Source organism: Exiguobacterium abrahamii, from assembly GCF_015645365.1.
Lineage (GTDB): Bacteria > Bacillota > Bacilli > Exiguobacteriales > Exiguobacteriaceae > Exiguobacterium_A > Exiguobacterium_A abrahamii.
This window is the reverse complement of the sequence record NZ_JADOYC010000004.1, coordinates 115,344-223,641: the sequence shown is the minus strand read 5'-3', so window position 1 is coordinate 223,641 and position 108,298 is coordinate 115,344. Positions and strand designations below refer to the sequence as shown.

Below are 108,298 nucleotides of genomic sequence, written 5' to 3'. Positions count from 1 at the left end.
TTGTATTCCGTAGAATACGATTTTTGCCTCATCGTTCAGTTTTCAAAGTTCGTCGTGTCGTTTTCAGCGACTTTAATAAGATATCACGGAATAACTTAAGCGTCAATCCCTTTTTGAAATCTTTTTTCTTTCTCGTCACCGTCCAGTGCGTGTTGCCCTGTCGACATGTATTAATATACTATCTCGGTATAATACCGTCAATAGTTTTTCTAAAAAAACTTTTAAAATCTTTTTCCTTCTATATATAGCGAAAACAACACATAGAAAAAATAAAGCCGATCGTCATACGACCGGCTCATACGTTACGAGTTCGACCCCTGCTCCCTTAGTTGTTTGATACGAAATCCTGATCAGACCCTTTCGCATGAAGAAATCAATCAGACTACTTAAATCCACTTTGACTTCTTGCAGCCGCTCTTCTTCCATCAATTCATACATCGTCCATGGACTTGTCCGCTCACGCATGATTTCAAATAAATAGCGTCCTCCCGATAAGACCTTAGACTGCAGAAGATGCTCAAGTCCAATCAAGGCGAGGTGAATACGTTGATCTAATGTCTCTTCACTCATCAATAATTGTTCATACAGTTTATAGACATCCGGATCATCGAGTCGCGCTTGTTCCCAGACGACCGTCTCGGGATGTTTTCCTTTTTCCAGAACAGATAATCGCGCGAGATGATGTAATGCATGATGGACGTGTGTATAGGCATCATAATGATGTCCGCGACTGAACAAGTTCCTTCCGTCTTGGAAACGACGCAAAAGTTTAGCGAATGAAATCGTCATCTGTAAACATCTTTCCTCATCAGGAAAGTTTAATAGTTGCCGTTTTAAGTCAACTAAATAATCGTTCCGTTCGAACACGATCGTTCCTTCTGCAATCCAGTGAATCGCGCGTCGATTGGCATTTAATAAAATCCAGCGTGATAAGACATCTTCATGTACGAGGTGTAACGACACCTTTAGTGTATTCAGTCGATAATGTTTGATCGTCCACTCGACTTCTGGGTCTCTCGTGATGACGACAAGAAGTGTATCAAATTGATCCGTCAGGGAATCCCGTGGTTGCCGTTTCTCAACAGCAATGATCCCTTGTGTTTCACGATAAGCCGCGTACTCCGAATAAATCGTTCGTGTTGCTTGTTCCATGTACTTCTCACCCTTCTATACGAACTCGTCGTTACCATTTTCGACAAAAAAACAAGCTTTCCTTCTTCAGGCAATCCCACTTCTTATGCTAGACTGACAACAGGGGGAATTCACTTGAAAAAACAACGTAAAAATAAAATAAACCGCGCGCGAAACTTAGCTATGTTTCTCGTCTTCGGTGGGATGCTCGTCATGTATGGCGGTCTATTACTCAAACAATTTGAAATCATCATGGTCTTACTCATGCTTCTCGGTTTCGTCATGGTTCTCGCCAGTACGGCACTCTATTTCTTGATTGGTCTGACATCAACGAAGGCAGCTGTCGTCACTTGTCCGAACTGTGGAAAAGAAACAAAAGTCCTTGGTCGCGTCGACTTATGTATGCATTGCGATGAACCATTGACGATGGATCCATCTCTTGAAGGAAAAGAATTCGATGAAAAATATAATAAACACAATAAACGAGCTCCCCGCTAAGGCAGCTCGTTTTTTTATTGGACATTCGATTGACAGTCCGGGCAAGTTCCGTACACTTCTAATCGGTGACGATCGACTTTAAAGCCTGTTAAGTGCGCCGCAACCGTTTCGACATCATCGAGCACAGGGTAGTTGAAGTCAACGATCTTTCCACAACTTTCACAGATCATGTGGTAATGGCGTGTCGTAACGAAGTCGAAGCGACTTGAAGCGTCTCCGTAATTCATTTCCTCAACGATTCCCTTTTCTCGAAACACGCGTAAGTTATTATATACAGTCGCCACACTCATGTTTGGAAAACGATGTTCGAGCGCACGATAAATCTCATCCGCTGTCGGATGCGTGTGTCCCGTCGTTAAATATTCCAAAATCGCGTGACGTTGTGGTGTCATTCGAACGCCTGATTCCCGAAGTGACTTCACGGCGTCATCCAGCATTTCGTTAGCCACGTCCATCCCCTCATTTCTATCTTTCATTGATTATCAGATTGTAATCTTTATAATTAGTCTACCTACAAATAGGCATTCCGTCAACGGCTCTGCACCGGATTTGACGTCCATGATACAATCATATCGTGATATTTTTCACGAATCATCGATTGGAGGAATCCTCATGTCTACCCACACTACACGTCCTACTTCAGAGGCGTTATATGAAATCGCACAAGAGTGTATCGTTGGTGGCGTCAACAGCCCATCCCGTTCATTCAAAGCCGTCGGTGGCGGCGCACCTGTCTATATGGAACGCGGAGAAGGTGCTTACTTTTATGATGTCGATGGCAATCGCTATATCGATTACTTAGCAGCCTATGGTCCGATCATCACGGGACACGGTCATCCTCACATTACGGAAGCAATCACCCATGCTGCCCAAAACGGTCTTCTTTACGGCACACCACACCGTCTAGAAATCGACTTTGCACATAAACTACAAAAAGCGATCCCATCGCTTGAAAAAGTACGCTTTACGAACTCGGGAACCGAAGCCGTCATGACGACGATTCGTGTCGCACGAGCGTATACAGGTCGTGAGCTCGTCGTGAAGTTCAGCGGGTGTTACCACGGTCACTCGGATTTGATGCTGATTGCAGCTGGTAGCGGACCGGCGACACTTGGTTCTCCCGATTCAGCTGGTGTCACGAAAGCGACGGCAAAAGAAGTCATCACGACACCGTTCAATGATATTGAATCGTACCGTCAAATCATGGAGCAATGGGGCGATCAAGTCGCTTGTGTACTCGTCGAACCAATCGTCGGAAACTTTGGTATCGTCGAACCGCAACCTGGATTCCTTGCTGCAGTCAACGAAATCACGCATGCTCACGGCGCACTCGTCATCTATGATGAAGTCATCACAGCCTTCCGCTTCACGTACGGCAGTGCACAAGAGTTACTCGATATCCGTCCCGATATGACGGCACTCGGCAAAATCATCGGTGGTGGTTTACCAATCGGTGCTTATGGTGGTCGTAAAGAAATCATGGAACACGTCGCGCCACTTGGTCCAGCTTACCAAGCGGGAACGATGGCAGGTAACCCAGCATCGATGGCTGCCGGTATCGCTTGTCTTGAATTACTTGAGCAGCCTGGTGTCTATGAACAACTTGATCACCTCGGCGCATTACTCGAACAAGGTGTGCTAGAAGCAGCAAAACGTCATGACGTCACGATTACGATCAACCGTCTAAAAGGTGCCATGACGGTCTACTTCACGAATGAAACAGTCATCGATTACGATGGTGCAGAACGTGCAGACAGTGAGATGTTCGGACGTTTCTTCAAATTGATGCTAGAAGAAGGCGTCAACCTTGCCCCTTCGAAATACGAAGCGTGGTTCTTGACGACGGAACATACGGAAGCCGACATCACAGAGACGATCGCAGCAGTCGATCGTGCCTTTGCTCGACTCTAAGTCTTCCTCCTAAAAAAGCAGCGACCCTCACGAGGATCGCTGCTTTTGTGTTATTCGACGAGTTCCAGATTTTGAATGGCATACAGTTCGAAATACGCACCCCGTTTTTGCATGAGGACTTCGTGTGTTCCGATTTCCGTAATTTGACCATTTTCGATGACGACAATCTTATCGGCATCAGTGATCGTTGATAAACGGTGCGCGACAGTAAATGTCGTCCGCCCTTTCGCGAGACGCGCTAACGAATCTTGAATCATCGCTTCACTCTCCAAATCAAGCGCACTCGTCGCTTCATCCAAGATCAGAATCGGTGGATTTTTCAAGAAGACCCGTGCAATCGCAAGACGTTGCTTTTGACCACCCGATAACTTGACGCCGCGTTCTCCGACAGGCGTATGATAACCGTTCGGTAATCGTTCGATGAATTCATGGGCATTCGCTGCTTTTGCCGCCGCGATGACTTCCTCATCCGTCGCCTCCGGATTCCCCATCTTGATGTTCATTTGGACCGATTCACTAAATAGAATCGACTCCTGCATGACCATCCCGATCTGATCGCGAAGACCACGTAATTTCAAGTCACGAATGTCAACGCCGTCAAGCGTGATCCGGCCGGCAGATACATCATAGAAACGCGGAATCAAACTGACGAGCGTCGATTTCCCACCACCTGACATCCCGACGAAAGCAATCCGTTCACCTGCCTGAACGTCAAGCGTCAACCGATCGATCGCCAGCTCGCCGCCTTCTTCATAAGCGAAACTGATGTTTTCGAACTGAACGTTTCCGCGGACATCTTTCGGTTCGCGAGCATTCGGTTTTTCCGTGATGTCATACGGCTCATCCAAAAACTCGAACATCCGGTCCATTGAGGCGATCGACTGTGTCAACGTCGTTGAGGAGTTGACGAGACGACCGAGCGGTGCATACAGACGGTCGATATAACCAATGAATGCGACCATCGTTCCAAGCGAAACTTGTCCATTCAAGACGAAGAACGCCGCCGTTCCGAAGATCAGGATTGGTGCGAAGTCCGTAATCGTCGAGACGACGACGTACGTCCGCGCATTCCAGTTCGTTTGACGCAGCGCTGCTTTTAAGAAGCCATCATTTTGATGTTTGAACGCTTTGTTCTCGTGCGGTTCAAGTGCAAAACTGCGGATGACTGCCATGCCGTTGACACGTTCCGTCAAATGACCTTGTAGTTCCGCAAGCGCTGCCGAACGTTCCCGTGTCAATCCGCGTAAACGCCCGTAAAAGAACTTCACGGCGAGAGCATAGAATGGTAATGGAATGATCGCGACGAGTGTCAATTGCGGATCAATCGTCCACATGATGGCGATCGCAATGAAAATCGTAATCATATCAAGCCACAGGTTCATTAATCCTGTGACGACGAAGTCTTTCGTCTGCTCGACATCATTGATGATTCGCGAGATGACTTCTCCCGTTTTCGTATTCGAATAAAAACGAAGCGATAATTTCTGAACATGATCAAACAATCGATTCCGTACGTCAAATAAAATCTTCGACGCGGACCATTGCGCGAGGTACTGGCGAACGTATTCGAGCGGCGGTTTGACGATCAAGAAGATGAAGACACCCGCTCCAATCAAATACGCCAATTGTTTACTTTTTTCCGCCATCGGCATCGTGTTTCCGGTCAGGATATGGTCGATGATGTACTTATACAACAACGGAAGTCCGAGTGGGATCGAGAACTTGATGATCCCGACGAAGACCGTCAGGAGGATCTGTTTTTGATACGGCTTGACGAACGCCATATAGCGGCGGATCGAGCCTTGTTGCTTACGTTTTGCTTGTGTTGCCACGTGTTTCACTTCCTTCAATTAAAAAAAGACGATGGCGAACCATCATCTCCGATATCTTGTTTCATATTCACGATACCACATATCCACGAAAGCCGGGTTGAATGGACCCTTCCGACTGCGAATCCACTGAATCAGGATTTGGACATTGTCCTTCAAAATACGATCAATCGCCTTCGGATAATTCATCTCGCGGCGATGTTTCTCATATTCGTCCTCATCGAGGATCATGTAGGACATGTCCGGATACACTTTGATATCTAAATCGTAATCAATGTACTTGACTGCTCGATCTTTCTCATCGAACGTAGAAGGTGATCCAAGATTGCAGTAATAGTAAATGCCATCCTCCCGAATCATACAAATGACATTGAACCAGAGTTCTGTTGAAAAGTAACAGATTGCCGGCTCTCGTGTTCGCCACTGACGACCATCCGATTCACTGACCATGATGCGGTCATTGAACCCAATCAATTCTTCTTCCGTCGATTTCAGCACGAGCGTTTCTTCCCAAACTCTGTGTAAGCTCCCGTTATGTTTGAAACTTTGAATCTCAATCTTGCTACTTTCTTTTGGGAATCGACTCATGTGCTACTCCTTTCTAAAGCGTTTTTCTTCCATTCTGTTATACTCTCGTGCTTATTATACCCATTTTCAGAACGCATGAAAAACGAAAGGGTATTTTTTCAGAAAAATGACGGAATTCAGGCTTGAAAGTGATTCAAAATCGCACTTTTTCGTTGTTTGAACATTGGTTTCAAGATGAATGCTTCAATGACGAAGGCGGGCAAGAAGGATGCATACGTCACTTCATCCACGAAATAGACGTCAGATTCACGTTCTTCGACCCGGTGCACATGGCACCATGCCCGGAATGGATACGGCACTTTTGTCCCGACATCGACGAAGACATATTCTTCTACGAAAGGAATCCAAGACGTCCACGAGACAAATAGTGGAGGAACACCAACGCGTAGACGAATCGTATTTCCCGCTCGTGTCCGCGTATCGCCCGACGTCTTCACTTTCGGAAATACCGTCAATCGACTTAAGGCCTTGGCGTCACTTAAAAAATCCCATGCTTGCTCCTTTGATGTATCGACACGTGTCTCAAAACGAAAAGTATGCATTAGATCTCCCCCTTTAATAGTCGATCAATCTTCATTTGCGCGACAGATACTGGATGCGTCGCATACGTTTCCTGATCAACCAGTACCGTCTGGTCCGGCTGTTCCGTCACGCGATAGACAGCAATTTCCCAAATCCGGTGTGAGAAGACATGTCGAACGTGCCCGACAAGCGTTCCATTACGATCTTCTTCTGCTTCTCGAAGTGGGTATTGCCACATCCCTGCGAGCAAACCTGTTTCTGCTCGTTGTTCAATTGCGATTTTTCCGTTCGTTTCATAGACGAGAGCATCATACGGAATAATTTGCGTCTTCCCTTTCTTCGTCTTCACAGGTAGTTCTTCCTGTGCATTTCGATCATATGCAAAACAAACATCTTGAACAGGACAGAGTCCACACATCGGAGACTTCGGTGTACAGACCATCGCGCCGAGTTCCATCAAGCCTTGATTGAAACTGGACGGATCAGCCGGATCAATCAATTGATGTACCGCCGCCTCAAACAATTTCCGTGTCTTCGGTGCAGCAATGTCTTCATAAATCCCAAGTACACGTGAGAGGACGCGCATCACGTTTCCGTCTACTGCTGGTTCTGCTTGCCCATACGCAATCGATAGAACCGCTCCTGTCGTGTACGGACCGACACCCTTCAGTTGACTAAACAATTCCTTTTCGTCCGGAACGATCCCATCATATTTTTCAACAACTTCCTGAACCGCGATTTGAAGATTCTTGACACGGGAATAGTACCCTAAGCCCTCCCAGTGCTTCAGGACTTCACTTTGATCCGCTTCTGCTAAGTCATGCGGTGTCGGAAAACGTTTCGTGAAGCGCTCATAATACGGAATGACCGTATCGACGCGCGTTTGTTGAAGCATGATTTCACTAATCCAGATATGATATGGGTTTTTGGTTCTTCGCCACGGGAGATCCCGCTGTTCACGAAGGAACCAGGCAATCAGTTCTGTGGTAAATTGTGTTTTATTAAAGTTTGTGAAATATTCTTGAACGACAGTCAAAAGGTTACCTCTTTTCTCTTGGATACGATATATTTATTAAAAATTACTCGGCAGAACCTCGATGGATTCACCATCACGATTTTATAGAAGGAGCGAATTCGCATTGGATACTGGTACGCATATCGGCATGGGACTTTGTCTCGCCGCCATCTCGACGCTACACCCTGACGTCGCAGCGAGCACGACGATGTTTGCTGCCGTGACGACGACGGCGCTCGTCGGCTCACACGCACCGGACTTCGATACTGTCTTTAAGTTTAAAGGAAACAGCGCCTACTTGCGTCAACACCGAGGAAAATCGCACGGGTTGATCGCTTTGCTCGCCTGGCCGTTATTACTTTCAATCGTCATCGGCACGTTATTCGGTGTACCTCCGACTTCATTATGGCTGATGGCGCAGATCGCTGTCGCTCTTCATGTCTTCGTCGATCTGTTTAACGCTTACGGTACACAAGCCTTACACCCGTTCAAAAAATCCTGGATTGGTTGGGGTGTCATCAATACATTTGATCCATATCTGTTCACGATGTATTATGCCGCGTTCGGGATTTGGCTACTAACGCGAGCGACGATCGTCATCTTCCCGATTTTAATCGCCATCGTCATCATCTACTACGCTGTTCAATTCAAGTTACGAAACGATGCCCTCGCGACCGCAGCCCGCTATTATCGCGGTGCGCATAAACTGTTCATCTCCCCTGGCATGAAATGGGATGAATGGCATGTCGCGGCACGTTTACGCGATGAGTATTCCGTCGTTAAGATTAACAGTGGAACCGTCGTCGAATGCGGAAACTTCCGGATCAAGGACGAACCACACGGTGACGCCTTGTACGAAATCGTCAAACAAAACGCGGACTTGCAAGCGTTTCTTGAGTTTTCGAAGATTCATACGTATACGGTCTCACGAAAGGATGGCATTGTCGAATACCGCTTCACTAACCTGCGTTACTTCACGAAGGAAGTCTATCCATTCGTTGCCGTCGTCAGAATCGACGCTGCCACACAAGAGATCGTCAGCTCCTATACCGGCTGGGTGTTTAGCGAACGGACCTTGCAGAAAAAACTGTTCATCCCTGCATTATAAAGACAAAGCTCCGCGCAACGGAAATCCCGATGTGCGGAGCTTTTTTCATTCGACGTTTCGACCTGTCATCAAATGCTTGAATTTTTCGTTCGTTGTATTAAACCGGTGTAACATTGCCCCGTGCTGTTTGATCTGCTTCTCGACGAAATGAACCGCGACGGCTTCACCTTGATATTTCTCACCTGCGCGCGCGAGTGTCGCTTCGAAATCTTCCCACAGCACTTCGACCCACGTCAGTGCTTCTTCCGGGGTTAATACTTCATTCACTTGCAATAATTCTTCAGCCAGTTGCTGAAGGGCTTGTTCTCGATTCGTCATGTCTGTTCTCCCTCTCCTGTGAATAACGCGAGCGGAATCGCGACTTCCTGAGCGGTTCCTTCAAAATGTCCCCAACCCATGACGCCATTGACGAAGTGTAACTCAAATCGTGCCTCTTCTCCTTCGATTCGGTAAAAGGCTCCCCGTTCGAATCGTGCCGGATCGATCAAATAACTTTTCGCAATGGCGATTTTTCGCGTCACGACTTCCACTTCACTGACGTTCCCGTGTTGCTCCGCTTTTCGTTTTTGTTCACTTAATTTCGTGATCAACATCTCAAGCTCGTATTTCGATAATTGACTCATCCGTGTCTCCATTACAAAAACTCCCCCTCTTCGTTTTTCAGTATAAACGAAAAGGAGGAGAAACTGGATGGATTAGCTTGATTTCAATTCAAGATTCCTTTTACTTTGTAACGCATACATTTTCGCATAAATCCCGGACGTTACAAGAAGCACATCATGGGATCCTCGCTCGACGATCCGACCATGATCGAGAACAAGAATCTCATCCGCATCCTTGATCGTCGACAAGCGATGGGCGATGATGAACGTCGTCCGTCCTTTCGTTAACGTCAGCAAGGCATCTTGAATGACCGCTTCCGTTTCCGAGTCAACACTCGCTGTCGCTTCGTCAAGAACTAGGATCGCAGGATCGAACGCTAACGCACGGGCAAAACTGATCAACTGTCGTTCCCCTGCTGATAACGTAGCACCTTTTTCGATGACTGGTTCATCGAGCCCGTTCGGTAAACGATCAATGAACCGATCCGCGCCGACGGCTTCGATCGCTTGTCGTACTCGTTCTTCGGAAATATCAGGATTGCCGAGTGTGATGTTCGAGCGAATCGTTCCTGTGAAGAGGAACGGATCCTGTAAAACGATCCCCATATGCTCACGAACCGCTTGTTTCGGTAAAGTCGTCACGTCTTGTCCGTCAATCAACAACTGTCCCTTTGACGGATCATAAAAACGCATCAATAAATTCATGATTGAACTTTTCCCGCTACCCGTGTGACCGACGAGAGCAATCGTCGCGCCAGGACGAGCATCGATTTGAATTTCACGTAATACGGGATTTCCCGCTTCGTAACTGAATTCGACGTCTTTGAAGGACACCGCTCCTTTAAACCGAGCAACGCGACCTTGTTCGACCGGTTCTCCCTTTTCGTCGAGCAACTGGAACATTCGGTCCGCTGACACGAGCGCTTGTTGTAGCGGTGACAGCTGATTCATGATTTGGGTGACGGGTTCGAATAAACGGGACACGTAATCGATATACGCATATAAGATCCCGAGCGATAAAAACGAGCCGTTCGTCAGGCTTTTCCCACCGACGACCCAAATCAACAAGGCGAGCGTCAAGTTCTTCAAAAAGTAGGATAAGTTGTGGGACATCAGGGCATCAAGTCGTAACAACTTTGCCCGTGTCTGATAGTTCTCTTCGTTCTTTTGTTCGAATTCGGCAAGAACTTCCTTCTCACGTGCATAAGCCTGAATGATCGGCATCGTCTGGATGTTCTCATTCAGTTGACCATTCATGTCGGCAACGAGGGAGCGGACTTTGAAGTTGTTCTTCGTCGCGAGTTTCTGGAACAGCTGAATCCAGAAATAGACGATCGGAATGATGATTAGTGAGACGAGTCCTAAGCGATAATCGAGAAAGAACATCGCGACGAGAATCCCCGCCATCGTGATGATCCCCGAGAAGACCCGGGCGAGCACACCGAGATATAGATCGCGAATCGTTTCCGTATCATTCGTGACGCGACTGACGATTTTTCCAATCGGTGTCTGGTCGAAATAACGAACCGGTAACCGTTGCAGATGCGTAAAGACATCCAGCCGCATCCGTTTAATGATTTTATGAGCAGATCGCTGGAGCAAGATTTGCTGAATCCAGTTCAAACCAGCTGCTACCAGAAGCAAGAGGACGTAGATCAAGGACAACCAGCCGATTGCTTTTAAGTCTTTTGAATAAAAATCATAGACCTGTCCTTGTGTCAATTTTTGAATATTATCATACGTGTAGACGTCGTCTTTACGCGTGATCGTCATCGTACTTCCACTGATTTTCCGCTCTCCCCCACTGACGACTTGTTTCGGTACGAAAAAGTAGCCGTTGGTCGTTTGGACGATTGAAACGGATTGAACGATCTGACTTTTCGAGACGTCTTGTGCTTTGGCGAACTGACGACCGTCATATGTGACCGCACCATCCGCTTTAACTTCGACCCAGTCCTTCTCAATTGCTACGATATGTTCATCAATGATGACTTTGGCAATATACGGACCTGTCAATTCCGCTCCGACTGCTAGTACGAGTAGAAACAACCCTAAGAAAATCGCTTGTTTCTCATGCATCGCATAGCGGATCAACGAACGGATCGTCGTCTTCCGACGTGCCGGATCGAGTTGATATAATTCCAATTCATTCATGCAGAGGCACCTCCTTACATCTCTTCACTTTGTCGCTCGAATTGTTGAGCGTACCAGCCATTTTGTGCCATCAGGCTGTCATGTGTTCCTCGTTCAGAAATCATTCCGTCTTGCAAGACGATGATTTCCTCCGCATGTGCTACTGCCGATAAGCGATGGGCAACAATCAATGTCGTGGATTGGTGGCGATTCGATCGAATCGAATCAATGATATGTGATTCCGTTTTCGCATCTACTGCTGATAGTGAATCATCCAGCAACAGCAACTCTGGTTTTTTTAACATCGCCCGCGCGATCGAGAGACGTTGCTTTTGTCCTCCCGACAACGTGACGCCACGTTCACCAACCATCGTCTCAAGTCCTTGTTCCAGCGTTTCGATATCTTTTTCGAACGATGCGAGACGAATCGCTTCCTGCAATTCTTCTTCTGTCGCTTCACCTGCACCGAATAGAATATTATCCCGAACGGATTTTGAAAATAGTAAATGTTCTTGTGAGACGTAACCGGTCCATCCGCGAACCGTCTCTAGCGCAACATCTTCATACGGTACGCCGTTGACTGTCAGCATATCCCGTCCGATTGGATACTCACGTAAGAATTGACGCAAGAACGTCGTTTTCCCGGATCCCGTTGGTCCGACGACACCGATCGTTGTTCCTTGTTCGATCGTCATATTCAAATCTCGTAAGACCGGATGGGCTGTCTCTGGATACGTAAACGTCAAATCGTTCATCTCGATCCGTTCAGGGCGATCAATATGTTCCCGCGGTGTCGAAGCAATCAACGGTTTGACTCGCATCGTTGCTTCCAAGCGGTCAAGACTTGCTGTTCCGCGCTGGATGACATTGATCAATTCACCAAAGGCGTACATCGGCCAAATCAGCATCCCGAGATAGATGTTAAAGGCGACCAATTGTCCGAGCGTGATGTCGTTCGTAAAGACGAGATATGTCCCGAACGATAAGCCGATCAAGTAACTGAAGCCGACGAGCAGCTTGATGATCGGTTCAAATAAGACATCAATTTTTGCGACGTGCATGTTTTTCTCAAAGACATCCGTCGTGACATCGTCGAAGCGTTTAACATCGACTGGTTCTTGGACGAACGAGCGGATAACACGCAGTCCGGAAATCGACTCGACGACCTGGTCATTCATCGTTCCGAATGAATCCTGGGCCGTGATGAAACGTCCGTGAATTTGACTTCCGAGCTTATTCATCGCGTAGGCGAGAAGCGGCATCGGTAACAAGGCAGCAAGCGTCAACTTCCAATCGATCGCCACCCCCATGACGACGAGCGTGATTGCCGTCATGTTCAACGAGTCGACGAGCGTCAAGACACCAAATCCGGCGGTCCGCTCGACCGCCTTCAAGTCGTTCGTCGCGAGTGCCATCAAGTCTCCCGTCCGATTCTTTTGGTAGAACGTCGGCGTCAGTTTCAATAAGTGCGTAAAGAAGCGACTCCGAAGTGTCCGTTCTAATAAAAATGCCGTTCCGAATAATTTCGCTAACCATTGATACGTCAAAATGAAGGACACAATGGAGATAACCGTTAATCCGCCGACATACTGTAAGAGTGTCGTTCGATCCATCGATCCCGACCGTAATCCGTCGATGACCTTACCGATCAGCCATGGCGGCGTTAAATCGATGAAGCCGGTGATGATCAATAAGACGACTGCTACGAGATACGATGATTTGTGTTCTTTTAGAAACCAACTCAATTGCCGAAATAAACGCATGAGGGTCCCCCCTTTACTGTGAAATGAATTACTTTTTCCGAGCACGCAAAAAGGCATACGGATTTCCGGATGCAGTCCGAGAATCAGTATGCCTTGAAATGGGCATGATCCATTCTTGTTCGTCTGCGCGCTCGGGAGACGAATCCCCTTGCTCGCACATGAAATGAATTACTTATACGTGCTCAAGAGTCTCCGTCGTATTCAGCTGTTGGATATGAGTGAAACCAATTGGCTTTTTCATAGGACGGTTCCTCCTTTTCTTAGTCTGTGCGTAGAATAGCACAATTGTCGGATAATTGTCAATTTTTCGTCTTGCTTTTATTATTCCGCCTCTTCTTCTTTGACTTGTTCGAGGACTTGAGCCGCTAGACCGTATGGAAATCCTTTTCGGACGAGCGCTTGCTTCACTTTCTGTTCGCGTTCGAACGGTTCAAGTTGCCGGTATTTTGGATAATACTTGCGTGCTTGATAAAGGGCCGCTTGTTCTTCTTCGTCCCCTTCTTCAGCTCGGAACACCTCTTCGATACCCGCCTTGATCAAGTCGGACGAGAAGCCGCGTTGCATGAGTGTCATCTGTAGCTTTTGCGTCAGTTCCCGCACGGAACGCCGTTGCAGCTCTTTTTGCTTTTGCCGCAAAAACTTCAGGACTTTTTCGTATTCCTCTTCATCCGTAAACGTCACGATCGCTTCATCAATAGCTGTCTTCGGTATCTTCAATGCCTCAAGGTCGCGGCGAATCCGTCCCGGACCTTGAGGTGTCGTCGCTTTTTTCGTTGCTGTATAAGCAAGTGCGAACTGTTGATCATCCAGATAGCGTTGCTCTGTCAATCGCTCGATTGCATGTTTGATCGCATGCTCCGGTGTCTCTTTCTCTGTTAAATACGCGACGACTTCACTCGTCGCCCGCATGCGGTACGATAGATGATTCAATGAGAGACGATACGCTTTTTGCTGTTCTTCAGCCGTCAACACTTCCTTGACGAAGTCGTCATCGAGTTCCTTATCGCGTTGTAGATTGTATTTAATTAAGATATCGACGTCTACGGCAAAAGCATATTCCTCTTTGCCATCACGTTCGACATAGATATTGAATCGTTCGCTGTTCTTTTTCTGCGTCGAGATCCGTTTGATCTTCATGTCGTTCCCTCCCCTAACCTGATTCGGTAGTTCTACGATATCATGAACAGGCAGGTCTATGTTTGAGTGAAACCATGGAACGGGAACAAATGGAAAGAAGCTACTTTACTTATTTCAGGGAGGATGAATTACATGAATATTGCGATTACCGGTGGAACCGGTATGATTGGTCAAGCCTTGACGAAGCGTTTATTAGATCAAGGACACCACATCTTTATCTTGACGCGTCATCCGAAAGCGAACGATGCGCATGTCACATATATCAAGTGGATGACAGAAGACGCAAAACCGGAACATCACTTAGAGGGCGTCGATGCCTTCATTCATCTGGCTGGTGCTTCGATCAATGAAGGACGTTGGACGGATGAACGTAAACGCGTCATTCTCGACAGCCGCGTCAGTACGACGAAGGAGCTCGTGCGAATCGTTGAAGCACTCGATCAAAAACCAAATGTCGTTTTGTCTGCTTCTGCGGTTGGCATTTACGGACAAGATCGGCATCAAACCTTCTCTGAAGATCAACCCCTTCCACCGACCGCTGACTTCTTAAGTCATGTCTGTGTTGCGTGGGAAGATCTTGCTCGTCCGATTGCTGACGCTGGCATTCGACTTGTCCATCCACGAATCGGTGTCGTCTTAACGAAAGCCGGTGGCGCTTATCCCTTAATGCGCCTGCCTTATGTTTTGTTTGGTGGTGGGACGATGGGCGACGGTAAACAGTGGGTCTCCTGGGTCCATATCGATGATTTAGTCGATTTATTCCTATTCGCACTTGAGACCCCGACAGTCGAAGGACCGCTGAACATCACTGCGCCTCACCCGGAGACGATGCGCCGTTTCGGACAGACGATCGGAAAAGTCTTACATCGCCCACACTGGCTCCCGGCACCACGCTTCGCATTAGAACTCGCACTCGGTGAAAAGAGTACGATTGTACTAGAAGGAGCTCGTGTCGTCCCGAAAAAAGCGCTCGAAAACGGATACAAGTTTCGGTATGCTGAACTAAAGGATGCATTACGAGCACTCGAGCATTCAAACTAGTACAGGGGTGGACGATACTTGGATATCTTAATTCGAAATGCACATATCTATCCGATTACTTCGGACAGTTTTTACGGGGACATCCGCATTCGTGATGGGAAAATCATTGAAATCGGTGAATTACTGGATCATTTAGAAGACGATCAAGTCATTGAAGCAGAAGGTCACTTTTTATTGCCCGGTTTCATCGATGCCCATACACATCTCGGATTATATGACGAAGGTACCGGAACCGTCGGAAATGATGCGAATGAGACGATTTTCGCGATGACTCCTCATCTGCGTGCCATTGATGGCGTCTATCCGCTGGATGAAGGCTTTAAGGAAGCTGTCGAACACGGGATCACGACCGTTCAAGTCATGCCGGGTAGCATGAACATCATCGGTGGCGTCACGAGTGTCATCAAGACGCACGGACGATTCATCGATGATATGATTCTTCGAAAGTACGCAGGTCTGAAGGTGGCGCTCGGTGAAAACCCGAAGCGTGTCCATAGTGCTGGTCGTGCCGGTGAACTGACACGGATGGGCATCATGGGGATGTTGCGCGAAGCCTTTCTTGAAGTTCGGACACAATCGGTTTCTGAAACCTTTGCCCACCAGATGATCAAACGAGTCCTTGATCATAAGATGCCGCTTCGTGTACATGCGCACCGAGCAGATGATATCCTTTCTGCCATCCGTTTTGCGGAAGAATTCGATCTTGATTTACGTATCGAACATTGTACGGAAGGTCATCTCGTCGCAAAAGAGATGGAGCTGCTACCGATCGAAAAAGTGACGGTCGGACCCACCTTCACACGAAAGTCTAAAATCGAACTGAAGAATAAGACATGGGAAACGTATCGGATTCTTCATGAGCATGGTCTCGAAATCTCGATTACAACCGATCATCCGTATACCCCTGTTCAGTACTTGAACCTTTGCGCCGGTCTTGCCGCACGAGAAGGTCTACCGGTCGACGTCGCCTTACGCGCGATCACGATTCATCCAGCCCGTTCGCTCGGTGTGGACGATCGTGTCGGATCGATCGAGGTCGGAAAAGACGCGGATCTCGTCTTGTGGAGTCACTTCCCACTCGACTATTTAGCGAAGCCGCTCATGACGATGATTGACGGAAAAATCATTTTTGAACACGCTCAACTGAACTTGACTTAACCCCACCCCCGCCAGGTGTTTTTTGCACCTTTCGGGGGTTTTAGACGCTTACGGAAAACATCTTGTTTTTGTATCTTTTTTCACAAAAATTATTTTCTTGCAATTTTAAAAAAAGAAGGTAATATTATCTTATCCGACAACTGAAGAAGGCATACCATGCGCGGTTCAAACGAGTCAGACAGGTAGCTTTCGACAATCATTCTTGCGGTCCTAAAAGGAGGAATGGAAGTATGCTCAAGCAACGGGAGCTGAGCGACTGCGCTGATTTGTTCGAACTGATGCAGCATCAAGACGTATATCCGTACGTCCGCCAAAAAACACGGTACTTTGATGAATTTCTGTTTACTACAAAGCAGGCAATCGAAGAGGAAGAACGTGGTGAAATCGTATCACGTACCATCCTAGATGAATTCGATCAACCGATTGGCACGATTAGTTTACTCGATATCGAAGGACAATATGGGTTTCTCGGTACATGGTTAGGTAAACCGTATCATGGTAAAGGATACAATCACTTAGCGAAAGAAGCCTTCTTCTCTGAGCTGTTCTTCGAGCTTGGATATGAGAGTGTCTTCATGAAAATTCGCAAAAGCAATATTCGGTCACAAAAAGCAGCTGAAAAATTGCCGTATGCGTTCTGTGCGGATGAGTTGCGCCCTGCGCTTCTTGAGCAATTGAATGCTGGCGAGACACAGTTCACGCTATATGAAGTCTCAAAATCTAGTTTCCACATGTACATTCATGGTCGGGAGCTCGAAACACTATACGATCACCAACAACTCGAAGCATGAGAGCCTTGTCTCTCATGCTTTTTTGTGTCCACGCATGCGCTTCTAAAGTTTGAAATGGTATGATAAATAAGAAAACTCATCTTTATGGAAGAAACACTTTTCTTCTACAGGAAATGGAGCGAAAACTAATGCCAGAATCGTTTAACATTCTCGTAGTAGATGATGAAGCACAAATGCGTGACCTTCTCGTCTCGAATCTCGAAAAAGAACACTACACGACGATGACAGCTTCTAACGGACAAGAAGCAATCTATCTCATTCAACAAAATACATTCCATCTCGTTCTACTCGATGTCATGATGCCGGAAATGGACGGCTTGACAGCATGCATGCGTATCCGTGAATTCTCAAACGTTCCGATCATCATGCTGACGGCACGTTCGGACGAGCTCGATCGGATTCACGGTCTGAAAATCGGAGCTGATGACTATATCACAAAACCATTCAGCCCTCGAGAATTGCTTGCTCGCATCGAAGCGACGCTTCGTCGTTCTCACCGCTTTACAGTTGATCAATCGGCTACCCTGACGCTCGGCATGCTTGAACTCGATACGGAAAGTCGGAGTGTCCACGTCAATGGCAAGCCGGTCAGTCTAACGCGTAAGGAATTTGATTTGTTGCACCTGTTCGCTCAAAACAATGATAAGGTCTTTTCTCGCGAACAGTTACTCGATCAAATCTGGGGTGCGGACTATATCGGGAACTTACGGACGGTCGATACACACATCAAAACACTTCGCCTAAAGCTCGGGGAAGCCGGTGGCTCGATTCAAACGGTCTGGGGCATCGGTTATAAATTCGAGGAAGTATGATTAAGCGCTATACGATCCGGCGCCGGATTTGGATCACGATTTGGTTCACGAGCGTTTTTTCCGCCATTTTATTCGTCCTGCTGACGTTCTATCTCTACGACCGGTTCTATCTTCAGACGCAGGAAGATATCTTATTGAACCGAGGCGAAAAGCTGATCAACATCTATGAATCCGAAGGACTGTCTGGTGCTTTTTACGATGGAATGACTTATACGAATGAGTTGACGGAATCGAAAGTCTTCTTTATCGATTTCCTGAAGAAAAATCCAGCTGGACTGCGCTTTTTGACGAATGCGGATATCGAAGAACTTCGAAACGGTGAAACCGTCGTCTCCAGTCGGACCCATCCGATTGAAGGAACGGACATTTTGATGACCGGATTTCCGATCATCGAAAACAATCGACTGGTTGGTACGCTGATCTTGTATCTGGAACTCGGTCAAATCAGTGAACCATTCCGCCCACTCCGCCTGATGATCTTCTTCATGATCGGACTGATCGTCTTGAATCTCGTCATCTTCGGACGACAAATCATCGATACGATCATCCGTCCGTTGATCGACATGAAGCGCGCCTCGACTGTTTATGCACAAGGTGACTTTGATTATCGGATTCCGATTCAATCGGACGATGAGATCGGAGAACTCGCAGAAACGTTAAACAAGATGGCGGAATCGCTCGGAGAAGTCGACGAGCAGCGGAAGGAGTTCCTCGCGAACGTCAGTCATGAATTGCGGACACCGCTCTCCTACATCCGTGGCTATACGGAGATGATGCAGGATGATTCGCTCGAGGAAGAAAAGCGTGCGCAGTATTACCAAATCATCGAGCGGGAAACAGAGCGTCTGCAACGTCTCGTCAATGATTTGCTCGATCTCGCTCAACTTGAACGCGATTCCTATCCGATGTCGAAACAACCACTTGTCTTCAGCCAAGTACTTGAAGATGTCATTTACCGGATGGAACCCATCGCCCAGTCAAAAGGAGTCACGTTCGTGATGAATCTCGATCCGGATCAAATTGTCTTAGGCGATACAGACCGTCTTGAGCAAGTCTTCGGCAATTTACTCGATAACGCCTTACGGTACACACCGCCTGGTAAACAGATTTTCTTATCGACTGAAACGATCGGCGACCGGACGCATTGTCTTATCCGGGACGAAGGAGAAGGCATTCCGGAAGAACATCTTGATCGACTGACAAAACGTTTTTACCGTGTCGATAAATCACGGACGCGGAAAGATGGCGGAACCGGTCTTGGTCTTGCGATCACAAAACACATCATCGATCGTCATGATGGGACGATCCGGTTCGACTCCGTTCTTGGAGAAGGAACGACCGTCCACATCGAGTTACCGCTTCTTCCAGATGAAGAAGATGGATTCGAATGATGGAACAACATGTCATCCAAACCTTTGAACTCTTCGGACCGTTCGCTCCGTTCGTTAGTGTCTTGGTCAGCGTCGTCGTCAGTGTACTTGGTGTCCTACCGAGTACGTTCGTCACCGCTGCGAATCTCGTCTATTTCGGATTATGGATCGGTACATTGCTCTCTTTCATCGGTGAAGTCTTAGGTGCGGTTTGCGCGTTCCTACTTTACCGAAAAGGACTGCGGTATGCCCTTCGTCGCCCACTTCCCGATCGATTCGCTCGTTTGCAACAAAAACTGCAAGCACAACGAGGACATGAAGCATTTTGGACGATCATCTTGCTGCGGCTATTACCGTTCGTCCCGTCTGGCATCGTCAACATCATCAGTGCGGCGAGTGGTATTTCGATTCTACTTTTCCTGACTGCGAGTACGATCGGAAAAATTCCAGCCATGTTAGTCGAAGTGCTCGCCGTCCATCAGTTCATGCAATCCTCGTCCATCGTTCAATGGTCGATTGTAGGCTTGGCACTCGTTGGTTATCTGCTATACCGTATTCATCAAAAACGAACACCATCGATTTAAAACTACAGGTATCTGAAAGGAAGTATTGTTCGTGGAGTTAAGACGTTTTGGAACATCTGATTTATTCGTGTCCCCGCTTGGGTTCGGAGCCGGTCACATCGGTGCAGAACAGATGACGGACCGGGAAGCAGTCTATTTGCTCGAACAAGCACGTGATCTTGGCATCAATCTGATCGATACGGCACGCGGCTACGGCTTATCGGAGCAACGCGTCGGACAATTTCTAAAGAATCGCCGGCACGACGTCATTCTGTCGACGAAAGTTGGCTATGATGTTCCCGGTGCGCAGGACTGGACGTTTGAAGCGGTCCATGGTGGCATCGATCAAGCCTTACAGACGATGCAAACGGATTATCTCGACATCGTACACTTACATTCTTGCAGTCAAGAAATCCTCGCCCAAGGAGATGTCATCGAAGCGCTTGAACAAGCAAAACAAGCTGGAAAAGTTCGCGTCATCGCTTATTCCGGTGATCGGGAAGACTTGATATATGCTATCGAAACGAATCGCTTCGACAGTTTTCAAACATCGTTCAATCTGTTTGACCAACGTGTCGATGATATCCTGCCTACTCTTCTAGATCACGGAGTCATCGCCAAGCGTCCGATCGGCAACGCCCCGTGGCGCTTCACGGAGCGTCCGGTCGGACAGTATGTCGAACCATATTGGGAACGTGCGCAACAACTCGCTTATCCACTCGAGGAATCGAGTTGGCTTGAAACTGCGCTTCGTTTCACGGTCTTTGAACCAGGAATCACGACGGCCATCATCGGCACGTCTCGACCCGAACATCTCGCGTTGAATCAGCAACTGATCGAGCGCGGTCCACTACCCGCTGACCGCGTTGCTCAGTTGAAGGAACGCTTCGCTGAGTGTGACGCAACGTTCGGTTATCCTTCGCAAACATGATAAAAAGCCCGTATGTCCACTCGTTCAAGGAGTGCATACGGGCTTTTTTACTTAGAACTTTTTCTTTTTCTTCTTTTCGAGCACGACGATTGCTTCAACGTGCGCTGTTTGTGGGAACATATCGTACGGTTGGATGTACGATACTTTGTATCCTGCTTTCATCAAGTGATCACAATCACGCGCAAGCGTCTGCGGATTACACGAGACATAGATGATTTTTTTAGCTTTAGAAGAAATCATCGCGTTCAACAATTGTGTATCGCAACCTGAACGTGGTGGGTCGACGATAAAGACATCCGGAATCCAACCTTCCTTGACCCAACGTGGAATCCACGCTTCGGCCTTACCGACGACGTAGTGGGCATGGTCGAATCCGTATTGCTTCATGTGCGCATTGGCATCTTCGACAGCTTCTTCAATGATTTCCATGCCGCGAACTTCTTTTGCTCCTTTGGCGATCCAGAGTCCGATTGAACCAACACCTGCGTATGCATCAACGACACGTTCTTCGCCTGTCAAAGCAGCGGCACGTGCGATCTCTTCATACATCCGTTCTGCTTGTTCCGGGTTCAACTGGAAGAAGGCACGCGGGGACAATTGATACGTGAATTCCCCCATCTCTTCTTCGATCCGTTCCACGCCGCGCAAGACTTCTGTCTCTTCTCCGAAGACACGTGACGTCAACTTATCATTGATGTTCAGTGCGACCGAGACGACACCTGGGATATCCATGATATCGCGCGACAACCCTTCTAAATCACGGAAGCCGTCTTTAAAAGCAACCAGTACGACCTGAATTTCACCCGTTTTGATTCCTGTCCGGACGACGATATGGCGCATGACACCGTCTTGTTTCGCTGCATGATAAACGGGTACTTTATAGTCATTGAGTAATTTCGTGACAGCTTGGTTGACGCGAAGCGTGTCCTTGTTTTGGACGACACAATCATCGATCGCGACCAGACGATTCGAATTAGCGGAATAGAGACCGCTGACAATCTCATTCCCCTGTTTACCGACGACGAATTGCGACTTGTTGCGGTATTCCCATTCCTTCGAACCGATCGTCGGACGAATATCCGCTTTCTCGACATTCAATTTCGTTGATTTCAAGAAAGCATTTCGTAGCATCTCTTCCTTATAACGCAACTGTCCGTCGTAACTCATGTGTTGTAATTGGCAGCCGCCACAGACACTATAGACCGGGCAAAGTGGTGTCACGCGGTCCGGTGAACGATCGTCGCGCTTTAAGATTTTCGCATTCGCATAGTTCGCATGAATTTCCGTGATCTCGATTTGTGCCGTTTCCCCGACGAGTAGTCCTGGGATGAAGACGATTTGTCGCTCGAGCGTCGCGATCCCTTCACCGTTGATTCCCATCCGTAGACACGTGACCGAACGGACCTCACCTGTCTTTAATTTGATTTTTGTTGCCATTGATTTCATCCTTTCCGTTTGTGCAAATGAAAAAGCGGTCTCAATCTACCGCTTTTTTCGTTTCTTCTTGTTCTTTCATATCCTTCGCATATCGAACGACCTTCGCCTTGAGTTGATCCAGTGATACGATCAGTCGTTCCAAATCTTCGATATCTGATGATTCATCGAGTGAATCGATTGTATGACAGAGAAGCTGCATTCTTGATTTTAGCACATTCATTTGACCAAGTTTATCAGTTCTTGCTTTTCCCATTATTCAGACTTCCTTTCTTCCGCTGGATTCCGACGTTATTTTAGCATACGATACGAAGTGGAGCACTAAAAAGGAGGAGTACCTATGCCACAATCATCACCCATCACGATCGCAAACGATCCGTGGGAAGCTTATCGTGACATTGAACAATACGGCACCGTCCGTTTGACGAACATCGAAGTCACGACGACAAAACTGTGTAACATGCGCTGTGAACATTGCGCCGTCGGTTACATGTTATCCAGTAGCGAGTCACCTGAAATCCCAGTCGAACTACTCATTCAACGTCTGGATGAAATCGAACACCTGCGTGCCTTTTCCATCACAGGTGGAGAACCGATGCTTTCGATGAAATCCGTCAAGGAATATGTCGTCCCTTTACTTAAGTATGCCCACGAACGTGGCGCTAAAACCCAAATCAACTCAAATTTAACACTTTCGTTATCTCGTTATGAATTAATCATTCCTTATCTAGATGTCTTGCACATCTCACATAACTGGGGAACAGCCGATGATTTCATCGATGGTGGCTTTGCGATGATGGAACGAAAACCGTCACGTGAAGCACGGACGAAACTTTTCGAGACGATGAAAGAGAATGCTCGTGTTCTGAATGCACGAGGTGTCATCGTGTCTGCTGAGACGATGATTAATAAACGGACGTTGCCACATCTTGAAGCAATCCATAAGGAAATCGTCGATATGGGGTGTGTCCGTCATGAGGTGCACCCGATGTACCCCGCTGACTTCGCTTCAATGATCGAAGCAGCTAGCTTATCTGAAATTCGTGACGGGATTCATCGTTTGCTTGACGTCCGAGATCCGAACGTCTGGATGTTATTCGGAACACTTCCCTTCTACGCTTGTTCGATGGAAGAGGCAGATTTAGAATTGCACCGTCGCTTGCGCCAAGAAAAAAACGTATCGGTTCGCAATGACCCAGATGGTCGTTCTCGTCTTAACGTCAACATCTTTGATGGTGAAATCATCGTGACGGATTTCGGTGACGAACTCGCTTCGCTCGGTACGATTCACGAAACGTCTTTCAATGATGCGTATGCCCAGTGGCAAGAAACAGAACTGAATAAAAGCTTGTCATGTCACTGTCCTGCGGTGCAGTGCCTTGGACCGAACGCACTTGTGAAGAACGCATATTACCCTGAGATTGATTTCACAAAACAATCGAGTCGGCTTTAAGAATGAAAAATAGGTTTTGAACGATGGCGTCCCGGGAAAAAAGTCACAAAGTAGACACATTCTGTTTTCTAAAAAGGGGTGACCGGGATGGAATGGCTCGTAGGTATTGTCGCAATCATCGGTACGTTCAGTATGGTCTTGTTCGTCATGATGGTTGGTATTCGTACTTCACACAGTATCGAACATGATGAAGTGTTCGATCAGACAGATTGGGATGAACATCTGCTGCACATGCCGCGTCCGACACGTTTTGAACAAGAAAATAAATGAAGCACGCCCCGGTCTCCCGTTTCAGAGACTGGGGCGTGTTATGCTAAAAGAAAAAAGAAAGGTCGTCGTTACTTGTGTCACGCCGTTTTGCTCTCATTTTATCAATCGTCTTCATTTCCGGTTTCACCCAGGGATTGCTGATTCCATTGCTCTCCATTTTACTTGAACGCCAAGGGACACCCGCCTTCATCAACGGTCTCAGCGCTGCCGTTCTGTACATTGGTGTCATCGTCGCTGCCCCGCTCATGGAAGGTCCACTGCGACGACGTGGTTATATTCCCGTCATTTCGTTCGGACTCGCTCTTGTTGCAGTGGCGGTCTTCTTATTCCCACTCCTTCCAAGTGTCATTGCTTGGATGATCTTACGATTTCTTGTCGGATTCGGTGATCAGACGTTGCACTATGGATCACAGGTTTGGGTGACGTCCATTACCCCAAATGAACGGTTAGGGCGAACGATGTCACTATACGGGATGGCATTCGGTCTCGGTTTTGCCCTCGGTCCTCTTGCGGCACCTCTCGTTGATATCATCAACTGGCTACCGTTCGTGTTGACGGGTACATTGACGGTCATCGTCCTGATCTTGTTATCGCGTATGCCGAACGAAAAACCATCCTCCGTCATGCCGGAGGAGCTACAAAGTGCTGCCTCACGGTATCGACTTGTCCTATCAACCGCTTGGTTCACGTTACTTCCTGGCTTTACATACGGTTTTCTCGAAGCCACACTGAATGCCAGTTTTCCCGTTTTTGCGACGCGTAACGGATACGGTCTATCTGAGACGAGTACATTGATCACGACATTCGTCGTCAGCTCGTTGATCATGCAGCTTCCACTTGGACGACTTGCGGATCACTTTGGAAAACGTCGGACGTTAGTAACTGTTCTTTCGATTGGTTCTGTCGCTTTCCTGATTGCTTGCTTCGTCTTCGAACGTTATGGTTGGTTGTTTGCGATTTTTGCTGTCAGCGGGATGGCACTTGGCTCGACGTACTCGCTCGGTGTCGCCTATATGACGGAACAGTTACCGCGACATCTTCTTCCGACGGGCAACTTGCTTGCGGGGATTGCCTTTAGTCTTGGTTCGATCCTCGGACCGATTGCCGGTAGTTTGTTCGTTCTGCTTCCAGCTATGCTTTATTTCAGCCTATTCGTTCTGGTCCTAGCGACACTTGCGTTTCTCTTACGATACGCAAAACGTCACGAATCATCCCGGATCTAAAACAAAGGATCTTGCGCTAATGATGCGCAAGATCCTTTGTTTTATTTCACGATTCCTTCTTGCCGAAAACTCCGCCAGAGCTTATCGTCGATCGCATACGGCTGTTCCTTTGCACGCTTCAGCTCTTCTGTCTCGAGCAGCACGACGACCTCTCGACCGTTGATTGACCACACTGAATCGTAACCTCTCTCCGCCTCGATGATCTCCACATCGACATCTCCATGGGTTTCCTTTAACTGCTGACTGACGCACGTTACGACGAACCGGGCAAACTCATCACGTGGACGACGAGTGGCAATGATCTTTCGAACGATCTCATTCCGTTCCATTCGTTTTCATCTCCTTCCGTTTTATAGTCGCACTAGCCTTTCAGACAAGGCCGAATCGGTCTTCACTTGACCGTACAGAAAAAAGCCGAACAGGTCGGCTTAAGCAACGAACGATTGGGAGTTACTTTGATTGAAACTATTTTTGCACGATTCTGAATCTTCGTCAACCTCGCTTTTGAAACCATACAGGAAGGTATGTCGAGACTAAAATACCACTGACGACGAAGAGTAACCCAAGCAACGCTTGCGGTGGAATCGTCTCACCCAGAATCAAGGCCGATAAACTGACATCATAGATCGGTACGAAGAACATGAACAACGACACTTTACTGACCGGATTATATTTCATCAGTAAGTTCCAAAGCGTAAATCCAGTCGCTGATAAGAAGGCAAGATACACGAGCATCCAAGCACTTGTCGTTGAAAAGGTGAATGGTGCGACGTGACCATCGAGAATGACGCCTGCGATAAAGAGACCGATTGATCCAATGACCATCGCCCATCCAGTCATCGGTGCCACCGGATAACGTGCTGAGTATTCTTTGGCAATCAAGTTACCGAACGCCCCGGAAACCATTGCTGCGATCAACAATCCTTCCCCTACTCCAAATGAGACACCTTGCCCACCTTGCGGCCAGTTGGCCAAGATGACACCTGTGAATCCAAGGAATAAGGCAAGTCCTTTAAATCGGTTCAGTCGATCGTCTTCATATCGAAAATGAGCCAGCAACATCTGGAAGAACGAAGTCGATCCGGCAATGATCGATCCTTGTACGCCGGTTGATAAAGATAGACCGATATAAAAGAAGACATACTGCAAGAACGTCAAAAAGAAGCCAAGACGACTGTAGGCGTAGGTCCGATCCTTCAGTGTGATCGTCTGTTTGAAGACGAAGACACTGACGACAAGTAATAACACACCTGCTAAAAAGAAACGATAGCTCGCAAACAGCAATTGCTCTCCGTATTCGGAAGATGTGATCTGTAATAAGTCATAACTTTTTTTAATGAAGGGAAACGCACTTCCCCACAAAAAAGTCGTCAGTAACGCAAAGACGACGAGTCCGATCCGATGGGTTAAAATTTTTTGCATCTTTCTAGTTCCTTTCCTGTTCCTTTTCACTGAAGCATGGTATAGTAATTCTACAGATAATAATAATTATAATCTAGAGACAATGAAACTCATTATCAATCAGTAAAACTCATTGATATATCACATTCTCATTCTCTTTCTATAATGATTTCATTTCTCATTTACATTTTGAAAGGAGTTTTAATATGACGACTTCCACTACTACCGATGTTCAACAGCGTTCCGTATTCCGTCATGCTTGGGATGAGCATCACGAATTGATTCTAGCATTGTTTAGCGGAATATTGATTTTAGTTGCTTACGGACTCGATAAATTCAGTGCCGCACCTGCCGTATATGTCACATTGTACTTATCAGCTTATGTGATCGGAGGATATGCGAAAGCGAAGGAAGGATTGACGGAGACGTATCAAGAAAAAACGTTGAACGTCGAATTGTTGATGATTTTAGCTGCCATCGGTGCGGCTGCCATTGGCTACTGGATGGAAGGTGCGATCCTCATCTTCATCTTTGCGTTATCCGGTGCCCTTGAAACATATACGATGAATAAGAACGAACGTGCCTTGCAAAGCTTGATGTCCTTACAACCGGAGGAAGCAACACGTCTGAATGCAAACGGTCAACTCGAAGTCGTCGGAATCGAACAATTAGCGATCGGTAACCTCGTCTATGTTCGTCCTGGGGAGCGGATTCCGGTTGATGGTGTCATCGTCCGTGGTCAAGCCGCGATCGAAGAAGCATCGATTACAGGAGAATCGATTCCGGTTGAAAAACAAACAGGTGATACCGTTTATAACTCGACCGTCAACATGAACGGTGTCTTGACGATTGAGATGACGAAAGCTGCTGACGAGTCGTTGTTCCAAAAGATCATTCATATGGTCCAAAACGCACAAAGTGAACAGTCTCCATCTGCTCAGTTCATCGAACGTTTCGAAAGCCGTTATGTCAAAATCGTCCTCCTCGTCGTCGCACTGATGATGGTCCTCCCTCATTACGTCGTTGGTTGGACATTTGAGACGAGTATTTATCGCGCGATGATTCTTCTCGTCGTCGCCTCACCTTGTGCCCTTGTTGCGTCGATTACACCTGCTGCTTTGTCTGCAATTGCCGCATCTGCGAAAAACGGCGTTCTTTTTAAAGGAGGCGCCCACATTGAAACGCTCGGTCAAGTCGATACGATCGTCTTCGATAAAACGGGAACACTGACAACTGGTAAACCCGTCGTCACTGAAAGTCGTTACGCGGAAGGCATGGACGTCCGAACAGTCCAACAAGCGGTCGCTTCCATCGAAGCGCAGTCGAACCATCCACTCGCACAAGCAATCGTCGATCACTTAAAAACCGATGTCCGCGAACCATCAACGTTTAAAGATGTGACAGGATACGGGATTGAAGCAACTGTCGATGGTGTCACGTATCGTATCGGTAAACGGGCGTTCCATGATGGTTTAGACGATCCATTCGTCGCGATCGAACAGTCATTGAAAGAGCAAGGGCATACGATCGTTTATGTCAGCAATGGAGCACAGATCGTAGCGCTTTATGCGTTACGTGATACGATTCGTCCGGAAGCCAAAACAGCGATTGCTGCCTTAAATGATCTCGGCATCGCAACGATCATGTTAACTGGTGATAATCCGGTCACGGCAGCTGCCATCTCACGTGAGGCGGGATTGACGGACTTCGTCGCTGAGTGCCTACCGGAAGATAAAGTACGCTACATCAAACAATACCAAACAGAAGGTCGGACCGTCGCGATGGTCGGTGACGGCATTAACGATGCCCCAGCCCTTGCATTAGCACATGTCGGGATTGCGATGGGTGAAGGAACGGACGCTGCGCTTGAGACCGCTGACGTCGTCTTGATGAAAAATGATTTAGGTCGTCTTGCCTATGCTGTGCACAAAGCCCGGAAGATGAACCGGATCGTCAAACAAAACATCACGCTTGCGATCGGTGTCATCCTCCTATTGATCGCATCGAATTTGTCCCAGTTCCTCATCATGCCGTTCGCCGTCGTCGGACACGAAGGATCAACGATTCTCGTCATCTTGAACGGTTTACGCCTTCTTCAACAGGATGCTTTACCAAGTCTTCCACAGCGTTCATCTGAAAAACGATTAGCTGCTTAACCATCAAAAGAGCCTGACTGCCATGTGGCAGTCAGGCTTTTTTGTACCTTCATCCGAACGTATTCGTCGGAATGGCATCAAGTTCAGCTTGTTCTTTCAAGCGCTTTTCTTCCATTTTCTTCGGATCCGCTTTTTTCATGAACCGTTCCCATGATGCGTTCAATTCAGAACCGAGTAAGATGATCAGCCCTGTGAAGTAGAGCCATAGTAACAAGATGACGACACTACCGAGCGAACCGTACGTTTGATTGTAATTCGAGAAGTTCGAGACGTAAAATCCGAATCCAACCGATAATAATTGCCAGACGATGACACCAAAAACGGCTCCTGGAATTGCTTCTTTGAATGTAATCGGACGCTTTGGTGCGACGCGGTAAAAAATCGACAGGATACCAATCAATAGAATCGTCGACACGACATATCGTAAGACCGTCAGTAGGATTTTTTGCCCCATATCGATCGGTAACACGAAGTTGGCAAGATACGTAATGATCGGACCACCGAGCACATTCAAGACGATCAGCAACAACATCCCGACTCCGAGCACGATCGTGAGTAACAAGGCAATCCCACGCGCTGCGACAAATCCACGGGGCGAGAAGTCACCATAGGCATGGTTTGCTGTCGTGATCAAACGATCGACCCCTTTGGAAGCAGACCAGACAGCAAGAATGGCACCGATTGATAACAGACCACCCTGCGGTTCTTTGATGGCTTGGAAAATTGTATCCGTGAACGTATTGACGGCTCCGCCTGGCGCTAGGTCCCGAATTTGTGACTCGAGTGTCTGACGATCGATGTCAAAGAATGATAAGACCGAAATGACGAAAATGATTCCTGGGAAAATGGATAAAAACCAATAATAGGCGAGTGTCCCTGCATAATCCGTGATATTATGATCGGACATTCGCTGCTTTAAGTTCAGGGCAAGCCCTTTTGGATCGCGTGAATGCGCCATCGTCATCTCTCCTTCATGAAAAAGAGGCAGTCGAAGACCACCTCATTGTTTTAATATACTTTTCCCATTTTATTTCAACTAAAACCTCATTCGTTTTCAGAAAGGATTAATTCATAGAATGGTTCTGTCATTTCTGCCAGCTGTTTGGCAAGTGACGGTGGACGAATCGGTAACGAAGGTAGCTCCGAACGCTTGATCCAGACCGGTGTATAACCCGATCCTTCCTCTTCGAACTCTTCACCCGTACCCGTTCCAAAGCGACCCCCAATTGTTTTCGCCCAAAAATAAGGATTGTCGAATCCATTAAAACGGACGATGGCGGCAACACCGGTCAACTCCACATCGATTCCAAGTTCTTCATGTGCTTCACGAATCGCTGCTTCTTCTAACGATTCTCCGTTATCTTTCCCACCGCCTGGAAAGACATAATACGTTTCGTTCGGTTTATCCCGTCGGATCAACGCAATTTCATCTTGTTCGTTTCGTAAAATGATTGCACTTCGTTGAATCGGCATGACGCCACCTCCCCTTTTATCATTTCTACTTATCGAAGAGCATCCAGCATTTCAGGAACGAGTCCATTCTCTGTCGAAGCGATGACTTCCGCTGCAACCTTCATGCCAAGCTTCAAGGCTTCTTCTGCCGGTCTCTCTTGTGTCAATTCAGACAAGACAGCAGAGAAGAATGAGTCGCCTGCTCCCGTTGAGTCAACGACCTTCACTTTTTTCGTTCCGACGTGACCTGATGTCGCTGTACGCCGATCAACGTAGACCGCCCCGAGTTCACTCATCGTCACGACCGTGAATGGAGCACCTTTTTTCGCTAACTCATTTGCTACATGAATTGCATCTTCAACCGTCACGATCGACAGATCAGACAGAATTTCCGCCTCTTCTCGGCTACAAATGAATCCAGTGAACCCTTGTAGCAGATGACGATTTCGTTCGATGACGCTCAAGTGACCACACACACCAAACAACGGCAACTCCATTTTGCGACATAAATGAATCAAACGTTCTAAGACCGTAACGGACAAATCAAGATCGATTGCAACGGCATCGACTCCATCGAGCGCATAGACCGATTGACGTAAAATCGCCTCTTCGAGCAACTTCGCATCCGGTTGTTTCGAGATCGATGTTTGCAAGTCACCTTCGTTATCCATGACAGCTAGCCACATGCCCATTCCATGATCTTCTAACATTTCGACGTGATCCACATTTGCACCGTAAGATTTCAGCTCATCGAGCACTCCCACGCCAATCTGATCATTCGTAACCGTCGAGATAAAGCGAACTTCATTCCCGAGGACGGCTAGATTTTGTGCTACGTTGCGTCCTGTTCCTCCATTTGAAAACGTGATGTCTCCTACGTTTTTCGCATCCTTATGCAAAGGAGCGAACGAAGTTCCTTTTATGTCGACGAATACTTTTCCGATTACCGCGATTTTATTCATTTCAGTTCCACCTCTAACCATATTTCCTGATTTCCGACCTTGTTTGATCTTTCAGGCACATTGCTTCAATTATAGTAAAATTTTAAATCAGTGACAACCGAAGTAGTTTTTTTCTAACTGTTCGCTATCTTCACGTTAAAAAAGCAGCAAGCGGATCGCCTGCTGCTTTGATTAAAGATTAGATATTCGCGATCACGAGACTGATTGCGAGTAAGAGTCCGAAAATCGTGTTCACTTTACCGGTCTGTGCCATGCCAGGCATCAGCTTTTCCGGTGGTAAGTCTTCCCAGAAGAGACGTACTGCTTTGATCATGAGCGGAATACTCAATAACGCGAGTAACGCAAACCATGAGACTTCGAATGCGAGTACAGCAATAATGAGAGACAGGACAGCTGCCGCAAAAAATCCGATCAAGACGTACACGGCACGGCGATGTCCGACGAGACAGGCAATCGTTTTTCGTCCGTTGACCTTATCATTATCCAAGTCCCGAATGTTATTCGCAAGTAGGATCGAACCAATCAAGATGGCGACTGGTACCGAAATCGCAACGGCTTCTGTCGGAACATAACCAATTTGTAAGTACGCCGAAATCGCGATGATGATATACCCCATGAAAAAGCCTGCAACGACTTCTCCAAATGGTGTATAGGCAATCGGAAGCGGTCCTCCTGTATAGATATATCCGACGAACATCGAAATGAGTCCTACGACAAGTAACCACCACGATGTCTCGATGCATAGATACACACCGAGTAATGCCGAGATGCCGTACAATGTAAGTGCGAACGCTAGGATCGTTCCCGGCTTGAATCCGTCACGAACGATCGATCCGCCGATTCCGACCGATTCCTCCGTATCTAAACCACGTTTGTAATCGTAGTATTCATTGAACAGATTCGTTGCGATTTGAATCAACATCGATGCGATCAACATCGCCACGAACAAATCCAAGCGTATCGATTCCACGCGTGGTGCGACAACTGCCGTACCGACGACGACCGGAACAAAACTTGCTGTTAATGTATGCGGTCGTGTCATTCGCCAATAGACAGCGATTGATTTATTCATATAATAACCCCTTTCCTGTCTAAGTGTATCGGGTTTCGTTTTTTGCTGTCAATGTTCAATCCGAGATAGCTTATTCCTTCTTTTTTGTCCGCAAAAAGTTTACACTTAGATTAAGTGAAACATATCACAGTATCTATAGACTAGGGGGCAATGAGCGGTATGGCTTACGCTCAACAAGAGCTAAAACAGTGTATCGAACAGGCCGTCAGTCAGGCGAACGCCTCACAACGACCTATACTCGCTTCGTATTCATGGGAAATCGAAGCAACTGACATGCGTTCCCTCGAACAGGGTATCGAGGAACGATTTTATTTCGCGACACCTGATCGCTCGATGCGGGCCATCGGGTTTGGCATCGTACAACAACTTCAGGCTTCAGGAACGGATCGTTTTCTACGAATTCAATCGCAATGGGCAAACTTGAATCGCGATCATGTCGGTCATGATTTATTTGCGTTCAGCGGATTTTCGTTTACCGAACTTAAACAACCGGATTATCGTTGGTCTTCCTTCGGAGACGCTTCGATGACGATTCCGAAGTTTTTATTTCTAGAACAAGATGGCAAGACACGTGTGACGATTTTTGTTCGCGTCGAACCAATGGATCAAGTCGATTCTATCTTAAATGAACTCTCACTCGATTTCGCCAAAGTCAATCAACCGCAACCATCGACTGCGGCAGGCGTCACGCGCTTACGACTATCGCGAGATGGGAATGAAGCCTTTGAAGCTTCGTTCCATCAAGCGATGCACTACTTGGAGACGACACTTGAAAAAATCGTCCTGGCGCGCGAAGTCGTCTATGAGCTGGATCGTCCACTCGACGTAGCCGCTGTCGTCGCTGAACTCGAAGATACGCAGCCCGGCAGCTACGTCTTCTGTTTCCAACCAAATCCGGAAGAAGCCTTTATCGGCGCTACACCGGAACGACTCGTCTTAAAACGTGGACGTCGTCTTGAAACGGCAGCCGTCGCTGGTTCTGCACCACGCCACGCAACGGATGAGATGGACGAAGCACTCGGTCAATCGTTATTACAAGATCAAAAGAACCGGGTAGAGCACGGAATCGTCGCGGATTCGATCGAACGGACATTATCTGTATTTTCAGAGGAACTGGATTGTCCGGATACGCCGATTCTCTTGAAGAATCGCCATATTCAACATCTTTATACACCGATCACAGCTCATTTAAAAGAAGATGTGACGTTATTCCAATTAATCGAAAAACTGCATCCGACACCTGCACTTGGGGGCGAACCCAAGCAGTTAGCAGTCGATGCCATCCAAGAAATCGAAACGTTCGAACGAGGATGGTACGGTTCACCTGTTGGTTGGATGAACGGACAGGATGACGGGGAATTCATCGTTGCCATTCGATCTGGATTGTTTACAGAACGGGCGGTCATTCTTTACGCCGGTTGCGGTCTCGTCGAAGGCTCTCATCTCGATAGTGAACTGGCAGAGACAGAAACTAAACTATCACCGATGGTACAAGCACTTGGACACGTCGGTTCGATTGAAAAGGATGATATTTATGTTGACTAAGTGGATGCACACGTTAATTGATACGCTCGTCGCTTCTGGTGTCCGGGACTTCGTCATCAGTCCCGGCTCTCGTTCGACACCACTTGCCATTGCTGCTTTTCTGCATCCTTCTAGCCGTACCCACGTCCTTGTTGACGAACGGTCGGCTAGTTTTTTTGCTTTAGGTCTAACACGGACGGAAGAACGTGTTCGTCCCGTTGCGTTGATTTGTACAAGCGGTACCGCTGCGACGAACTATTATTCAGCAGTGACCGAAGCGAATATTTTTGAACTTCCGTTGATCGTATTGACCGCCGATCGACCACATGAATTACGGAATGTCGGTGCGCCACAAGCTATTGATCAGGTTGGTCTGTACGGGAAGCAGGTTCGGCATGCGTTTGATCTTCCGTTAGCAGAAGAAGCGAGCCTTCCTTACGTCGCTCATGTTGCACAACGCGCAACCCTACTCTCTCTAACGGAACCAGCTGGCCCGGTTCAAATCAACGTTCCGTTACGTGAACCGCTCGTGCCAGAACTCGATCTCTTACGGACAGGGCGTCCGGTCGGTGTATTACCTGAACCGACACCGGGCGTAAACAACGCTTTAGCGACCGCACTTCAAGAAGAGCGTCTTCTTTTTGTGCTTGGACCACAACTTACTACGGCGGACAGTCAGGTTGTCATCTCGTATGCGAAACAAGCAGGGATTCCGGTGTTGGCGGATCCACTCAGTCAAGGACGACAATCGCATGATGCTCACGTTTTTGCCTATTACGATACATGGCTCAAACATCCCGCTACCGCTCAGCACGTCCGACCAGACCGAATCATTCGTTTCGGTGCCATGCCGACGTCAAAGCCTTATCTGCTTTGGTCTCGGGAGATTCCGACGACGGTCGTCGGTCATCCAGGAAACTGGCGCGATCCACAGCTTCATTCGGATTTCGTAATTGGTCACGCGCGACAACTCGCGCATCATGAATCTGTTCCGCACGATCCTGCATATCTGACACTGTTGCAACAGGCGGAGCGACGCGTCGCCGCTGCTTTTGCGACAATCGATCAAGAGGAGATGACGGAATATAACGTCGTCCGTGCATTGGCGACGTTACAGGACGGAAGTCTCTTTGTTTCGAACAGTATGCCAATCCGGGATGTCGATACGTTCCTACCGACAGGAACATCCCTTCGCCTACTCGCGAACCGAGGAGCGAACGGAATTGACGGCATTCTCTCAAGCGCTCTAGGAGCAACGTTTGATGCCACACATCGCTACTTACTCGTCGGTGACTTGGCGTTCATTCATGATATCAACGGTCTGATGACAGCACGGACGCTTCCGTTAACGATCATTCTCGTCAACAATGCAGGTGGTGGCATTTTTAGCTTTTTACCGCAACAACGACTTGAGCAAGAGGTATTCGAGCCACTCTTCGGTACACCGCAGCATCTCGACTTCGCTTCTCTCGCTTCCGGATACGGTGTAACCTATCAGGCGATCGATTCCATTGCCGCGTTACGTCAAGCACTTGCGGAAGAGACGAACGTCACTCGGATTCTTGAAGTCAAGACGACACGAACAGAAAACGTACAGATGCACCGTTCGATCTGGGACGTGACGAATCATGCGTTAGCCGAGGTGTTCCAATGATTTTGCGTGGCCATACGTATCATGTGAAAATCGAGGGATCGGGTCCACCGCTCCTATTGCTTCATGGTTTTACAGGCTCGCTCTCGACGTGGGACATGCTAAGTGAGCATTTATCGACTCACTTCACCGTCTATCGCCTCGATTTGATGGGACACGGAAAAACGACACCGGCGTCTGAGCAACGAATGCGTTTGACGCAACAGGTCAAGGATCTCGAGGCACTGCTCGCTATGCGATCCGAGCCATGGATCGTCCTCGGATATTCGATGGGTGGACGAATCGCTTTAATGCTGAGCGTCGTCTCTGAGCAAATCGCTCGGACGATCGCTGTTAGTACGACACCGGGTATCCAGACGGCAATCGAGCGAAAAGTACGTCGTACATCGGATCGATTGCTTGCGGAGCGACTCGAAAAAGGCGGACTCGAAGCTTTCATCGATCACTGGGAGACACTTGGACTATTTAAACCCCAAGCCCTTCTCCCGGAATCGCAACGTACGCGACTGCGTCAGGAGCGTCTTTCCCAAACGGTTGAAGGTTTAAGTGCTTCGTTACGTACACAAGGTACAGGAAGCATGCCATCCCTATGGTCATGCCTTCCGAAAGAGATTGATTGGATCGTCGGGGCAGAGGATGAAAAATTCCGTGCCATCGCTTCACGAGCGGCATCACCTGAAAAAATTCACGTGATTTTGCACGCTTCGCACGCCCCACATATCGACCAACCGCAAAAGTTTGTTACAATGGTAGAGAATCTACTTATTCATCACTAACATATTGGGGGAATTCACATGAAATATGCTCCGGAATGGGTATCAGCCCGCAGCTATGAAGACATCAAATATGAACAATGGAACGGGATCGCGAAAATCACGATCAACCGTCCTGAAGTTCGCAATGCGTTCCGACCACACACGGTCCACGAACTCATCGACGCATTTTCACGTGCACGTGACGATCAAAATGTCGGCGTCATCATCTTAACAGGTGAAGGTGATCTCGCATTCTGTTCTGGCGGAGATCAAAAGGTACGTGGACATGGTGGATATGTCGGTGACGATGAAATTCCACGCTTGAACGTTCTTGATCTTCAACGTTTGATTCGTGTCATCCCAAAACCAGTCATCGCTATGGTCGCAGGTTATGCGATTGGCGGCGGACACGTCCTTCACCTCGTGTGTGACTTGACGATCGCTGCAGACAACGCCCGCTTCGGACAAACTGGTCCAAAAGTTGGTTCATTCGATGCTGGATATGGCTCTGGTTACCTCGCACGCGTTGTTGGACACAAGAAAGCGCGTGAAATCTGGTACCTCTGCCGTCAATATGACGCACAGCAAGCACTTGATATGGGACTCGTCAACACGGTCGTTCCACTCGCAGATCTCGAGCAAGAAACGATTCAATGGTGTGCTGAAATCCTTCAACATTCACCAACGGCTCTTCGTTTCCTCAAAGCAGCATTCAATGCTGATTCAGATGGTCTTGCAGGGATTCAGCAACTCGCAGGAGATGCAACGTTGTTGTACTACACAACGGACGAAGCAAAAGAAGGACGCGATGCGTTCAAAGAAAAACGCAACCCGGACTTCGGACAGTTCCCGCGTTTCCCATAATGAAAAAAAGGTTCAATCGTCTTACGACATTGAACCTTTTTCGTATATTCATCTCAAAAGGAAGTGACTATTTTGTATCCTTGGATCTATACACGGGCAAAAGAACAACCGGATGACATCGCACTCATTACGGAAACAGAGCGTTGGTCGTGGTCCGAACTATATGCACGCGCGCATCGCTTAGCGAGTACTTGGGCGACGATCGTGACACGCGGAGACCAGATCGCCCTGTACGGTCCATCGAGTGCGCGCTACATCGTCGCACTTCACGCAGCTCAATTGCTTGAACTGACCGTCGTCCCGATCAACACACGTTTGACGCAAACGGAAGTATTACGTCAATTTAAACAGGCAGATGTACGGCTCATCGTGACGGACCGGACACTTGATACAAGAATCCCGTGCGTGGCTTTCTCTTATGAAAAAGAAGCACCTGACCTGTTAATACGCCATATGCCCAAGCAATACGTCCAATCGATGCTCTTTACGAGTGGTACGACCGGACATCCGAAAGCCGTCGAACAAACGATGTTGAATCATTTTTCAAGTGCGACGAACGCCGCGCGTCATATCGGATCGCTGCCAGAGGATCGTTTTTTGATCGTCACACCGCTGTTCCATATGAGCGGATTAGCTGTCGTCTATCGGGCAGTCATCTATGGAGTACCGATCATTCTTGAGCCACATTTTTCGCCAGAACGCGCCTTGCACTGGATTACGACAGAAAAGATCACCCACGTCTCACTCGTCTCGGTCATGCTTGATCGACTGCTTGAAGCCGGACTACGTCGCCACGCACTTCGCGTCGTACTGACAGGAGGCGGTCCTGTACCATTACCGATTCTGACGCGTGCACTCGACCGCAATATCCCGGTCATGCAGACATACGGGATGACGGAAACCGCGTCACAAATTGCAACCCTCTTGCCTGAGGATGCCTTACGAAAAATCGGATCTGCCGGACAAGCAATTCATCCGACACAAATCCGCATTACGCGTCATCAAGAAATCGAAGTCAAAGGACCGACGATCATGAAAGGCTATTTTCATGAGGAAGAGAAAACGGCAGACGCCTTTACGGCAGACGGTTTTTTCAAGACTGGTGACTTAGGACGTCTGGACGCCGACGGATACCTCTATGTCCTCGATCGTCGAAGCGACCTCATCATCTCAGGTGGGGAAAACATTTATCCAGCTGAAGTCGAATCAGCACTTCTCTCGATTGATGGGATTCAAGAAGCAGGTGTCGTCGGACGATTTGATGCTAAATGGGGACAGGTTCCGGTCGCCTTCATCGTCAGTACACTCGATGAATCCATCGTCCGAACGGAAATCAGTCAATTGCTCGCTAAATATAAATGTCCGGTTGATTATATCTATCATAGCGCGTTGCCACGCAATGCGAACGGTAAACTATTACGGAAGCAACTGAAGGAGTCATTATGAACATTACTCTCCGCTCTGCCGAACTGTTCGATGTTCCGCTCGTCTTTCGTCGTCCGATGCAAACCGCCCTCTCGACGTTGACAGTACGCCGGACGACGATTTTGCGTCTGACCGATTCGGAAGGACGAGTGGGTTACGGGGAAGGTGTCGCGTTTGATACACCGTGGTATACATCGGAAACACAGCACTCCCTCAAAGGAATCGCTCCGCTGCTGTATCGATTACTTGAACAACCGCTAAATCATCCAGCAGACGTTACGGATCGTTTCCGCATCGTCCAAGGTAATCCGATGGCAAAGGCGATGTTCGAAGGAGCGATCTATGAATTATTCGCAGCAACTACCGGTCAATCGCTCGCCACGTATCTCGGAGGTGATGAATCATCTCTCGTACCTTGCGGGAAAGCACTCGGACGGGCTTCTGCAGCACAGACCGTCGAAGCCGTCGGACAAGCGATCGCTTCCGGATATGGACGGATCAAGCTGAAGCTCGCTCCGACGGATACCGTCGTTCTTGAGCAAGTACGTGCCGCTTTCCCTGATGCGCCCTTGATGTTTGACGCTAACGGCAGCTTCACTGAAGCAGACTTCCCTCTATTACAACAGTGGGATTCATTCGGTCTCGTTATGATGGAACAGCCGCTCGCAGCGTCGGATTGGTCGGGACATCAACGTCTCGCTAGACTCTTACAGACACCGATTTGTCTGGATGAATCCATCGTCGCTCCAGTGGATGCCGAGTTGATGCAGACGCTCCACGCTGGTCAGATTCTAAACATCAAGCCGGCACGCGTCGGTGGACTGACGAACGCTTTGTCCCTTCGAACAAAAGCACCCTACTGGCTCGGTGGGATGTTCGAGAGCGGTATCGGGCGTCGTCAGACCCTTGCTTTTGCAACACTTCCTGGACTCGCTTATCCGATTGATATGGCAAGTACTGCCGATTATTTCGAAGAAGATTTGCTTGAGACCCCGTATCATGTCGAACACGGACACATTCGTTATTCCGCTCCAGCCGTATCCAAGTCACAGTTAAACAAATTGGCAACGTCCCGGATATCCTTATGATAGGAGCACTACGATGAAAAAGAGACAATGGATTGACTTCCATTGTCTCTTTTTCGTATTTTACTATATGAGCTTTTCTTAGAACGATTCTTTGCCTTCGACTTTCGTCAAAATCTCATACCCGTCCTTCAAGACGACGACCGTGTGCTCGAATTGTGAGACGAGGCTCCGGTTCGGTGTGTATAACGTCCAACCGTCCCGCTCATCTTCGATACAGAACTCATCTCCTGTTGAAATGAACGTCTCGACAGCGATGACTTGCCCTTCCTTCAACAAATCATTCTCTTCACGATTGAAGTAGTTCGAGATGGATTCTGGCTCACCATGGAGTGTCTTACCGAGACCATGTCCCGCTAAGTTACGGATAACCGTGAAACCACTCTTACGTGTTTCGGCATAGATCGCTTTTCCGATCTGGTTGACCTTCGTTCCGGCTTTGACTTTTTCAAGCCCTTTCTCAAGCGCCGTCAATGATACTTCAACGAGTCGGACATCTTCCGGACGTTTTGCTTCTCCTGCGATGACCGTCTTCCCTGTGTCCGAGTAGTAGCCGTTCTTCACAGCCGAGACATCGACATTGACGATATCACCTTCTTGAATGACATACTTCCCTGGAATACCGTGTGCTGCGATATCGTTGACACTGATACATGTCGCTCCTGGAAAATCGTACATGACGATTGGAGCAGACTCTGCTCCCTGTTCCTTCAGGATGCGTGCTCCGATGTCATCGAGCTCCTTTGTCGTGATTCCCGGTTTGACGGCATCCGCCATCTCATCGCGTGCCATGGCGACGATTCGTCCAATTTCTCGTAATGCATCGTAATCATAATCTAACACTTTCATTTCCTCCTCATTCACTCAATCGTTCTTGATATAGATAATCTGCAGAGATATCCGCAAATAAGAACATCCCATTACTAAGCGGCATACTAAATGTCCGCGTTTGTTCACTCGAGCTGAAGTCGACATACCGTTCGGACAAATATCCGCTATGTCGTCGCTCCATCGCTACCGTCGTCCGGATGAAGTAAGGACGGAAACTCCAATTATATCCCTTGTAGAAGGAATACAGTTTCCACTCCCCACTCTTTTTACTGACGTTTGAAGATTGTTGGAATCCATTCGCATCCGTGATATAAAACCGGATAAATTCCGGCTCCATCTTCCGGGCGAGCGTCAGCAACCATTGATCGAGATCTTGCTCCGGCTTTAAGGAGCGGCAATCTTCATTAAATCGAACCGTCCAGTCTTGCTCTAGCTGAAACAAGCGATTCATCTGCTCGCGATCATATTTATAGAACATCGGGACTTCATGAATCAACACTTCCATACCAGGACAGGTCATGACCCATTCAGGTGATGCTTCTCCAAGTAGATTCCCCATGTAGTAACGTCCTCCGTGCTGCCACGCATACCGAAGTTGACCGAGATGACTGATGTTCTTATACAAAAGTGGCGCTCCAAGCTGGTCGCAAAGATGCTCCATCGTCTGTAAGAGATGGGGATACGACGCTGAGACGGTCTTTTTTTCAATCATGGAGGATAAATCGACGATCAACATATCCGGTGACATCGAAAAGACACGTTCAAGACTCGTTGCTTCCGCACGGTCCAGCGCTACCTTCAGTCCAGAGTTCTGGTAATACGCGACGATCCGACCCAGACGGTCAAAATCATCGACTTGGACATCCGTCAAAGTAACGTACATCCGCTCTTTTGGAAACGACGAGTCGACCGTCCGTAAGACATGCAAGAAGTCCTCCCCACCGTTTTCAAACAGCCAAGCTGGACGACAACGGATCAGAATAAACGCTTGTGCATCGGAGGGTACTTTTTGGAATGCTTGACGGACGACATGCCCCATGACTTCGAGTTGATACTCGATTGGAACATCGTCTTCCTGAAAAAATGGTTTTAACGGTTCTCCACGAAAATGGGACTGGATTTCATACCCTTCCACCTTAAAAGGGGCAGCGCCTACGATCGGTTGAAACCATGCCTCTATCTCTTCGGGATGAACGATGACATCTAATGCATCCATTCTATTCCCCCCTTGTACTCTTGTTCTATCTTAACAAAAAAAGAGCCTCTCTGTAACGAGAGAGCCCCTGTTTTACGATAACGTCGTATCTTTCCGCAATGCGATATACAAGTACACACCGAATGTCGCCGTCAAGTAGATGATACTCAGGACACCGTATTGGATTCCGACGGCTCCTCCCTTACCGATGGCTAGCACAAGAAAGATGATGCCGCCAAATAATAAGGTTGCCAACGGAATATAACGAAAATGTCCTTTTGTCGTCCGCTCACAAATCTTTTTCGTCGCGACAATCAGTGCAACGAGACAGACGGATGCTGCTACATAAATGGTATACACGAATGATTCAGCCCTCTCCCTATCGTTCATGGCTCATTTTATCATGACCGCTCAGATAAATCATAAAAAAGAACCGACTTGTCTGTGACAAATCGGTTCGAATCGTTTACTTTTCAAAACGCGGCTTACGTCCACCACGGTTACGATCGCTTTCGCTACGGTTGCTACGTCCAGCATAACCGCCTTCACGACGATCTGATGAAGAAGATGAACGACCACCTTCACGACGCTCACCACCGCGTGGGTTGTTTCCACGGTATCCGCCACTGCGGTTGCCGCTTCCACTTCCACCTTTGTTTCCGTAAGGACGACGGTTTCCACCACCGTTGCTACCGAAACGTTTCACGCGGATTGGTTCGATTGAAGAGATTTGGACTGGTGTTGCGTCCGGCTCTTTCGTCAATCCTTTAAGTGCTGCTGAAAGAAGTTCCACCGCTTCGTACTCTTCTAAGAGTTCTTGTGCAAGTGTCGTATATTCTTTTGAGTCTTTTGCTTCAACACGTTTGATGAGTTCTTGTGCAGCAAGCTTCAAGTTGCCTTCTAAGATTTCATCAAGTGTTGGTGCATGACGACGTGACATTTTTTTGTTCGTGACACGTTCGATTGTTTTAATTTGACCGAATTCACGTGGTGTAACGAACGTGACAGCCGATCCTGTTTTACCAGCACGACCTGTACGACCGATCCGGTGAACGTAGCTTTCTGGGTCTTGTGGGACGTCGAAGTTGTAGACGTGTGTGACACCAGAGATGTCAAGACCACGTGCTGCAACGTCTGTCGCGACGAGGATATCGATCGTTCCTTTTTTGAAACGACGGATGACTTGGTCACGTTTTGCTTGTGTTAAGTCACCGTGTAAACCGTCAGCTGTGTATCCACGTTGAATCAAACCTTCAGTCATTTCGTCAACACGTTTTTTCGTACGACCGAAGATGATTGAAAGTTCCGGAGAATCCGTATCGATCAAACGGCAAAGGACGTCGAATTTTTGGCTTTCTTTTAATTCGATGAATGACTGCTCGATGTTCTCAACTGTCATTTCTTTCGCTTTGACTTTGATGTGTGTCGGAGTCGTCATGAAACGATCTGCGATTTTACGAATTTGTGGTGGCATCGTTGCTGAGAACAAGAGTGTTTGACGAGTTTCAGGAAGTGCACCGAGGATTTTCTCGATGTCTTCGACGAATCCCATGTTCAACATCTCATCTGCTTCATCAAGGATGACCGTTTGAACGTGATCAAGGTTCAACGTCTTACGGTTCATGTGATCCATCAAACGTCCTGGTGTTGCAACGACGATTTGTGGATTTTTACGAAGTGCACGGATTTGACGATCGATTTGTTGTCCACCGTAGACAGGAAGTGCATGAACGCGTTTTACGTCACCGATACGGTTCAATTCTTCTGCTACCTGGATTGCAAGTTCACGTGTCGGAGCAAGGATCAACGCTTGGATGTTGCGTGATTTTGCGTCAAGACGCTCGATTGTCGGGATACCGAATGCTGCAGTTTTACCAGTACCTGTTTGTGCTTGACCGATTAAGTCAACGCCGCTGAGTCCGACTGGAATTGTTTCTGCTTGGATTGGTGTTGCTTCTTCAAAGCCCATTTTTAGGACACCTTTGATAAGTGCCTCACTAAGATTTAATTCACGAAATGTTGTCAATGCTAAATACTCTCCTTTGTCATATGAAAAGCGTCTGCCACTAAACAGACGCTACCGTAACGAATACAATCGACTACCTATTATAACAGAATCTATCACATAAAGATAGAGTGGTTTCTCTTATAATAATGTTTAGGGAAGTCACCATCATAATCGTTGCCATAAGGGCGAGGGAAAGGCGATGTGCCCGGACCGTGCGATGAACGTCATCGCGTGCTCCCACTAGTGATGGGGTATATTCAGTAAATGGTCGCCGGTAATCAAACCAGCCGCAACCACCAAAATGATGAATTCCTTACTATCTATTCGAAACGCAGGTTTACTCGGTCCGATTATTTCGTCAACCGAATACCCGTTTCATTTTTTTCTATTTTTTTATCTTTCAACAGGCGACCGAGCGCTCGTTTGAATGCTGCCTTACTGAGACCGAATACTTCATCGATCGTCTCGGGAGCTGTCTTATCACCATACGGCATCTGACCATCATGTTCAAGTAGATGGTTTAGAATCAACTCCGCGTCTGTATCAATGGCTTCAAAGGCACGTGGTCGTGCTGAAAGTAATACTGTACCATCTGGTTTTACATTTGTCACTCGTAATTTCAAGACTTCTCCAAGACGCGGCCAACGTTCCATCTCGCGTTCATGCAAGAATCCAATCGATTGATCGTTGACCCAGACGTTAACGCCTGGTTCACGTTGTGAGAAGACGAGACCTTCGACGTCCATGTTGTTCCACTCCTCTGGAGCTGGCTTCGCACGTAAGTTGAAGTATGCATAAGGTGCAGGGTCTCCGAGTAACCGAAGCTTCTGATCATGTTTCAGACGAATGAAGAGTTGATCGCCTTCTTCCGGCCAGAACATCCGGCGCTGCGGCAAATCGTCGAGTGAGACGAGAACGTCTTTTTGAATGCCGATGTTCGCGAACACTCCTGTGTTATAACGTGTTCCATTAACCGTCGTTTTGACATAGTCTTCAAATGAAGCTTCTGGAATCGTCATCGATGATGCCAGACGCCCTTCATTATCTTGATACAAGAAGACTTCTACCTCTTCATCGAGGGCTACTTTACGTGTTTGTTCATTGTTATGCAACAACACATCTTCATTTCCATCTGTCAGAAATACTCCGAACTCTGCTTCGCGTTCTACTTTTAATATGACAACCTGTCCTGCGCGTAATCCCATTTCGGGTCATCTCCTCTCTGTATTTGAATCGGTTCCAGTCCTTGTGAATCGTTCTGCTGTTCTTTCCCTACCATACTATACTCTTTTTCCATTCAACTCTGATATCGACACAGCAATGACAGTTGTGACATCTTTGTGAACGAAACACATTTGCGTGATTTTTTTGAAAAAAAGATATATGATTAAATAACAGGAAAAAGAAGGTTTAGTTTAGGTAAATATGGGGGATAAAAATGTTTCATAATATTCAATCGCGTTCGTTCGCACGACGCTTCACGAAAACATTGGTTTTTGCATTTTTTGCGTTCCTTGCTACGATTGGAATCGTCTTCGCAGAAGGATCAAACAGTACGGATATGACACCGAAGACACCAGCGCTTCAGCAAATCGACCGCCCTTAAAATCTACACCTTCCGTGTGGATTTTTTATTTTTTCCGGACATTTACAGGACGATAAAGGAAAATCACGACTTATCTCGAATTGTAATGAACATACCATTATTTTAATTTCGAGGAGGAAACGGACGTGCTCTTCTACTTATTCACGACGATTGCGGGTCTCATCACTACATACTTAAGTTTTGTTACCGGTTATTATACGAGTTCGATCGGTGTGTTCGTCTTTACGCTAGCGATTTGTCTGTCACTATCATCAATTCGCCAGCTGATACGTACGTCCTATCTGACTTACATTGAATACATTCAACATCGCCGTGTCAAAAAACAGTACGAACGGATGAAAAAACGTGAACTTTCTTATCAAGTCTCCTATCCTCAACAAGATTCCAGCACACCACTTGCATTCTCCGCGACAGAACAGCATGATAAGTAAAGAACACGATTTCATCATCTAGGAGGAACAGATTCATTATGAACGAAATCCCTTTATCAAACGGTTGGACACTTCGCTACTCCCCTGTCATCGATTTATGGTTGAAGGAAGATGGCGTACTGCTCGTAGATCACGAAGATAAGGTCCGCTTGACTCTCATTTTGGATGAGGAAACGATGGAAATCAAACAGATCGACAATACGAACGCTACGTTCTCCGTCGATCCAACGACACGTCGCCTTACCTTTGAACTAGGAGAAAGCGAAGAGGAATCTGAACCTCGTTACTGGGAATAATCACGCAGACCGGGTGCGACGCCCGGTCTTTTTTTGTACAATAACATCAGTAATGAAAAAGGAGCTGTCACTTCACCATGATACGTACTGTCATATGGTTCATTTATTTTGGACTTGTCTTACCCTGTACCTTACCGTTTTTACCTAGCGCAAAACGTCGAACGCACCTCGCGCGTTATGCATTCGTCCAGCGTGTAGCAAGCGTCTGGGCAAACTCTCTTCTCCGACTCGCTGGTGTTCGTGTCAACGTGACGGGTCGTGAGCATATCCCGGCAAACGAACCCGTCGTTTTCATCTCGAATCACCAAGGGAACTTCGATGTTCCGATTCTACTTGGAACAATCGATAAACCGAAAGCATTCATCTCAAAAATCGAAGTGAATAAAATCCCGATCGTCAATGTTTGGATGAATCTGATGGGATGTGTCATGATCGATCGAAAAGATCGACGCCAATCACTGAAAGCAATCCGTTCTGGTGTCGAGACGATCAAGGATGGACAATCGATGATCATCTTCCCGGAAGGAACACGCTCCAAAGGCGGTCCAATGGCGGAATTCAAAGCGGGTAGCTTCACACTCGCGACCTCAAGTGGCGCTCGTGTCGTACCTGTCGCAATTTCGGGGAGTTATCGTGTCATGGAGGAGACGGGTAAGATTCGTCCTGCCACGGTCGACGTCACGATCTTACCGTCGATTGATCCGAGTACGATGACACAGAAAGAACTCGTCCAAACAGTCGAACAGCAAATCAAACAGATTGTAGAAGGTGTCTAATATGTTAATGAAAGCAGAAAATCTCAAAAAAGAATTCGCCGATAAAATCGTCTTCGAAGATGTGACATTCTCCGTCTCACCTGGCGACCGGATTGGCATCATCGGCGTCAATGGTACCGGTAAGTCGACTCTCCTGCATATCTTGGCAGGTAAAGAGACGGCAGACGCTGGTACGATGCATCACCCGAATGATTATCGAATCCGCTTGCTATCACAAACGACCGATTATCCGGAAGACCAAACGGTCATGGAAGTACTATTGTCTGGTGATACACCAACAATTAACGCGTTACGTCACTATGAAACGGCGCGTCTAGCACTCGAACAAGATCCGACGAGTGAAACGTTACTCAATCGCTTCATCACAGCTCAGACAGAAGTCGATGCTGCGCAAGCTTGGGACACGGAATCGCGCTTAAAGATGATTTTAAACAAACTCGGTATCCTCGACTTGAACGCGTTGATCGGCTCGCTTTCCGGAGGACAACGCAAGCGCGTCGGACTCGCTGAAGCATTACTTGATGAAGCCGATCTTCTCCTGCTCGATGAGCCGACGAACGAACTCGATGCTGAGACGATCAGCTGGCTTGAGACTCAAATCAAGGAATACCGTGGTGCGATTCTACTGATCACCCACGATCGTTATTTCTTGAATCGTGTGACGAATCATATGATGGAAATCGCGAACGGCACGGCTTATTTCTATGTCGGAAACTACGAATCGTTTCTTGAGAAACGTGCCGAACGTCGTGAACGGACGGCTTCTATGGAAGAAAAACGTCAAAACATCCTCCGTCGGGAACTCGCCTGGTTGCGTCGCGGAGCAAAGGCGCGGACGACGAAACAAAAAGCGCGGATCCAGCGCGTGGATGCTTTACAAGACCTCTCATACGAAGAAGAAGAATCAACACTCGAAGTACAAGTCGGTTCGACCCGTCTTGGTAAAAAAGTCATCGAAGCGCATGATGTCTCGCATCGATTTGGTGAACGGACCCTTTTTGAATCGTTTAACGCTCTGATTGGACGGAAAGAACGGTATGGCATCGTCGGACGAAACGGAAGCGGAAAATCAACACTTCTTTCAATCCTTGCGAAACGCTTAGAACCAACAGCCGGTGAAATCATTCACGGCGAAACGGTGAAGATCGGCTTTTATGGGCAATTTGCCGAATTCACGCATCCCGAACGTCGTGTCATCGATGAGGTCGAACGGATCGCAAAAGTCATCACGACACTCGCTGGTGAGGAGATCACGGCAAGTCAGATGCTCGAACAGTTTCTCTTTAAACCGGAAGCCCAATATAAACAAATCGGTAAGCTGTCCGGCGGCGAAAAACGACGCTTGAAATTGTTGACGATTTTAATGGAAGAACCGAACGTCCTCTTCCTCGATGAGCCGACGAACGACTTGGATACCGAGACGTTATCCGTCCTCGAAGATTATTTAGAATCATTCCCTGGCACTGTCATCACGGTCAGCCACGATCGCTACTTCCTCGACCGGGTCGTCGATCGCTTGATTGCATTTGAAGATGGGAATGTCGTTTTCTATTACGGACAATATACAGACTATCTTGAGCAAATGGCAGCACCCGCTCCCTCAATCGTTGTTGAAAAGACGGTTGAGGTTACCACAGTACCAAAGATAGAGACGCCAAAGAAACTAAGTTATCAGGAACAACAAGATTGGGCAATCATTGAACAACAAATCGAAGAAAGTGAGGCTGAACTGGAGCAATTAGAAGCCGAACTCGCCTCGGCAGGAAGCGATCTCGGTAAAGTCAATGAACTGTATCAAGCCATTGAAAAGACCAAAACAACGCTTGACGAGCGAATGGAATATTGGACGTACCTTTCTGAAAAAATCGAGGCATTTGAAAACTATCGTCAATCCAATCAATAATTTCGATAAGCGGAGTTCTTCATTCAAGAAGAACCCCGCTTTTTTCATGAAATGGGAATCGCCTCTTATTTTCATTTTAAATCTGAAAATAAATGTGAATTCAAACTAAATATCGGGTAATGTTATAGCATATTTCATTTTCAGGGAAGGCTTGCGAAAGGAGGAGTTCCGGTGAAACGGATCGTTCAAAACATCTACTCTACCGTCGCATTCTACTTAGTTGTCACGTACACTCTGCTCTGGCTATTGCCACAAGATCGCTCGTTACAACTTTCAGCGATCATTAGTCTGATCGGTTCTTTCGTCATTTTCCTACTTAGTCAATCGAAGACTTTCAAACAACCTTCCATTCCATATAAATGGTTATCAGTCGCCTTTCTTTCATATTTCCTAGGCGATTTCTTCAATATGATCGGTCGTCTTTTTCAATGGGACGCTGTTAACCTGAACGTTTTACTGGATCTACCTTATACGGTTCATTTAACGATGATGGTCATCTTCTTATTTCGGCAGTTGGATTTGACTTTGTTTCAAAAACAAAAATTATTGATTCTTGATTCTTTAACATTATTCACTGTATCGATGATTGCTGGATACATCGCTATTTTCCGCTTTGTCCCCTCTTATACGCGAACGGTGCTCGAGCAAATCAGTTGGACCTTCTATGCCTTCTTAACGATTCTGTTGACGCTGTTCTTTTTCTTACTTTATGCTTCTGGACTAAAGCGAAACGTATCGAGATTGGGGTTCCTCTTCCTAGTACTCGGAACGTTCGTGCTCGGTATGACGAACTTTATTTTTTATACGTTGTTATTAAACGGTGAACCGCGAATAGCTGGTTTATTGCTTCCGCTATACCCACTCAGCGGACTCTTCATCCTTGCCTTCATGAATACTCGTGCTCTTCCCATTAGTCATGAACAACAAGCAACTCTTATTCGGGTCGAAACACTTACGCGTTCCTTAATGTCGTACATCTTATTATCTGTACTGATTCTCTATATTACATTCTTCCCTGTCTCCCAAACCTTCTTCTCACTTTCCGTCGGCATTACGTTTTTATTATTTTTAACACGACAGCTTTTTTCATATCAGGAAAATCTGCGGTTATTACAGGAAACAACAGCACTACAAACGAATCTAGAAGACATTGTCCATCAAAAGACAGCACTCTTACAGTTACGGGAAAAGGAACTAACATCGCTTTTTCTATCTTATCCAGAAATTGTTCTTGAAATCGATGCTACGTATCAGATTCGATCTGTCAATCCAGCTGCTGTCGAAGCTGGATGGAGCGATTTACCGCTCGGACCGAGCCAACGGCTACAACTCGATCGGCTCATTCCATTGCTTCAACAAGCGCAGCTGATTTATCCCTCTCACTTGCTACATGTACCGGCCACGGAGGAACATCCGGAAATCTTTTTGAATACGACAATCATCGATATCCCAGATCAACAACGCTATTTCGTCATCTTGGCGGATATCACGGAAGATTATCAACAGGAAGTATGGCTAGAACGTATGGGGTACCATGATTCGCTTACGCATTTGCCAAACCGGCGTTACTTCGAGGAACAACTTTATCTGACTCTGCCAACGTTAGAATACGGCTCCTTACTATTCATTGATTTAGACGGTTTCAAACACATCAATGACACTTACGGGCATGATGTTGGTGACCTCGTGTTACAAGAGACGGCGAGCCGCCTTCAATCGATGACGACGTCAACTGATCTCGTTGCACGTCTTGGCGGAGATGAGTTCTTGATCTTCATTCAGGCGTCTGCTTCGGAAACACGCCAGTTTGCCGAACACGTTCTCGAAGTTTTAAATCATCCGTTCTATATTCAGACACATACGCTTCAAGTCACACCATCCATTGGAATTTCCCTATATCCTGAAGATGGTAAAAGTTCAGAACAATTATTGATTCGAGCAGATGAAGCCATGTACCATATTAAGAAGACCGAAAAAAACAATTTTTTGTTCGCTACTCAAATTAAACGTTAGGAGGGAGTCCATGCTTAAATCGAACTATTTCATCCGTTGGTTTCCTGCCATGCTCGTCATCTCTTTTGCTCTAATGATCCTTGCTACATGGACTCCTTCCATCTCTAATCGGATCGTCGAACAAGTACTACAGTATGTCTCTCTTGGATTGATCGCTTACTTTATTCTTATTGCTTATCGTAAGGAACAAGCATTGGTCGTACCCAGACGAAAGTTCTGGTTGCTTGCTTTAGGGTCACTGGCTTTATCCTGTATCGGTTCCGTTCTTGAGACGTTACGTTTCTTCAATCCAGATTTTCCAGTTCCGTCTATTTATAGCCTGATTTTATTTTCAATATCCCATTACGTATTCTTATACGCGATTTTTTACCGAATCATCACAAAACGGACACTCGGACAACACGTGCTCGCTTTCGTCGATGCCGCGATCATCGTCGTGTTCATAGCACTTGTTGCGTTTCATGTCCTCAATGAATTGACGAATCCGGGACTGCAAACTGTTCCTTATGCCATCATCGTCATTACGAATACATCACTCGGTTTATTCGTCTTCTTCTATTTCACGTTCATTCAAGAAACTCATTGGGTATCAAGGATGGCATTATTCTTATTGTTCTTATCCATTTTCATTCGCGGTATCTACGAAGTCTCAAGTGTTTATTTCCCGGACTTCTCAGCAAATTATCTATTGTTTTTCCCGATCTTGATCCGTTTGGCGCAAAGTGCAGCTATTTTATGGCATATTGATCATATTGAAGAAGGAACCACTCGAACGAAGGTCATTCCCCGTTCTTGGCTCCCTCTACTGGCCGTTCCTTTATTCATTCACTATATGGTGGAACAAGAAGGCGGGAAGCTCGATATCTTCATCATTTTAGTTTTACTAATCATTCGACAAATCTTGATTGCTCGTCAGCATAGGTTGATCGTTGCACAATTACACGAACGGAATGAACAACTCGCTTCACGCATCGAACATCGCAAACAACAAATCAAAGATAGTGAACAGCAAGTCATCCCACTCTTTCTCGGTCATCCTGACCCGATGATTCGACTCGATCAATCTGGAACGGCACTATACGCAAATTTAGCTGCCCAACGTCTGTTTCATTTACCCGACATGACGATTGAACATATACCTCGTACGATGCGTCACTTATTAGAAACACTTGAGACAGATATCGATGAGTATGAAGATGAACAACACAGAAAGTATGAGATCATTGATATTCCGATTCAGATTGCTGCCACCTCGATGGGACGTTTCACGATTTTACATGACGTCACTGAACGAAAGCTCCGGCAAAAAAGGATCGAATACCACGCCTACCATGACGCCTTGACAAGTATCGGAAACCGTCGTTCGTTGGAGCGAGATTTTTCAAACCATCTCCTCGATATGAATTATCTTGCGGTAGTCGATTTAGACGGTTTTAAGCAAGTCAATGATACGTATGGTCATGAAGCAGGTGATTACGTCTTGATCGAAGTCGCGAAACGATTGAGCGAGCATACGAATTCTTTAGAACAGGTGTATCGACTTGGTGGAGATGAGTTCGCGATCCTCTTACACGCCGATGATGAACTGTCCTTACGTCGCAAATGTAAATCCTTCTTACACTTTTTAAGACGTCCTTACGTTTATAAAGGACAATCCTTATTCGTTTCTGCAAGCATCGGTGTGACCGCGTGTCATAAGGCTGATCTTGAAACATGCTTAAAGCAAGCTGACCTTGCCATGTATCGCGTGAAACATCGGGATAAAAACGATGTCGCCCTATATCGAGCAGATTCATGAAAAAAACCTAGAATACGTTGACCATAATCGGGTCATGTATTCTAGGTTTTTTTCGATTATTCTTCTGGTCTCGGTGCAATATTGCCTTCTTCGATATCGAGGAGTAAGTCGATCAATTCCGCACAAAATTCTGGATACTGACGAAGCAACGCGTCTTCTCCTACTTCATCCACGAAGTCCGTCAACAAAGCGAGGACTTCTGGTACCAGTGCGCGTGCTACTTTCATATAGGCAATCGCAAAGCGCCATTTCCCAGAAATGTAGAGCAGTTTTCCAATTAACAAATCACCTGATTCGACTTCAATCTCAGACAAATCCGTTTGATACGTCTGTTTTGACATTAAATCAACGACACCATCCGCCTCGACTTGAAACAACGAAGGCATCGGGTCCGCTAATCCACGCAAGGCGCGGTAGAGGCTAGGCGATAACTCTTCTTTGACCTGCTCAAGAAAACGACCGTGCGGCGTTTTTCCTTGATCATCCGTCTCATAGAAGATTGCCCAATCTACGAATAAGTCCCGGAACAATTCAGCATCTTTTAAATACCAACGTCCCTCCGTCGCAATCTCTTCAATGAAAGCGACCCAATCCGTACTACGCGCTGTCGCTGCTTCTTGATACATCTTCTTCAAGGCTGCATTCATTTCCGCTTCAGAAACCGTCGTCGGAAACGGAATTACTTTTCGATCGTTCTTCATTTCGATCGCCCTTTCCGGTGAGGAGTAGCCGGTCGTTTAATCGTCTGAGGTGCTGTGAATTCACGTTTTGGAATGACTTCCCCACGGTAAATTTCCATCGCTTCCATCTCGACGCCCATTTGCTTCGCAAGTGTTTTTAAGTGTTTTAAGTCTTGATCCGTAACAAGAGCAAGTACCATTCCGTTCGCGTTTCCACGTCCCGTCCGACCTGAACGGTGTACGAAATCGTCAAGCGACTCCGGCAAATCATAATGGACGACATGCGTGACTGCTTCGATATCTAACCCACGTGCCGCAAGACCTGTCGTGACGAGTAAAGGAAACTCTCCCTTTTTATAAGAACGCAATGTCTCCATCCGCTCTCGTTTACCCTTTTCAGCGTCTAAAATCCGGTATTTCAATGAGAATTTACTCAACTCGCCATTCAATGGTCCGAGGAAGGAACGGTTATTAATGAATGTCAGTACTTTTGATCCTTGCATGTTCGCCAGACGACGTAACAATTCCGGCTTCTGACGACGTGAAGTCTCCAAATAACCGAATGTCACTTGTGTACTGACGGCACGCTCAACTCGAATCGTCTCAGGGTTGTTTGCAAGCGTCCGTCCCCATTCTGCTGTCCGTTCCGGTAATGTCGCGGAGACGAATGCTAACTGGCGATCGCGTAGTGCACTGTTTGCGATTCGCGTCGCCGAGTCACTCATACCACTCTCATAGATTTGATCCGCTTCGTCCAAGACGATCAATTTCACCTTATGCATCTTTAGCTTCTTCGAATCGATCAACTCAACGAGACGCCCTGGCGTTCCGACGATGATTTGTGGTTTTTTCTTCAATCGTTCATATTGTCGTTTTAATTCAACACCACCAATGAATGCACCGGATTTGATACCACTTCCTTGAGCAAACAATTGAATGACTTGATGAATTTGCATGACGAGTTCCCGTGTTGGTGCCGTGATCACGACTTGCACGTGTGGTTCTTCTACTTCAATCTTTTCTAAAGCTGGAATGACATAAGCAAGCGTCTTCCCTGTTCCTGTCGGCGCTTCAGCCAGTACATCTTTTCCTTCGCGCAACAACGGAATCGCTTGTTCTTGAACAGGCATCAACTCCGTAAAGCGTGCGCGTTCCCATGCTTCCTGTAAAAACGGTTTTGTAAAGTTCATAACGATTTCTCCTACTCTCTTAATTCCATCATGCCGTTACGTATTCGACATGATCTCCTGATGCATCACGGTATCCCCGTAATGTCTGTGTATATTCATTTCCTGCGTCGAGCAATCGAATGTGGAAGCGAATCTCGCCTTCACCGGCTTCTTCTTCTAAAATTTCGAATCCTTGGATGACACGATCCTGTAATTCTGCAGCGAGTGCCGGGTACTCCGCAAGACTCGCATACGTCGCTTTTACGTCAACCGGACGACGAACAAGCGCAATCCAATACGATTCATCATAGCCGATAAAGTCTTCATAATCAAAATCATCTTCAAACCGAATCCAGAATCCATCATTTTCGAATTCCGTGATCATTCCCGTTCGCGTTGAACCATCCGATCCGATTTTCAGCGAGACCCAGTCTCCTGACTGATACTCTCCTTGTTGTGTTAATGATACATACTCCATTTGGCACACCTCCACGTTCTATATTCCCTTTTTCATTGTCAACGATACGTCTTAAAAATACAAGGCACCGTAGCGTGACATTCCTCACAGTTTCAACTGTTCTAGTGAATCTTTTTCAAATCAACTCATACAGTTTCCAAAAAACCTTGAATTAGCAATCTAAATCTGTTTTTTTAAACTATTTTCATATGAATACAGAAATAAAGAAAGCCCGTCATACCAACGTTTGTCCACTTGTTAAAACATTCACATGAACGTAAAGGGAATCAACCCTTCCTTTTGTTACACTATTCACATAAGGAACTGATGATTAGCTCAATATTAAAGGAGTGGTATCCATGTTATTAGAAAAAACGAGTGCTTGGACGAACTTTACGTCTGGTGAATGGGTAAAGACGATCGATGTCGCAGACTTCATCCGACTCAATCGCACGGAATATACAGGAGATGATCACTTTTTAGTCGGTCCGACGCAAGCAACGGAACGTCTCTGGCAACAAATTCTACAGCTGACGAATGAAGAGCGACAACGTGGTGGTGTGTATGCCGTCGATGCTAAAACACCATCAACGATCCTCTCGCATGATGCAGGGTATCTGAATCGCTCACTCGAAAAAATCGTCGGTTTACAGACAGACGAACCGTTTAAACGTTCGATTCATCCGAATGGTGGGATTCGGATGGTGAATGATGCCCTAGCTGCGTATGGCTTTGAAGCAGACGAGACCGTCACGAAAACTTTCAGCGAGTACCGGAAGACACATAACCAAGGGGTTTTCGATGCCTATACCCCTGAGATGCGCGCTGCACGTAAAGCCGGTATTATCACCGGATTACCTGATGCTTATGGTCGCGGACGGATCATCGGTGACTATCGTCGTGTTGCTTTGTACGGAACGGCACGCTTGATCGAAGAACGTAAAAAGGATTTAAAGGCACGTGGCGGGTTCTTATCTGAATCGATGATTCGCGAACGTGAAGAGATGAATGAACAGTTGCGCGCATTAACGGAATTGACCGAGCTTGGAGCTCGCTATGGTTTCGATCTCTCCCGCCCTGCAGAAACAGCACAAGAAGCATTCCAGTGGGTCTATCTTGCCTATCTTGCTGCCATCAAAGAGCAAAACGGGGCAGCCATGTCACTCGGTCGAGTCTCGACGTTCCTTGATATTTATGTCGAACGTGATCTTGCGGCTGGTCGCTTGACGGAAGAGACTGCACAAGAACTCGTCGATCATTTCGTCATGAAGCTTCGGATCGTTAAGTTCTTACGGACACCAGACTACAACGATCTGTTCTCAGGTGATCCGACGTGGGTAACGGAATCAATCGGTGGAATGAGTGAAGATGGACGATCAAACGTCACGAAAAGTTCATTCCGCTTCTTACACACTCTCTCGACACTTGGTCCGGCACCGGAACCGAATCTAACCGTTCTCTGGTCTACTCAGCTTCCACGCGGATTCAAGGAATTCTGTGCGAAGATGTCGATCGTTTCAAGCTCGATTCAATATGAAAACGATGATTTGATGTTACCGGTTTATGGAGATGATTACGGCATCGCTTGTTGTGTCTCCGCGATGAAGATCGGGAAACAGATGCAGTTCTTCGGTGCGCGAGCAAACCTGGCAAAAGCATTACTCTATACGATCAATGGCGGAATGGACGAGAAGCTCAAAATCCAAGTCGCCCCAGCAAGTCCATTGATGCTCGATGAAGTACTCGATTACGAAACTGTAATGGCGGCTTATGATCGTCAACTCGATTGGCTCGCAGAACTGTACGTCAACACACTGAATGTCATTCACTACATGCATGATAAATACAGTTACGAACGGATTGAAATGGCATTACATGATCCAGAAATCTTACGGACGATGGCATGCGGTATCGCTGGTTTATCAGTCGTCGCTGACAGTCTATCCGCCATCCGTTATGCGACAGTTCGTCCAATCCGAGATGCGGATGGGATTGCAGTCGATTTCAAGATCGAAGGCGAGTTTCCGAAGTTCGGGAATAACGATGAACGGGTGGATCAGATGGCGGTCGATCTCGTCACACTGTTCATGGAGAAAATCCGTAAACATCCAACGTATCGCAATGCCCTTCCGACACAGTCTGTCCTGACGATTACTTCAAACGTCGTCTATGGTAAAAAAACAGGAAATACGCCAGATGGACGCCGTGCGGGTGAACCATTCGCACCGGGTGCTAACCCGATGCATGGACGTGATACCCGTGGTGCTGTCGCCGCCTTGACATCTGTCGGAAAATTACCATATGAACATGCGCTCGACGGGATCTCCTACACGTTCTCGATCGTGCCAAAAGCACTTGGTAAGGATGAAGCCACACGCATTCGCAATACAGTCGGATTACTTGACGGATATATGGGTGGTACGACTTCAAAAGGACACCATTTGAATGTCAATGTCTTTGACCGTGAGACGTTACTCGATGCCATGGAGCATCCAGAACAATATCCACAGTTAACGATTCGGGTATCCGGTTATGCCGTCAACTTCATTAAACTGACGCGTGAACAACAGATCGATGTCATCAATCGAACGTTCCACGGTTCTCTCTAAAATGATGTGTAGTATGTGAAAGGAAGTGAGCAGGATGACCTATGGTATGATCCATTCCGTTGAATCATGTGGAACAGTCGATGGTCCTGGCATTCGATTCATCGTCTTTACGCAAGGATGTCCACTACGGTGTCAATACTGTCATAACGTGGATACATGGGAGTTCGGTTGCGGACGGCGTGTCTCAGCTGACGAAGTCGTAAAAGAAGCGATCAGCTATCGCTCCTTTTTCGAGGCAACGGGTGGCGGAATCACCTTCTCTGGAGGTGAACCGCTCGCTCAGCCAGAGTTCTTAGAGGCTGCTTTAACAGAAGCAAAACGCCATGGACTGCATACGGTCATCGATACCGCGGGATCCGTCGTCCCGAAAAACATCGACGCCATTCTCGATGCGACGGATCTGGTACTGCTCGATATCAAACATATCGACGATGCCGCTTGCCGCGTCTTGACTGGACGGAGTAACGCCAATACACTCGCCTTCGCAAAACGACTAGCCGAGCGAAACATTCCCGTCTGGATTCGCCATGTCCTCGTTCCAGGTATTACGATGTCGGAACATTTCCTCCGTCAGACCGGCGAGTTCATCCGGACGCTCGGAAACGTCGAGCGCGTCGAAGTACTCCCGTATCATCAACTCGGTGTCTATAAGTGGGAAAACCTCGGTCTTGCATATCCGTTAACTGATGTACTTCCCCCTTCATCAGAAGAAACGGATACTGCGCAAACACTACTTGAATCGTACTTGTGTTAACGTTTCCATTTTGTTACAATAACGTCATAGACTATGAACAGGAGGTACAACACTGAAATGAAGCAATCACTCGTACACGTCGCTTGATGAATGAAATCATCTCTTTCGCAATGCAGTTGCGGATGTCTGACGCTACGAGTCTGCTCTTTTTCGGTGTGACCAATCTCTGGCCATCACCTTCTTTGGGTTACACTCCGGCACACCATCCGCTCGCTTCGGATGGTGTGTTTTTCATTTCATCTTATCGGAAATGAACACTAAAGGAGCTGCTTTTATGCCTACTGAAACACTTACGATCCAACACCTATCGATGGACTACGACGAACGACGTCTTTTCTCGGACGTTTCTTTTCATATTCATACCGGTGAACATGTCGCCTTGATCGGTCCGAACGGCATCGGAAAAACGACACTGTTACACTTGATCGCTGACCAACTTCAGCCGACTGACGGTTCGATCAAGCGTCATTACAAAAAACTCGGTCTACTATCACAACACTTCGTAGCGGGCGATCACACCGTTCTTGATGTCGTTGAACGAGCAGATCTAGTTCGTTATCAACTTCGCGCTAATGCCATGAATGGTGACTTGACGATCTATCAACAAGCACTCGATCAAGACGCCTTCTCGCTGGAAGCAGATGCAGCACGCGTCTTAAAAGAAGTCAAATTAGAGGAAGCACTCTGGACACACAAAGCATCCAGTTTAAGCGGTGGTGAACAGACGCGCCTCCAACTTGCCTGTCTGCTTCTATCACGACCTGATTTCATCATTCTCGATGAACCGACGAATCATCTGGATCAAGAGACGCTCGAGTGGCTCACGGAATGGGTCAACATGTCACGGACCTCGATTCTCTATGTCTCACACGAACGATTTTTCATTGACGCAACGGCTGATGCCGTCATTGAATTATCCGAATCAGGGGCAACGCGATACAGCGGAAACTATCAGTCCTATAAAGAACAAAAGGAACATCAAGCTCTGTCGCAACAACGAGCGTACGAAAAACAAGAACGCACCCGTAAAGAGCTGACACGCATGATTCAAGGATACCGGCAATGGCATCAAAAAGCCTCGAATCAAGCGAGTGAACGGGATCCGTATGCGAAAAAGAAGGCTGCTAAACATGCGACGAAGGTCAAGGCAAAAGAGCAGCAACTCGAGCGTCTACTCGAGGATCGTGTACAAAAACCACAGGTTGCACCGACTGTTCACGTCACATTCGAACATGAGGCGATTCGTGCGAAACGACTGATTTCGTTTGAACGTGTCTCTTTCATGCATGAGACGAAATCGATCCTAAAGGATGTTTCGTTTACGGTAGAACGTGGTGACCGAATTGCTGTCATCGGACCGAATGGAAGCGGGAAAACGACCTTACTGCGTCTCATCGAGGGCGAATATGCTCCTCATCAAGGGAACGTAATCCGTCATCCTCGATTGAAGACCGGCTATTTTTCACAAGCCCTTTCCCACTTACCGACATCCGGTACGTTGTTAGAGGCATTACTTGAGTACGGCACGATGAGTGAAACGGACGCCCGGACGTTGCTCGCCTGTTTTTTATTCCGTCGCGATGATGTTTACCGGTCGATTTCCGACGCCAGTATGGGTGAGAAATGTCGGATCGCTTTCTTACGTCTGTATTTTTCTGGTGCTCACTTGCTTATTCTCGATGAACCAACGAACTATTTGGACCTTGCGACTCGTGAACAAATCGAAGCCGCCCTCGATGTTTTCCCTGGTGAGCTCCTCTTCGTCTCTCACGATCGTTATTTTACCGATCGGCTGTCGAATCGGACGTTTGATTTAACGACTGGATTCAACGATCATCCGGTCGGAACGGCCACGGTACGAAACGCGCGCCGAAGTGACACTGAAGCGATTCAATCCGACTTACATCGTCTTGATGCGTTGACGGGTAACGTGCCGTTCAATACAGAAACAAATGAATTCCTTTCAAAAGAATAACGAGAAAAAAGCATCTGCATAGAAAAAGAGACTCCTTTTTCCGTTGCAGATGCTTTTTATATTTCAGTCGTATTATCGCTTTTGATACTTCACTTTCGTATGCGCTTGGGTCTGCTTGTGGATTTTTTTCCACTTTTCTTTCTCCGCCGCCTGCAACGCCACATTTTGCTTGCGTTCCGCATAAGCGATTTCTCGTTTTAGCTTGACGAAGCTATTCCAGCGCTCAGCAGTTAGTGTGCCATCTTCTAAAGCTTTCCGAACGGCACAGCCCGGTTCCTTATCATGTTCACAGTCTCGGAAACGACAGTTTTCAGCAAGCTCCTCAATATCGGAAAACGTCGACGATAAACCGTCACTTCCATCCCATAAGGCCAATTCTCGCATCCCCGGTGTATCAACGAGCAGTAGACCGTTCGATAGTCGTTTCAGTTCGCGATGCGTCGTCGTGTGACGTCCACGTTCATCGTCTTCTCGTACGCCACCCGTCTCCATTAACTGTTCTCCAGCTAAAGCATTGACGAGCGTCGACTTCCCAACGCCGGACGATCCGACTAACACGATCGTCTGCTTGATTTGTAACTGTTCACGCAACTCCTCTAATCCGTCGCCGGTCAAAGAATCAACGGCAAGGATTGGTGTTCCGAACGCGATCGCTTCGACAGCCTGCAGTTCCGTTTCAATCGACGGCATCAGACTTTTTTTCGTCAGGACGATGATTGGTGTCACCCCTGCATCCCAAGCAACCGTTAAATAACGTTCCAGTCGACGGACGTTGAAGTCATGTCCAAAAGCCATGACGAGCAAGGCAACGTCGACATTCGCACAGATGATTTGTTCCTCAGTCTCCGTTCCTGCCGCTTTTCGGGAAAATTGAGAAGATCGTGGTAAGACACGTTCGATTCGTCCTTTGCCTGGCTCTCGCTCTGTTTGGATGATCCAGTCACCAACCGCTGGCAATTCAGCTTTCGTTCCCGATTGAAAACGCAATTTACCAGACAGTTCGCTCAGCGATTCTCCTGTTTCCGTCATGACGCGATAATGTGTTTGATAGACGGCTGTAATCCGTCCTAATCGTTCTGTTCCTGTCATTTCGTAGACAGGTGGTGTACCCCATTCGTTCAAATGGTTTCCTCCTCTGATTTAAGGGAGGGAAACCCCTCCCTGGTTTCCGACACATGTTACTTGGTTTACGTTGATTGTGGCACTCATCAACATCACTCCTCTCGATTCGATTCCCTTATAGAGTATCACATGAATCATTGGTGCTGATAGCGCTTCCCTCAAAGTCAGACCTTCTCTCCGCCTTAAGCCCGAGAGCAAATACGGTCCAAAGAGTGTCGTAGGAATAGAAGGACTCCCGTATCATAAAGGTATCAACACAAGGGAGGCTTCCTCATGAAGCAATCGAAAGGAAAACAACTGGTGATGATTCTCGCCGGACTGGCGTTACTTGCCGTCGTCATCGGAACATTACCGCATATGATCGGACTTGGTTTAGGGGCGTTACTCGCGTTCTATTCGATCAGTAAGTTCATGCAGTCGAACAAATGGCCAGCGAAACTCGGCTTCGGATTCCTAGCAGCCATCGGAATCGGACTTGCCCTCTCGAACATCTGGGCAGTCATCGGAATCGCAGCAGCCATCGCATTGTACGTCGGTTACATGCGTATGAAACTACAGCGTGTCAATGTTCAAGATCTCTTTAACCGTCGCCGTACATCAACGACACATTTCGAAGCAGACTGGAAAGACTTAGACGAAAAACGTTTCTAATCAAAATGTGTGACCCGATATCATTCGCCACTTCCAAGGAGGAATTTTTTCATGAAAAACGTATTTGATCAACTTAACGATTTTGCGACACAAATGATGACAGAAGTCAAAAAAGCAGCCGAACAGGGTGAAGTACCTGCTAAAAAGCTCGTTCGTCATATTCGATCTACAGAAGCTGATTTAAAAGAGATTGATCGACTTCTCGAGCGTCAACGGACATTACTGCAAGAATTAACGCATAAACAAGAAGAAGCGAAGGATTTAGCAGATAAACGCTTCAAGCAAGTCGAAATCGCAAACGAAGCCGGTGAACAACAACTGGCTGAGCGCGCAGCCATCGAATCGAAGCATTATGGGGAGCAATACCGCTTCTTCGAAGAACTCGTCGCTGAGACGAAACGCGAGCTGAATGAATTGGAACGTGAAGCCCTCGAGTTGAAGTTGAAGCTCGAAGATCTACAAAACAAACGGTACGAATGGATGATGCGCGAAAACGTCTCGAACTTAAAAAACAAGATGAACCAGGTGCTAGATCGCGAACCAAATGCTACTATAAAAGAAGAAGCACATCCGTTCACGGCGGAAGAGCCTGAAGCAAAACAACCAGCCGTTGATGAAGATGATATCGATGCGCGTATCGCTGAACTCGAACGCCGCATTCACCAATAAGCAATTAATGATGAAGGAGGCGTATGCCTCCCTTTGTCATGTTAGAAAGGAGATTGATCGTGCGACGATTAAGTACGAAACAACTGGTCGGTTACGTATCGATCCTGTTCGCCCTCGGTCTGTTCTATGACCTATTGTCCGGTGCAGGAAATGTCTTGTTTGGTGTCTTATTTCCGTTCCTGCTGTATTATGTCGGGATTCATTTCCGACGACGTAATCATGAAAAATTAGCAATCCTCTTTTACATCGTCGGTACGATCATTCTTGCTGGCGTCGTCCTTAGTTCGGCTGCCATCGGTTTTGTCATTGCTGGTATCTTGCTCTATCTTGGGATCATTCTCGTGACACGACATTCTGTCCGCGAATTTTTATTCTCACGGATTGCTCCGCATCAATATGAAGAGGAAGGGATCAAGATTCAACCCGCTTACTCCTTCTCGACTCAAGCCGATGCACCGTACGTCTTACAGGATTTGAGTGAACAGTTCATCGTCAAGGATTTAGAAATCGATTTGACGCATGCTTACGTCCCGGAAGGTGAGACCTTGATCGTCGTCAGTGGTGTCGTCGGGGACGTCCGAATTCTTTTACCGTCCGGCTACGACTATACACTCGACACATCAATCGGCTTCGGAAGCGTCAAGACGGACATCCGCCGGATTCCGACCTTCTTTAATCGACGCATTCAATTCCGGGCACCGGAATACGGTGAAGCGACGCGGAAGGTTCGCATTCATGTCATGCTCGGTATTGGCAACGTGGAGGTGTCTTCGATATGAAGCGTGATCAATTCCCGCTTGGTGTCATTGCACTCCAAGTCATGACGGGCTTTTTGACTGCCGTCATGACGACGTTGTTATTCTTAAGTACACGACAAGTCGATTGGCATGTCCTATTCGTCCGTCAACAAGATTTCCCTGTCCTTCTACTCGTCATCGGACTCTCGTTATTACTACCGCTTGCCATCGGTAGCATGCATTACTTTTTCTTGCGACGTGACTTCAAACGTGTCACGACTGCCATCATTGAACTCGAGCAAGGAAAAGATGTGACGATCGTTCCGGGTCCCTACTTTCATACGTTGACGCGCTTGTCGCGGATTGGAAAACGTATCGACGAACAAGTCGAGACCGTCCAAAAAATCAGTACACGTCCGCAACACGTTGAACAAGTAAGAGTTCAAGCCGTCACGGAAGAACGAAAGCGACTCGCACGTGATTTACACGACTCCGTTTCACAACAGCTCTATGCTATCTCGATGATGACGACAGCAGCTAAACAGACGATTCTGTCTCAACCTGAAGCTGCTGCCAAACAGATTGAGATGGTCGAGACGATGGCGCAAACGGCGCAATCTGAAATGCGCTCCCTTTTACTTCAGCTTCGCCCTGTCGAACTCGAAGGAATGACGTTACAACAAGGACTTTCGCAACTGCTCGAAGAATTATCTAGAAAGCAGTCCACACAATTGAGTTGGAAGTTAGAAGAGATGTCACTTCCACGACAAATTGAAAACGAGTTATTCCGAATCGTCCAAGAAGGATTGACGAATGCATTACGTCACGCGAAAGCGTCTCATATGGATATCGAACTCCGACAATTCAACGAAACGATCATTCTGAGCATGAATGATGATGGTGTTGGATTCGTCGTTGATGAAAAAAAACTTGCCTCTTATGGCATTAATTCGATGCGGGAACGAACGGCTGAGATGGGCGGAACGATTCGTCTCGTCAGCGTTCCGGGACAAGGAACCCAAATCGAAGTCAAACTTAGAAAAGATCGGATGGTGCAAGCATGATACGCGTATTATTAGTAGATGATCACGAGATGGTCCGGGCCGGTGTGTCTGCTTTCCTTTCCACACAACCAGACATCGAGGTCGTCGCCGAAGCGTCGGATGGTCAAGCAGGAGCACTGCTTGCGCTTGAACACCGACCGGATGTCATCTTGATGGATTTAGTGATGGAGCCAGTCGATGGCGTCGAAGGAACGCGACTGATCCGTAAAGACTGGCCGGAAGCAAAGATTCTCGTCGTGACGAGTTTTCTTGATGATGAGAAAGTCTATCCTGTCATTGAAGCCGGTGCGATGAGTTATGTCTTAAAAACGGCTAGCGCCTTTGACATCGCAGAAGCGATTCGCAAGACGGCAAACGGTCAATCCGTCATGGCAGCACAAGTGACTGGTAAAATGATGGAACGTCTTCGTCGTCCTACGACACACTTACATGATGATTTGACGGAACGTGAGCAGGAAGTTCTTCAATTGATGGCTCGTGGTATGGCGAACCAAGAAATCGCAGACGAATTATTCATTTCCTTAAAAACCGTTAAGACACACGTCTCGAACATCTTATCGAAACTCGATGTCGTAGACCGTACACAAGCTGTCGTCTATGCCTTCAAGCATAATCTCGTCAAATAAGATTTAGCCCTTCATTACTTATTCCTTAAGCTCACGCAAAAGTCAGTCTCTACAAAGATAAGGGAGGCAGATTGATGATCTGCCTCCCTTACCTCGTAATAAAAAGAATGACGCGTCACACGCTCTCCTACAGGAAAAAACGCTTTTATGCGTTGTCAGAGACGAACAAGACCCGCTTTCCCGCTTAAATGAAGCAGGAAAACTGGCTTGTGTCTCGCCTGAGGAAAGGTCGTGAACAGACGCGTCATTCTTTTTTGAAGCCTCTTATTGCCTTACCAGAGTCTCCATCCGGGAGCTCCTGGAGGGGCATTTTCAATCATATGCCAAATCGGCACCGTGTACGCAAACGCAATCAAAGCGAACGTCACGAAAATCCATAGCTTCCAATTTTCAAAGAAGAGTGGCGTTGCCATCGCCTCTTCTTCCGTTTCAGCAATCGGAAATTCTTCCGTTCCTTTTGGCGCTCGGAAGGCAAGTTGGAACATCGCATAGAGGAATAGCAGAATCGAGATGAATAAAATCGTTCCGCCGATCGCCATTGCGACATGATATGGAATCCAGTCAGCGACGATTGAATCCTTGAAGTAGGTGGCTGGTCCCGTCCGTCGTGGATTACCGAGTAATCCTGAGATGTGCATCGCAGTCGACATGAATAGCATTCCAATCGTCCAGGCAGCCGTTTGAATAAGTCCAAGACGATTCATTGCTGCTGTTAACGTTCGACCACGTAAGAGCGGGACAAGCCAGTAGGCTGTTCCGAAGAACGTTAGTGCGACGGCGGCACCGACCGTGATATGAAAGTGTCCCGTGACCCACAATGTGTTGTGAACGATGATGTTCAGCTGATGCGATGCATTAATGACACCACCTGCACCTGCTGGAATGAAGAATAACATCCCGATGAACGGTGCAAGGAAACGGACGTCGCGATATGGCATTTTCTTCACCCAACCAAATATGCCAGTTGCTCCCTTCCGGCGACCTGCTAGCTCAAAAGTCGCAAACATCGAGAAGGCAGTCATCAATGATGGAATGATGACGAGGAATGTCAAGACGACTTGGACATACTTCCAAAATGCAGAAATCCCCGGCTCTAACAATTGATGGTGAAAACCAACAGGGAATGAAAAGAGTAGGAATAACAAGAACGACATGCGTGCTAACGCGTCAGAAAAAATCTTCCCACCAACGATTTTCGGAATGACCGTATACCAAACGATATAAGCAGGTAATAACCAAAAATAGACGAGTGGATGACCAAAGTACCAAAATAGCGTCCGGGATAGCTCGATTCCGACCTTATCCGTCCAACCGAGGGATAAAGGAAGTAACTGAAAGAGAATCGTTGCTGCTACGCCGAGTGTCGCAACCACCCATAACAAGGCAGTCATGATGCTCATGTAGGCTTGAAGTGGTGGATGAACGCCAGGGTGTTCCCGCTTATAATCAGCATACATTCGGAACATGGCACCAGACGCGATCCACGTTCCGACGACGAAGATGACGAGTCCGATATAAAATACAGGATGTGCCTTGAGTGGTGCATAGAACGTATAGAGGACGGAAGCTTCACCTGCAAGCACCATCCACGTGACGAGGACGACACCAAGAATCATGAACCAGAACCCGACCCATCCGAGACGTCGCGGAAACTCTTCGAAGCGTCCGAACGATTGACCTAAAAATGAGAACAATAATCCGAAAATGAATAACGTCGTAAAGACGATTGCAAGCATCAATCCGTGAGCAGTCAGAAGCTCATAGTATCCGATTCCAGCGATTTCTGGAATGGCACCTGTCCGTACCATCGTTTGTAGTAATCCACATAGACCACCGATCAATAAGGCGACAAGTGAAAAACTAACATGTGCAAAGGCCAGTTTCGCTTCCTTGACTCCGATGACGGTAGCGGGTAGACCACGCTCCATCTCGAACTGTCTTAGTTTATTTGATATAGCATTCATCTTATTCCACCACCTTGATTTTCGTTGCCATCATATGATGGGCATTACCACAATATTCATTACAGACGACGAGATATTCGCCTGCTTCCTTGAACGTATACTCAATCGAATTAATATGACCGGGAACGACCATCATGTTGACGTTCGTCTTAACGATTTCAAATCCATGAACGACGTCCTTCGATGTCACGAGAAAATCGACTGTCGCCCCTTTAGGTATGATCATATCTTTTGGTGTAAACTGAAAAGCTTGTGAAACGATGACCGCTTCGTATCGGTCATCATCAATCTTTTTTAGTCCTGGTTTATCAAACGGTTTCGTCTGATCGACTTTCGTCGGATCAATCAATGTCGCATCGGATGGTGGTTGATTGCCCGATGCAAAAGCGGATACACCGATGATGGTCAAGAAGACCGCTAGCATCGCTACTCCGAAGATCAGCCAAATTTTTTCTAAACGATGAATGTGCATCGTGACTCCCCCTTAACGTGATATGAACAATAGAAAGATTGAACTCCACATCCCGATGATGACACCTGCTACGATCAGGACGGCAACGAATGTTCCTTTTAGGTTCGATTCTGTCTTTTGACTCATCGTGATTACTCCTTTCCTACTCTGAACTTGTCTTTATTGTAAGAATTCAGCAAGTCTGGAAACTGTGATAAATATCACTTTAAATATGAAAATTCCGCACTTTTTATTTCGAAAACACACAGAAAATTCACATCTAAGTAAGCGTAGAAAAAACTTCTATACACAAAAACAACGCGAGACAGGAAAGTCCTGTTTCGCGTCGGGATGATTCGTACATCTTATTAAATTCGACAAACACCTGCTGGACATCCTTCACAATGACACAGATCCCGTAGATATTGCGGATCGTGAATGATGATTTCTTTTGCAGTCATCGAAATGACCCCTTCTTTTTTCCACTGAGAAAACATACGATTAACGGTCTCACGTGGTGCACCAATCAATTGACCAAATTCACCGTCGGATGGTCGCTTCGCAAGACGATACGTTTCTCCCACTTGTTCCCCTTCCATCGCAATCAAGCGAAGTAACGTCGAAGCTAATGCCCCTGGTTTTCCAAACAGTAGTAAGTCACGTAATTTCGTTTCCGTTTGCTTCCGCATTAATGCTTGCCATCGCATGATCTCAAGCGCAAAGGCACCATCTTTTTTCATAAGCTCTTCTAATTGGTTTTTCGATAAGAATCCGATGATGCTATCTTCCATCGTTTCAATACTGTAGGAACTCGGAAAAGCTTCTCCTACATCAAATTCGCCAAACAAATCTCCTTTAAAATATAAAAACATGAGTAATGAACTGCCTTTTTTCGTCAACTTCGATAGTTTGACGCCTCCTTGTTTCACATAAAACAACTTATCGTTCATTTCCCCTTCCCAACAGACAATGGAATCCTTTTTGAACGTCGTTTCTGTCATGAAGCTCTCAAGCAACGTTCGCGTTTCGGGTGATAAGACGAACGTATTGGCTTCAGTCGTTCCACAAGTTAGCATATCCATTTCTCCTCTCCTCTTCTTCTGCTTTTAGTATAGAACATCACAGTCGAAAAGAATGGATTTTCAAAAGATTGTCAAACTTTGTTCAACATTTCACATTATTATTTTTAAAATAACCTGACGACTACTTTTAAGAATACAAAAGGAATCGTCAGGAGTGATGTCATGGATTTATATCATAGTAATGATGAACAATTCGATTGACTGCTTGCCCCGGCGTCTGATCATACCAGTTCTGTTGGAACTTCTGCATGTGTTGACGACATTCTTCAAGTATCACATCAGACGTGATCCACTCCATCAACTGCTCCATCCGTTCTGTCTGGCGGACAGGTAGCGGTTTCGGATACTGATCCACGAGCCCTGGTAGTTGTCGGTATGTGTCGATATCCGGTGTATACAAGAACGCCGGAATGTTGAGGAGACAGCTTTCAAATGGAATGGAAGAATAATCAGTTACGAGCACATCTGTGATTAGCAAGTAATCATTGATCTGATACGTATCGTCCAAAAGATGGATATGGCTAGAACGATAGGTAGAAAGAGACCGAATCGTTGGATGTAATTTAACGAGAATCGTCCATCCCGCTTGAGCAAGTTGTTCGAACTGTTGAATCGTATGATCTTCTGTTCCTTTGTATTCCCGGTATGTCGGTGCATACAATAAGATCCGACGATCAGTCTTTACATATTGTTTTCTTAATTCCAGTGTTTTCTGCTTTCGTTGCTTCTCATCAAACCAATAGTCCGTTCGTGGCATGCCGAATGGTTTAAAGTGGGACCGTTTTAAGTCGTGTGGTGCCATGAACTGTGTCGCACAGCGCATCCCTGGCACGATGAAATCACCATATTCCTGATAAACACGTCGAAAACGATTTCGTACTCGTTCTGATACGAACAGACTTTTGGAGGAGGTCAGTCCAAACTGCTTTAATGTTCCTGCCGCATGCCATAGCTGGATACGTCGTGTTCCTCGTCGCGTTGTTGCGACACTGAATTCTGCGACATAATTATCGACGAAGACCGTCCGGGAGGTCGCAAGCAAATACGCCAACCGAACGAATCGTAAACGACGAAAGCGAAGAGTCCGATCTGACTTCCACAGATCCGGCTGCTTCATGAAATGATGATCATATACCAGATACCGTTTCTCACTTGGCAATTCCTGCGCTAAGCGATCATTAACAGGTTTTGCGTTATCACCATACGTCATCCAAAACAAAGTGACTGGTCGAAGCGGTAGCCATCGAAAGACACCATAACAAATACGAAACAACAATAAATAGACCCATACGATACCTTCTCTAACCACTTTCATCCTGCCCTTCTACGAAGAAAGACCGCACGTCGATCGTGTGGTCTCCTCTTCAATCACTTCGAAGCTAATTCCGTTTTAATCTGGCTTGTAGAGATGCCTTCAGTCCGACTGAGGTAAACGACTTCACAGTGCTCTTTCAAGAAGTCGAACTCGCCTTTCCAGTCGTCACCCATGACGAAGAGATCAACATCATGTTTTTTCACGTCTTCTACTTTTTGATCCCAGCTGTTTTCTGGAATAACTTCATCCACATAACGGATAGCTTCAAGGATCATCTTCCGATTCTCAAAGTTATGGTAAGACTGTTTATGTTTTAAACGATTGAATTCGTCTGTCGAAATCGCGACGATGAGGTAATCGCCCATCTCTTTTGCGCGTTTCAAGATGTTGATATGACCCCAGTGCAATAAATCAAATGTTCCGTACGTAATAACCTTCTTCATGGTTTTGCTCTCCCTTTTATCCGTAAATTCTCTTTATGATCGTCTTCATCGCCCGTTCTGAAGCCTGCCCATCATCCCATTGACAATACGTCTCTTGGAACGCTCGGAATGCTGACGCATACCGTGTGTGCCAATCATCCAACTGATTCAATTCTTCAAATAGTGCTGTCTCAGTGGATAATAATGGTCCCGGTGCCTCCTGTTCAAAATCGAAGTAAAATCCGCGCAACTGATCGCGATAATGTTCTAAGTCATACGTATAGAATAAAATCGGACGCGATAAATGCGCAAAATCGAACATGACAGAAGAATAATCCGTGATCAAAGCGTCTGACGCCATATAGAGCTCCGCGATATCCGGGTAGTCCGATGCATTTCGAACGGATGGATAAGCAGTGACGTCGAGACGACTTCCGACTAAATAGTGCATTCGAATAAGCAAGACATATTCATCCCCGAATCGCTTTTCAAATTCCTCTAACGAAAAGGGCAGCTCAAATGAATATTTCCCTTGACCTTCGAACGCATTATCTCGCCAAGTAGGTGCATACAGCAAGACTTTTTTCGAAGAATCAATCTCATAGTGGCGATAAACCGTTTCTTTGATTTTAGCATGCCGTGCCTCTTGATAAAATATATCATTTCGAGGGTATCCAATTTCTAGCATTTCACCTTCAAAAGCAAATGCTCGCCGAAAGATTGAACTAGAGTAGGCATTCGGGGAAATTAAGCCGGACCATTTTGCAGTCTCTTCCTTAAATCCTTGCTTGTACCGCTCCGTCGTCGTATTCGCCATTTGGACATCATCCATATCAAGCGCGAGCTTTTTGAGCGGTGTGCCGTGCCATGTTTGGAGATAATACGTTTTTTTCGGTTTGATCAACCAACCCGGTAACCGACTATTTGATACCCAGACCCGTGACGTCGCGAGCAAATAAATCCAGCGAAACGTCAACCGATCTACCGTCTTGACGTCTCGTGGAAACGTAACACCTCGTTGTTTACTAAAAATCAACTCACATTCCGGATGCATCGTACGCATCAATTCGTAGATGGCACGCGGACTGTCACTATATTGCTTTCCGAGAAAACTCTCGAAAAGGACTCGATTTGATTTTTGTGGCAACCACGTAAAGACTTTCATGATGGTTCGCAGACTGCGTTCAATCAAGCCTGTTCGTTTCATCCACTGTTTTACTTGATCTTTCAAGTGAAGAGCTCCTTCTTAAGTCAATTAATCACAGCTCATCATAACAAAAAGCGCATCCATTTGGAATTGCTATTTGTTCGCATGTAGCGGAAAGGTAAATCGAACGCCGTCGTGTTTTTGACGATTCCTTTACGATGGCTGAACGTCTCGAAACTATACTTGCCATGATATCCACCCATGCCACTCGCCCCGACTCCACCAAATGGTAGATGATGCTGTGCGACGTGCATCAATGTGTCATTGACACATCCGCCACCGAATGAAATCCGTTCAAGGATACGATGTTCGACGGCTTTGTTCTCTGTGAACAGATAAAGTGCAAGCGGTTTGTCACGATCATTGACGAACGCGATGACCTCTTCGATTTCACGGTAGGTCAACACCGGCAGGATCGGTCCGAAGATTTCGTCTTGCATCACTGGAGCATCCACCGCTACATTCGTCATGACGGTCGGCGCCATCTTACGCGTTTCCGGATCGACTTGTCCACCGAATTCGATCGTCCCTTGCGACAAGTAACTGCTGAGGCGATTCAGATGATCGTCCGATACGATTTTGACGTAGGATGAGACGCCGACGCCATTCCCGTACTGTTTGAAGGCTTCTTCTTCAATCAACTGCAAGAAACGTTCTTTAACGTCCTCATGAATCAATACGTAATCCGGGGCGATACATGTCTGTCCGGCATTCAGCCATTTTCCCCATGCGATCCGCTTCGCTGCTAGACGAAGATCCGCATCCTTGTGAACGATTGTCGGTGATTTACCACCCAGTTCAAGTGTGACCGGTGTCAAATGCTTCGCTGCAGCTTGATGCACGATTTTTCCGACGCGTGTGGAACCCGTAAAGAAGATATAATCAAAGCGTTCGTTTAATAAAGCGCTACTGACTTCAGCATCTCCTTCTATGACGATTCCGAATCGTTCATGGAATGCCGTTTCAAAAACTTCTCGTAATACACGAGAGACATTCGGTGTCAGCTCGGATGGTTTAAGGACGACCGTATTCCCCGCTGCAATCGCACCAATGACCGGAGCAAGTGCCAGCTGGAAAGGATAGTTCCATGGCGCGATGACAAGAACGTTGCCATAGGGTTCATACTGGATTTCACTTTTTGAGCCGATATGCAGAAGCGGTGTTGCGACACGCTTCGGGCGTGCCAGTCGACGGAGTTGTCGCTCCATCCGTTGAATCTCTCCATAAACGAAACCGATTTCCGTCGTAAAAGCATCATGCTGTCCTTTATTGAGATCTTGTTTTAATGCCTCATAGATCGCCGCTTCATGCGTTTCAATCGCTTGGCGTAAGAACGTCAGCATGCTTAAGCGAAAAGCTAGACTACGTGTTGCACCTGTTTGGAAAAAGTGACGCTGTGTCTCAATGCGCTCTGAAAGCACTGTCTCTGTCATCGTTGTCTCCATCCGAGAATCTCCCCTTTAACTGATCTATAACACTGCCTTTATCTTACCATATCTCTTTTCGACTATGAAAAAAGACGGAGAGGCTTCTCCGTCTTACTTCTTATAATTGAATCGCTGTCTCAAGCGCGACTTTCATCATATCGTTGAATGTCGTCTGGCGCTCTTCCGATGTCGTTTCTTCACCTGTCAACAGATGATCTGAAATCGTCAGGATCGTCAGTGCGTTTACTTTATGTTTTGCTGCAAGTGTGTAAAGACCTGCCGCTTCCATCTCGATTGCGAGACATCCGAAATCCGCCCATTTTTTGAAGTGATGGAAATCATCTTGATAGAACTGATCCGTCGTGAAGATTTGACCGACTTTTGCATCGATACCTTGTTCTTTAGCTGCTGTATATGCTTTATGCAGCAGATCAAAAGAGGCTGTCGGTGCGTAATCTAGTCCATTAAAACGGACACGGTTCTGTGCCATGTCATGCGAAGCACTCATCGCGATGACGACGTCACGAACTTTAACGTCTGGCGTGATCCCACCGGCAGTTCCGACACGGATCAAGTTCTTCGCACCGTATGACTGAACGAGTTCGTTCGCATAGATCGACATCGATGGTACACCCATACCTGTTCCTTGGACCGAAACTTTTTTCCCTTTATAAGTACCTGTGAAGCCATACATGCCTCGAACTTCGTTATAAAGGACGACGTCCTCTAAAAACGTCTCAGCGATGTATTTAGCACGTAACGGATCTCCTGGGAGTAAGACCGTTTCGGCGATTTGTCCTTCAGCTGCATTAATGTGTACACTCATGTACGATTCCTCCTCGATAGTCGTTTAAATCGACAACAATTCACGAAACTCATTCGGTGTCATACCGAATTGTTTTTTGAACACTTTCCGAAAATACTTATCGTCCTGATATCCGACTTCAAGTGCGATTTCGTAAATGCGCGCTTCCGTCTCACTCAATAATTCCTTCGCTCGATTCAAGCGAATCGTTTGAATGTAATCAGATAAGTTAACGGAAAAACGCTGTTTGAAGCGTCGTGATATATACTCTCGGCTCAAGTAAAACCGTTCGCTCATGAATTGCAGTGTCAATTCTTCCGCATAATGCGTTTCGATGTATTTGGCGATTTGATCAATCGCTTCTCCTGATTCCACTACCGGATGGATACATTCCATCGCGCGGGACAAGGCATCATTGAGTACATCTGGATCAACCGGCTTCAATAAATAATCAAAGGATTGATGCAAAATGGCACGTCGCATATACGTATAATCATCATACCCTGTCAGCACGATCGTGACGACCTTTGGATGATGATTTTTTGTCCATTCTAGTAATGTTAATCCGTCGAGTCCAGGCATTTCGACATCTGTCAGCATTAAATCGATCGTTCCAGTATCCAGTAATCGTTTCGCTTCTTCCCCATGTTCCGCCTCGTAAATATGTGAGACCTGCCAACTGTCCCATTCTCCGAGCAATTTGACCGCTTCCCGTACATGTCGTTCATCGTCTACGATCAACACGTTCATGCCAAGTCCCCCTTCTCATATGGAATCCGAATCACGATTTTGAATCCTCCCTCTACCGCTGAAGAAGAGAGCGTCATATTTGCTTGCTCCCCGTAAAAAATCAAGAGCCGTTCATAAATATTGTGGAGACCAATGCCGCTCGTCTCGAGATCTTCTGGGTTACGATGCATGCGCATTTTTCTATCAATCTCTTCAAGTCGTCCTGTTTCAAGAATGGCGCCGCTATTCTCGATTTGAATGATGAGACGTCCACCATCCGTCCGTACTTTGTAGGCGAGATAGTTTTCTGTCGCTGCTAATTGCTGCCGAAAGCCGTGTTTGAAGTAATTTTCAGCGAACGGTTGCAAGATCATCTTCGGCACTTCAATGTCATTGAGATGCCACGGGACGTCAACGATATAACGGAACCGTTCCGGAAAACGTTGCTGTTGCAAACGAATGTACGCTTGAAGATGATCGACTTCTTGTTTTAGGGTTACGATCGTCTGCTCATTATTCATCGAGTAGCGCATCATTTGTGATAATCCGGTGATCGAGCGGTACGCGATCTTACGATCCCCTTGTAACGTCGTCGTTCCGATCGATTGTAAGGCATTGAATAAGAAGTGCGGATTGAGCTGAGATTGTAATGCACGTAGCTCATTCGTCCGGTTTTCAAGTGCCAGTCGATACTCCCGTTTGATTAAACGATCAATCCGTTGAATCATGCGTTGGAACTGACGGTTGAGTAATCCAATCTCGTCATTCGTCGTCGCAACGAATGGTGCTGATAAATCCCCTTGTTCGACTCGCCAGACGTTTGCTGTCAACTGTTTGATTGGTTTCGTGATCTGCATGGCAACGAGACTTGCGGCAATGATCATGACGAACAGTGAGACGAGACCGATCAAAACAAGAATCAATGCCGTTTCGTTCGCCCCTTGGATGACTGACGCATACGGAATCCGTTTGACGAGTATGAGTGGAACGCCATTCGTCATCGTTTTTGAGTAGACGATGAATGATTTTCCGACACGTAAACTCCCACTCTGCCCAGTGAATTGATCGACCGGTAGTTCCATCTCTGCTCCAGTCTGTGCCAATACACGCTGTTCTGTCATCAACCATAACGACTCTTCCGGATCATTCTCGAACAGTTTTAACTGTTGTTCGAATACACGGACTGGAATATCCACTGAAAGGAAGCCGAGTGGCTCATCTGTTTCGACACGATCGATGCGATAGCGAAAACTAACGACTTGTTTCTCATCAAGAATCATCGTGTGCACATTGTATGGTTCAATCGTGTGCGCTCCGTCAATCAACCAACCACTTTTTTGTTTCATCAATCGAAAATAATCCGTTTCTTGCATCCAATCAAACGTTCCCCGACTCGTCGTTTTCATGTTGTAGACCGAATACTCCGAATAACCATTTAAGATGACGAAATGTAACTGCTCGATATCCTGACGTGATAAAAACAGACCTAACATCGCCCGCGAAACGACTCCATCAGATTCGTCTAATTCCTGATCTGCTCCAACGCGCATGATGTTCATCAACGAACGATTCGCATACAGACTTGTCGAGAGACGGCGGATATCCTCTATGTAATGGGTCACCTGTGTATTTCCTCGCGTCAACACGTTCAGGCTAGAACGTTCTGCCTGTTCAATGTTTTGGTGCCGTACATACAAGTAGGAGATCGATGTCGCGAGGGCTGTCGGAATCAAGATCGCCAGGACGACGAGACGAATCAAACGTGTCCGGATACTTTTCATGAAAGGCGCCCCCATCCTTTTTCTTGTAATCAATCGTATCATAACCTTGAATCCGCTTACATCATTTCCTGATATTCTCTTTCATGATTCCTATAAAAAATTCTTTTTTATTTCGACTTGATTCCGAATGAATTTTACTATAATATCATCAATGTTCGTTTTTTAATCAATTTGTTATGAAGGTGGTCCTTTTACCCATGTTTAAACTTGCCGCACATCAAACAACCGTAAAACGTGAAATCCAAGCTGGATTCGTGACGTTCATTACGATGGCATATATTCTGCTCGTCAATCCGACGATTTTAGCAGATGCCGGTATCCCCCAAGCCCAAGCATTTTCTGCGACGATCATCGCGACATTGATTGGTACGCTCCTGATGGGGCTTTATGCGAATCTACCAATTGCAGTCGCACCCGGAATGGGACTCAATGCGTATTTTACTTATACACTTGTCGTTGGTGAAAAGATTCCATATCAGACAGCACTCTCAGTTGTCTTCGTCGCCGGTGTCATTTTCTTATTGTTATCACTCTCACCGATTCGTACGAAGCTGATTGAAATCATTCCGATGACATTAAAGCTTGCGATCACAGGTGGAATCGGTCTTTTCATTGCTTCACTCGGTCTGAAGATGTCAGGAATTCTCGTCGCTAGTGAAGATACACTCGTCACGATTGGCGCATTGACGTCACCAGAAGCATTGATCACACTCATCGGACTATTAGTTGCAGCTATCTTGACGATCAAACGTGTACCAGGTGCTATTTTGTATGCCATGGTCCTCTCTGGATTGATTGCATTCCTGACAGGTGAATTGAAGTTTTCCGATTCCTTCGTTGCGTTACCGACGTTACCAGAAGGATTGATCATCACGAATCCGTTCAACGCCATTCAAGACGTGTTCCAATACGGTCTGTTCAGCGGTGTCCTCTCCTTCGTTCTCGTGACGATGTTTGATACGACAGGTACGATGGTCGCTGTCGGAGAACAGGCTGGATTGATTGAAGAAGATGGATCATTGAAAAACAGCGAACGTGCCCTATTATCTGATTCGACTGCGATGGTCGCTGGTTCATTGTTCGGAACAAGTCCCACAACCGCTTACGTAGAATCTGCAGCGGGTGTTGCTGCTGGTGGACGGACTGGACTCACATCCGTGACGGTCGGGATTCTATTCGCATTATCTGCCGTCTTTGGACCGTTCGTTCAATCGATTTCGAGCGTCCCTGCGATTACTGCGCCAGCATTGATTTTAGTCGGTGCCTTCATGATTCAAAACATCAAACAGATTCCATGGGATGATTTCAGCGAAGCTTTCACGGCTTTCCTCGTCATCTTGATCATGCCATTATCCGGTAGCATCGCAACCGGTATCGCATTCGGTTTCATCGTCTATCCAATCATGAAAGCTATCCAAAAAGAGCGTGTCCATCCACTCATCTATGTGTTCGCGCTTCTCTTCTTCATCCAATTATTCTTCTTATCATAAAAAAACATGCCTGTTCCGTCAGTTAATCGGAACAGGCATGTTTTTTTTGAATCACTTCTTATTTTTTCATTTTATCCCATGTTTTCGTGAAGTCCTGCAGCATCTCGTCAGCTGTTTTTTGCTTACCAACATATGCTTGCATGATCGCTCCGAACTCGTTTACAGCACCATCCGGATACTTGAACCAGTTCCATGAGATCGTTTTTCCGTCTTTCGAGTACGCTTGAATATCATCTGCAAGCGGTCCTAGATCCTTCGCTTCGATTGATTTGAAGGCAGGGATGAATTTAAATTTATTGACCATGTAGTCTTTTCCTGTGTCAGACGTCGCCATCCACTCGAGGAATTTTTTCGCTTCTGCTTTGTTCTTCGAGTTCTTATTGACGACCCAGTTGTTTGGTACGCCGACAGGAAGACGGTCCATTTTTTCTTTATCATCATTGATCGGCATCGGGATGAAGCCCATGTTGATGTCCGGATTGACGTCCGTAATCAATTGTTGTGCCCAGTTCCCTTGTTGAAGCATCGCTGTCTTACCTTCAGCAAATTGAGAGACTTGTGTGTTGTAATCCGTCGTTAACGGATTTTTATTACCGTACTCAATCGTTAAATCAAATAGATTCATGAAATCCTTGAACTGTTTGTTATCTTCGAACTTTCCTTTTCCAGAATTCAAGTCTGCGATGAACTGATCTGGATCATCCTGCTGTGCGACCGGAATGTTCAACAGGTGATTACCGAGAATCCACCACTCCCCGTACCCAATCGAGAATGGCGTCACTCCGTCTGCCTTCAGCTTCTTAGAAGCTTCCGTCAATTCCGTTAATGTTTTTGGAAGTTCCGTGATACCGGCTTTTTTGAAGATATCTTTATTGTAGATAAAGCCATATCCCTCAAGGTTCATTGGCATACCATACAATTTACCATCAATCGTCATTGGCTCTTTTGATAGATCCGTTAAATCACCGACCCACTTTTCATCTGACAAATCTTCTAACTTATCCTGCCATGTCTTTGCTTCCGTAAAGCCACCGTTGTTAAAGACATCTGGTTCATTACCTGAAGCGAACTGTGATTTCAGAGCCGCGCCATAGTCCGATCCACCACCGACTGTTTGCACAACGACTTTCGTTCCGGTTTCCTTTTCATACGCTTTTGCCATCTTTTCCATGTCTTTTGCGATTTCAGCCTTGAATTGGAATACGTTGAGCGTCTTACCGTCTTTTGAACCACTATCTTTCGAGTCATCGCTATTCAATGTACCGCCACCACATGCTGCCAAAGCGACGACCATCGCCGTCGTGACGACAGGTAATGCTGCCCATCTTCTTTTACGCATTCGGATTCCCTCCCTGATTTCGTTTCATTTCGTGCTACATCTTCACAATAAATGAAAACGCTTGCAATGAAGAGAGAGAAAGTTGTCCGGTGTGGTGGAAAATATTGAACAATCGTTATCCGAGTCTTTTCATCGGAATTGTTGTATCATGAAACTAGAGATTCTTTTATGAATAGGAGTTTGATGCCATGTCCTTGCAACTCACGATTTTATTGATTGGTATATTGCTGTTTGCCGCCGTCTGGACGACGAAGTTATCAAGTCGTCTGAATATTCCTGCTCTACTGATTTTTATCGCCCTTGGTATGATTGCCGGAAGCGACATTACGGGGTTCATTCGTTTTGACGATGCAGAACTGGCTCAGCTTCTTGGAACCGTCGCCCTCATCATCATCTTATTCGAGGGTGGTCTGCAAACGGTTTGGAAGGAAGTGCGTCATGAATTAGCCCCTTCCCTCTCGCTTGCGACGTTCGGGGTCTTCATCGCTACATCCATCGTTGCCGTTGCTTCCCATTATATTCTGGGCTTTAGTTGGGCGAATGCTTTTTTACTCGGGGCAATCGTTGGTTCGACGGATGCCGCTGCTATCTTTTCTGTCTTGAGTGGTCAGCCGATTCGACGGAAAGTCGGGTCAACACTTGAAGTCGAGTCCGGTACGAATGACCCGATGGCCGTCTTTTTGACTGTCTTGTTCCTTGAGTTCGTAACAAACCCTGAAGAAGCATCGCTCTTATCGGGACTTGGATCACTCGTTTGGGAAATGGCGATGGGACTTCTGATTGGTTTGTTCATCGGATGGGCAGCTTCGACGTTGATCAATCGAATCGATTTGTCCTCTTCTAGCTTTTATCCGATCATGCTCATGTCGTTTGCTTTCCTGTCTTTCGGTTTAGCTGATACGTTCCATGCCAGTGGATTTTTAGCCGTTTATGTCACAGCGATCTACATCAGTAATCATGAACTCGTCTACCGACAGACACTCGTTCGTTTTACGATGAGTATGGCGCACCTTGCCCAAATCGGAATGTTCATCGTGCTCGGTCTGCTTGTCTTTCCGAAACAATTGCTCAATGTCCAGGTCATCCTGTCTTCCATTGCGTTGGCGCTGATCTTAATTTTCATCGCTCGTCCTTTGTCAGTCTGGGTGAGTCTCCTTCCGTTTCGTTATTCGTGGCAAGAGAAGGTCTTCATTTCTTTTGCTGGTCTAAAAGGAGCGGTACCAATCATTCTCGCGACATACCCTCTCGTTGCGGATATCGAGAATGCATCGATGATCTTCAATATCGTGTTTTTCACAGTCTTATTATCAACGCTAATTCAAGGAAGTATGCTGACGTTCCTTTCCGAGCGGTTACGACTGAACGAAACACAGACTTCTGCTATCCATACCGTCATTGAATTCATGTCAATCGGTAAACCGAATGCGGAAATCATTGAATTGACGTTACCAATGTCCCATCCATTCATTGGAACGACGATCTCAGAAATCGATTTGCCTCAGGAATTTTTGATCACGGCCATCATCCGTGATGATCAAATCATTACACCACGTGGGGACACTGCCTTAGAAGGCAATGATCAGTTACTACTGCTAACTCCAAAACATCGGATCAAGACACTGAAACGATTTCTGTTTCCTCCCGCTTGATCTGTTCATGAAACAACGCAGTGGATCCTGAAGATCCACTGCGTTGTTTTTTTACATATTCATGAATCTTGTTGTTTCGTTTAAGCGTCTTGCTTCTGTTCTTTACGCTTCGCTTTAGCACGACGGTAGAGAACGTATCCACCAAGAATCACGACGATTCCACCTAAGATCCACCATAACTCCTGTTCTAATCCTTTTAGCATGGATTCAGCACGTTCTACTCCGAATCGTTCACCGACCCAGATGTAAAAGAAGGAAACCGGAAAAAGTCCAATACTTGAAGCGAGTAAATAGCGTTTGAACGAAAGACTAAACAAACCACACGGAATCGAGACGACCGAGCGCACGACGGGGAAGAAGCGTCCGAACAAAGCAGACCATGTTCCATATTTCCCGACGATGCGCTCCCCTTGCTCAATTTCTTTTTCTTTAATCAGTAACCATTTGCCGTACCGGATAAGTATCGGACGACCTGCATAACGACCTAGAAGATAAAAGACCGTCGCGCCCATCAGACTTCCTAAAAAACCGACCAGAACAGCAGTTGTCCAACTGACCGTTCCGTTCGACACATATAGACCGAGCAACGGTAAGCCCACTTCTGCCGGAATCAATTCTGTTCCAAGACCAACGATCATAATTCCTAAAAACAGCCAGAGATTGGATTCTCCGGCTGAAAACAACCATTCCAACATACGAGTAACCCTCCGTTCATCCTCTCGCTGGACGGAGGAGATAATAAATGATGACGACTAACGTCGTCCAGACGCCTGTGAAGATTCCGATAATCCCGACAATGAAGAAACCGAGTGCAACGATTGAGCCTGTCTGTTTATAATCCCGCCACATCGTCCGTAAGCCCTTAATGTTAAACCAAAGAAACGCAATGAACAAAATAGGGATGAGTAATCCTACGATCAATAAAGAAGACATGTCTTCACCTCTTTCTTATTTATTGTTATCCCCATTCTATCAGGAATCGACACGTCTTTCCTCCGCCTGAGGTCGTACGAACCTAAAAAAAGAGCACGCTTCTGAATCGAAGCACGCCCTTTGCTTTATAAAACATCCTATTTTGACGCTTTCTTACTATATATATATGTCAGAGCAAGTGGATGCCTTCCGCTTGGAGACTTTTACGCGTCTCTTCTGACCAGACAGAAGCTTGGACTTCACCGATGTGACGTTTTTTCAATAAGAACATCGCCATACGGGATTGACCGATTCCTCCACCCATCGTTAACGGTAGACGCTCTTCGAGCACACCTTGATGGAACGGGAATGCCAATTTATCCTCTTCTTGAGCAATCGCCGTCTGTTTCAACAACGCTTCACGGTCAACGCGAATTCCCATTGAAGACAATTCGAATGCTCCGATTTCTGGGTGGTGTACTAAAATGTCACCGTTGAGTGACCAGTCATCGTAGTCAGCCGCTCGACCATCATGCTTCTCACCTGAAGCCAGTGCGCCACCGATTTGCATGAGGAAAACGGCACCATATGCTTTCGTGACTTCTGTTTCACGTTCTTTCGTCGAAAGTGTTGGATACGCATCTTCTAATTCTTGCGTCGTCATGAAATGAATCGTTTCCGGCAAGATCGCTGAAATGCCGTACTCTGCTTCCACTTCCTGTTCGACTTGGCGAATCGTTGCGTAGATCGCTTGTACCGTTTCTTGTAGATAAGCACTCGTCCGTTGTTCTTTCGTAATGATTCGTTCCCAGTCCCACTGATCGACGTGAATGGAATGTGTCGCATCCAGCATCTCATCGCGACGAATCGCATGCATCAACGTGTACAATCCTTCTCCCGCTTCAAATCCGTACGTATGAAGCGCTTGACGCTTCCACTTCGCAAGGGATTGAACGATTTCAAGATCTGCTGTGTGATCCAAGGCATCGAAGCGAATGATTCGCTCTACGCCGTTGAGATGATCGTTGACACCGAGTGTGCTTTCTACGAACAATGGTGCTTCGACACGTGTCAATCCGAGTGTCGTCGAAAAGCGTTCTTCAAAGCGTTTCTTTACGAGTGTGATAGCTTCCTGTGTGTGTTTCATCGATACGAGTGTTGTCATGGTGGTGTTCCTCCTCAATTGTGTTTTGAAAAAGAAGCCATAAAAAAGAGCCCTTCTTTCCCAAGAATATGGGACGAAAGACTCGGTTCCGCGGTACCACCCATGTTAGCAACGATGTTGCTCACTCAAAAGACGAATCACTTCATCTTCGGCCATATGATAACGGACAGGCAACTCCGGCTACGCCTACTGACATTCGGGTTCGGGTAGCGACTCCGGGAGGTTCTTCGCATCTTGCTTCCGACTGGGCTCTCACCATCCCCAGCTCGCTATACGGTCGTACAAGGTGTTACTCTTCCCTTCAACGTCGTTGTTACAATTGAATTGAGAACATCGTACAACAGGTCGCAAGTGTTTGAAAAGACTTTTTTTCAAAAAAAATAAAAGTTGTCAGATTAATCTGACGTGTAAAACATGAAAAAAACGTTCTCGCAGAAGCGAGAACGCGCTTACAAAAATTATTTGATGGATCCACTCGTAATTCCTTGAATGATCTGTTTTTGCAAGGCAAAGAAGAACAACAATAACGGAATGATCCCGAGGACGAGTCCGGCAAGTGCTAAGTCCCACTGCTTCGTATACTGACCGAAGAAATAGAACGTCGCAAGTGGAATCGTCCGTAAATCGACGTCTCGTAACATCAGCGATGGCAGTAGGAAATCGTTCCAAATCCAAAGCGTGTTCAAGATGATGATCGTGACCGTGATCGGTTTGAGTAATGGAAACACGATACGCCAGAATACACCCCACTGTGAACAACCATCAATGATGGCTGCCTCCTCGATTTCTTCAGGAATCGACTTCATGAATCCATGGTATAAGAAGATTGATAATCCAGATCCAAAACCAAGATACATCAGAATCAATCCCCAATAACTGTTCTGCAATCCGAGATCACCAGACAGTTTCGATAAGGGAATCATGATCGACTGGAATGGAATGATCATCGCGGCAACGAATAAGAAAAAGATGATCGTCGACAAGCGTGTTTTCGTCCGGACGAGTTTCCAAGCTGCCATCGAACAAAAGATGATGATGACCGCGTTAGCGCCTACTGTAATGATGACGGAGTTTAAAAAGACTTTTCCGAAGTTCATGGCTTCCCATGCTTCTGAATAGTTGGACGTCATCCATTCCTTTGGTAGGCCAGATGTATTCGTAAAGATATCTCCCTGCGTCTTGAATGAATTCGAGACGACGTAATAGAACGGAATCATATACAGAAGCCCCATCAATAAGGCTGCCAGCTCGACTGTTCCAAGACGGAGTGAATAACGACCTCTCGTCTTTTTGGAGCGCTTCGGTTTCTCCTCTTGCGGAGTGGGTAACGGTTGTGCCGTACTCATGCTTCCACCTCCCGTTTTTTCGTCAGATAGACTTGAGTGACTGTAATCGCGGCGACAACAACGAAGAAGATGATCGCTTTCGCTGACCCGAGTCCAAGATTATTGTTCGTAAACGATTCTTTATAAATGTTTAAAGCAAGCATTTCGGTCGATTTGAATGGTCCACCATTCGTTAGGGATAAGTTCGTATCGAATAACTTGAAGGACCATGAAATCGTCAAGAACAAACAGATCGTGACCGACGGCATGATCAGTGGCAACGTAATGTTCCGTAACGTCGAGAGACGATTGGCACCATCGATTTTTGCTGCTTCAATCAGCTCTTGTGGCACGTTTTGTAGAGCTGCGATATAGATGACCATGATGTAACCGCCACCTTGCCAAATCGAAACGATGATGATACCCCAGAATCCTGTCCGGGCATCTCCTAACCATGGAAGTTCAAATATACTCCACCCTGTCAATTCACCAATCGATGCGAAGCCTTTGACATAGATGAACTGCCAAACGAACCCGAGGATCAACCCACCGATCAAGTTCGGCATGAAGAAAATCGTTCGTAAGAAATTACGCGTGCGAATATTTTGTGTCAATAAAAACGCCAAGATGAAACCGACGACATTCGTTAAGATGACGGCAACGACCGTATATTTCGTCGTCAACCAAAATGACTGCTGGAACTGCTCGTCATTCGTAAAGAGACGGACATAGTTATCAAAGCCGATCCAATTTAATTCTCCGGTTACACCGTTCCAATCCGTGAACGAATACATGACGCCATTGAAAAACGGTACAAGCACGATCACTGCGAATACAAGAAAGACCGGTCCGACGAAGAGCCAAAAATCAAGACCGCGTTTCCACTTCTTTTGTCCAGATGTCATTGTTTCATCCCTCCTCCACTCTACAGTACGTCTTTCTCTAGCACTTGAACACGTCACCATTTGACCCATTGGGTGGAAAATATTGAACGTTTTCTTTTGGCGCGTTCGCACTAGATACGCTACTATTAGAAAAAAGAGAGATCCAATCAAAGAGGGAGTCGATACCATGGAAAAGACCATTCGTTCAGACTTAGAAATCGCACAGCAAACCGTCTTACGCCCGATTCGAGAAATTGCGGACCGAATTGGTTTGCAAGAAGAGGATTTTGATACGTACGGAAAGTATAAAGCGAAGTTGACAGACGGACTGTTGAACCGATTGGCAACGAAATCTGACGGGAAATTGATCCTTGTCACTGCCATCAATCCGACAGCCGCCGGTGAAGGAAAATCAACCGTCACTGTCGGACTCGGACAGGCGTTGCATCGGGCAAACCACAAGACGATGATTTGTTTACGGGAACCCTCACTCGGTCCGACGATGGGCTTAAAAGGTGGCGCGTGTGGTGGTGGCTATAGCCAAGTCCTACCGATGGAAGAGATCAACCTTCATTTCACAGGCGATATGCATGCGATTACATCTGCTCATAATACAATCAGTGCCTTGCTCGACAATCACCTGCATCAAGGTAACATCCTTGGCATCGATCCGCGTCGTATCGTCTGGAAACGCGTTCTTGATTTGAATGACCGTGCCTTGCGCCAAGTCACGATTGGTCTTGGTGGTCCTGCGCATGGCGTGCCACGTCAAGATGGGTTCGATATCACGGTCGCTTCCGAGATCATGGCGGTCCTTTGTCTAGCAGACTCGATCACGGATCTCGAACGACGCTTGAGTCGCATCGTCGTTGCCTATACGTACGATCAACAGCCGGTTACGGTCAAAGATATTCAGGCGTCAGGAGCTGCGACGTTGCTTCTGAAAGATGCGTTTCGTCCGAACCTCGTTCAAACCGTCGAAGGAACACCAGCATTGATTCACGGTGGACCATTCGCGAACATCGCACATGGCTGTAACTCTTTGATTGCAACACAAACTGCACTGAAGCTAAGTGATTACGTTGTCACAGAAGCAGGATTCGGAGCCGATTTAGGTGCCGAAAAATTCTTCAACATCAAATCACGGATCGGTGGACTCCACCCGGATGCCGTCGTCATCGTCGCTACGGTTCGTGCCTTGAAGATGCACGGAGGTGTAGACAAAACGCAACTCAGCGAAGAAAATCTCGCTGCCTTAACAGATGGTCTTGCGTTACTTGAAAAACACGTCGAGACGATGAGTCTATTCGGTGTCCCTGCCGTCGTTGCCTTGAACCGTTTCTTCACCGACACGGAAGCAGAACGGAACATGATCCTAGAATGGTGTCAGGATCGTAATATTCGTGTCGCGGAAAGTGAAGTCTTCAGTAAAGGGGGAGCTGGCGGTGAAGCGCTTGTCACGGAAGTCATGCAAGCTCTTGAGGAACCGAGCCAGTTCCGCCCTCTGTATCCTGACGTCTTACCGCTTCGCCAAAAGATCGAGCGTATCGCAAAGCGTGTCTACGGTGCAGCCGACGTTCATTTTGAAGACAAAGCACTCCGCGAACTCGAACGGTGTACGGAGATGGGGTTGAATGAGTTACCGATTTGTATGGCAAAAACACCATTTTCTTTAACCGATGATCCTGCTCGTTATGGCCGTGTCGAAGACTTCACGATCACGGTCCGCGAAATCCGACCATCGGTTGGTGCAGGGTTCATCGTTGCATTGACTGGGAATGTATTAACGATGCCAGGATTACCCGCAGTTCCCGCCGCCTTCCACATGGGCGTTTCGGAAGACGGACAGGTATTCGGACTTTCTTGATGAGAGGATGAGTTACATGACGATTGATCATTCACATTGGATAGCCTCTGACGGCTATACTACGACATTGCATAGCCTCGAAGCCCATGATCCTAAAGGAGTCGTGATCGTCTTTCACGGGATGATGGAGCATGGCGCACGGTATGAGGAATTCGCCGAATTCCTCTATGCGCATCATTACCATACGATCATCGCAGACTTACGCTGTTTCGGAACTCGAGCAGCACAGCTTGGAACACTTGGGCACCTTGAGCCGAATCAAGGGTTTAAACAATTGATGCAGGATGCAGAAGAACTCGTCTCTGACATCAAAGAGCGTTATCCGACGCTACCAGTGTTCATTTTTGGTCATAGTTTTGGTTCATTGATCGCTCGCCGGATCGGTCAAACACTCGGTCATACGGTAGCCGGAATCATCGCGAGCGGCCCTCCGACTAGCACAGGCTTACTCGGTGATGTCAGCCAAAAACTCGTCGAACGTCAAATCCATCAGCTGTCAGCAACACACCCTGCTGAACGATTTGGACAACTCGTGTTCGGACGGTATAACTTACGCTTCTTCCCAGCACTTTCTAAAAATGCTTGGCTCTCTTCGGATCCTCAATCCGTCATGCGCTATGATGCAGATCCATTGTCCGGTCAAACGGTCACGCTTGGGTTCTTCCACGAACTCTTGCATGCAACGAAGCTCGTCAACGCACTTGCTTCCGTCTATCAGCATCCACGTCACTTACCCCTCTTATTGCTTGCTGGCGGGGATGACGCGGTCGCGTTCGACGGAAAAGGTATCCATCATTTGTTTGATATGTATAATCGTGTCCGTGTCGATGCTGTACAGCTGACGATTTATCGAGGGTTACGTCATGAGCTCTTCCATGAGTTCGAACGCATCCGCGTTTTTGCCGATATCGCGAGCTGGTTGAATAAACAAGTCAATCCTGCAGCTAAACAGTCATCTTCCCGTTCTTCTTAAGCCACATCGTTCGATATAAAAAAAGGCAGCGGATCCTTGTGATCCGTTGCCTTTTGCACTTCTATCGTATCCTTCATTGAATCCAAGTCAGTGAAGAAATCATCGCTTCGATTTCTTCGATTTCAAGCGTCTCGCGTTCTGCGGAGTACGTCAATAAGACTAACCGTTCCCCGTCCGAATACGCGTAGATGCGTAAAAAGATATCTTCTTCTTTCCCATCTACTGCAAGCAACGCTTCTTTTGTTGAATTACGACGGACTTCAAGTGCTCCTGTTAGTTCGATGCCGAACTCTTCCACCAACAGATTGATTTCTTGTTCCGCCGCCTCATACGGTGTCAATTCTTCTGAATCGGACTCATAAATGGATAATTGGAGCGTACCCATTGCATTTTCATCCGTCGAATAAAAACTGACATATGTCTCTTCTTCTTGATATTCGAATACCTTTGGATATTCTAGCGTGATCCAATGATCGACTGTGTACTGTTTCATTTGAATTCCTCCATTCGTTGTATCTCTTCAAAGCGGATACCCGTCACAGCCATACGCTCGAATTGTCGAGCGAGTTGAGCAGAGACGAACATGCGATGCGTGCGCTCATCTCGCATAAGATGATGCGGACAAATCGAATCGCTGATTCGTCGCTCTGTCAAAAAATAGACGCGTCGTCTCGGGACCGGACGGAATACATCCGTCGTATGTAGATGTTCGATCCGACTGACAGATAAGAGATTGAGAAGATAGTACGGAACCACTCCGTCCTTCGTCTCAAGATGTACCTTGAGACATTGTACAGAAAAAGGCGCGTATGCTGCAATGACGCGTTGCACACGTTCCGAGACGAGCGGCAGATCGAATGTGTTTGGAAGGACATCCGGTAGCAAATCCGCATCTTGATTGATGGAAAAAGCAAGTACACCTACGTTATGGAACCACTCTCCTATCAATAAGCGATGACGATCGAATTGATGGTGACAGATCGCCTTCCATCCTTTTCCCATCGACTGTTCGCTCCAAACTCGCACTTCATTCACCAGACACTCTCTCCTCTACCCAACTTTACCCATATTGCAAATCAAGATTACCATTGGAAACGATTAACTAGTATTATTGTACACCGAATCTTAAAAGAAATTGCTTTTTTTCATAAAAGTTATGGAAATGCACTCTTTGCTATGCTACTATATTTCATGTAGCCGATACGCGGGTGTAGTTTAATGGTAAAACCTCAGCCTTCCAAGCTGATGACGAGAGTTCGATTCTCTTCACCCGCTCCAATTATGACATAACATAGGTCTAGGACCATTTCCCTCTAGAGGGCAGGCGACTCGCGACGTGCGAGTCGTCTTTTTTATTGATTCTGCTGATGATTCCAACGAATTTATGGGTATACAACGATATAGATAGAGATTCGTAAAGGAGGATTCGTATGATTCAGATGAAAATGCCCGGCGTGACGATTTATCAAAGTACACTCATGAAAACGACTTCGACATTAATCGAGACGCCTGATTGTCTGATCGTCGTCGACCCTGGCTGGCTTCCCGATGAGATTGCAACGATTCGTCGAGACGTCGAAATCGTGCGTCGCGAACGACCATTATACGTCGTCTATACGCATGCCCATTTCGATCATATTTTAGGTGCCTATGCCTTTACGGATGCCATCGTCATCGCTTCGAAACCGTTCATCGATGTCGACCGACAAGAAGCGCTAAAAGCCGTACAAGATTTTAATGATGAATTCTATATCGATTCTCCCGTCCTTTTCCCAGACGTGACACATGTCATCCATGAGTCTGAGACGATTTTAACGATCGGACAAACGAAGCTGATCTTCTTTTTGACGCCCGGTCATGAAGTGACTCATCTTTCCTTCATCGTCATGCCACTTCACTTGTTAGTCTGCGGCGATTACGCTTCAGACGTTGAAATCCCCTTGATCGAACACGATTCCTCTGAGTATTTGACGACGCTCGAGTTACTCGAGTCGTTCATTTATGAATATGAAGTCAAACTCTTGATTCCCGGACACGGTCACATTTGTGATGTCCGAACAGAGATGATCGAACGACTTCATCAGAGCTATGATTATATTCTTGCCCTCCGTGCCGGAAAAGAATCCGACTGGGCTCCGTCTTGGCAAACGACCCCTTTTATGAAACGTCTGCATGAAAAAAATAAGCGACAAGTCAAAAAAGAACAAGAAGAACGATTAGCCCGACGCCATTATGATTAACTTCGCTCAACCAAAAGACTCGGTCGCCAAATTGGCGACCGAGTCTTTTATGGTTATCCAAGTAATGTGACGAGCAACGCTTTTTGTGCGTGGAGGCGATTCTCAGCTTGATCGAAGATGACCGATTGTTTGCCATCGATGACGCCCTCCGTGACTTCCTCTCCGCGATGCGCCGGAAGGCAATGCAAGAAAATAGCTTCATCATTTGCTTGATTCATGATATTGGCATTAACCTGATATCCTTCAAATGCTTGCAGACGCATCGTCGCTTCTTCTTCTTGTCCCATACTCGCGAAGACATCCGTATACACGACGTCTGCACCACTCGCTGCTTCCTCAGGATCCGTCATGACGATGATGTTTCCACCCGTTTCCTTCGCAATGACTTGTGCCTCATGAACGATTTGTGGATCAGGAGCATACGCCTCCGGCGCACAGATGCGGACTTCCATTCCACTGAGCGCTCCACCAATCATCAGCGAATGCGCCATGTTATTTCCGTCCCCGATATATGTCAAAATCTTTCCGGATCGTGTTCCAAATGTCTCTTCGATCGTCAGCAAGTCAGCAAGGACTTGGCACGGATGGTGTAGATCCGTCAATCCATTGATGATTGGAATCGTACCATGTGCCGCAAGTGTGTCGACGATCTCATGACCGAACGTCCGGATCATCAGGGCATCGACGTAACGGCTCATGACTTGAATCGTATCTGAGAGCGGCTCCCCCCGCCCGATTTGCATATCTGCTCCACTTAGCACGATCGGATGTCCACCGAGTTCGACGACACCCACCTCAAACGATAGACGTGTCCGCGTCGATGCCTTTTCAAACAATAAGGCCACTTTTTTATGGCTTAATGCGTTTTGGTAGACACTCGGCTGATGCTTGATGTCTTTCGCGAGTGCCAATAGCTCCGTCAGTGCTTCCGGCGTCAGTTCCGCCATCGTCAAGAAATGCTTTAGTTGTTGCATCGTCTTCATTTTACTTCCTCCTTGATCGGCTCTGTCCATGTATGAAGTGGCTTCACAGCATAAGGGGACTTTTCTGTCGCTTGTAGATGATAATGTGCTAGTTCAGGTTCTGTCAGAACTTGTACCCCGGCAGCAAGCGCTGCTTCGCGACTCGCTTTTTCTTCTGTCACGTGCGAATAGAAAATCGCACATTGTGCCCAGTCAATCGTTTCATCTAACGCTACACCCGTTCCGAAAGCCTCTGTATCTGCTCCAGCAACGATGATGTCTCTCGTCGTCAAATGTCGTTTCGTCGTCTCGTCGAAAATGAAACGTTCCAGCGCCAGTCCGTCTGTCGTCCATTGCAGCGTTTCACCTGTCGAACGCATGACGGGACCTGTTTTCGGATCGACGCCTTGTAATTTTAACGTTGAAAAAACAGGGGTCTTAACGGCATGGAAATCAAGTTTCAACTGTTCTGCCGGAAGCGTGACCGCTTGACCGACCGCTGCTTGGACTGCCCACTGCAAGATTGGTTGACCTGTTACTTTGGCGACGATTGGTAACGTGCGGGAGGCACGTGGATTGATTTCCAAGACGTAGACTTGATCGTCATGCAAGACGAATTGGATATTGTACGCTCCTTTATAATCCATTCGTTGCCCGATCATCTGTGCAATTCGCTCGATTTCGCTCTGAACGGTAGCGCTGAGCGATACAGGTGGTAGAATCATCGTCGAATCTCCAGAGTGAACTCCTGCCCGTTCCAATTGCTCCATCAAAATCGGAACGTATGTCGTTGTTCCATCTGTAATACAGTCGACTTCGATTTCCTTTCCTTGGAGGTAGGCATCCACGAGGACAGGGAATGATAATTCGGACACGATCATCTCTAATTGCTCTTGATCGTGGATGATATGCATTCCTTTACCTCCGATGACATAGGAAGGGCGAATCATAACCGGATAACCGATCGTTGTTGCAACTTCTATCATTTGTTCGTCTGTCGCCACTTCTTGTCCCGGAATCCGATCAACACCTATGTCATCTAAAAATTGATAGAACCGCTCACGGTCTTCCATTTGATCGATGACATCTGCCGTTGTTCCGAGAAGATGATAACCGGCGTTCTCCAAACCAGAAGCCAGCGCAATCCCCGTTTGTCCTCCGAACTGGACTAGGACGTCTTGGCATTCCTCTGCTTCTAGCACATGTATGACGTCTTCAAGTATCAATGGCTCGACATACAGGCGATCTGCGACTTCGAAGTCGGTCGAGACGGTCTCCGGGTTATTGTTGATCATGATTGTTTCATAACCGGATGCTTGCAATGCACGTACCGCGTGAACGGAGCAATAATCAAATTCGATTCCTTGACCGATCCGAATGGGTCCTGCACCGATGACAGCAACTTTCTTTTTCGTCGATGCTGTGACTTCCGTTTGACCACTCCAGTTTCCGTAGAAATAAGGCGTCGCACTCTTGAACTCTCCCGCGCATGTATCAATCATGTGATAGACAGGAAGGATGCCTTTTTCTTTACGTAAGTGCTCAATCGCTACAGCACTGACGCCCGTCAGAAGCGCAATTTGTTCGTCCGTAAAGCCCATCATTTTGGTTTGCTTTAGAGAACTTTCATCCGTTACATCGATTTTTTGTTGCTGATCGACGAGGCGTTTTAGCACTTTGACGAATAAAGCTTGTACTTTCGTCTGTTCAACGAGTTCTTCGATGGTCGTCTCCTTGCGATCGAGTAGCGCGAGCATCGCAAGCAAGCGACGGTCCGTCGGCGCCTTTATTTCTTTCCACAATACGTCAGCCTCCGCTGTTTTCATCCATGTCGGATAAAGAGGCGACTGCTCGACTCCTGCACCGCGCCACGCCTTTTGTAACGCTTCTTCTAACGTCTTCCCCATCGCCATGCTCTCACCCGTCGCCTTCATTTGTGTTCCAAGCGTCCGGTTACTGCCGGTAAATAGATCGAATGGGAAACACGGCACTTTTGCCGTGATATAATCCATCGTTGGTTCGAAGCTCGCCATCGTTTCCTTCGTGACAGGATTGATGCAATCGTCGAGTCGCTCACCGAGCGCAAGACGTGTCGCTAATTTTGCGATCGGATATCCCGTCGCCTTGGAAGCAAGTGCCGAAGAACGACTGACACGCGGATTGACTTCAATGACGAAATAGCGTTCTTCCGTCGGATGGATTGCGAATTGAATGTTGCATCCACCGATGACACCGAGATGCGATACGATTTTACGCGCTTCTGTCCGCAATTGTTGATTCATTCGATCCGAAATCGACTGAATCGGTGCAAAGACGACCGAGTCCCCGGTATGGACACCGACAGGATCGATGTTTTCCATGTTACAAACGATGATCGTCGTATCTGCGCTGTCACGCATGACTTCGTATTCGACTTCTTTATAGCCAGCGATACTCACTTCAACCAAACACTGTGAAATCGGACTCGCTTGTAAGCCGTTCTGCGCTAACAGACGTGCCTCGTCCTTCGTCACTGCGATTCCGCCGCCCGTTCCACCGAGCGTAAAGGCTGGTCGGATGACGAGTGGTACCCCGTGTACTGCCATGAATTCCTCAAGCTCTGCTAACGATTCGATTGTTTGACTTTCCGGGAGCGGTTGCGCGAGTTCGATCATCTTTTGCTTGAATCGTTCACGATCTTCTCCGTCTCGGATCGTCTCAAGCGAAGTCCCTAGAAGTTCGACACCGTATTGTTCAAGTACGCCTGCTTCTTCGAGTGACATCGCAAGATTGAGTGCCGTTTGACCGCCGACCGTCGCTAGGAGATGGGATGGTCGATCTTGTTCGATGATGGCCGTTGCTTTTTCAAGGGTCATCGCCTCAATATAGACATGATCTGCCGTGCTCGGATCCGTCATGATAGTAGCCGGATTCGAATTCATTAAGATGACCTCGCATCCCGCTTCTCGAAGCGCCTGACAGGCTTGTGTGCCGGAATAATCAAATTCTGCTGCTTGCCCGATGACGATCGGACCTGAACCGATGACGAGTACTTTCTGTTTATCCCACATATGCTACCTCCTGATGTAATACGCTATTTACGAATTGATCGAAGACGACCATCGCCTCTGTCGGTCCTGGACTCGCTTCTGGGTGAAATTGGACTGTCATGATCGGTAGTATTGGATGAATCAATCCTTCAACGGATCCATCATTGATGTGTTCGTACGCAAGTTCCATCTCAGACGCTTCGATACTTTTTACATCAACGGCATAACCATGATTCTGAGACGTCATGAACACTTGTCCGGATGCTAGATGACGTACAGGATGATTCGCTCCTCGGTGTCCGTGATGTTGTTTTAATAAGGTACAGCCGAAGGTATGAGCGAGAACCTGATGTCCCATACAAATACCAAGTGTCGGATAGCTCGTCGCCAGTTCACGGATTCCTGAAAGGAACGGGTCTAATTGTGTTGGATCACCAGGTCCATTGGAAAACAGCAGACCATCTGGAGCCAGCGCTTGAATCCGTTCCGGTGTCGTATCATATGGCACGACCGTTACACGCATATGGCGTTCAAGCAAAGCATCAATCATCGATTGTTTCACACCGTAATCGATACAGACGATGTGCCCCTGTTCGGCTTCCGGTACGTATTCGATGTTTGAAGTCGTTGATACGGAAGCGATGTATGCTGTGTCGATTGACGCAGTGACAGTCATATCCACTTGCATCATGTCACCGAATTGATCGCCTTCCGTCCGTAATAGATGGACAAGAGAACGCGTATCGACTCCCGACAAAATCGGCACATTTGCTTCACCCAACCAACTCGCGAGCGATGTTCCTTCCCCGTCCTCAGCCAAAGTTTGAACGATGACACCAGCGACTTGAATCTGATTGCTTTCTGACGCTTCCGCTTGAATACCGTATTGACCGATCAACGGGTATGTGAAGACAAGAATTTGTCCTTGATAAGATGGATCCGTCAAGACTTCCTGATATCCTGTCATTCCTGTAAAAAAGACGACCTCTCCTTTGACTGGAGCTGCTCCTTGCCACGAACCGGTAAACGTCGTTCCGTTCGCAAGCGTTAGTTTTCCGGATTGTTTCATACGATGACCTCCTGTTGACAAACGAGTTGTATTTTTTCGATGGCGTGCATGAGTTCCTGTTCCGTCACGAACAACGATGGTAATAAGCGAATGACATGAGGACCAGCCGAAACGACGAGAAGACCATTCTCACGTAAAGCGTCAATCAGCGGTGCAACAGGCATCGTGCACTCGATACCAACCATCAAGCCACGTCCGCGAACAGAGCGAACGATGGATTTAGGTAGCTTTTGCTCTAATTGCTGTCTCAAAAATTCGCCTTTTCCTTGAACGTCTGCCATGACAGTGTCACTTAACAAGAGATCAAGTGTTGCTTCCGCTGCTGTCATCGCGAGTGGATTCCCACCAAAGGTCGAGCCATGCGATCCAGGTGTGAATACTTCCGCTGCCTCTGCCGTCGCGAGTAGCGCGCCGACCGCGAGTCCACTCCCAAGTCCTTTCGCAAGAGTGATGATATCCGGTACGAGGGGTGTCTGTTCAAATGCAAAACGAGATCCCGTCCGACCGATGCCGGTCTGTACTTCGTCGACGATGATTTTGACATCGTATTGTTGCGCCTTCTTCATCAACGCTTCTAGCCACGCATCGTCGGCGACGACGACTCCGCCCTCTCCTTGAATGATTTCGAGCCATACGGCAGCAGTTTGCTCCGTAATCGCTGATAGGCTCTCCATCTCGTTAAACGGCAGATGTTTGAAGCCATTCACCATCTCACCGTATCCCGCTTTGATTTTCTCCTGTCCTGTTGCGCCCATCATCGCAAACGTTCGCCCGTGGAAAGATTGTTTAAACGTGACGACTTCCGTTTTCCCTGTCCATTTTCGAACGAGTTTGTACGCCGCCTCGTTTGCTTCCGCACCACTGTTACAAAAGAAGGCATGACTGAGATGACTGTTTTCCGTCAGTCGCTCGGCGACCCGCTCTTGTGCCGCGATTTGAAACAGATTCGACGTATGCCAAATTTGATTCAACTGTTCCTCTAGCCGTTGCTGAATATAAGGATGACGGTGTCCTGTATTGCATACAGCGATTCCCATGATGAAATCCAGATACGTCTTTCCTGTCGCATCTTCTACGATCGACCCTTGTCCTTTGACCAATTTCACATCAGTACGTTGATAAGTGGGTAGTAGTGCACTCATGTAATTCCTCCTTGATTCGTGTCCCTGCAGCTAACGCATTTTTCCCAGACCGAATGACGACCTCTGGAATACCATGCTGAGTGGCCTGCATCATCGCTTCGACCTTCGGAATCATTCCCCCGTAGATTTCTCCCGACGCTATCGCAGCTTCGATGGCTGCAGACGTGATTTCTGATTGATAGTCACCGTTTACTTTTACACCCTCGACATCCGTCAACAATTCAAATCGGTCGACAGACCAAGCCTTCGCGACAGCAATCGCACACGCGTCCCCGTTACTGTTCAATACACCTTGCTCCCCTGTGACAAGGGATGTGACGACAGGAACATAACCATTCGTACTCAACACCGTGAATAATCGTGGATGAATGTGCGTGATCTGACCGACTGCCCCGAGTCCTTTGACTTTTTTACCATGGACGCTTGCGCCGTCTAATCCGCTCATCCCGACGGCAGGAATCCCCGCTTGATTCAACTGCTGAACGATCCCGGATTGGACTTCCCCTGCTAAGATCCGCCGCGCCCCGAGTAAGACCCCATCCGTCGTTACACGGACACCGTTTCGAAACACGGGTTTGATTCCCTCTTGTTCACAGTAACTCGATAGAAGAGGACCACCTCCATGGACGATCAATAATTCGTTACCGGTTTCGACCCACGCTTTCCATTCCTCGAAATACTGCGCATCCAGTTGCTCCCACACACTACCTCCTAGTTTGATGACTTTTCGTTTCGTCATGTCCGGTAACTCGCATTGATTTTGACGTAATCGTACGTCAGGTCACAGCCGTAAGCGTGTCCTTGTCCTACTCCATCATGCAAATCAATGTGAATCTGTACATCCTGCTGTGCTAGATCCTGTGATGCAATCGTTTCATCGAATAAGACAGGCATGCTCTGTTGCAGCACCCACTGCGAACCAATTTTGATGTCAACATTTGATACATCGAGTGGCTCCTTGATACTTCCGACAGCAGCGATGATTCGTCCCCAGTTCGCATCTTCCCCAAAGATGGCTGTTTTGACGAGAGACGATCCGACGACTTGTTTGGCGACCATTCGTGCTACTTCATCGGTTTGTGTTCCCTCTACCGTCACTTCGATCAACTTCGTCGCGCCTTCACCGTCCCGCGCAATCTGTTTCGCTAAATCTTGACAGACCGTTTCGATCGCCTGTTCGAATGCTAACGCTTCGTCCGTGCCTTCAACGATCGTTGCTCCTCCTGCAGCTCCGCTCGCTAAAATCATGACCATGTCATTTGTCGAACTGTCTCCATCTACGGTAATGCAGTTGAACGTCCGATGAATCGTCCGACGCAACAGTGTCTGTAAGACATCCGGTTCAATCGTTGCATCGGTCGTCAAGAAACCAAGCATCGTTGCCATGTTCGGATGAATCATCCCTGATCCTTTCGCCACGCCACAGACTGAAATTTGGACATCCCCTTGCATGTATTGTTGACCAGCTGTTTTCGTACCAGTATCGGTCGTCAGGATCGCATGAGCAAAATCATCCGCGGCATCCTTGTCATTTGTAGGCATCAGCTGTGGAATACCTGCCAGTAACGTATCAATGGCTAACGGTTGACCGATGATCCCTGTTGAAGCAATCGCGACTTGTTCTGGAGCAACATTTAAACTTTTCGCCATCGCTTGTTGCGACATGTACGCATGGGATAACCCTAGTTCCCCTGTACACGCATTCGCGTTCCCGCTGTTGACGAGGACGGCATGAATACGTCCTTGTGACGCCTGAATCGCTTGTTTCGTCACAGTGATTGGTGCTGCTTGCACCTGATTCGTCGTATAGACAGCTGCAGCGCTTGCTCCTGCTTCACACCAGATCAGACCTAAATCCTTCCGCTTTCGTTTCAGACCCACATGTATTCCCGATGCTTGAAATCCCTTCGGTGTCGTGATCGTCAATGGGGTCTCTACTTGTACTTGCCACACAGGCGTTCCTCCTCTTTTTTCTCTTGATTAAATGTAGATCGGCTGTTGCGTTAAACCGGATGTCTCATCAAAACCAGCTAGAATGTTGGCATTTTGAACGGCTTGTCCGGCAGCTCCTTTTTGCATGTTATCGATGACTGAAACGATGGTCATTCGCCCTGTCCGATCATCCTTATAAACGGTCAAATCACAGTGATTACTCCCGACGACGGATTTGATTTCCGGATCAGCCTGTTGGATTCGGACGAATGGTTCCGTTGCATACTGGTCCGTCAACCAGGATCGCCACTCCGTTTCCGATAAATCGATCAACGGCTGAACCGTCATAATCGCCATGATGCCTCGATTGATCGGTAGTAGTTGAGTCGAGAACGTAATCGGATGCGATGATCCGGTCCATTCGAAAAGCGCCTGCTCAATTTCCGGGATGTGCTGATGCTGATTCACTTTATACAAGCGAACGTTTTCGCTTGAATGGACATGATGCGTTTGTGCCGTCAACGTTTTCCCTGCTCCCGTCAGACCAGAAGAAGCTTGAATGATGATTTGAGATGGATCGATTTTTTTCTCTTTTAAGAATGGTGTTAGTCCAAGCAAAACTGCTGTCGCGTAACAGCCCGGATTCGCAATCCATTTGCTCGCTGTAACAGCTTGACGATTCCATTCTGGTAATCCATAAGTTGCTCTTTGTTGTAACTGGGCATCAATGGGTTCCTTGTCATACCACGTTGCATATGCTTCAGCTGGAAGTCTCAAATCGCCACTTAAATCAATGACGTAACCGGACCAGTTTTGAAGTTGTTCTAAGTAATGCTTCGAAATCCCACTCGGTGTCGCTAAGAACACCATGTCCGTCTCGGTTTCCATCAAATGCTCCACCGAAAAGGAAGATAACGAGGAATATGTTTTTTTATTCATAAATGGGAATACGTCATGCATGGATTCCCCCGCCATTGAGTCACTCATCAAACAGATGATCTCAAATGAAGGATGTGATTCTAGTAGGCGAATCAGCTCAATTCCGGTATATCCTGTTGCTCCGATGATGGTACATTTCATATCTGTACGCTCCCCTTCAAAGAATGTTATACCGATTTAAACACATGTATATTTATACTGTCAATTGAATTTTTATTAGTTTTTATACAAAAAAAGAAGCGTTGAAGCGATTGTCTTCTATAAGACAGTCCCTTCAACGCTTCTTTTACACGCATCTACTTAACGCTTTTCCGCACGTTGCGCTACGAGATGATCAATCCCAAATACGCCTGCACCCATGATCGCGACGACTACTACAAAAATCAATGTAAACATATGTATCCTCCTCATCGTTCACAAAAATGTCATTTGATACTTCTTATTGTGCAAGATTTGAACTAAAAAAGAAAGCGTTTACGACAAAAAATCGTCACATTTCTATTTTTTTATATTTTTTATCGACACTCTTATGGTTGACGTCCTCCGTAATATTCGTTAGTATTACGTTTGTTCAATGCTTTTGTGCATAAAAGCGTGTTAGTAACAGAGCGTTATCATACTTTCATATTCATATAAGGAGGTGGAAGCATGCGCATGTCATTCCGTGAATCCGCAGCTATCCTAGGAATCAGTATCATCATCTTATTGTCCGCGTTATTCGGTGCTAAAGCCGAACCGCATCTTGCCATCTTGTCCAGTCTTATTTTCGTCTCAGGATATGCCGTTTACCGCGGTTTTAAGTTCGAGGACGTCGAACACCATATGATTCAAGGTATTCGGGAAGCCATCAAACCGATCCTGATCATGTTGCTCGTTGGTATGACGATCGCGGTCTGGATGATGAGTGGCGCAGTGCCGACCCTTCTTCATTTTGGGTTATCTACCCTTTCAGCGACTTGGTTCGCACCGAGCGCTCTTCTGATCGCGATGGTCGTCTCGACCTTTACAGGTAGTTCTTTTACAACGATTGGTACGGTTGGTGTTGCCTTGATGGGAATTGCGATCGCACTGGGCGTCAACCCGGCACTTGCAGCAGGTGCCATCATCAGTGGAGCTTGTTTCGGAGATAAGATGTCACCTTTATCAGATACAACGAATTTCGCGCCCGGAATTGTCAATGTGTCTGTGTTCGATCATATTCGTTTCATGATGGGAACGACGATTCCCGCTATCACGATCACATTCATCTTATTCTTCATTTTCGGACGTAGTAGCGGAAATGTCGATTCGTCTGCTGTTCAAACGACACAACAAGAGTTAGCTCGTTTGTTCGACTTGTCACCTTGGACATTGCTTTCACCATTGCTCGTCATGGTGTTAGCATTACGTAAGATGCCGGTCGTCCCAACACTTGTTGCTGGCGTTTTAAGTGGATTGCTGTTAACAGGTCTTGTACAAGGAAACTGGAACATCTCGAACTGGATGGCCGTCATTCAGAACGGATTAAAACTAGAATCTTCTAGTGAGACGGTTACATCCATCATTAGTAAAGGTGGATTGCAATCGATGATGTGGTCGGTGTCGCTCGTCATGCTCGCCCTTGCGTTCGGTGGTGTCTTACGTGGCATCGGAGTCATTGACGTGGTCATTGAACGGACCGTTTCTAAACTAAAACGTGATGGTAGCATCATTTCATCCGTCGCCTTATCGTCTATCGGTGTAAACTTGATGGCTGGGGAACAATACTTGTCCATCTTGCTTCCGGGTCAAGCATTCAAGAAAATCTTTGAAGAGCGTCAGATTGATCCGCGTTTCCTTTCTCGTTCACTCGAGGATGGAGGAACGCTCATCAATCCGCTTATTCCATGGGGTGTTTCTGGGGCGTTCTTCGCTTCGACACTCGGTGTTCCTGTAACAGCATACGTTCCGTTCGCATTCTTTTTACTCCTTTCACCATTGTTTACGTTTTTACTCGCATTTCTTCGTCCAACGAAAATCGAAACAAAACAATCTCTCGCTTCTTGAGTCTATTTCATATTAAAGATCCGATATGTCCTATCGGGTCTTTTTTTCTTACCAGTATCTCCTTTATTTCCTGTTAAATACGTCAGATTTAAGACGAAAACGGCTTGGAATCACGTTTTTTTAAAGAATCATGTGTAAAGATGAAATGAACTGGGAATATACCAAACATAAGATTAAAAATTACAGAGAATGATAGAGAGAGAGTACGTTCCTGATCGACCGAGGGATGACTTCGATGTAATTGTGGGAGGAGTTAATATGATCAAACGTGGTACGCTGGAGCGACTTGACGGCAAGTATGCTGTCCTACTATGGGAAAATGGTTCAAGTTTCATTCCACGACGTTATTTACCACCTGAAGCAAGGTTAGGCGATACGATTATTTTTGATGGTACAACCTATACGTTAGATGTCAGTAATTCATCACCCTCTTCCTTTCAAACATTTTCGTTTCGGCAAATGGGTTGATGATCGATAAAAAGCCATTCCGTATCATGCATTGACTATGGAGAAGGAATTTCTCTCATCAGTCTTTCATGAAATGAATGGCTTTTTCGCTTTATCTACGCACATATAGGGAGTGACCATCACACGATGGACAAGGAAAGTGATCAATATCGGATATTTCGATTCGTTCCAGTTCCGTCTGATCATGTGGGCATTCGTAAAGTGGTTGAACGACATCTAGTTGTAAAAATAGGGCACACCAAAACCGATTCGAAAATCGGTGACAAGTCGGACAGTGGTATAAATCCAATTGATACGGTACCCAACCATCCGCTAATTCCTCCTGATAAAGCTGATAGTGCTGAATTAATCGAAATCGATTCCAGTCGTCTACATACGTCCGCTGTAAAATCGGTTCATGCATCGACGGAACGAACCAAAGCGGGAGACCTGTCATGAACGCTTCGACCCCTTGCGTCAAGACAGCAGGAAATGTCGGCCAACCCTCTAGTTGACCGAGTTGGAATGTTTGTTGAAAGGAGCAGTTGCGGCATAGGAGTTCCATCGTCATCCTCCTGTTCGTTTCACCATCTCTTTTAACATCTGTTCCGTTACAGGACCGATGTGTTTCGAAAGAATCGTTCCTTTCCGGTCTAATACATAAGTTGCTGGCATTGCTACGAGACGATAAGCATCTTCTGACGTTCCCTTTCGATCATATAACACAGGATATTCAACAGGTGTCTGCTTCAGAAAATCAGCAACATCCGAAACACGTCGTTCTGATGTCGTGACATTGATTCCGTAGACGGGTATATCTGTATGTCGTGCAAAGGCATTTAGTTCTGGAATCTCTTGTTTACACGGTGGACACCACGTTGCCCAAAAATTAATGACAAAGACATCATGATTGATTTCGTCTAGATCGACAGTTTTTCCTTCTTGACGCAAGGATAGATTCGGGGCTTTCATCCCGACTTCGAGACCACCTTGTGATGCTTGTTTTTGTTGTTGCTCCACTTTTTTTTGTTTTGCATCATATGTTTGATAACTTTGATAGGCAATGCCGATAATAGCAATCGCTAGGATCAGATAGATCAACGGTTTTTTCACATCTAACCCCCTCCTTCTTTGTTCAGTGTAGCAGACTTCCTCTTTTCGACTATCTACTTTTATCAACAAAAAAGCGAACTCTTCCGTCTTATACGCGGAAATGAGTTCGCTTTATTTTAGAGAATTCGCGTTTTAACGAGACACACGGTTAGTTAAAACGTGGTAATTGTTTTTTGACTTGACGGTTATCTTTAACGCTACCTACAGCTTCCGCTCCCCCTAAGGCCTCATTCAAGGATGTCTTTCCTTCCTTGACTTCTAGACGTCGATTAAATACCGATCGATTATCGACAGAAGCAACGAGGATCGATGCGACATCCGTTTCCGAAATCGTCGCGTCCTTCGTGTCCTTCAAATCTTCATCGGCTTCAATTAAGCCACGCCCTTCACCTGTTGTGATGGAAACTGGACAAATGATCGTATACGTCAAACCACTATGTTCAATCTGTTCCTCTGCTGCATTCTTAGCAGCATAGAACGGATAGACATCTTTCTTGAATTGCTCAGGTCGATCTGCACCATAAGCGCTCAGTAGCACGAAATGACGTACTCGCGCTTTTTTAGCTGCATCAATTGTTTTCAAAGCGACTGTTCGATCCAGCAATTCGATTTCAGTTGCTTCGCCGTCTACTCCTGCGGTCGCCGCACAAATTACTGCATCCTGCCCTGCGACTCCGTGCTCAATGACTTTTTCGAGTTCTGTTTCGATATCGACGTAATGCGCCTTGACACCGAGTTTTTCGAATCGTTCCACCAGATGTTCATGACGAACGATGACCGTGACCTGATGACCCTTGGCAAGCGATTTGACGACGCGCGCTCCAATCGTACCGGATGCACCTACGACTAGTACTTTCATATGGGGGGTCCCTCCTCGATAAGTTAGTCACCTTCGTGGAATGTCATGATGTCATGTCCAAAAATCGTCGATTTCAGAGATAACCTAAAACAATCCACCAAAGGAGCAACGTACATCAATTTATACCCGCAATGACCGGAAGGAAACCCCTCTCCATTAGTTCTTCAATGTGCCATAAAACGTCGTATCGAGCTGATCACGTAGTTCTTGCAGTGCCTTCTCATTCGGTAAGTCATAGAAAATCCCGTTCAGTCGTTGGCTGACGGCTTCGATTTCATAATGTTTTCGTTCTGACATCAAGGCAATCGATAACCCTGCCGTCGCCATCTCGCGGACACTTAAATCAAGTTTCATCTCTTCTTTCATATACGTGTGCGCTGCTGGAATTTTCGACCATCCAGTCGGCTTCATCAAGTGTGTCGCGACGGCTTGGATGACTTCCGACTGACGATTCGCGCGCGCTCCGTCATTATCCGTTTTTCGATGTCTCGAATAGGCAAGTGCCATCGCGCCATCCATATGATATTCCTTCCCTTTTTGGAATGAATACTGATTTGCTTTCCCACTCGCATCCTGCTCGGAGAATGTTCCTGTCGAGACAAGGTCGATTCCGCCGATTTGATCCACTAATCCGATGAAACTATCGAAGGAGATGACGATCTTTCCATCGATCTCTTCATCGAGTAGACCCGAAACAGCATCTTGCGTACATTCTTCTCCACCGAAGGCAAAGGCATGTGTGATTTTATCTTTCTTTCCATTCTCACAGGAAATCGGTGTATACGTATCTCGAGGAATCGACGTCAGTTGAATCGTTCGAGAAAGTGGAATGAATTGCATGACCGACAGGGAGTCTGAACGTGATCCACGCAACGACTCTCCAGGTCGTGCATCACTACCGATCAACAAGAACGTGAATGGTTGTGAAGCAAAAAGAACGAATGCGATGAGCAACAATAAAAATAGTCCAAGAAGCTTTCGTTTAAAACGACGTTTTTTCTTGATTTTTTTAGGATGAGCTTCGCGTGAAGAAACGTCAGAATTCTTCTGTACCGATTGCTCTGATCGCCCCGCCTTCCTCGGGCGTCTCGAGCGTTCCCGATTAGCAAACAACCGTGATCCGGCACCCCCGATCATCTGTGCGACTTGTTTAAGCATGCCGCTCCCGGAACGACGCGATGTACTTTTTCGATCTCGCGGTTGCTCCTCGACATATCGATGATACGTAGCCGGTTCTTGCTGCTTCTCAAAGGAGTCTTGAGAAAATGATTCGTCCGGCGCGTATGCTTTCGAAAAAGCTTCTTCTTGCCTAGCCTGCTCTTCTTCTTGTCTAGCTTGCTCTTCTAACTGCATACGTCGTCGCTCCAAGCGAGAGCGGTGTGGTTGATGTTCTGCCATTCAGATACCTCCGTATCAATCTTTTGCGATCTGTTTCTCTTTCAAGAACTCGCGGAGATACGTCCGTTTCGGTTCGTGCATCGAGGCAGCCATCTGTTTGACCCACCCTTCTGTCCGTTGACCACCGGTCCGTTCTCCGTAATACGATGACGTTGACTCTTCGTATCCTGTCAGTAACTCACGCATCGTATCGTCATCAGTATACGTATTCCGGTGGAAGACCGCATCCATCGGAAGGCGGGGTTTTTTACCCGGTTGTTGATCCGGAAGACCGACCGCGACTCCGAATAATGGTACGACGTGATCTGGAAGTTGTAAGAGTTCGCTGACACGACGAGCATCATTTCGTAGTGAACCGATGTAGACCGTTCCGTAGCCGAGCGACTCGGCAGCTACGACTAAATTTTGAGCGGCAAGTCCCGCATCGACAGCCCCTACGACAAGCGCTTCCGTCGTCTCGATCGTCCGGCTCACGTCGCCTCCTGCTAGTTCTGCCGCTAACGTATGTTTGTGGTAATCCATACAAAAGACGAAGAAGTAACTGTTTTCTGCCACATATTGTTGACCACTTGCAACGTCGACTAATTGTCGTTTCAATCCTTCGTCTTCGACACCGATGATCGCATAGGCTTGCTGATAAGAGGATGTCGAGGCAGCCTGTGCGGTTTTTATGAGTGTTTCAATCGTCTCTTCGTCTAATTGATGTTGTTTGAATTTCCGGATGGACCGGTGGTTGAGTAAATGTTGAATGGTTTCATTCATGTGTAATCGTCCCCTTCTGTAATGAGTCTTCTTATTTAAGATAGTCGTCTCTGACTAAAAAGCGCAAATGAAGAGGTTCGGTTTATGAAAAAAGCGGGAATTGAATAGTGTTGTACTGTACTTTTCTTGCGAAGGAGGGCGATCATGAGAATACGGAAACTGCGACTCTTACTAGAACAATATGGCGATACGACCCTTCGCGATATCATCGTCGAAATCTATCGTCAACTCCCGAGACAAGTCATCGAAGAGAAAGAGTTTGACGCCATGTTGACACAGTTCATGAAGTATAAGGATTTGCAAAAAGAACAGGAACAACCGACCGTCGAACAGACGATTGCTCAGACGGAACGGTTTATTCAATTAGCATACGATCTCCAGTACCTTGAGCCGAATCCGATCGTACCGCTTCGCGAACAAAAGAATTGGTATATCACCGCCAAACGCCTGCTTAAGCATTTACGCCACTATGCTCATCGTAAAAACGGAACCCGTATTGCCTTTGAGGAATTTTTCTTTCTTCTTTCGTCGGCTGCCGGGGAAGAACCTTTATTTTTAAGTAATGATCCGTTTCGATTATTGAAAGTCTCGCAAGTCGATTTTTTTCAAGAATTAGTCGGCTATTATAAAAATGATAGTCATGGTGTCGAATGGATGGAACGCGCCCTCTATACAGCGTTGAAGGTTCCGATGGACGTCGATACTGAGCGCAGTGATCTTTTGCTTGCCGTACTTGCCCATTGCGAGAAACCCGAACATCAAGAAGCATACATCCATTGCTTGAATGCGCATGCCAAAAAATTACAGTCGCATGTTCGGATTGATGCAGACGCTTTATCCACCTATCAAGAAATTCGTTTCGCAGAGCTACATGCTCTCATTTCCCTACGCGCGTTAGATCGAGCGGAGACGATGCTGTTCACAGAATATATCCCATATTTTTCGCATCGCTCGACTCCGTTTCGCTATTATCTCGATCTCCTCGAACGAGCCGGACTCGAACAAGAACACGAACGAATGGCACGCGTTGGTCGAAAAAAACGAATTCATTTCTAAGAGTAGATTCTTCTTATTCACACGTAGTAGACAATAAAAGGCAAGTGACGATGGAGTCGTCACTTGCCTTTTATTAGTCAGATTCATTTCAATCGGAGGCATTGACGATGCCAAGTCCGACTGTTGCGAGTAATGCAATACAAGCGAATAGGAATGCCATGTCGTTCGGTGAATCGAAGCCTTCATAGATCGGTTCCTTCCGATCAACGATGATATGATCCTCCGCGCCATAATTCCCATATGTCGTCGAACTGCTTACACCCGGTTCATCGTAATCACGCGCTTCGGCTACCAATGTATCCGCGCTGAATAACCAGCCCGATAAACCGATGACGATCCAGAGATACTTCATGATAATTTTGCCTCGATTCTTTCTTATCTTCAGGAATCCATCTACTTTTTGTTTGAAACAGAAGATATAAATACCTTTTATTTCCTGTAATATAAAAGCAAGATATTTTCAACTTCACTTTGCTAAAGGAGGAACTTAATTTGCCTATTGTGTATTACAATCAATTGTCTCATGTTCAAAGACGACACGTCCATCAACTTCTACAGTACCATCAAAAGGCATATGATTTTTCATATTTTCAGCCGCTTGAAGATTGCCAATGGGTCTACCTTGAATCCGGTCAGGTGAAAGCGACACTCGGATATCATGTCGTGCATGACGTCGTTCACTTTATGAACAGCGCCTTTCATGACATCAAAGCCTTTCGTCATCTGGCTATTTTGCTACACTTACATGCCGTTCGACAAGGATGCCGGCAGATACATGTACAAGTCTCTCCGCCGCATGATCTTTCTTTAACTTCGATTTGGAAAGAGCTTGGTTATAGTTTATATGCCGAACAGTTTCGTTTAATTGGACTCTCAGAAGGACAGCCTGCTACGCTACGTTTGAAAGCTGTTCATGCACAGAATCAAGATACTTATCTCGCACTTCGTAACGATGCCCTTCAAGGAACACATCACTTTTTTCCTTATGAGGTATCTGATTTAGACAAGTTGATTCAACGAAAAGCGATTCCTTACTTAGTCTATGATAAGCAACTGATCGTCGGTACACTATTATTTCAAAAGCAGGGACAGAATATCCGTCTTCTTGAAATCACGTGCCTACCAGAGCTGAGACGTCAAGGATACGGTAGCCGCATCCTCCATGCATTTCAAGAAAAGTTACGACGTGCAAACATCCAAACGTTTGAAGTCTTTTTTCTCTCAACACAACAAGATGTATTACGCCTGTATCATCCCTCGATGTTTTGCGATATCCAGTTAACCTCTCATTGGCATACGTTCAGTACGGATCAACCTCCGTTAATCATTTAGGCGATTGACAATTCCCTTGTATTCAGGCAACACATACTCCGCATCCATTTCCCGAAAATCAACATGACCCGTTTTACGAAGCACTAGCCCCATCTCGTATAACTGTTCGATATAGGCATCTCCCCATGTCAAGGCAAGTCCCGGTTGGTGATTATGAAAAGCAAGCAAGGCATCTTCAATCATTTCAGAAGCAATGGATGCTTGCA

105 protein-coding genes, 1 tRNA gene, 1 pseudogene and 1 other annotated feature (1 of these 108 running past the window's edge) are annotated in these 108,298 nt (G+C 46.8%); of the genes and pseudogenes, 46 read left to right on the top strand and 61 right to left on the bottom strand.

All coding sequences use genetic code 11. From position 1 onward, the window contains the following. Nucleotides 1–282: 282 nt before the first annotated feature. A complete protein-coding gene (locus ITJ88_RS13155; RefSeq protein WP_035398755.1) occupies nucleotides 283–1,152 on the bottom strand; it encodes a nucleotidyltransferase-like protein in 870 nt (289 codons plus the stop codon). A gap of 114 nt (nucleotides 1,153–1,266) precedes the next feature. Here ITJ88_RS13155 and ITJ88_RS13150 point away from each other — a divergent pair, with 114 nt between their 5' ends. Next, complete coding sequence (locus ITJ88_RS13150) at nucleotides 1,267–1,629, top strand: DUF2614 family zinc ribbon-containing protein (RefSeq protein ID WP_029340912.1); 363 nt, start codon at nucleotides 1,267–1,269, stop codon at nucleotides 1,627–1,629. A gap of 14 nt (nucleotides 1,630–1,643) precedes the next feature. On the opposite strand, the gene perR is transcribed toward ITJ88_RS13150, so the two are convergent. Next, nucleotides 1,644–2,066 (bottom strand): peroxide-responsive transcriptional repressor PerR, encoded by a 423-nt coding sequence (gene perR / locus ITJ88_RS13145; protein ID WP_370567824.1) that lies wholly within the window; start codon nucleotides 2,064–2,066, stop codon nucleotides 1,644–1,646. Between the two features lie 175 nt (nucleotides 2,067–2,241). On the opposite strand from perR, the gene ITJ88_RS13140 reads away from it, so the two are divergent. Further along, entirely contained in the window at nucleotides 2,242–3,540 is a 1,299-nt protein-coding gene (locus ITJ88_RS13140) for a glutamate-1-semialdehyde 2,1-aminomutase (RefSeq protein ID WP_195865951.1), read from the top strand. Between the two features lie 50 nt (nucleotides 3,541–3,590). On the opposite strand, the gene ITJ88_RS13135 is transcribed toward ITJ88_RS13140, so the two are convergent. The 4 genes from ITJ88_RS13135 to mutY all read right to left on the bottom strand — a co-directional run bounded on the left by ITJ88_RS13135 (nucleotide 3,591) and on the right by mutY (nucleotide 7,515). Then, a complete protein-coding gene (locus ITJ88_RS13135; RefSeq protein WP_195865959.1) occupies nucleotides 3,591–5,324 on the bottom strand; it encodes an ABC transporter ATP-binding protein in 1,734 nt (577 codons plus the stop codon). A gap of 90 nt (nucleotides 5,325–5,414) precedes the next feature. Further along, the gene (gene ntdP / locus ITJ88_RS13130) at nucleotides 5,415–5,957 is read right to left on the bottom strand and encodes a nucleoside tri-diphosphate phosphatase (RefSeq protein ID WP_023467311.1); all 543 of its coding nucleotides are present in this window, start codon (nucleotides 5,955–5,957) and stop codon (nucleotides 5,415–5,417) included. 116 nt (nucleotides 5,958–6,073) lie between these two features. Next, on the bottom strand, nucleotides 6,074–6,499 hold the full coding sequence (locus tag ITJ88_RS13125) for an SRPBCC family protein (RefSeq protein ID WP_195865950.1): 426 nt from the start codon (nucleotides 6,497–6,499) through the stop codon (nucleotides 6,074–6,076). Beyond that, entirely contained in the window at nucleotides 6,499–7,515 is a 1,017-nt protein-coding gene (gene mutY, locus ITJ88_RS13120; RefSeq protein WP_195865949.1) for an A/G-specific adenine glycosylase, read from the bottom strand. The genes ITJ88_RS13125 and mutY overlap by 1 nt, the downstream gene beginning before the upstream one ends. Nucleotides 7,516–7,618: 103 nt before the next feature. On the opposite strand from mutY, the gene ITJ88_RS13115 reads away from it, so the two are divergent. Then, nucleotides 7,619–8,602: a metal-dependent hydrolase gene (locus ITJ88_RS13115; protein WP_023467308.1), complete on the top strand. Its 984-nt coding sequence runs from the start codon at nucleotides 7,619–7,621 to the stop codon at nucleotides 8,600–8,602. 45 nt (nucleotides 8,603–8,647) lie between these two features. Here ITJ88_RS13115 and ITJ88_RS13110 read toward each other — a convergent pair whose 3' ends face one another. The 5 genes from ITJ88_RS13110 to ITJ88_RS13090 all read right to left on the bottom strand — a co-directional run bounded on the left by ITJ88_RS13110 (nucleotide 8,648) and on the right by ITJ88_RS13090 (nucleotide 14,237). Next, entirely contained in the window at nucleotides 8,648–8,920 is a 273-nt protein-coding gene (locus tag ITJ88_RS13110; RefSeq protein WP_195865948.1) for a YfhJ family protein, read from the bottom strand. Beyond that, on the bottom strand, nucleotides 8,917–9,237 hold the full coding sequence (locus ITJ88_RS13105) for a DUF1811 family protein (protein WP_023467306.1): 321 nt from the start codon (nucleotides 9,235–9,237) through the stop codon (nucleotides 8,917–8,919). Before ITJ88_RS13105 ends, ITJ88_RS13110 begins: the two co-directional genes overlap by 4 nt. Nucleotides 9,238–9,297: 60 nt before the next feature. After that, nucleotides 9,298–11,358, bottom strand: coding sequence for an ABC transporter ATP-binding protein (locus tag ITJ88_RS13100; protein WP_195865947.1), 2,061 nt, complete (start codon nucleotides 11,356–11,358; stop codon nucleotides 9,298–9,300). A 14-nt stretch (nucleotides 11,359–11,372) separates the two neighbouring features. Then, a complete protein-coding gene (locus ITJ88_RS13095; RefSeq protein ID WP_195865946.1) occupies nucleotides 11,373–13,100 on the bottom strand; it encodes an ABC transporter ATP-binding protein in 1,728 nt (575 codons plus the stop codon). 321 nt (nucleotides 13,101–13,421) lie between these two features. Next, entirely contained in the window at nucleotides 13,422–14,237 is an 816-nt protein-coding gene (locus ITJ88_RS13090) for a RecX family transcriptional regulator (protein ID WP_058265788.1), read from the bottom strand. A gap of 132 nt (nucleotides 14,238–14,369) precedes the next feature. Between ITJ88_RS13090 and ITJ88_RS13085 the strand changes: the two genes are divergently transcribed. The 7 genes from ITJ88_RS13085 to ITJ88_RS13055 all read left to right on the top strand — a co-directional run bounded on the left by ITJ88_RS13085 (nucleotide 14,370) and on the right by ITJ88_RS13055 (nucleotide 20,903). Continuing rightward, nucleotides 14,370–15,278: a TIGR01777 family oxidoreductase gene (locus tag ITJ88_RS13085; RefSeq protein WP_195865945.1), complete on the top strand. Its 909-nt coding sequence runs from the start codon at nucleotides 14,370–14,372 to the stop codon at nucleotides 15,276–15,278. A gap of 18 nt (nucleotides 15,279–15,296) precedes the next feature. Further along, entirely contained in the window at nucleotides 15,297–16,436 is a 1,140-nt protein-coding gene (locus ITJ88_RS13080) for an amidohydrolase (protein WP_195865944.1), read from the top strand. A gap of 230 nt (nucleotides 16,437–16,666) precedes the next feature. Continuing rightward, a complete protein-coding gene (locus tag ITJ88_RS13075) occupies nucleotides 16,667–17,227 on the top strand; it encodes a GNAT family N-acetyltransferase (RefSeq protein ID WP_023467300.1) in 561 nt (186 codons plus the stop codon). Between the two features lie 128 nt (nucleotides 17,228–17,355). Beyond that, entirely contained in the window at nucleotides 17,356–18,039 is a 684-nt protein-coding gene (locus ITJ88_RS13070; protein ID WP_195865958.1) for a response regulator transcription factor, read from the top strand. Then, nucleotides 18,036–19,430: a sensor histidine kinase gene (locus ITJ88_RS13065; RefSeq protein WP_023467298.1), complete on the top strand. Its 1,395-nt coding sequence runs from the start codon at nucleotides 18,036–18,038 to the stop codon at nucleotides 19,428–19,430. Before ITJ88_RS13070 ends, ITJ88_RS13065 begins: the two co-directional genes overlap by 4 nt. Continuing rightward, nucleotides 19,427–19,993, top strand: a complete 567-nt coding sequence (locus ITJ88_RS13060; protein WP_195865943.1) for a TVP38/TMEM64 family protein — start codon at nucleotides 19,427–19,429, stop codon at nucleotides 19,991–19,993. Before ITJ88_RS13065 ends, ITJ88_RS13060 begins: the two co-directional genes overlap by 4 nt. Nucleotides 19,994–20,024: 31 nt before the next feature. Next, nucleotides 20,025–20,903 (top strand): aldo/keto reductase, encoded by an 879-nt coding sequence (locus tag ITJ88_RS13055; RefSeq protein ID WP_195865942.1) that lies wholly within the window; start codon nucleotides 20,025–20,027, stop codon nucleotides 20,901–20,903. 51 nt (nucleotides 20,904–20,954) lie between these two features. Here ITJ88_RS13055 and rlmD read toward each other — a convergent pair whose 3' ends face one another. Beyond that, nucleotides 20,955–22,340: a 23S rRNA (uracil(1939)-C(5))-methyltransferase RlmD gene (rlmD, locus tag ITJ88_RS13050; protein ID WP_058265782.1), complete on the bottom strand. Its 1,386-nt coding sequence runs from the start codon at nucleotides 22,338–22,340 to the stop codon at nucleotides 20,955–20,957. 40 nt (nucleotides 22,341–22,380) lie between these two features. Then, nucleotides 22,381–22,593: an SE1561 family protein gene (locus ITJ88_RS13045; RefSeq protein WP_023467294.1), complete on the bottom strand. Its 213-nt coding sequence runs from the start codon at nucleotides 22,591–22,593 to the stop codon at nucleotides 22,381–22,383. Between the two features lie 84 nt (nucleotides 22,594–22,677). On the opposite strand from ITJ88_RS13045, the gene yfkAB reads away from it, so the two are divergent. The 3 genes and pseudogenes from yfkAB to ITJ88_RS13030 form a co-directional block, all read left to right on the top strand. Continuing rightward, entirely contained in the window at nucleotides 22,678–23,790 is a 1,113-nt protein-coding gene (gene yfkAB, locus ITJ88_RS13040; protein ID WP_195865941.1) for a radical SAM/CxCxxxxC motif protein YfkAB, read from the top strand. Nucleotides 23,791–23,877: 87 nt separating this feature from the next. Beyond that, nucleotides 23,878–24,060 (top strand): hypothetical protein, encoded by a 183-nt coding sequence (locus tag ITJ88_RS13035; RefSeq protein ID WP_029340894.1) that lies wholly within the window; start codon nucleotides 23,878–23,880, stop codon nucleotides 24,058–24,060. 68 nt (nucleotides 24,061–24,128) lie between these two features. Further along, nucleotides 24,129–25,283 (top strand): annotated as a pseudogene (locus ITJ88_RS13030) (MFS transporter); the annotation flags it as partial. A gap of 41 nt (nucleotides 25,284–25,324) precedes the next feature. Here ITJ88_RS13030 and ITJ88_RS13025 read toward each other — a convergent pair. After that, entirely contained in the window at nucleotides 25,325–25,612 is a 288-nt protein-coding gene (locus ITJ88_RS13025) for a hypothetical protein (RefSeq protein WP_023467290.1), read from the bottom strand. Nucleotides 25,613–25,775: 163 nt separating this feature from the next. Beyond that, on the bottom strand, nucleotides 25,776–26,705 hold the full coding sequence (locus tag ITJ88_RS13020) for a DMT family transporter (RefSeq protein ID WP_195865939.1): 930 nt from the start codon (nucleotides 26,703–26,705) through the stop codon (nucleotides 25,776–25,778). A gap of 185 nt (nucleotides 26,706–26,890) precedes the next feature. Here ITJ88_RS13020 and ITJ88_RS13015 point away from each other — a divergent pair, with 185 nt between their 5' ends. Beyond that, a complete protein-coding gene (locus ITJ88_RS13015) occupies nucleotides 26,891–28,840 on the top strand; it encodes a heavy metal translocating P-type ATPase (protein ID WP_195865938.1) in 1,950 nt (649 codons plus the stop codon). Between the two features lie 49 nt (nucleotides 28,841–28,889). Here ITJ88_RS13015 and ITJ88_RS13010 read toward each other — a convergent pair whose 3' ends face one another. From ITJ88_RS13010 to ITJ88_RS12995, 4 genes are all read right to left on the bottom strand, one after another. Beyond that, a complete protein-coding gene (locus ITJ88_RS13010) occupies nucleotides 28,890–29,798 on the bottom strand; it encodes a YihY/virulence factor BrkB family protein (RefSeq protein WP_029340889.1) in 909 nt (302 codons plus the stop codon). 86 nt (nucleotides 29,799–29,884) lie between these two features. After that, on the bottom strand, nucleotides 29,885–30,313 hold the full coding sequence (locus ITJ88_RS13005) for an NUDIX hydrolase (RefSeq protein WP_195865937.1): 429 nt from the start codon (nucleotides 30,311–30,313) through the stop codon (nucleotides 29,885–29,887). Nucleotides 30,314–30,342: 29 nt separating this feature from the next. Then, entirely contained in the window at nucleotides 30,343–31,254 is a 912-nt protein-coding gene (locus tag ITJ88_RS13000) for a guanosine-inosine kinase (RefSeq protein ID WP_058704971.1), read from the bottom strand. Nucleotides 31,255–31,432: 178 nt separating this feature from the next. Further along, on the bottom strand, nucleotides 31,433–32,326 hold the full coding sequence (locus tag ITJ88_RS12995) for a 1,4-dihydroxy-2-naphthoate polyprenyltransferase (protein ID WP_029340886.1): 894 nt from the start codon (nucleotides 32,324–32,326) through the stop codon (nucleotides 31,433–31,435). 159 nt (nucleotides 32,327–32,485) lie between these two features. Here ITJ88_RS12995 and ITJ88_RS12990 point away from each other — a divergent pair, with 159 nt between their 5' ends. From ITJ88_RS12990 to menC, 6 genes are all read left to right on the top strand, one after another. Further along, entirely contained in the window at nucleotides 32,486–33,871 is a 1,386-nt protein-coding gene (locus ITJ88_RS12990; protein WP_195865936.1) for an isochorismate synthase, read from the top strand. Next, the gene (menD, locus tag ITJ88_RS12985) at nucleotides 33,861–35,504 is read left to right on the top strand and encodes a 2-succinyl-5-enolpyruvyl-6-hydroxy-3-cyclohexene-1-carboxylic-acid synthase (RefSeq protein ID WP_195865935.1); all 1,644 of its coding nucleotides are present in this window, start codon (nucleotides 33,861–33,863) and stop codon (nucleotides 35,502–35,504) included. Before ITJ88_RS12990 ends, menD begins: the two co-directional genes overlap by 11 nt. Further along, the gene (gene menH, locus ITJ88_RS12980) at nucleotides 35,501–36,277 is read left to right on the top strand and encodes a 2-succinyl-6-hydroxy-2,4-cyclohexadiene-1-carboxylate synthase (protein ID WP_195865934.1); all 777 of its coding nucleotides are present in this window, start codon (nucleotides 35,501–35,503) and stop codon (nucleotides 36,275–36,277) included. The genes menD and menH overlap by 4 nt, the downstream gene beginning before the upstream one ends. 18 nt (nucleotides 36,278–36,295) lie before the next feature. Continuing rightward, nucleotides 36,296–37,120, top strand: coding sequence for a 1,4-dihydroxy-2-naphthoyl-CoA synthase (gene menB, locus ITJ88_RS12975; protein WP_023469886.1), 825 nt, complete (start codon nucleotides 36,296–36,298; stop codon nucleotides 37,118–37,120). A 72-nt stretch (nucleotides 37,121–37,192) separates the two neighbouring features. Continuing rightward, nucleotides 37,193–38,566: an o-succinylbenzoate--CoA ligase gene (menE, locus tag ITJ88_RS12970; protein WP_195865933.1), complete on the top strand. Its 1,374-nt coding sequence runs from the start codon at nucleotides 37,193–37,195 to the stop codon at nucleotides 38,564–38,566. Next, complete coding sequence (gene menC / locus ITJ88_RS12965) at nucleotides 38,563–39,633, top strand: o-succinylbenzoate synthase (RefSeq protein ID WP_195865932.1); 1,071 nt, start codon at nucleotides 38,563–38,565, stop codon at nucleotides 39,631–39,633. The genes menE and menC overlap by 4 nt, the downstream gene beginning before the upstream one ends. A 78-nt stretch (nucleotides 39,634–39,711) precedes the next feature. Here menC and map read toward each other — a convergent pair whose 3' ends face one another. The 5 genes from map to ITJ88_RS12940 form a co-directional block, all read right to left on the bottom strand. Further along, complete coding sequence (map, locus tag ITJ88_RS12960; protein WP_370567818.1) at nucleotides 39,712–40,473, bottom strand: type I methionyl aminopeptidase; 762 nt, start codon at nucleotides 40,471–40,473, stop codon at nucleotides 39,712–39,714. A gap of 13 nt (nucleotides 40,474–40,486) precedes the next feature. Next, nucleotides 40,487–41,677, bottom strand: a complete 1,191-nt coding sequence (locus tag ITJ88_RS12955) for an EAL-associated domain-containing protein (RefSeq protein ID WP_195865930.1) — start codon at nucleotides 41,675–41,677, stop codon at nucleotides 40,487–40,489. Between the two features lie 72 nt (nucleotides 41,678–41,749). Continuing rightward, on the bottom strand, nucleotides 41,750–42,016 hold the full coding sequence (locus ITJ88_RS12950; protein ID WP_023467277.1) for a hypothetical protein: 267 nt from the start codon (nucleotides 42,014–42,016) through the stop codon (nucleotides 41,750–41,752). Between the two features lie 106 nt (nucleotides 42,017–42,122). Then, on the bottom strand, nucleotides 42,123–43,682 hold the full coding sequence (gene cshA / locus ITJ88_RS12945; RefSeq protein WP_195865929.1) for a degradosome RNA helicase CshA: 1,560 nt from the start codon (nucleotides 43,680–43,682) through the stop codon (nucleotides 42,123–42,125). Nucleotides 43,683–44,014: 332 nt separating this feature from the next. Further along, nucleotides 44,015–44,869 carry a CvfB family protein gene (locus ITJ88_RS12940; protein WP_195865928.1) on the bottom strand — a complete coding sequence of 285 codons (855 nt, stop codon included), beginning with the start codon at nucleotides 44,867–44,869 and terminating at the stop codon, nucleotides 44,015–44,017. Between the two features lie 233 nt (nucleotides 44,870–45,102). On the opposite strand from ITJ88_RS12940, the gene ITJ88_RS12935 reads away from it, so the two are divergent. From ITJ88_RS12935 to ITJ88_RS12905, 7 genes are all read left to right on the top strand, one after another. Further along, on the top strand, nucleotides 45,103–45,270 hold the full coding sequence (locus ITJ88_RS12935) for a hypothetical protein (protein ID WP_023467274.1): 168 nt from the start codon (nucleotides 45,103–45,105) through the stop codon (nucleotides 45,268–45,270). Nucleotides 45,271–45,395: 125 nt separating this feature from the next. Further along, nucleotides 45,396–45,701 (top strand): hypothetical protein, encoded by a 306-nt coding sequence (locus tag ITJ88_RS12930; protein WP_195865927.1) that lies wholly within the window; start codon nucleotides 45,396–45,398, stop codon nucleotides 45,699–45,701. Nucleotides 45,702–45,739: 38 nt separating this feature from the next. Next, a complete protein-coding gene (locus ITJ88_RS12925; RefSeq protein ID WP_023467272.1) occupies nucleotides 45,740–45,997 on the top strand; it encodes a hypothetical protein in 258 nt (85 codons plus the stop codon). 77 nt (nucleotides 45,998–46,074) lie between these two features. Then, nucleotides 46,075–46,773: a lysophospholipid acyltransferase family protein gene (locus tag ITJ88_RS12920; RefSeq protein WP_195865926.1), complete on the top strand. Its 699-nt coding sequence runs from the start codon at nucleotides 46,075–46,077 to the stop codon at nucleotides 46,771–46,773. A gap of 1 nt (nucleotide 46,774) precedes the next feature. Continuing rightward, nucleotides 46,775–48,676 (top strand): ABC-F family ATP-binding cassette domain-containing protein, encoded by a 1,902-nt coding sequence (locus ITJ88_RS12915; RefSeq protein ID WP_195865925.1) that lies wholly within the window; start codon nucleotides 46,775–46,777, stop codon nucleotides 48,674–48,676. 171 nt (nucleotides 48,677–48,847) lie between these two features. Next, nucleotides 48,848–50,689 carry a diguanylate cyclase domain-containing protein gene (locus ITJ88_RS16470; protein ID WP_195865924.1) on the top strand — a complete coding sequence of 614 codons (1,842 nt, stop codon included), beginning with the start codon at nucleotides 48,848–48,850 and terminating at the stop codon, nucleotides 50,687–50,689. A 10-nt stretch (nucleotides 50,690–50,699) separates the two neighbouring features. Continuing rightward, entirely contained in the window at nucleotides 50,700–52,487 is a 1,788-nt protein-coding gene (locus ITJ88_RS12905) for a GGDEF domain-containing protein (RefSeq protein WP_195865923.1), read from the top strand. A 56-nt stretch (nucleotides 52,488–52,543) separates the two neighbouring features. Here ITJ88_RS12905 and ITJ88_RS12900 read toward each other — a convergent pair whose 3' ends face one another. Genes ITJ88_RS12900 through ITJ88_RS12890 form a run of 3 tightly spaced genes read right to left on the bottom strand, consistent with a single transcriptional unit; the run spans nucleotide 52,544 to nucleotide 54,814 of the window. Continuing rightward, a complete protein-coding gene (locus ITJ88_RS12900) occupies nucleotides 52,544–53,188 on the bottom strand; it encodes a hypothetical protein (protein WP_195865922.1) in 645 nt (214 codons plus the stop codon). Further along, nucleotides 53,185–54,357, bottom strand: a complete 1,173-nt coding sequence (locus ITJ88_RS12895; RefSeq protein WP_023467266.1) for a DEAD/DEAH box helicase — start codon at nucleotides 54,355–54,357, stop codon at nucleotides 53,185–53,187. The genes ITJ88_RS12900 and ITJ88_RS12895 overlap by 4 nt, the downstream gene beginning before the upstream one ends. 28 nt (nucleotides 54,358–54,385) lie before the next feature. Continuing rightward, nucleotides 54,386–54,814 (bottom strand): hypothetical protein, encoded by a 429-nt coding sequence (locus ITJ88_RS12890; protein WP_058704982.1) that lies wholly within the window; start codon nucleotides 54,812–54,814, stop codon nucleotides 54,386–54,388. Between the two features lie 338 nt (nucleotides 54,815–55,152). On the opposite strand from ITJ88_RS12890, the gene pflB reads away from it, so the two are divergent. The 4 genes from pflB (at nucleotide 55,153) to abc-f (ending at nucleotide 60,131) form a co-directional block, all read left to right on the top strand. Beyond that, nucleotides 55,153–57,402, top strand: coding sequence for a formate C-acetyltransferase (gene pflB / locus ITJ88_RS12885; RefSeq protein WP_195865921.1), 2,250 nt, complete (start codon nucleotides 55,153–55,155; stop codon nucleotides 57,400–57,402). A gap of 34 nt (nucleotides 57,403–57,436) precedes the next feature. Continuing rightward, complete coding sequence (pflA, locus tag ITJ88_RS12880; RefSeq protein ID WP_023467263.1) at nucleotides 57,437–58,156, top strand: pyruvate formate-lyase-activating protein; 720 nt, start codon at nucleotides 57,437–57,439, stop codon at nucleotides 58,154–58,156. A gap of 86 nt (nucleotides 58,157–58,242) precedes the next feature. Beyond that, nucleotides 58,243–58,410, top strand: a complete 168-nt coding sequence (locus tag ITJ88_RS12875) for a hypothetical protein (RefSeq protein WP_195865920.1) — start codon at nucleotides 58,243–58,245, stop codon at nucleotides 58,408–58,410. A gap of 20 nt (nucleotides 58,411–58,430) precedes the next feature. Then, complete coding sequence (gene abc-f, locus ITJ88_RS12870) at nucleotides 58,431–60,131, top strand: ribosomal protection-like ABC-F family protein (protein WP_195865919.1); 1,701 nt, start codon at nucleotides 58,431–58,433, stop codon at nucleotides 60,129–60,131. 72 nt (nucleotides 60,132–60,203) lie between these two features. Here the strand turns inward: abc-f and rsgA are convergent, their stop codons facing one another. Continuing rightward, on the bottom strand, nucleotides 60,204–61,220 hold the full coding sequence (rsgA, locus tag ITJ88_RS12865) for a ribosome small subunit-dependent GTPase A (RefSeq protein ID WP_195865957.1): 1,017 nt from the start codon (nucleotides 61,218–61,220) through the stop codon (nucleotides 60,204–60,206). A gap of 306 nt (nucleotides 61,221–61,526) precedes the next feature. Here rsgA and ITJ88_RS12860 point away from each other — a divergent pair, with 306 nt between their 5' ends. The 5 genes from ITJ88_RS12860 to ITJ88_RS12840 are packed head-to-tail and all read left to right on the top strand — an operon-like array spanning nucleotide 61,527 to nucleotide 65,000. Continuing rightward, nucleotides 61,527–61,904 (top strand): lmo0954 family membrane protein, encoded by a 378-nt coding sequence (locus ITJ88_RS12860; protein WP_023467260.1) that lies wholly within the window; start codon nucleotides 61,527–61,529, stop codon nucleotides 61,902–61,904. A gap of 51 nt (nucleotides 61,905–61,955) precedes the next feature. Beyond that, nucleotides 61,956–62,573 carry a PspA/IM30 family protein gene (locus ITJ88_RS12855; RefSeq protein ID WP_029340865.1) on the top strand — a complete coding sequence of 206 codons (618 nt, stop codon included), beginning with the start codon at nucleotides 61,956–61,958 and terminating at the stop codon, nucleotides 62,571–62,573. A 59-nt stretch (nucleotides 62,574–62,632) separates the two neighbouring features. After that, nucleotides 62,633–63,352, top strand: coding sequence for a cell wall-active antibiotics response protein LiaF (gene liaF / locus ITJ88_RS12850; protein WP_029340864.1), 720 nt, complete (start codon nucleotides 62,633–62,635; stop codon nucleotides 63,350–63,352). Next, the gene (locus ITJ88_RS12845) at nucleotides 63,349–64,374 is read left to right on the top strand and encodes a sensor histidine kinase (protein WP_195865918.1); all 1,026 of its coding nucleotides are present in this window, start codon (nucleotides 63,349–63,351) and stop codon (nucleotides 64,372–64,374) included. Before liaF ends, ITJ88_RS12845 begins: the two co-directional genes overlap by 4 nt. Beyond that, complete coding sequence (locus ITJ88_RS12840; RefSeq protein ID WP_023467256.1) at nucleotides 64,371–65,000, top strand: response regulator; 630 nt, start codon at nucleotides 64,371–64,373, stop codon at nucleotides 64,998–65,000. The genes ITJ88_RS12845 and ITJ88_RS12840 overlap by 4 nt, the downstream gene beginning before the upstream one ends. 272 nt (nucleotides 65,001–65,272) lie before the next feature. Here ITJ88_RS12840 and ITJ88_RS12835 read toward each other — a convergent pair whose 3' ends face one another. The 11 genes from ITJ88_RS12835 to ITJ88_RS12785 all read right to left on the bottom strand — a co-directional run bounded on the left by ITJ88_RS12835 (nucleotide 65,273) and on the right by ITJ88_RS12785 (nucleotide 76,183). Further along, on the bottom strand, nucleotides 65,273–66,964 hold the full coding sequence (locus ITJ88_RS12835; RefSeq protein ID WP_023467255.1) for a b(o/a)3-type cytochrome-c oxidase subunit 1: 1,692 nt from the start codon (nucleotides 66,962–66,964) through the stop codon (nucleotides 65,273–65,275). A 1-nt stretch (nucleotide 66,965) separates the two neighbouring features. Further along, entirely contained in the window at nucleotides 66,966–67,436 is a 471-nt protein-coding gene (locus tag ITJ88_RS12830) for a cytochrome c oxidase subunit II (protein ID WP_195865917.1), read from the bottom strand. A 12-nt stretch (nucleotides 67,437–67,448) separates the two neighbouring features. Further along, complete coding sequence (locus tag ITJ88_RS12825; protein ID WP_023467253.1) at nucleotides 67,449–67,562, bottom strand: hypothetical protein; 114 nt, start codon at nucleotides 67,560–67,562, stop codon at nucleotides 67,449–67,451. A gap of 221 nt (nucleotides 67,563–67,783) precedes the next feature. After that, nucleotides 67,784–68,497: a Crp/Fnr family transcriptional regulator gene (locus tag ITJ88_RS12820; RefSeq protein ID WP_230088852.1), complete on the bottom strand. Its 714-nt coding sequence runs from the start codon at nucleotides 68,495–68,497 to the stop codon at nucleotides 67,784–67,786. Nucleotides 68,498–68,657: 160 nt separating this feature from the next. Continuing rightward, nucleotides 68,658–69,812: a CDP-glycerol glycerophosphotransferase family protein gene (locus ITJ88_RS12815; RefSeq protein ID WP_149426862.1), complete on the bottom strand. Its 1,155-nt coding sequence runs from the start codon at nucleotides 69,810–69,812 to the stop codon at nucleotides 68,658–68,660. A 53-nt stretch (nucleotides 69,813–69,865) separates the two neighbouring features. Continuing rightward, entirely contained in the window at nucleotides 69,866–70,255 is a 390-nt protein-coding gene (tagD, locus tag ITJ88_RS12810) for a glycerol-3-phosphate cytidylyltransferase (RefSeq protein ID WP_050678243.1), read from the bottom strand. Nucleotides 70,256–70,271: 16 nt separating this feature from the next. Further along, entirely contained in the window at nucleotides 70,272–71,441 is a 1,170-nt protein-coding gene (locus tag ITJ88_RS12805; RefSeq protein WP_195865955.1) for a CDP-glycerol glycerophosphotransferase family protein, read from the bottom strand. Between the two features lie 62 nt (nucleotides 71,442–71,503). Further along, entirely contained in the window at nucleotides 71,504–72,886 is a 1,383-nt protein-coding gene (locus ITJ88_RS12800; protein WP_195865916.1) for an aldehyde dehydrogenase, read from the bottom strand. Between the two features lie 100 nt (nucleotides 72,887–72,986). Next, the gene (gene deoD, locus ITJ88_RS12795) at nucleotides 72,987–73,694 is read right to left on the bottom strand and encodes a purine-nucleoside phosphorylase (RefSeq protein WP_023467244.1); all 708 of its coding nucleotides are present in this window, start codon (nucleotides 73,692–73,694) and stop codon (nucleotides 72,987–72,989) included. Nucleotides 73,695–73,718: 24 nt separating this feature from the next. After that, nucleotides 73,719–74,423 carry a response regulator transcription factor gene (locus tag ITJ88_RS12790; protein ID WP_023467243.1) on the bottom strand — a complete coding sequence of 235 codons (705 nt, stop codon included), beginning with the start codon at nucleotides 74,421–74,423 and terminating at the stop codon, nucleotides 73,719–73,721. Then, complete coding sequence (locus tag ITJ88_RS12785; protein WP_058704994.1) at nucleotides 74,420–76,183, bottom strand: sensor histidine kinase; 1,764 nt, start codon at nucleotides 76,181–76,183, stop codon at nucleotides 74,420–74,422. Before ITJ88_RS12785 ends, ITJ88_RS12790 begins: the two co-directional genes overlap by 4 nt. 197 nt (nucleotides 76,184–76,380) lie before the next feature. Between ITJ88_RS12785 and ITJ88_RS12780 the strand changes: the two genes are divergently transcribed. Beyond that, the gene (locus tag ITJ88_RS12780; RefSeq protein ID WP_195865915.1) at nucleotides 76,381–77,673 is read left to right on the top strand and encodes an NCS2 family permease; all 1,293 of its coding nucleotides are present in this window, start codon (nucleotides 76,381–76,383) and stop codon (nucleotides 77,671–77,673) included. Between the two features lie 58 nt (nucleotides 77,674–77,731). On the opposite strand, the gene ITJ88_RS12775 is transcribed toward ITJ88_RS12780, so the two are convergent. After that, the gene (locus ITJ88_RS12775) at nucleotides 77,732–79,012 is read right to left on the bottom strand and encodes an ABC transporter substrate-binding protein (protein WP_195865914.1); all 1,281 of its coding nucleotides are present in this window, start codon (nucleotides 79,010–79,012) and stop codon (nucleotides 77,732–77,734) included. A gap of 188 nt (nucleotides 79,013–79,200) precedes the next feature. On the opposite strand from ITJ88_RS12775, the gene ITJ88_RS12770 reads away from it, so the two are divergent. Next, nucleotides 79,201–80,661, top strand: coding sequence for a potassium/proton antiporter (locus ITJ88_RS12770; RefSeq protein WP_195865913.1), 1,461 nt, complete (start codon nucleotides 79,201–79,203; stop codon nucleotides 80,659–80,661). Nucleotides 80,662–80,741: 80 nt separating this feature from the next. Here the strand turns inward: ITJ88_RS12770 and ITJ88_RS12765 are convergent, their stop codons facing one another. The 5 genes from ITJ88_RS12765 to ITJ88_RS12745 form a co-directional block, all read right to left on the bottom strand. Further along, nucleotides 80,742–81,356, bottom strand: coding sequence for a DedA family protein (locus tag ITJ88_RS12765; protein ID WP_195865912.1), 615 nt, complete (start codon nucleotides 81,354–81,356; stop codon nucleotides 80,742–80,744). Nucleotides 81,357–81,372: 16 nt separating this feature from the next. After that, complete coding sequence (locus ITJ88_RS12760; protein ID WP_195865911.1) at nucleotides 81,373–81,594, bottom strand: hypothetical protein; 222 nt, start codon at nucleotides 81,592–81,594, stop codon at nucleotides 81,373–81,375. Between the two features lie 169 nt (nucleotides 81,595–81,763). Next, nucleotides 81,764–82,738, bottom strand: a complete 975-nt coding sequence (gene asnA / locus ITJ88_RS12755) for an aspartate--ammonia ligase (RefSeq protein ID WP_195865910.1) — start codon at nucleotides 82,736–82,738, stop codon at nucleotides 81,764–81,766. Nucleotides 82,739–82,804: 66 nt separating this feature from the next. After that, nucleotides 82,805–83,052: a binding site (T-box leader), on the bottom strand. Between the two features lie 144 nt (nucleotides 83,053–83,196). Next, nucleotides 83,197–84,084, bottom strand: a complete 888-nt coding sequence (locus ITJ88_RS12750; RefSeq protein WP_087682156.1) for a carbohydrate ABC transporter permease — start codon at nucleotides 84,082–84,084, stop codon at nucleotides 83,197–83,199. Next, on the bottom strand, nucleotides 84,081–84,968 hold the full coding sequence (locus ITJ88_RS12745) for a carbohydrate ABC transporter permease (RefSeq protein ID WP_195865909.1): 888 nt from the start codon (nucleotides 84,966–84,968) through the stop codon (nucleotides 84,081–84,083). The genes ITJ88_RS12750 and ITJ88_RS12745 overlap by 4 nt, the downstream gene beginning before the upstream one ends. 166 nt (nucleotides 84,969–85,134) lie before the next feature. Between ITJ88_RS12745 and ITJ88_RS12740 the strand changes: the two genes are divergently transcribed. Together ITJ88_RS12740 and ITJ88_RS12735 are read left to right on the top strand one after the other, a co-directional pair. After that, the gene (locus ITJ88_RS12740) at nucleotides 85,135–86,814 is read left to right on the top strand and encodes a formate--tetrahydrofolate ligase (RefSeq protein WP_195865908.1); all 1,680 of its coding nucleotides are present in this window, start codon (nucleotides 85,135–85,137) and stop codon (nucleotides 86,812–86,814) included. A gap of 16 nt (nucleotides 86,815–86,830) precedes the next feature. After that, nucleotides 86,831–87,787, top strand: coding sequence for an alpha/beta fold hydrolase (locus ITJ88_RS12735; RefSeq protein ID WP_082202576.1), 957 nt, complete (start codon nucleotides 86,831–86,833; stop codon nucleotides 87,785–87,787). A 73-nt stretch (nucleotides 87,788–87,860) separates the two neighbouring features. Here the strand turns inward: ITJ88_RS12735 and ITJ88_RS12730 are convergent, their stop codons facing one another. Then, nucleotides 87,861–88,280: a hypothetical protein gene (locus ITJ88_RS12730; protein ID WP_023467229.1), complete on the bottom strand. Its 420-nt coding sequence runs from the start codon at nucleotides 88,278–88,280 to the stop codon at nucleotides 87,861–87,863. Further along, nucleotides 88,277–88,822, bottom strand: coding sequence for an imm11 family protein (locus ITJ88_RS12725; RefSeq protein WP_244290094.1), 546 nt, complete (start codon nucleotides 88,820–88,822; stop codon nucleotides 88,277–88,279). Before ITJ88_RS12725 ends, ITJ88_RS12730 begins: the two co-directional genes overlap by 4 nt. A 169-nt stretch (nucleotides 88,823–88,991) precedes the next feature. On the opposite strand from ITJ88_RS12725, the gene ITJ88_RS12720 reads away from it, so the two are divergent. Together ITJ88_RS12720 and ITJ88_RS12715 are read left to right on the top strand one after the other, a co-directional pair. Continuing rightward, nucleotides 88,992–89,065: transfer RNA gene (locus tag ITJ88_RS12720), tRNA-Gly, on the top strand. A 152-nt stretch (nucleotides 89,066–89,217) separates the two neighbouring features. Next, nucleotides 89,218–90,027, top strand: a complete 810-nt coding sequence (locus tag ITJ88_RS12715; protein ID WP_195865907.1) for an MBL fold metallo-hydrolase — start codon at nucleotides 89,218–89,220, stop codon at nucleotides 90,025–90,027. A gap of 53 nt (nucleotides 90,028–90,080) precedes the next feature. On the opposite strand, the gene argF is transcribed toward ITJ88_RS12715, so the two are convergent. Genes argF through argC form a run of 7 tightly spaced genes read right to left on the bottom strand, consistent with a single transcriptional unit; the run spans nucleotide 90,081 to nucleotide 99,241 of the window. Continuing rightward, nucleotides 90,081–91,010 carry an ornithine carbamoyltransferase gene (argF, locus tag ITJ88_RS12710; RefSeq protein ID WP_195865906.1) on the bottom strand — a complete coding sequence of 310 codons (930 nt, stop codon included), beginning with the start codon at nucleotides 91,008–91,010 and terminating at the stop codon, nucleotides 90,081–90,083. After that, on the bottom strand, nucleotides 91,007–94,039 hold the full coding sequence (gene carB / locus ITJ88_RS12705; protein WP_195865905.1) for a carbamoyl-phosphate synthase (glutamine-hydrolyzing) large subunit: 3,033 nt from the start codon (nucleotides 94,037–94,039) through the stop codon (nucleotides 91,007–91,009). Before carB ends, argF begins: the two co-directional genes overlap by 4 nt. Next, complete coding sequence (locus ITJ88_RS12700; protein WP_195865904.1) at nucleotides 94,029–95,087, bottom strand: carbamoyl phosphate synthase small subunit; 1,059 nt, start codon at nucleotides 95,085–95,087, stop codon at nucleotides 94,029–94,031. The genes carB and ITJ88_RS12700 overlap by 11 nt, the downstream gene beginning before the upstream one ends. Then, nucleotides 95,084–96,229, bottom strand: a complete 1,146-nt coding sequence (argD, locus tag ITJ88_RS12695) for an acetylornithine transaminase (protein ID WP_195865903.1) — start codon at nucleotides 96,227–96,229, stop codon at nucleotides 95,084–95,086. Before argD ends, ITJ88_RS12700 begins: the two co-directional genes overlap by 4 nt. Continuing rightward, nucleotides 96,195–96,968, bottom strand: coding sequence for an acetylglutamate kinase (argB, locus tag ITJ88_RS12690; protein WP_058265752.1), 774 nt, complete (start codon nucleotides 96,966–96,968; stop codon nucleotides 96,195–96,197). The genes argD and argB overlap by 35 nt, the downstream gene beginning before the upstream one ends. After that, nucleotides 96,965–98,182: a bifunctional glutamate N-acetyltransferase/amino-acid acetyltransferase ArgJ gene (gene argJ / locus ITJ88_RS12685; RefSeq protein WP_149426849.1), complete on the bottom strand. Its 1,218-nt coding sequence runs from the start codon at nucleotides 98,180–98,182 to the stop codon at nucleotides 96,965–96,967. Before argJ ends, argB begins: the two co-directional genes overlap by 4 nt. 27 nt (nucleotides 98,183–98,209) lie before the next feature. Then, nucleotides 98,210–99,241 (bottom strand): N-acetyl-gamma-glutamyl-phosphate reductase, encoded by a 1,032-nt coding sequence (argC, locus tag ITJ88_RS12680; protein ID WP_064300824.1) that lies wholly within the window; start codon nucleotides 99,239–99,241, stop codon nucleotides 98,210–98,212. Nucleotides 99,242–99,748: 507 nt separating this feature from the next. Between argC and nhaC the strand changes: the two genes are divergently transcribed. Continuing rightward, complete coding sequence (gene nhaC, locus ITJ88_RS12675; protein ID WP_195865902.1) at nucleotides 99,749–101,125, top strand: Na+/H+ antiporter NhaC; 1,377 nt, start codon at nucleotides 99,749–99,751, stop codon at nucleotides 101,123–101,125. Nucleotides 101,126–101,383: 258 nt separating this feature from the next. Next, nucleotides 101,384–101,593: a DUF3006 domain-containing protein gene (locus ITJ88_RS12670; RefSeq protein ID WP_023467214.1), complete on the top strand. Its 210-nt coding sequence runs from the start codon at nucleotides 101,384–101,386 to the stop codon at nucleotides 101,591–101,593. A 91-nt stretch (nucleotides 101,594–101,684) separates the two neighbouring features. Here ITJ88_RS12670 and ITJ88_RS12665 read toward each other — a convergent pair whose 3' ends face one another. The 5 genes from ITJ88_RS12665 to nfsA all read right to left on the bottom strand — a co-directional run bounded on the left by ITJ88_RS12665 (nucleotide 101,685) and on the right by nfsA (nucleotide 105,704). Beyond that, nucleotides 101,685–102,137: a hypothetical protein gene (locus tag ITJ88_RS12665; RefSeq protein WP_195865901.1), complete on the bottom strand. Its 453-nt coding sequence runs from the start codon at nucleotides 102,135–102,137 to the stop codon at nucleotides 101,685–101,687. Nucleotides 102,138–102,139: 2 nt separating this feature from the next. After that, nucleotides 102,140–102,685 (bottom strand): TlpA family protein disulfide reductase, encoded by a 546-nt coding sequence (locus ITJ88_RS12660; protein WP_064300827.1) that lies wholly within the window; start codon nucleotides 102,683–102,685, stop codon nucleotides 102,140–102,142. A 148-nt stretch (nucleotides 102,686–102,833) separates the two neighbouring features. Continuing rightward, nucleotides 102,834–103,544 carry an NAD(P)H-binding protein gene (locus ITJ88_RS12655; RefSeq protein ID WP_058703648.1) on the bottom strand — a complete coding sequence of 237 codons (711 nt, stop codon included), beginning with the start codon at nucleotides 103,542–103,544 and terminating at the stop codon, nucleotides 102,834–102,836. 156 nt (nucleotides 103,545–103,700) lie between these two features. Further along, complete coding sequence (locus ITJ88_RS12650; protein ID WP_230088851.1) at nucleotides 103,701–104,942, bottom strand: LCP family protein; 1,242 nt, start codon at nucleotides 104,940–104,942, stop codon at nucleotides 103,701–103,703. Nucleotides 104,943–104,957: 15 nt separating this feature from the next. Next, nucleotides 104,958–105,704 carry an oxygen-insensitive NADPH nitroreductase gene (nfsA, locus tag ITJ88_RS12645; protein ID WP_195865900.1) on the bottom strand — a complete coding sequence of 249 codons (747 nt, stop codon included), beginning with the start codon at nucleotides 105,702–105,704 and terminating at the stop codon, nucleotides 104,958–104,960. A 144-nt stretch (nucleotides 105,705–105,848) separates the two neighbouring features. Between nfsA and ITJ88_RS12640 the strand changes: the two genes are divergently transcribed. Then, on the top strand, nucleotides 105,849–106,760 hold the full coding sequence (locus tag ITJ88_RS12640) for a hypothetical protein (RefSeq protein WP_050678263.1): 912 nt from the start codon (nucleotides 105,849–105,851) through the stop codon (nucleotides 106,758–106,760). Between the two features lie 88 nt (nucleotides 106,761–106,848). On the opposite strand, the gene ITJ88_RS12635 is transcribed toward ITJ88_RS12640, so the two are convergent. Then, a complete protein-coding gene (locus ITJ88_RS12635; RefSeq protein WP_149426844.1) occupies nucleotides 106,849–107,112 on the bottom strand; it encodes a hypothetical protein in 264 nt (87 codons plus the stop codon). Between the two features lie 149 nt (nucleotides 107,113–107,261). Between ITJ88_RS12635 and ITJ88_RS12630 the strand changes: the two genes are divergently transcribed. Continuing rightward, a complete protein-coding gene (locus ITJ88_RS12630; protein ID WP_370567823.1) occupies nucleotides 107,262–108,092 on the top strand; it encodes a GNAT family N-acetyltransferase in 831 nt (276 codons plus the stop codon). Here the strand turns inward: ITJ88_RS12630 and ITJ88_RS12625 are convergent. Next, a protein-coding gene (locus ITJ88_RS12625; protein WP_195865898.1) for a hypothetical protein crosses the window boundary here: on the bottom strand, nucleotides 108,081–108,298 show its 3' end. The gene runs 718 nt beyond the window's last position; 218 of the gene's 936 nt are visible here — the last part of the coding sequence; the start codon falls outside the window, past its right edge; its stop codon occupies nucleotides 108,081–108,083. The two genes, ITJ88_RS12630 and ITJ88_RS12625, sit on opposite strands and share 12 nt — an antisense overlap.

Bases quoted from the DNA above. Each gene is read 5' to 3' on its own strand.
- ITJ88_RS12740 (WP_195865908.1), top strand. From the start codon at position 85,135: ATGGAAAAGACCATTCGTTCAGACTTAGAAATCGCACAGCAAACCGTC.
- ITJ88_RS12770 (WP_195865913.1), top strand. From the start codon at position 79,201: ATGTCCTTGCAACTCACGATTTTATTGATTGGTATATTGCTGTTTGCC.
- nfsA (WP_195865900.1), bottom strand. From the start codon at position 105,704: ATGAATGAAACCATTCAACATTTACTCAACCACCGGTCCATCCGGAAA.
- ITJ88_RS13095 (WP_195865946.1), bottom strand. From the start codon at position 13,100: ATGCGTTTATTTCGGCAATTGAGTTGGTTTCTAAAAGAACACAAATCA.
- ITJ88_RS12955 (WP_195865930.1), bottom strand. From the start codon at position 41,677: ATGGATGCATTAGATGTCATCGTTCATCCCGAAGAGATAGAGGCATGG.
- ITJ88_RS13105 (WP_023467306.1), bottom strand. From the start codon at position 9,237: ATGGAGACACGGATGAGTCAATTATCGAAATACGAGCTTGAGATGTTG.
- ITJ88_RS13125 (WP_195865950.1), bottom strand. From the start codon at position 6,499: ATGCATACTTTTCGTTTTGAGACACGTGTCGATACATCAAAGGAGCAA.
- ITJ88_RS13070 (WP_195865958.1), top strand. From the start codon at position 17,356: ATGCCAGAATCGTTTAACATTCTCGTAGTAGATGATGAAGCACAAATG.
- ITJ88_RS13135 (WP_195865959.1), bottom strand. From the start codon at position 5,324: ATGGCGTTCGTCAAGCCGTATCAAAAACAGATCCTCCTGACGGTCTTC.
- pflB (WP_195865921.1), top strand. From the start codon at position 55,153: ATGTTATTAGAAAAAACGAGTGCTTGGACGAACTTTACGTCTGGTGAA.
- ITJ88_RS13020 (WP_195865939.1), bottom strand. From the start codon at position 26,705: ATGCAAAAAATTTTAACCCATCGGATCGGACTCGTCGTCTTTGCGTTA.
- argF (WP_195865906.1), bottom strand. From the start codon at position 91,010: ATGAAGACGATGCAACAACTAAAGCATTTCTTGACGATGGCGGAACTG.
- ITJ88_RS12650 (WP_230088851.1), bottom strand. From the start codon at position 104,942: ATGGCAGAACATCAACCACACCGCTCTCGCTTGGAGCGACGACGTATG.
- perR (WP_370567824.1), bottom strand. From the start codon at position 2,066: ATGCTGGATGACGCCGTGAAGTCACTTCGGGAATCAGGCGTTCGAATG.
- deoD (WP_023467244.1), bottom strand. From the start codon at position 73,694: ATGAGTGTACACATTAATGCAGCTGAAGGACAAATCGCCGAAACGGTC.
- ITJ88_RS12845 (WP_195865918.1), top strand. From the start codon at position 63,349: ATGAAGCGTGATCAATTCCCGCTTGGTGTCATTGCACTCCAAGTCATG.
- ITJ88_RS12905 (WP_195865923.1), top strand. From the start codon at position 50,700: ATGCTTAAATCGAACTATTTCATCCGTTGGTTTCCTGCCATGCTCGTC.
- ITJ88_RS13155 (WP_035398755.1), bottom strand. From the start codon at position 1,152: ATGGAACAAGCAACACGAACGATTTATTCGGAGTACGCGGCTTATCGT.
- ITJ88_RS12700 (WP_195865904.1), bottom strand. From the start codon at position 95,087: ATGAAACAATCCGGAAAACTAACGCTTGCGAACGGAACGACGTTTACC.
- ITJ88_RS13065 (WP_023467298.1), top strand. From the start codon at position 18,036: ATGATTAAGCGCTATACGATCCGGCGCCGGATTTGGATCACGATTTGG.
- ITJ88_RS12820 (WP_230088852.1), bottom strand. From the start codon at position 68,497: ATGGATATGCTAACTTGTGGAACGACTGAAGCCAATACGTTCGTCTTA.
- ITJ88_RS12635 (WP_149426844.1), bottom strand. From the start codon at position 107,112: ATGAAGTATCTCTGGATCGTCATCGGTTTATCGGGCTGGTTATTCAGC.
- nhaC (WP_195865902.1), top strand. From the start codon at position 99,749: ATGCGCATGTCATTCCGTGAATCCGCAGCTATCCTAGGAATCAGTATC.
- ITJ88_RS12855 (WP_029340865.1), top strand. From the start codon at position 61,956: ATGAAAAACGTATTTGATCAACTTAACGATTTTGCGACACAAATGATG.
- ITJ88_RS12750 (WP_087682156.1), bottom strand. From the start codon at position 84,084: ATGAGTACGGCACAACCGTTACCCACTCCGCAAGAGGAGAAACCGAAG.
- ITJ88_RS12890 (WP_058704982.1), bottom strand. From the start codon at position 54,814: ATGGAGTATGTATCATTAACACAACAAGGAGAGTATCAGTCAGGAGAC.
- ITJ88_RS12925 (WP_023467272.1), top strand. From the start codon at position 45,740: ATGAACGAAATCCCTTTATCAAACGGTTGGACACTTCGCTACTCCCCT.
- ITJ88_RS12915 (WP_195865925.1), top strand. From the start codon at position 46,775: ATGTTAATGAAAGCAGAAAATCTCAAAAAAGAATTCGCCGATAAAATC.
- rlmD (WP_058265782.1), bottom strand. From the start codon at position 22,340: ATGGCAACAAAAATCAAATTAAAGACAGGTGAGGTCCGTTCGGTCACG.
- carB (WP_195865905.1), bottom strand. From the start codon at position 94,039: ATGTGGGATAAACAGAAAGTACTCGTCATCGGTTCAGGTCCGATCGTC.
- ITJ88_RS13015 (WP_195865938.1), top strand. From the start codon at position 26,891: ATGACGACTTCCACTACTACCGATGTTCAACAGCGTTCCGTATTCCGT.
- ITJ88_RS12840 (WP_023467256.1), top strand. From the start codon at position 64,371: ATGATACGCGTATTATTAGTAGATGATCACGAGATGGTCCGGGCCGGT.
- ITJ88_RS13000 (WP_058704971.1), bottom strand. From the start codon at position 31,254: ATGAATAAAATCGCGGTAATCGGAAAAGTATTCGTCGACATAAAAGGA.
- ITJ88_RS12655 (WP_058703648.1), bottom strand. From the start codon at position 103,544: ATGAAAGTACTAGTCGTAGGTGCATCCGGTACGATTGGAGCGCGCGTC.
- ITJ88_RS12800 (WP_195865916.1), bottom strand. From the start codon at position 72,886: ATGGAGACAACGATGACAGAGACAGTGCTTTCAGAGCGCATTGAGACA.
- ITJ88_RS13060 (WP_195865943.1), top strand. From the start codon at position 19,427: ATGATGGAACAACATGTCATCCAAACCTTTGAACTCTTCGGACCGTTC.
- argB (WP_058265752.1), bottom strand. From the start codon at position 96,968: ATGACGAAACGAAAAGTCATCAAACTAGGAGGTAGTGTGTGGGAGCAA.
- ITJ88_RS13025 (WP_023467290.1), bottom strand. From the start codon at position 25,612: ATGGAACGGAATGAGATCGTTCGAAAGATCATTGCCACTCGTCGTCCA.
- ITJ88_RS12860 (WP_023467260.1), top strand. From the start codon at position 61,527: ATGAAGCAATCGAAAGGAAAACAACTGGTGATGATTCTCGCCGGACTG.
- ITJ88_RS12665 (WP_195865901.1), bottom strand. From the start codon at position 102,137: ATGGAACTCCTATGCCGCAACTGCTCCTTTCAACAAACATTCCAACTC.
- ITJ88_RS12735 (WP_082202576.1), top strand. From the start codon at position 86,831: ATGACGATTGATCATTCACATTGGATAGCCTCTGACGGCTATACTACG.
- menD (WP_195865935.1), top strand. From the start codon at position 33,861: ATGTTGACTAAGTGGATGCACACGTTAATTGATACGCTCGTCGCTTCT.
- ITJ88_RS12895 (WP_023467266.1), bottom strand. From the start codon at position 54,357: ATGAACTTTACAAAACCGTTTTTACAGGAAGCATGGGAACGCGCACGC.
- rsgA (WP_195865957.1), bottom strand. From the start codon at position 61,220: ATGACAGGAACAGAACGATTAGGACGGATTACAGCCGTCTATCAAACA.
- ITJ88_RS13100 (WP_195865947.1), bottom strand. From the start codon at position 11,358: ATGAATGAATTGGAATTATATCAACTCGATCCGGCACGTCGGAAGACG.
- ITJ88_RS12825 (WP_023467253.1), bottom strand. From the start codon at position 67,562: ATGAGTCAAAAGACAGAATCGAACCTAAAAGGAACATTCGTTGCCGTC.
- ITJ88_RS12745 (WP_195865909.1), bottom strand. From the start codon at position 84,968: ATGACATCTGGACAAAAGAAGTGGAAACGCGGTCTTGATTTTTGGCTC.
- ITJ88_RS12775 (WP_195865914.1), bottom strand. From the start codon at position 79,012: ATGCGTAAAAGAAGATGGGCAGCATTACCTGTCGTCACGACGGCGATG.
- pflA (WP_023467263.1), top strand. From the start codon at position 57,437: ATGACCTATGGTATGATCCATTCCGTTGAATCATGTGGAACAGTCGAT.
- menH (WP_195865934.1), top strand. From the start codon at position 35,501: ATGATTTTGCGTGGCCATACGTATCATGTGAAAATCGAGGGATCGGGT.
- ITJ88_RS13075 (WP_023467300.1), top strand. From the start codon at position 16,667: ATGCTCAAGCAACGGGAGCTGAGCGACTGCGCTGATTTGTTCGAACTG.
- ntdP (WP_023467311.1), bottom strand. From the start codon at position 5,957: ATGAGTCGATTCCCAAAAGAAAGTAGCAAGATTGAGATTCAAAGTTTC.
- ITJ88_RS13010 (WP_029340889.1), bottom strand. From the start codon at position 29,798: ATGGCGCATTCACGCGATCCAAAAGGGCTTGCCCTGAACTTAAAGCAG.
- ITJ88_RS13085 (WP_195865945.1), top strand. From the start codon at position 14,370: ATGAATATTGCGATTACCGGTGGAACCGGTATGATTGGTCAAGCCTTG.
- ITJ88_RS12780 (WP_195865915.1), top strand. From the start codon at position 76,381: ATGTTTAAACTTGCCGCACATCAAACAACCGTAAAACGTGAAATCCAA.
- ITJ88_RS12940 (WP_195865928.1), bottom strand. From the start codon at position 44,869: ATGGGATTACGCGCAGGACAGGTTGTCATATTAAAAGTAGAACGCGAA.
- ITJ88_RS12760 (WP_195865911.1), bottom strand. From the start codon at position 81,594: ATGTCTTCTTTATTGATCGTAGGATTACTCATCCCTATTTTGTTCATT.
- tagD (WP_050678243.1), bottom strand. From the start codon at position 70,255: ATGAAGAAGGTTATTACGTACGGAACATTTGATTTATTGCACTGGGGT.
- ITJ88_RS12875 (WP_195865920.1), top strand. From the start codon at position 58,243: ATGAATGAAATCATCTCTTTCGCAATGCAGTTGCGGATGTCTGACGCT.
- ITJ88_RS12730 (WP_023467229.1), bottom strand. From the start codon at position 88,280: ATGAAACAGTACACAGTCGATCATTGGATCACGCTAGAATATCCAAAG.
- ITJ88_RS13110 (WP_195865948.1), bottom strand. From the start codon at position 8,920: ATGACGAATCGAGAACAAGCCCTTCAGCAACTGGCTGAAGAATTATTG.
- ITJ88_RS13090 (WP_058265788.1), bottom strand. From the start codon at position 14,237: ATGAAGATCAAACGGATCTCGACGCAGAAAAAGAACAGCGAACGATTC.
- ITJ88_RS12715 (WP_195865907.1), top strand. From the start codon at position 89,218: ATGATTCAGATGAAAATGCCCGGCGTGACGATTTATCAAAGTACACTC.
- yfkAB (WP_195865941.1), top strand. From the start codon at position 22,678: ATGCCACAATCATCACCCATCACGATCGCAAACGATCCGTGGGAAGCT.
- ITJ88_RS12995 (WP_029340886.1), bottom strand. From the start codon at position 32,326: ATGAATAAATCAATCGCTGTCTATTGGCGAATGACACGACCGCATACA.
- ITJ88_RS12830 (WP_195865917.1), bottom strand. From the start codon at position 67,436: ATGCACATTCATCGTTTAGAAAAAATTTGGCTGATCTTCGGAGTAGCG.
- ITJ88_RS12835 (WP_023467255.1), bottom strand. From the start codon at position 66,964: ATGAATGCTATATCAAATAAACTAAGACAGTTCGAGATGGAGCGTGGT.
- asnA (WP_195865910.1), bottom strand. From the start codon at position 82,738: ATGACAACACTCGTATCGATGAAACACACACAGGAAGCTATCACACTC.
- ITJ88_RS12790 (WP_023467243.1), bottom strand. From the start codon at position 74,423: ATGAACGTGTTGATCGTAGACGATGAACGACATGTACGGGAAGCGGTC.
- ITJ88_RS12990 (WP_195865936.1), top strand. From the start codon at position 32,486: ATGGCTTACGCTCAACAAGAGCTAAAACAGTGTATCGAACAGGCCGTC.
- menC (WP_195865932.1), top strand. From the start codon at position 38,563: ATGAACATTACTCTCCGCTCTGCCGAACTGTTCGATGTTCCGCTCGTC.
- ITJ88_RS13140 (WP_195865951.1), top strand. From the start codon at position 2,242: ATGTCTACCCACACTACACGTCCTACTTCAGAGGCGTTATATGAAATC.
- abc-f (WP_195865919.1), top strand. From the start codon at position 58,431: ATGCCTACTGAAACACTTACGATCCAACACCTATCGATGGACTACGAC.
- menB (WP_023469886.1), top strand. From the start codon at position 36,296: ATGAAATATGCTCCGGAATGGGTATCAGCCCGCAGCTATGAAGACATC.
- ITJ88_RS13035 (WP_029340894.1), top strand. From the start codon at position 23,878: ATGGAATGGCTCGTAGGTATTGTCGCAATCATCGGTACGTTCAGTATG.
- argC (WP_064300824.1), bottom strand. From the start codon at position 99,241: ATGAAATGTACCATCATCGGAGCAACAGGATATACCGGAATTGAGCTG.
- ITJ88_RS12920 (WP_195865926.1), top strand. From the start codon at position 46,075: ATGATACGTACTGTCATATGGTTCATTTATTTTGGACTTGTCTTACCC.
- ITJ88_RS12815 (WP_149426862.1), bottom strand. From the start codon at position 69,812: ATGAAAGTGGTTAGAGAAGGTATCGTATGGGTCTATTTATTGTTGTTT.
- ITJ88_RS13005 (WP_195865937.1), bottom strand. From the start codon at position 30,313: ATGCCGATTCAACGAAGTGCAATCATTTTACGAAACGAACAAGATGAA.
- ITJ88_RS12640 (WP_050678263.1), top strand. From the start codon at position 105,849: ATGAGAATACGGAAACTGCGACTCTTACTAGAACAATATGGCGATACG.
- ITJ88_RS12670 (WP_023467214.1), top strand. From the start codon at position 101,384: ATGATCAAACGTGGTACGCTGGAGCGACTTGACGGCAAGTATGCTGTC.
- argD (WP_195865903.1), bottom strand. From the start codon at position 96,229: ATGAGTGCACTACTACCCACTTATCAACGTACTGATGTGAAATTGGTC.
- ITJ88_RS12785 (WP_058704994.1), bottom strand. From the start codon at position 76,183: ATGAAAAGTATCCGGACACGTTTGATTCGTCTCGTCGTCCTGGCGATC.
- ITJ88_RS12805 (WP_195865955.1), bottom strand. From the start codon at position 71,441: ATGAAACGAACAGGCTTGATTGAACGCAGTCTGCGAACCATCATGAAA.
- ITJ88_RS12900 (WP_195865922.1), bottom strand. From the start codon at position 53,188: ATGAAGAACGATCGAAAAGTAATTCCGTTTCCGACGACGGTTTCTGAA.
- ITJ88_RS12765 (WP_195865912.1), bottom strand. From the start codon at position 81,356: ATGTTGGAATGGTTGTTTTCAGCCGGAGAATCCAATCTCTGGCTGTTT.
- ITJ88_RS12935 (WP_023467274.1), top strand. From the start codon at position 45,103: ATGTTTCATAATATTCAATCGCGTTCGTTCGCACGACGCTTCACGAAA.
- ITJ88_RS13045 (WP_023467294.1), bottom strand. From the start codon at position 22,593: ATGGGAAAAGCAAGAACTGATAAACTTGGTCAAATGAATGTGCTAAAA.